Annotated in this window: 106 protein-coding genes (2 of these 106 cut by a window edge); 45 read left to right on the top strand and 61 right to left on the bottom strand. The window is 44.5% G+C overall.

What is annotated here, in order from left to right:
• From I3255_RS06860 to I3255_RS06850, 3 genes are all read left to right on the top strand, one after another.
• Positions 1–625, top strand: partial view of an alpha-hydroxy acid oxidase gene (locus tag I3255_RS06860; RefSeq protein WP_238038150.1) — the 3' portion only. It extends 563 nt beyond the left edge of the window; only the last 625 of its 1,188 coding nucleotides appear in the window; its start codon lies beyond the left edge, outside the window; it ends in the stop codon at positions 623–625.
• 111 nt (positions 626–736) lie between these two features.
• On the top strand, positions 737–1,828 hold the full coding sequence (locus I3255_RS06855; protein WP_238038149.1) for a rhomboid family intramembrane serine protease: 1,092 nt from the start codon (positions 737–739) through the stop codon (positions 1,826–1,828).
• Between the two features lie 133 nt (positions 1,829–1,961).
• Entirely contained in the window at positions 1,962–2,777 is an 816-nt protein-coding gene (locus tag I3255_RS06850; protein WP_238038148.1) for a MipA/OmpV family protein, read from the top strand.
• Positions 2,778–2,927: 150 nt separating this feature from the next.
• On the opposite strand, the gene I3255_RS06845 is transcribed toward I3255_RS06850, so the two are convergent.
• The 3 genes from I3255_RS06845 to fumC all read right to left on the bottom strand — a co-directional run bounded on the left by I3255_RS06845 (position 2,928) and on the right by fumC (position 5,578).
• The gene (locus I3255_RS06845; RefSeq protein ID WP_238038147.1) at positions 2,928–3,275 is read right to left on the bottom strand and encodes a hypothetical protein; all 348 of its coding nucleotides are present in this window, start codon (positions 3,273–3,275) and stop codon (positions 2,928–2,930) included.
• Between the two features lie 117 nt (positions 3,276–3,392).
• Positions 3,393–3,992: a hypothetical protein gene (locus tag I3255_RS06840; protein ID WP_238038146.1), complete on the bottom strand. Its 600-nt coding sequence runs from the start codon at positions 3,990–3,992 to the stop codon at positions 3,393–3,395.
• 182 nt (positions 3,993–4,174) lie between these two features.
• Complete coding sequence (fumC, locus tag I3255_RS06835) at positions 4,175–5,578, bottom strand: class II fumarate hydratase (protein ID WP_238038145.1); 1,404 nt, start codon at positions 5,576–5,578, stop codon at positions 4,175–4,177.
• Between the two features lie 207 nt (positions 5,579–5,785).
• On the opposite strand from fumC, the gene I3255_RS06830 reads away from it, so the two are divergent.
• Both I3255_RS06830 and I3255_RS06825 read left to right on the top strand, forming a co-directional pair.
• Positions 5,786–6,451 (top strand): 5-formyltetrahydrofolate cyclo-ligase, encoded by a 666-nt coding sequence (locus I3255_RS06830; protein WP_238038144.1) that lies wholly within the window; start codon positions 5,786–5,788, stop codon positions 6,449–6,451.
• A complete protein-coding gene (locus I3255_RS06825; protein ID WP_238038143.1) occupies positions 6,451–6,705 on the top strand; it encodes a hypothetical protein in 255 nt (84 codons plus the stop codon). The genes I3255_RS06830 and I3255_RS06825 overlap by 1 nt, the downstream gene beginning before the upstream one ends.
• Before the next feature lie 99 nt (positions 6,706–6,804).
• Here the strand turns inward: I3255_RS06825 and I3255_RS06820 are convergent, their stop codons facing one another.
• Positions 6,805–8,166, bottom strand: coding sequence for a Na+/H+ antiporter NhaC family protein (locus I3255_RS06820; RefSeq protein WP_238038142.1), 1,362 nt, complete (start codon positions 8,164–8,166; stop codon positions 6,805–6,807).
• Between the two features lie 408 nt (positions 8,167–8,574).
• Here I3255_RS06820 and lon point away from each other — a divergent pair, with 408 nt between their 5' ends.
• Both lon and I3255_RS06810 read left to right on the top strand, forming a co-directional pair.
• Positions 8,575–11,175, top strand: a complete 2,601-nt coding sequence (gene lon, locus I3255_RS06815) for an endopeptidase La (RefSeq protein WP_238038141.1) — start codon at positions 8,575–8,577, stop codon at positions 11,173–11,175.
• Positions 11,176–11,546: 371 nt separating this feature from the next.
• On the top strand, positions 11,547–12,104 hold the full coding sequence (locus I3255_RS06810) for a superoxide dismutase family protein (protein WP_238038140.1): 558 nt from the start codon (positions 11,547–11,549) through the stop codon (positions 12,102–12,104).
• 84 nt (positions 12,105–12,188) lie between these two features.
• On the opposite strand, the gene topA is transcribed toward I3255_RS06810, so the two are convergent.
• Together topA and I3255_RS06800 are read right to left on the bottom strand one after the other, a co-directional pair.
• On the bottom strand, positions 12,189–14,855 hold the full coding sequence (gene topA, locus I3255_RS06805) for a type I DNA topoisomerase (RefSeq protein ID WP_238038139.1): 2,667 nt from the start codon (positions 14,853–14,855) through the stop codon (positions 12,189–12,191).
• 253 nt (positions 14,856–15,108) lie between these two features.
• Positions 15,109–15,711 carry a hypothetical protein gene (locus I3255_RS06800; protein ID WP_238038138.1) on the bottom strand — a complete coding sequence of 201 codons (603 nt, stop codon included), beginning with the start codon at positions 15,709–15,711 and terminating at the stop codon, positions 15,109–15,111.
• 387 nt (positions 15,712–16,098) lie between these two features.
• Between I3255_RS06800 and I3255_RS06795 the strand changes: the two genes are divergently transcribed.
• Positions 16,099–16,632 (top strand): DUF2799 domain-containing protein, encoded by a 534-nt coding sequence (locus tag I3255_RS06795; RefSeq protein ID WP_238038137.1) that lies wholly within the window; start codon positions 16,099–16,101, stop codon positions 16,630–16,632.
• Between the two features lie 200 nt (positions 16,633–16,832).
• Here I3255_RS06795 and I3255_RS06790 read toward each other — a convergent pair whose 3' ends face one another.
• The 3 genes from I3255_RS06790 to I3255_RS06780 form a co-directional block, all read right to left on the bottom strand.
• Positions 16,833–17,234 (bottom strand): biopolymer transporter ExbD, encoded by a 402-nt coding sequence (locus tag I3255_RS06790; RefSeq protein ID WP_238038136.1) that lies wholly within the window; start codon positions 17,232–17,234, stop codon positions 16,833–16,835.
• Between the two features lie 50 nt (positions 17,235–17,284).
• Positions 17,285–17,971, bottom strand: coding sequence for a MotA/TolQ/ExbB proton channel family protein (locus tag I3255_RS06785; RefSeq protein ID WP_238038135.1), 687 nt, complete (start codon positions 17,969–17,971; stop codon positions 17,285–17,287).
• A 108-nt stretch (positions 17,972–18,079) separates the two neighbouring features.
• Entirely contained in the window at positions 18,080–18,973 is an 894-nt protein-coding gene (locus tag I3255_RS06780; RefSeq protein WP_238038134.1) for an energy transducer TonB, read from the bottom strand.
• 626 nt (positions 18,974–19,599) lie between these two features.
• Between I3255_RS06780 and I3255_RS06775 the strand changes: the two genes are divergently transcribed.
• The 4 genes from I3255_RS06775 (at position 19,600) to I3255_RS06760 (ending at position 23,873) form a co-directional block, all read left to right on the top strand.
• Positions 19,600–20,652 (top strand): siderophore ABC transporter substrate-binding protein, encoded by a 1,053-nt coding sequence (locus I3255_RS06775; RefSeq protein ID WP_238038133.1) that lies wholly within the window; start codon positions 19,600–19,602, stop codon positions 20,650–20,652.
• A 115-nt stretch (positions 20,653–20,767) separates the two neighbouring features.
• Positions 20,768–21,862: an iron chelate uptake ABC transporter family permease subunit gene (locus I3255_RS06770; protein WP_238038132.1), complete on the top strand. Its 1,095-nt coding sequence runs from the start codon at positions 20,768–20,770 to the stop codon at positions 21,860–21,862.
• A 96-nt stretch (positions 21,863–21,958) separates the two neighbouring features.
• Positions 21,959–23,044: an iron chelate uptake ABC transporter family permease subunit gene (locus I3255_RS06765; protein ID WP_238038131.1), complete on the top strand. Its 1,086-nt coding sequence runs from the start codon at positions 21,959–21,961 to the stop codon at positions 23,042–23,044.
• 58 nt (positions 23,045–23,102) lie between these two features.
• Positions 23,103–23,873, top strand: coding sequence for an ATP-binding cassette domain-containing protein (locus tag I3255_RS06760; RefSeq protein WP_238038130.1), 771 nt, complete (start codon positions 23,103–23,105; stop codon positions 23,871–23,873).
• Between the two features lie 429 nt (positions 23,874–24,302).
• Here the strand turns inward: I3255_RS06760 and I3255_RS06755 are convergent, their stop codons facing one another.
• Positions 24,303–25,643 carry a PepSY-associated TM helix domain-containing protein gene (locus I3255_RS06755; RefSeq protein WP_238038129.1) on the bottom strand — a complete coding sequence of 447 codons (1,341 nt, stop codon included), beginning with the start codon at positions 25,641–25,643 and terminating at the stop codon, positions 24,303–24,305.
• 163 nt (positions 25,644–25,806) lie between these two features.
• Positions 25,807–27,894, bottom strand: a complete 2,088-nt coding sequence (locus I3255_RS06750) for a TonB-dependent receptor (protein WP_238038128.1) — start codon at positions 27,892–27,894, stop codon at positions 25,807–25,809.
• 502 nt (positions 27,895–28,396) lie between these two features.
• On the opposite strand from I3255_RS06750, the gene I3255_RS06745 reads away from it, so the two are divergent.
• The 3 genes from I3255_RS06745 to I3255_RS06735 all read left to right on the top strand — a co-directional run bounded on the left by I3255_RS06745 (position 28,397) and on the right by I3255_RS06735 (position 30,898).
• Complete coding sequence (locus I3255_RS06745) at positions 28,397–28,672, top strand: Trp family transcriptional regulator (protein ID WP_238038127.1); 276 nt, start codon at positions 28,397–28,399, stop codon at positions 28,670–28,672.
• A gap of 87 nt (positions 28,673–28,759) precedes the next feature.
• Positions 28,760–30,178, top strand: a complete 1,419-nt coding sequence (locus I3255_RS06740; RefSeq protein ID WP_238038126.1) for an anthranilate synthase component I family protein — start codon at positions 28,760–28,762, stop codon at positions 30,176–30,178.
• A gap of 72 nt (positions 30,179–30,250) precedes the next feature.
• A complete protein-coding gene (locus I3255_RS06735; RefSeq protein ID WP_238038125.1) occupies positions 30,251–30,898 on the top strand; it encodes an aminodeoxychorismate/anthranilate synthase component II in 648 nt (215 codons plus the stop codon).
• A gap of 173 nt (positions 30,899–31,071) precedes the next feature.
• On the opposite strand, the gene I3255_RS06730 is transcribed toward I3255_RS06735, so the two are convergent.
• On the bottom strand, positions 31,072–31,650 hold the full coding sequence (locus I3255_RS06730; RefSeq protein WP_238038124.1) for a hypothetical protein: 579 nt from the start codon (positions 31,648–31,650) through the stop codon (positions 31,072–31,074).
• Positions 31,651–31,715: 65 nt separating this feature from the next.
• On the bottom strand, positions 31,716–32,018 hold the full coding sequence (locus I3255_RS06725) for a hypothetical protein (RefSeq protein WP_238038123.1): 303 nt from the start codon (positions 32,016–32,018) through the stop codon (positions 31,716–31,718).
• 363 nt (positions 32,019–32,381) lie between these two features.
• Here I3255_RS06725 and I3255_RS06720 point away from each other — a divergent pair, with 363 nt between their 5' ends.
• Positions 32,382–33,338, top strand: coding sequence for an EamA family transporter (locus I3255_RS06720; RefSeq protein ID WP_238038122.1), 957 nt, complete (start codon positions 32,382–32,384; stop codon positions 33,336–33,338).
• A 221-nt stretch (positions 33,339–33,559) separates the two neighbouring features.
• Here I3255_RS06720 and I3255_RS06715 read toward each other — a convergent pair whose 3' ends face one another.
• The 4 genes from I3255_RS06715 to I3255_RS06700 all read right to left on the bottom strand — a co-directional run bounded on the left by I3255_RS06715 (position 33,560) and on the right by I3255_RS06700 (position 37,004).
• Entirely contained in the window at positions 33,560–34,303 is a 744-nt protein-coding gene (locus I3255_RS06715) for an amino acid ABC transporter ATP-binding protein (RefSeq protein ID WP_238038121.1), read from the bottom strand.
• A gap of 59 nt (positions 34,304–34,362) precedes the next feature.
• Positions 34,363–35,100, bottom strand: coding sequence for an amino acid ABC transporter permease (locus I3255_RS06710; RefSeq protein WP_075106828.1), 738 nt, complete (start codon positions 35,098–35,100; stop codon positions 34,363–34,365).
• Positions 35,100–35,936 carry an amino acid ABC transporter substrate-binding protein gene (locus I3255_RS06705; protein ID WP_238038120.1) on the bottom strand — a complete coding sequence of 279 codons (837 nt, stop codon included), beginning with the start codon at positions 35,934–35,936 and terminating at the stop codon, positions 35,100–35,102. The genes I3255_RS06710 and I3255_RS06705 overlap by 1 nt, the downstream gene beginning before the upstream one ends.
• A 324-nt stretch (positions 35,937–36,260) precedes the next feature.
• On the bottom strand, positions 36,261–37,004 hold the full coding sequence (locus tag I3255_RS06700; protein ID WP_238038119.1) for a UTRA domain-containing protein: 744 nt from the start codon (positions 37,002–37,004) through the stop codon (positions 36,261–36,263).
• Between the two features lie 293 nt (positions 37,005–37,297).
• On the opposite strand from I3255_RS06700, the gene hutU reads away from it, so the two are divergent.
• The 10 genes from hutU to I3255_RS06650 all read left to right on the top strand — a co-directional run bounded on the left by hutU (position 37,298) and on the right by I3255_RS06650 (position 47,593).
• The gene (gene hutU, locus I3255_RS06695; RefSeq protein WP_238038118.1) at positions 37,298–39,010 is read left to right on the top strand and encodes a urocanate hydratase; all 1,713 of its coding nucleotides are present in this window, start codon (positions 37,298–37,300) and stop codon (positions 39,008–39,010) included.
• Between the two features lie 63 nt (positions 39,011–39,073).
• Complete coding sequence (gene hutH / locus I3255_RS06690; RefSeq protein ID WP_238038117.1) at positions 39,074–40,636, top strand: histidine ammonia-lyase; 1,563 nt, start codon at positions 39,074–39,076, stop codon at positions 40,634–40,636.
• Between the two features lie 27 nt (positions 40,637–40,663).
• Positions 40,664–41,692: a formimidoylglutamase gene (gene hutG, locus I3255_RS06685; RefSeq protein ID WP_238038116.1), complete on the top strand. Its 1,029-nt coding sequence runs from the start codon at positions 40,664–40,666 to the stop codon at positions 41,690–41,692.
• A 62-nt stretch (positions 41,693–41,754) separates the two neighbouring features.
• Positions 41,755–43,080, top strand: a complete 1,326-nt coding sequence (gene hutI / locus I3255_RS06680; RefSeq protein ID WP_238038115.1) for an imidazolonepropionase — start codon at positions 41,755–41,757, stop codon at positions 43,078–43,080.
• Between the two features lie 244 nt (positions 43,081–43,324).
• On the top strand, positions 43,325–43,687 hold the full coding sequence (locus tag I3255_RS06675; protein ID WP_040641606.1) for a roadblock/LC7 domain-containing protein: 363 nt from the start codon (positions 43,325–43,327) through the stop codon (positions 43,685–43,687).
• Positions 43,688–43,876: 189 nt separating this feature from the next.
• Positions 43,877–44,371: a PAS domain-containing protein gene (locus I3255_RS06670; RefSeq protein ID WP_238038114.1), complete on the top strand. Its 495-nt coding sequence runs from the start codon at positions 43,877–43,879 to the stop codon at positions 44,369–44,371.
• A gap of 3 nt (positions 44,372–44,374) precedes the next feature.
• Positions 44,375–45,124: a PhnD/SsuA/transferrin family substrate-binding protein gene (locus tag I3255_RS06665; RefSeq protein WP_238038113.1), complete on the top strand. Its 750-nt coding sequence runs from the start codon at positions 44,375–44,377 to the stop codon at positions 45,122–45,124.
• Positions 45,125–45,223: 99 nt separating this feature from the next.
• Positions 45,224–45,853: a hypothetical protein gene (locus tag I3255_RS06660; protein ID WP_238038111.1), complete on the top strand. Its 630-nt coding sequence runs from the start codon at positions 45,224–45,226 to the stop codon at positions 45,851–45,853.
• A gap of 62 nt (positions 45,854–45,915) precedes the next feature.
• The gene (locus I3255_RS06655) at positions 45,916–46,530 is read left to right on the top strand and encodes a hypothetical protein (RefSeq protein WP_201599568.1); all 615 of its coding nucleotides are present in this window, start codon (positions 45,916–45,918) and stop codon (positions 46,528–46,530) included.
• Between the two features lie 385 nt (positions 46,531–46,915).
• Positions 46,916–47,593, top strand: coding sequence for a histidine kinase (locus I3255_RS06650; protein WP_238038109.1), 678 nt, complete (start codon positions 46,916–46,918; stop codon positions 47,591–47,593).
• A gap of 6 nt (positions 47,594–47,599) precedes the next feature.
• Here the strand turns inward: I3255_RS06650 and I3255_RS06645 are convergent, their stop codons facing one another.
• From I3255_RS06645 to nfsB, 7 genes are all read right to left on the bottom strand, one after another.
• Complete coding sequence (locus I3255_RS06645; RefSeq protein WP_238038219.1) at positions 47,600–48,160, bottom strand: GNAT family N-acetyltransferase; 561 nt, start codon at positions 48,158–48,160, stop codon at positions 47,600–47,602.
• Positions 48,161–48,194: 34 nt separating this feature from the next.
• Positions 48,195–48,938, bottom strand: coding sequence for a nucleotidyltransferase family protein (locus tag I3255_RS06640; protein WP_238038107.1), 744 nt, complete (start codon positions 48,936–48,938; stop codon positions 48,195–48,197).
• Entirely contained in the window at positions 48,935–50,248 is a 1,314-nt protein-coding gene (locus I3255_RS06635) for an XdhC/CoxI family protein (protein WP_238038105.1), read from the bottom strand. Before I3255_RS06635 ends, I3255_RS06640 begins: the two co-directional genes overlap by 4 nt.
• Positions 50,249–50,372: 124 nt before the next feature.
• Positions 50,373–52,796 carry a xanthine dehydrogenase family protein molybdopterin-binding subunit gene (locus I3255_RS06630; protein WP_238038103.1) on the bottom strand — a complete coding sequence of 808 codons (2,424 nt, stop codon included), beginning with the start codon at positions 52,794–52,796 and terminating at the stop codon, positions 50,373–50,375.
• Positions 52,797–52,798: 2 nt separating this feature from the next.
• On the bottom strand, positions 52,799–53,791 hold the full coding sequence (locus I3255_RS06625; RefSeq protein ID WP_238038101.1) for a xanthine dehydrogenase family protein subunit M: 993 nt from the start codon (positions 53,789–53,791) through the stop codon (positions 52,799–52,801).
• Positions 53,788–54,459, bottom strand: a complete 672-nt coding sequence (locus tag I3255_RS06620) for a 2Fe-2S iron-sulfur cluster-binding protein (RefSeq protein ID WP_238038099.1) — start codon at positions 54,457–54,459, stop codon at positions 53,788–53,790. Before I3255_RS06620 ends, I3255_RS06625 begins: the two co-directional genes overlap by 4 nt.
• A 427-nt stretch (positions 54,460–54,886) precedes the next feature.
• Positions 54,887–55,543 carry an oxygen-insensitive NAD(P)H nitroreductase gene (nfsB, locus tag I3255_RS06615; protein WP_238038097.1) on the bottom strand — a complete coding sequence of 219 codons (657 nt, stop codon included), beginning with the start codon at positions 55,541–55,543 and terminating at the stop codon, positions 54,887–54,889.
• A 399-nt stretch (positions 55,544–55,942) separates the two neighbouring features.
• Between nfsB and I3255_RS06610 the strand changes: the two genes are divergently transcribed.
• Both I3255_RS06610 and I3255_RS06605 read left to right on the top strand, forming a co-directional pair.
• A complete protein-coding gene (locus I3255_RS06610) occupies positions 55,943–56,596 on the top strand; it encodes a DsbA family oxidoreductase (protein WP_238038095.1) in 654 nt (217 codons plus the stop codon).
• Positions 56,597–56,640: 44 nt separating this feature from the next.
• Positions 56,641–57,336, top strand: coding sequence for a haloacid dehalogenase type II (locus I3255_RS06605; RefSeq protein WP_238038093.1), 696 nt, complete (start codon positions 56,641–56,643; stop codon positions 57,334–57,336).
• Between the two features lie 162 nt (positions 57,337–57,498).
• On the opposite strand, the gene I3255_RS06600 is transcribed toward I3255_RS06605, so the two are convergent.
• Positions 57,499–58,623: an S-(hydroxymethyl)glutathione dehydrogenase/class III alcohol dehydrogenase gene (locus I3255_RS06600; protein WP_238038091.1), complete on the bottom strand. Its 1,125-nt coding sequence runs from the start codon at positions 58,621–58,623 to the stop codon at positions 57,499–57,501.
• A 296-nt stretch (positions 58,624–58,919) separates the two neighbouring features.
• On the opposite strand from I3255_RS06600, the gene I3255_RS06595 reads away from it, so the two are divergent.
• Positions 58,920–59,786 (top strand): LysR family transcriptional regulator, encoded by an 867-nt coding sequence (locus I3255_RS06595; RefSeq protein WP_269117281.1) that lies wholly within the window; start codon positions 58,920–58,922, stop codon positions 59,784–59,786.
• 93 nt (positions 59,787–59,879) lie between these two features.
• Complete coding sequence (locus tag I3255_RS06590) at positions 59,880–60,398, top strand: DUF302 domain-containing protein (protein WP_238038089.1); 519 nt, start codon at positions 59,880–59,882, stop codon at positions 60,396–60,398.
• A gap of 93 nt (positions 60,399–60,491) precedes the next feature.
• Here the strand turns inward: I3255_RS06590 and I3255_RS06585 are convergent, their stop codons facing one another.
• From I3255_RS06585 to epmB, 8 genes are all read right to left on the bottom strand, one after another.
• Complete coding sequence (locus I3255_RS06585) at positions 60,492–60,779, bottom strand: DUF4031 domain-containing protein (protein WP_238038087.1); 288 nt, start codon at positions 60,777–60,779, stop codon at positions 60,492–60,494.
• Positions 60,780–60,900: 121 nt separating this feature from the next.
• Positions 60,901–63,132, bottom strand: a complete 2,232-nt coding sequence (locus I3255_RS06580; protein WP_238038085.1) for a DUF3488 and transglutaminase-like domain-containing protein — start codon at positions 63,130–63,132, stop codon at positions 60,901–60,903.
• Positions 63,129–64,100 carry a DUF58 domain-containing protein gene (locus I3255_RS06575; RefSeq protein ID WP_238038084.1) on the bottom strand — a complete coding sequence of 324 codons (972 nt, stop codon included), beginning with the start codon at positions 64,098–64,100 and terminating at the stop codon, positions 63,129–63,131. Before I3255_RS06575 ends, I3255_RS06580 begins: the two co-directional genes overlap by 4 nt.
• A 155-nt stretch (positions 64,101–64,255) precedes the next feature.
• Positions 64,256–65,284, bottom strand: coding sequence for a MoxR family ATPase (locus I3255_RS06570; protein WP_238038217.1), 1,029 nt, complete (start codon positions 65,282–65,284; stop codon positions 64,256–64,258).
• Between the two features lie 48 nt (positions 65,285–65,332).
• Positions 65,333–65,791, bottom strand: coding sequence for a c-type cytochrome (locus tag I3255_RS06565; RefSeq protein ID WP_238038082.1), 459 nt, complete (start codon positions 65,789–65,791; stop codon positions 65,333–65,335).
• 58 nt (positions 65,792–65,849) lie between these two features.
• The gene (locus I3255_RS06560; RefSeq protein WP_238038080.1) at positions 65,850–67,937 is read right to left on the bottom strand and encodes a GGDEF domain-containing phosphodiesterase; all 2,088 of its coding nucleotides are present in this window, start codon (positions 67,935–67,937) and stop codon (positions 65,850–65,852) included.
• 330 nt (positions 67,938–68,267) lie between these two features.
• Positions 68,268–70,007: a hypothetical protein gene (locus tag I3255_RS06555; protein ID WP_238038078.1), complete on the bottom strand. Its 1,740-nt coding sequence runs from the start codon at positions 70,005–70,007 to the stop codon at positions 68,268–68,270.
• 400 nt (positions 70,008–70,407) lie between these two features.
• Positions 70,408–71,415 carry an EF-P beta-lysylation protein EpmB gene (gene epmB, locus I3255_RS06550; protein ID WP_238038076.1) on the bottom strand — a complete coding sequence of 336 codons (1,008 nt, stop codon included), beginning with the start codon at positions 71,413–71,415 and terminating at the stop codon, positions 70,408–70,410.
• 162 nt (positions 71,416–71,577) lie between these two features.
• Between epmB and efp the strand changes: the two genes are divergently transcribed.
• On the top strand, positions 71,578–72,150 hold the full coding sequence (gene efp / locus I3255_RS06545; RefSeq protein ID WP_201602581.1) for an elongation factor P: 573 nt from the start codon (positions 71,578–71,580) through the stop codon (positions 72,148–72,150).
• Between the two features lie 217 nt (positions 72,151–72,367).
• On the opposite strand, the gene I3255_RS06540 is transcribed toward efp, so the two are convergent.
• The 13 genes from I3255_RS06540 to I3255_RS06480 all read right to left on the bottom strand — a co-directional run bounded on the left by I3255_RS06540 (position 72,368) and on the right by I3255_RS06480 (position 87,017).
• Positions 72,368–74,143, bottom strand: a complete 1,776-nt coding sequence (locus tag I3255_RS06540; protein WP_238038074.1) for a GAF domain-containing hybrid sensor histidine kinase/response regulator — start codon at positions 74,141–74,143, stop codon at positions 72,368–72,370.
• 21 nt (positions 74,144–74,164) lie between these two features.
• The gene (locus tag I3255_RS06535; protein WP_238038072.1) at positions 74,165–75,046 is read right to left on the bottom strand and encodes a tRNA threonylcarbamoyladenosine dehydratase; all 882 of its coding nucleotides are present in this window, start codon (positions 75,044–75,046) and stop codon (positions 74,165–74,167) included.
• A 69-nt stretch (positions 75,047–75,115) separates the two neighbouring features.
• The gene (locus tag I3255_RS06530; RefSeq protein ID WP_238038216.1) at positions 75,116–76,054 is read right to left on the bottom strand and encodes a TatD family hydrolase; all 939 of its coding nucleotides are present in this window, start codon (positions 76,052–76,054) and stop codon (positions 75,116–75,118) included.
• 561 nt (positions 76,055–76,615) lie between these two features.
• Positions 76,616–78,871: a type II secretion system secretin GspD gene (gene gspD / locus I3255_RS06525; protein ID WP_238038070.1), complete on the bottom strand. Its 2,256-nt coding sequence runs from the start codon at positions 78,869–78,871 to the stop codon at positions 76,616–76,618.
• Positions 78,872–78,949: 78 nt separating this feature from the next.
• Positions 78,950–79,846, bottom strand: a complete 897-nt coding sequence (locus I3255_RS06520; RefSeq protein WP_238038067.1) for a type II secretion system protein N — start codon at positions 79,844–79,846, stop codon at positions 78,950–78,952.
• Positions 79,847–80,683: a type II secretion system protein N gene (gene gspN, locus I3255_RS06515; protein WP_238038065.1), complete on the bottom strand. Its 837-nt coding sequence runs from the start codon at positions 80,681–80,683 to the stop codon at positions 79,847–79,849.
• A gap of 242 nt (positions 80,684–80,925) precedes the next feature.
• Positions 80,926–81,249: an H-NS histone family protein gene (locus tag I3255_RS06510; RefSeq protein ID WP_201602568.1), complete on the bottom strand. Its 324-nt coding sequence runs from the start codon at positions 81,247–81,249 to the stop codon at positions 80,926–80,928.
• Between the two features lie 453 nt (positions 81,250–81,702).
• Positions 81,703–82,140: a BLUF domain-containing protein gene (locus I3255_RS06505; protein ID WP_238038063.1), complete on the bottom strand. Its 438-nt coding sequence runs from the start codon at positions 82,138–82,140 to the stop codon at positions 81,703–81,705.
• A 56-nt stretch (positions 82,141–82,196) separates the two neighbouring features.
• On the bottom strand, positions 82,197–82,724 hold the full coding sequence (locus I3255_RS06500; protein ID WP_238038061.1) for a BLUF domain-containing protein: 528 nt from the start codon (positions 82,722–82,724) through the stop codon (positions 82,197–82,199).
• 117 nt (positions 82,725–82,841) lie between these two features.
• Positions 82,842–83,516, bottom strand: coding sequence for a hypothetical protein (locus tag I3255_RS06495; protein WP_238038059.1), 675 nt, complete (start codon positions 83,514–83,516; stop codon positions 82,842–82,844).
• 583 nt (positions 83,517–84,099) lie between these two features.
• On the bottom strand, positions 84,100–84,717 hold the full coding sequence (gene ssb / locus I3255_RS06490) for a single-stranded DNA-binding protein (protein ID WP_238038057.1): 618 nt from the start codon (positions 84,715–84,717) through the stop codon (positions 84,100–84,102).
• A 248-nt stretch (positions 84,718–84,965) separates the two neighbouring features.
• The gene (locus I3255_RS06485; RefSeq protein WP_238038055.1) at positions 84,966–85,523 is read right to left on the bottom strand and encodes a DUF3833 domain-containing protein; all 558 of its coding nucleotides are present in this window, start codon (positions 85,521–85,523) and stop codon (positions 84,966–84,968) included.
• 129 nt (positions 85,524–85,652) lie between these two features.
• The gene (locus tag I3255_RS06480; RefSeq protein WP_238038054.1) at positions 85,653–87,017 is read right to left on the bottom strand and encodes an MFS transporter; all 1,365 of its coding nucleotides are present in this window, start codon (positions 87,015–87,017) and stop codon (positions 85,653–85,655) included.
• Between the two features lie 641 nt (positions 87,018–87,658).
• On the opposite strand from I3255_RS06480, the gene uvrA reads away from it, so the two are divergent.
• Positions 87,659–90,565: an excinuclease ABC subunit UvrA gene (uvrA, locus tag I3255_RS06475; RefSeq protein WP_238038052.1), complete on the top strand. Its 2,907-nt coding sequence runs from the start codon at positions 87,659–87,661 to the stop codon at positions 90,563–90,565.
• Between the two features lie 108 nt (positions 90,566–90,673).
• Positions 90,674–91,141: a DUF6584 family protein gene (locus I3255_RS06470; protein ID WP_238038050.1), complete on the top strand. Its 468-nt coding sequence runs from the start codon at positions 90,674–90,676 to the stop codon at positions 91,139–91,141.
• A 229-nt stretch (positions 91,142–91,370) separates the two neighbouring features.
• Here the strand turns inward: I3255_RS06470 and I3255_RS06465 are convergent, their stop codons facing one another.
• Entirely contained in the window at positions 91,371–92,000 is a 630-nt protein-coding gene (locus I3255_RS06465) for a LysE family translocator (RefSeq protein ID WP_238038048.1), read from the bottom strand.
• Positions 92,001–92,065: 65 nt separating this feature from the next.
• Between I3255_RS06465 and I3255_RS06460 the strand changes: the two genes are divergently transcribed.
• Positions 92,066–92,455, top strand: coding sequence for a hypothetical protein (locus tag I3255_RS06460; protein WP_238038046.1), 390 nt, complete (start codon positions 92,066–92,068; stop codon positions 92,453–92,455).
• A gap of 116 nt (positions 92,456–92,571) precedes the next feature.
• Here I3255_RS06460 and I3255_RS06455 read toward each other — a convergent pair whose 3' ends face one another.
• Positions 92,572–93,036 carry a DUF2846 domain-containing protein gene (locus I3255_RS06455; protein WP_238038043.1) on the bottom strand — a complete coding sequence of 155 codons (465 nt, stop codon included), beginning with the start codon at positions 93,034–93,036 and terminating at the stop codon, positions 92,572–92,574.
• A gap of 366 nt (positions 93,037–93,402) precedes the next feature.
• On the bottom strand, positions 93,403–93,684 hold the full coding sequence (locus I3255_RS06450) for a DUF503 domain-containing protein (RefSeq protein ID WP_269117280.1): 282 nt from the start codon (positions 93,682–93,684) through the stop codon (positions 93,403–93,405).
• A gap of 123 nt (positions 93,685–93,807) precedes the next feature.
• On the opposite strand from I3255_RS06450, the gene I3255_RS06445 reads away from it, so the two are divergent.
• The 3 genes from I3255_RS06445 to I3255_RS06435 all read left to right on the top strand — a co-directional run bounded on the left by I3255_RS06445 (position 93,808) and on the right by I3255_RS06435 (position 95,367).
• Complete coding sequence (locus I3255_RS06445) at positions 93,808–94,596, top strand: threonine/serine exporter family protein (protein ID WP_238038039.1); 789 nt, start codon at positions 93,808–93,810, stop codon at positions 94,594–94,596.
• Positions 94,597–95,049, top strand: coding sequence for a threonine/serine exporter family protein (locus I3255_RS06440; RefSeq protein ID WP_238038037.1), 453 nt, complete (start codon positions 94,597–94,599; stop codon positions 95,047–95,049).
• Between the two features lie 96 nt (positions 95,050–95,145).
• The gene (locus tag I3255_RS06435) at positions 95,146–95,367 is read left to right on the top strand and encodes a hypothetical protein (protein ID WP_238038035.1); all 222 of its coding nucleotides are present in this window, start codon (positions 95,146–95,148) and stop codon (positions 95,365–95,367) included.
• A gap of 3 nt (positions 95,368–95,370) precedes the next feature.
• Here the strand turns inward: I3255_RS06435 and I3255_RS06430 are convergent, their stop codons facing one another.
• Together I3255_RS06430 and I3255_RS06425 are read right to left on the bottom strand one after the other, a co-directional pair.
• A complete protein-coding gene (locus I3255_RS06430) occupies positions 95,371–95,967 on the bottom strand; it encodes a GNAT family N-acetyltransferase (RefSeq protein WP_238038033.1) in 597 nt (198 codons plus the stop codon).
• An 86-nt stretch (positions 95,968–96,053) separates the two neighbouring features.
• Positions 96,054–97,703, bottom strand: a complete 1,650-nt coding sequence (locus tag I3255_RS06425) for an FAD-dependent oxidoreductase (protein WP_238038031.1) — start codon at positions 97,701–97,703, stop codon at positions 96,054–96,056.
• Positions 97,704–97,960: 257 nt separating this feature from the next.
• Between I3255_RS06425 and I3255_RS06420 the strand changes: the two genes are divergently transcribed.
• The gene (locus tag I3255_RS06420; RefSeq protein WP_238038029.1) at positions 97,961–99,256 is read left to right on the top strand and encodes a tRNA pseudouridine(13) synthase TruD; all 1,296 of its coding nucleotides are present in this window, start codon (positions 97,961–97,963) and stop codon (positions 99,254–99,256) included.
• Positions 99,257–99,297: 41 nt separating this feature from the next.
• Here I3255_RS06420 and I3255_RS06415 read toward each other — a convergent pair whose 3' ends face one another.
• Complete coding sequence (locus I3255_RS06415; RefSeq protein WP_238038027.1) at positions 99,298–100,731, bottom strand: GGDEF domain-containing protein; 1,434 nt, start codon at positions 100,729–100,731, stop codon at positions 99,298–99,300.
• Positions 100,732–100,975: 244 nt separating this feature from the next.
• Entirely contained in the window at positions 100,976–101,857 is an 882-nt protein-coding gene (locus tag I3255_RS06410; protein ID WP_238038024.1) for a PHP domain-containing protein, read from the bottom strand.
• A 296-nt stretch (positions 101,858–102,153) separates the two neighbouring features.
• On the opposite strand from I3255_RS06410, the gene ispZ reads away from it, so the two are divergent.
• The 6 genes from ispZ (at position 102,154) to I3255_RS06380 (ending at position 107,049) form a co-directional block, all read left to right on the top strand.
• Positions 102,154–102,705 carry a septation protein IspZ gene (ispZ, locus tag I3255_RS06405; RefSeq protein WP_071003109.1) on the top strand — a complete coding sequence of 184 codons (552 nt, stop codon included), beginning with the start codon at positions 102,154–102,156 and terminating at the stop codon, positions 102,703–102,705.
• A gap of 134 nt (positions 102,706–102,839) precedes the next feature.
• Complete coding sequence (locus I3255_RS06400; protein ID WP_238038022.1) at positions 102,840–103,157, top strand: YciI family protein; 318 nt, start codon at positions 102,840–102,842, stop codon at positions 103,155–103,157.
• 17 nt (positions 103,158–103,174) lie between these two features.
• Positions 103,175–103,585: a hypothetical protein gene (locus tag I3255_RS06395; protein ID WP_238038021.1), complete on the top strand. Its 411-nt coding sequence runs from the start codon at positions 103,175–103,177 to the stop codon at positions 103,583–103,585.
• Between the two features lie 129 nt (positions 103,586–103,714).
• A complete protein-coding gene (gene mnmD, locus I3255_RS06390; protein WP_238038019.1) occupies positions 103,715–105,781 on the top strand; it encodes a tRNA (5-methylaminomethyl-2-thiouridine)(34)-methyltransferase MnmD in 2,067 nt (688 codons plus the stop codon).
• A gap of 106 nt (positions 105,782–105,887) precedes the next feature.
• A complete protein-coding gene (locus I3255_RS06385; RefSeq protein WP_238038017.1) occupies positions 105,888–106,322 on the top strand; it encodes a secondary thiamine-phosphate synthase enzyme YjbQ in 435 nt (144 codons plus the stop codon).
• A 157-nt stretch (positions 106,323–106,479) separates the two neighbouring features.
• The gene (locus tag I3255_RS06380) at positions 106,480–107,049 is read left to right on the top strand and encodes a hypothetical protein (protein WP_238038015.1); all 570 of its coding nucleotides are present in this window, start codon (positions 106,480–106,482) and stop codon (positions 107,047–107,049) included.
• A gap of 140 nt (positions 107,050–107,189) precedes the next feature.
• Here I3255_RS06380 and I3255_RS06375 read toward each other — a convergent pair whose 3' ends face one another.
• From I3255_RS06375 to ffh, 7 genes are all read right to left on the bottom strand, one after another.
• Positions 107,190–107,867 (bottom strand): DUF4112 domain-containing protein, encoded by a 678-nt coding sequence (locus tag I3255_RS06375; RefSeq protein WP_238038012.1) that lies wholly within the window; start codon positions 107,865–107,867, stop codon positions 107,190–107,192.
• Complete coding sequence (ubiA, locus tag I3255_RS06370) at positions 107,860–108,777, bottom strand: 4-hydroxybenzoate octaprenyltransferase (protein WP_238038009.1); 918 nt, start codon at positions 108,775–108,777, stop codon at positions 107,860–107,862. Before ubiA ends, I3255_RS06375 begins: the two co-directional genes overlap by 8 nt.
• 221 nt (positions 108,778–108,998) lie before the next feature.
• Positions 108,999–109,238, bottom strand: coding sequence for a hypothetical protein (locus I3255_RS06365; RefSeq protein ID WP_238038007.1), 240 nt, complete (start codon positions 109,236–109,238; stop codon positions 108,999–109,001).
• Between the two features lie 117 nt (positions 109,239–109,355).
• Complete coding sequence (locus I3255_RS06360) at positions 109,356–110,249, bottom strand: class I SAM-dependent methyltransferase (RefSeq protein WP_238038005.1); 894 nt, start codon at positions 110,247–110,249, stop codon at positions 109,356–109,358.
• Positions 110,250–110,315: 66 nt separating this feature from the next.
• A complete protein-coding gene (locus I3255_RS06355; protein ID WP_238038001.1) occupies positions 110,316–111,158 on the bottom strand; it encodes an undecaprenyl-diphosphate phosphatase in 843 nt (280 codons plus the stop codon).
• Between the two features lie 85 nt (positions 111,159–111,243).
• Positions 111,244–111,945 carry a tRNA (adenosine(37)-N6)-threonylcarbamoyltransferase complex dimerization subunit type 1 TsaB gene (gene tsaB, locus I3255_RS06350; protein WP_238038215.1) on the bottom strand — a complete coding sequence of 234 codons (702 nt, stop codon included), beginning with the start codon at positions 111,943–111,945 and terminating at the stop codon, positions 111,244–111,246.
• A 267-nt stretch (positions 111,946–112,212) separates the two neighbouring features.
• Complete coding sequence (gene ffh, locus I3255_RS06345) at positions 112,213–113,757, bottom strand: signal recognition particle protein (RefSeq protein ID WP_238037997.1); 1,545 nt, start codon at positions 113,755–113,757, stop codon at positions 112,213–112,215.
• 465 nt (positions 113,758–114,222) lie between these two features.
• On the opposite strand from ffh, the gene ccsA reads away from it, so the two are divergent.
• Positions 114,223–115,014, top strand: a complete 792-nt coding sequence (gene ccsA, locus I3255_RS06340) for a cytochrome c biogenesis protein CcsA (RefSeq protein WP_238037994.1) — start codon at positions 114,223–114,225, stop codon at positions 115,012–115,014.
• Positions 115,015–115,099: 85 nt separating this feature from the next.
• Here the strand turns inward: ccsA and purU are convergent, their stop codons facing one another.
• Positions 115,100–115,343, bottom strand: the 3' end of a protein-coding gene (gene purU / locus I3255_RS06335) for a formyltetrahydrofolate deformylase (protein WP_238037991.1). 686 nt of this gene lie beyond the right edge of the window; only the last 244 of its 930 coding nucleotides appear in the window; its start codon lies beyond the right edge, outside the window; it ends in the stop codon at positions 115,100–115,102.

Here is a 115,343-nt window from a genome sequence, read left to right as displayed (position 1 = left end):
AAACCTCATGACCAAGCCGCAGTGGTGTAAGAATATGCTGGGCACCAAACGTCGTACATTTGGTAATATCGTCGGTCATGCACAGAATGTCGAGGATCTGTCATCACTCTCTGCTTGGACGGCAGAGCAATTCGACCCGCGTCTGAGCTGGGATGATGTGGCGCGTATCAAAGACATGTGGGGCGGTAAACTTATCATAAAAGGCATCATGGAGCCTGAAGATGCCATTATGGCCGCTCGTAGTGGCGCGGACGCTCTGGTGGTCTCAAACCATGGTGGGCGTCAATTGGATGGCGCGTTGTCTTCCGTCTCTGCTCTATCGGATATCGTACAGGCAGTACAAGCCGAAAACAGCGATATCGAGGTGTGGCTAGACAGTGGTATTCGCTCTGGTCAAGATGTCTTAAAAGCTATCGCATTGGGCGCAAAAGGCACGATGATTGGCCGCTCTTTTCTCTATGGATTGGGAGCGTATGGTGAAGATGGGGTGCGCCGCGCGCTTGAAATCATCTATAAAGAGTGTGATATATCCATGGCTTTCTGTGGACACACTGATATCAATACCGTCACGGATGATATCTTGGTAAAAGGGACGTATGAGAACCTCAAAGTGGGTCGTTTTTAGAGCGGCTGATTGTAGAGCAATCGACGTTTAAAACTGGCTATGCTATGCATAACATAATTTGCTCCTACCCTTTATACTGTCTCTATAACATTTTGATGACAGTTAGCCTTTATGACCATTCAGCAATTATTAAAAACAGCGCCCGTCACTACCCTGCTATTAGCCAGCTTTATCGGGCTGTTTGTCATGCAGCTAGTCACGGGCGTCGATGCCAATAACCCGTCAACTGAAGCGTTAGTTAAATGGGGTGCCAACGCTTTACCTTTAACGATGATGGATGATCCATGGCGATTGGCCAGTAGTGCGTTTTTGCACATTGGTCTCATGCATTTGTTGTTTAATGGCTTTGCCATGTATTTTTTTGGGCAGATTGCTGAGCCGATGTTTGGCTCAGCCAAGTTTTTGGCCTTATTTTTACTGGCAGCCATCGGTGGCAATTTGCTCAATAACTATGTCACATGGCAGAGTATTATAGAAGGTACAGGACAGCCCGGCCTATCAGCGGGTGCCTCTGGTGGTATCATGGGGATTGGCGCGGCATTATTGATCGCTGCTTTGTTTAAGATATCGGTCAATGGCATGATGCTCAATCTCAAGAGTTTGATCATTATCATGGCGATTAACTTAGTTTATGGCTTTGCCGTACCGGGTATCGATAATGCTGGTCATATCGGCGGCGCGATCACAGGGCTTGTTGTTGCTTTGGCTTTTGCGATTGGTTACCGTCAGCGTCTCGCGGTCGCTATGCACAATGCCGCTACTCAGCAAGCGCAGCGTGTCCACCCTTATCAAACCACCTATCACTACGGTGACCAAGACAATAATCAATATCATAGCCAGTATAATGAGCCACTCGATAACTCAGACCGTTATGGCAGCAGCTCTATCGATCAATCATTTTCCCTCAATACTGATTTGATCAAGCAAAATGCTGAATTGGATAACAATGACTCTAGGTTAGACAACCGTGATGTGACTATGCCAGATATGCACGGCAGTGATATGAAAAGAGTTGCTGCTGTAAATTTAGCCTTAAAAGACAATACAACTCACAGCACAATCGAATCTAAAGACCCCGTTAAACCTTCGTTTATTTGGCAACTATTACCATGGCTTGTGATGCTGATTATTAGCATTGGCTTTGTCTGGTGGTGGCAAGATATCCATCAGCAAATACTACAAGTGCTAAAAGCCATTGAGTAAATGCTCATACTTATCTATCATTGCTAAATAACTACCAATAACAGCTTAATCATTTAGATTATTTATTCGCTTTTTGCTCGTTTTTACCTGACCTTACTATCCCGTTATTTCTACTCACCCACGAGACCCAATTATGTTAAAACTTGCAGCACAACCTCACTTCTCTACGCGAGTCATGCTGAGCACGTTAACCGCTACTGCTTTACTCAGTGTGTCTAGCCTGTCTAGTGCCATTCCTTTTCTTAATAAAAACTTACCGACTGACAAAGACGCCGAATTGAGCGTTGGGGTCAATGTCATGGCGGTCAAATCAGCCTATGATCTCGAAGACAGCACTGAAGTGCGTGTGCTACCGGGCATTTTTTATGACAATAATAGGATCTATGCGCGCGGTGCTCAAGCGGGTGCGTATTTGATCAATGATGGTGTCAATCAGCTGTCTGCTTACGCGCAGCTCGCAGGGAATTCGTTTGATCCTGATGATGCTAATGGTGCCCTGCAAGGTCTCGATGAGCGTAAACTATCCGCAGAAGCAGGTATAAGCTACCAGCGTCGCACGCCTATCGGTGCGTTTCGCGGTCAGTTTGCAACAGATGTGTTGGACCAAAGTGGCGGCAATACGGGGCGCTTAACCTACCTTGCCAAGATCACGAGAAACAAGCTGACGGTCTATCCAAGCATCGGCTTTGAGTATCATGACGCGGCCTACAATGAATACTACTATGGCGTCAGTGAAGAAGAGTCAGCGGAAACAGGCATTGCCGCTTATAAATCTAACTCAAGCTTGAATCCGTATGTCAGCGTTAGTGCCAACTACGACTTTAATGATAAATGGGCAGGGTTTGCCAATCAAAGCGTGAGCTATGTACCCAATGAGCAATACGATAGCCCAATGGTAGACTCTCGTACAGAAGCGTCGACAACGCTTGGTTTGCTTTATAAGTTTTAGTTGAAATTTGATGTTTGATGTTTGATGTGAAAAAGACCTTACTACATGACGTAGTAAGGTCTTTTTCACATCAAACATCATATTAAACACGCTAGGTGTTAATTCAACCTTAACTCAATAATTTGTAGTATTTAATTATTTTTCCTACTATTAAATATTGCCATCAACCCAACGATACTTTCTTATAAGCGACTCTGTTTTCGTCTCAAACCTTCTTTCATCTTCAGATATAACAGCTTTCAATAACCAACCTGCATCTATACCAGCTGATTTTATAGAATCTTCTTTATCTTTGTGCTTTTCATACAGTTCAATCAAAGGCGTTCCTTGCCAATGAAAATTATCACCACCCATCAAATCTCTTAACGAAAACCATTCGTCTTTTCTATTCTTACACCAACAATAGACACCACCTTGCAAAAAGGCTTTTATTTTTTCCTTTTGTTGATTCGTAATTTGATATACATCGTGTACTCTATGATCACCATCTAAGAACATAACAAACCCTCACTTTTTAAAAATTAGATTAATGTGAACTACTTGCTTTACCATCTTTTACAACAACGACGCTTATTTTTACAGTCTTGAAGCTGAATATTATTTCCAATCGAACAACTAGGAGTCATTCGCTTCGATATAATCTACTAATTTTTGCCCATCAGGCATACTATGCATAACGCGTAGAAACAGTATTTTACGATCTAGTATATCTTTAATAGTGGATGCTTTTAGCGGGCTATTGAGCCTTTTAAACGCTGCTAATTCTTGATAATGTAGCGCACTCTCATCACCTTGATATTCTTTTGTTAGCGTTTTTCCTGTTCCTCTGCCATAGCCAACAATACCCACACCATTTTCATATAAAAAGACAATATCACCTTCTACAATTTTGTTTATTTTAAGTTTCCATGGTTCATAGGTTGCAGCAGCATGCCCCAAATCCAACATATTTCTATGCATGTCAACATCATATCGCTTATTAGTATTTAGAAGATAGAAGCTACTGACCATGGTCTCATCTTCTATTTTTGCATTTTCTGCTATTTCTAAACCAGCTTCCATAAGTTTGACCATAGTTTCTTGTTTTGAAATAGATAAATAATCAGCAAGATCTTCAATTGCCAATTGTGTCTCTTTTGGCACTCTGACTGTTGTTGCTACGAGATTGTCCTTATCTCGCTTTGCTTCGTAAATCATCTCGACGATACCTGACATGGTTTCCTCATAGTTGTCTAGTTAAGTTATTTCAATTATATTCAAAATTCATTATTAAAGTATATACAACATCTGTTAACAACCAAATTTACATCTGTCAAAAATCAAATACAAAAAAACCCCACCAAATGGTAGGGCTTTTTATGTTTCATTCGGTCAACGTATAACCGAATCAAAATAACTTACTTAGGATGTACCATATCAGCAGGAATGACCCACTCATCAAACTGCGCTTCAGTTAATAGCTCTAGCTCGACCGCCACTTGCTTTAAAGTTTTGTTTTCTTTATAAGCCGTCTTAGCAATTTTCGCAGCATTTTCATAACCAACATGACGGTTCAATGACGTTACTAGCATCAATGAATTGTGCAAGAAGTCATCGATTTTGTCTTTTACTGGCTCGATACCCACGGCACAATTTTCGTTGAAACTGTTGCAAGCATCGCCAAGCAGCTTGATAGATTGCAATAAGTTAAACGCGATCACTGGCTTATACACGTTTAGCTCAAAGTTACCTGATGCGCCAGCCATGCTGATAGTCGTGTCGTTACCCATGACCTGAGCGACAACCATCGTCATTGCTTCTGACTGCGTTGGGTTAACTTTACCCGGCATGATAGAAGAGCCTGGCTCATTTTCAGGAATCGTCAACTCACCCAAACCACAACGAGGACCTGATGCTAACCAACGTACATCGTTAGCGATTTTGTTTAAGCTAGCGGCTAGCGTTTTTAGGGCACCTGACGCAAATACTTCGGCATCACGAGCCGCTAGCGCTTCAAATTTGTTTGGTGACGTGACGAATGGCAAGCCAGTCAAAGTCGCTAGTTGCTCAGCTGCTTTTACGGCATAGTCAGGATGGGCGTTTAGACCAGTACCAACCGCCGTACCGCCTAGTGGCAATTCATATAGACCTTGTAGCGCGTTGTCGATACGAGTTAACGCGTGGTCAAGTTGGCTTACATAGCCGCTGAACTCTTGGCCTAGAGTCAAAGGCGTCGCGTCTTGTAAATGTGTACGACCGATTTTTACGATGTTATCGAATTCTTTTGCCTTTTTATCCAATGTATCGCGCAATGCTTGGACTGCTGGGATCAACAAGCTGTTTATCTGACGAGCAGCCGCCACACGAATTGCTGTTGGGAAGCTGTCGTTGGTAGACTGTGCATGGTTGACATGGTCATTTGGGTGAATTGGCGTGTAGCTACCGCGCTCAGAACCCGCAATTTCGTTGGCACGATTGGCTAAGACTTCGTTCATGTTCATGTTTGACTGAGTGCCAGAACCTGTCTGCCATACGACTAATGGGAACTGATCGACCAGACCACCATTGATGATTTCGTCAGCGGCTTGTACGATAAGATCACGCTTGTCGCCTTCGATACGCTCTAGGCTTGCATTGGTAATCGCAGCGGCTTTTTTGACCAGTGCCATCGCTTCAATCATCGGACGCGGCAATGTCTCGCCACCGATTTTGAAGTTTTCGCGGCTACGCTGAGTTTGCGCGCCCCAATAAGCATCAGCTGGGACTTCTACGTTACCCATGGTGTCTTTTTCGGTACGAGTTGCCTGATTCTGTGTCGACATAACTACCCTCTTTACTGGTTTGTTGTTTTATGATTGCTCTAAAAAATGCAACAGCTGCTGCACATAAAGGAGAATACGATATAAAGTGGCGTTATGATAGCATGACTAGGGCGTGTTGAATATTCACAAATCGCCTTGGTCAATGCCTAAAAACGAATGTCTAAAAGCGACCCTCATCATTCTGATATTTCATTGGATAGTCTACTTATGCACTCTGAAACCATACCCACTGAGTCAAAAACGCTTAACTCACAAGAACCCACGCTAATTAACCCACCTAGACAACACTTTACCCGCCAGCGTCGCCAGTTAAGCGAAAGCGCACGTAGGAATTTGGCGCAAGCAGCGAGCCTGCATCTGTCTAAGTTACAGCAGCGACTGCCAGCAAAGGCACGTGTTGGGTTATATTATGATGGCTTTGGTGAGCTACCCACTCAGCCACTGCTTGATTGGTGCGGACGCTTAGGCTATTTACCTTATTTACCTGTCGTTGGTTCTCTCGGTCGTACTAGTAATGGTAGTGATGATAAACGGTTGCGTTTTGTGCCTGTTTACCACTCAAAACTAATCAATGTCCCCACTCGCATTCATCAGCTCGGCATGAAGCAAAATCACAGCCGCGCTCTGCTATGGGCATCAGAATTAGACGTTATTATCTGTCCGTTAGTCGCGGTAGATAAACACGGTAATCGTATGGGCATGGGTGGCGGTTTTTATGATACGACGCTTGGCAAAAGCTATCGTTCTGGGGCGTCAAGACCGCTTAAAATTGGCTGGTGTTATGATTTTCAGGTGGTTGAAGCGTTACAACGTCAGCCGTGGGATGTGCCATTAGATGGCTTAATTACGCCAAGCAGCATAAGGTGGTTTTAATGAAAGACGATAAACAATTTGAAAAAGACTCTAGCACTACTGATTCCAGTGCAGACAATGTGGATGAATATTTGCAAACACTGGGCAATGAGGACGCTAGAGAGCAACGCTACTATAGTCAAGAACAACCGTTTAGCGCTGATGAAATGACACGGCTCGTCAATGAAGATCGCTTCAATGAATTGCTCGCGCAAAGTGATGCATTTTTGAGCAGTTTGAATGGTGAAATCAAAGATTTTGATGAAGATTATTAAAAAGCATATTAATTAAGCAATAAAGAGAAATGAAAAAGGCAAGCATAGCTTATAGCTATACTCGCCCTTTATATTAAACCCAATCATTCGAATCATTTACTACAACACCATCGCTGCAATCCAACCAAAGGCTAATAGTGGAATGTTGTAATGTAAGAAAGTCGGTACCACACTGTCCTTGATATGGTCATGCTGTCCGTCAATATTTAGACCAGAGGTTGGCCCCAATGTCGAATCTGACGCAGGCGAACCTGCATCACCCAGCGCGCCAGCCGTACCGATAATTGCTACCGTCGCGAGTGGCGAAAAACCCAAAGAGATACATAGCGGCACATAAATCGCGGCCAAAATAGGAATGGTCGAGAATGATGAACCAATACCCATGGTCACAATCAAACCAATTAATAGCATGATAAATGCTGCCATCGCTTTATTACCACCGAACAGTGACGCCGCACCATCAACTAATGGCTGAATCTGCTCAGTGGCTTTCATAACTTCAGCAAAGCCTTGCGCCGTAATCATAATAAAGCCAATCATCGCCATCAGCTTGATACCGTCATTAAAGACGCCATCAGCATCACGCCACTTCACCACACCTGTTGCCATAAATACGCCAAAGCCAAACATTGAGCCAAGTAGTAGCGAATCAGTGTATAACTGCACAACGAAAGCCGTCACGATAGCAGCCAATGCAACCAGCGTTTTTAGCTTACTTTGCGACTGTGCACCAGCGGCAGTTTTGCTTAATGCATCGCCTTCTACGACGGCATCATGCGCTTGCTGGTCTATCGCTATTTGCTGATACGCACGTGGCTTACGATAACTAATAAATACCGCGACCAGCAGACCAATTAGCATGCCGAGCGCAGGGATCGCCATGGCCTTCACCACAGAAATATTGGCGACATCAATGCCCGCTTCACCTACGTTTTTTAGCATGATCTGATTGAGGTAAATATCGCCAAACCCATAAGGAATAAACATATAGGTGGTGACCAGCCCAAAAGTAATCAGACAAGCAATTAAGCGTCTATCAATCTGCATTCGATTAAATGCCAATAACAGCGGCGGTACCAGTAACGGAATAAAGGCAATATGAATGGGAATTAAGTTTTGGCTAAAGCAGCTCATGGTGATAAGACCTGCAAACAGCATATATTTAATCATCCCGCTCGTGCCAGCGGCATCAATGCGTCTAATTACTGTCCCTGCCAACGATTGCGGTAAGCCCGAATGTGCAATCGCTACTGCAAAAGCCCCCAGCAAGGCATACGATAGCGCAATCTCTGCGCCATTACGGATACCTTCTTGGAAGGCATTTAACGTGTCGGTAATACCAAGACCTGCTAATAATCCACCTGCCAGCGCCCCGATTAATAAACTGAGCACCACGTGCACTCGCGAAAGTGACAGTCCTAGCATAATAATAACTGCCAGCAGTACCGCATTGATGGCCATGTGTTGCCCCTTGCTCTTTATAGCTTGGTCCCATTGAGACCTATGAATATTGACACCGATGAATAGCGCTTTGCTGTCTAAAACGTCTCAATATCAGATCGTTTCTCAGACGCGTTTTTAGACGCGCGCCAGTTTACCTTATTTTGGATATAAAGCCTACGTATAGAACCGAGTAGACATCAACAGTATTCAAGTGTCATCCGCACCTATCAAACCCTCTATACTTGCTGTCTGTATTGTCACTTATAAGCCAATCACATTGTTAATGACTATGTACCCAGACAACTATTTAACAAAGATAAGCGTGCGACTTTATCAATGAGCCTTGCAATTTTATCTGTGGACACCATTTATCTAGACATGAACCACGAACTTGACTTTACAAGTCTGGGGAAAGAGGAAAAATATATGAGTGAACATAAAATAACCCAAGACAATATCGACATTGATGTCGACGTTTCAACGCCTACTGCAGAAAATAACGAGGCAGATACCTCGTCTAATGATGCGCTAGAGACAGCGTCAACTGATGTCAAAAACACTGATCTTGATAATACTGATTCTAATAACAAAGACGTAAACGATAGCCAAGATGAAAGTTATTTGCCACTCTTGGCATTGCGAGATGTCGTCGTTTATCCACACATGCAGATCGCCTTGTTTGTGGGACGTGCGCCATCGGTGAAAGCCGTTGAGCTGGCACAGGCCGAGTATGGCAACAAAGTACTGGTCGTCGCGCAAAAAGACTCATTGACCGAAGACATTGATCAAGACAACTTGTATCAATACGGTACGGTGTGCCGCATCGTCAGCACCATGCCGCACGATAGCGATGAGAACTGCATCAAAGTATTGATCGAAGGTCAATATCGCGCCCGTGTCGATAACATCGAAAGTCATGATGATCTATTGATGGCGAGATTTGAGCGTGCTGATCTTGATGTCACTATGGATGAGAGCCAGCAAAAAAACACCATTCAGGCGTTGACTACCCTGTTTGAAGGCTATGCGGATGCGCGTCTGCGTAATTCCCGTGAGCTGACCCGCGTGGCGAAGCGTATCGATGATTTGCTTGAGCTTGTGTACTTTATCTCAACTCGCGTCTCGATGGATCTTGATATCAAGCAGTCGTTCTTAGAAGAAAACGATGTCAAAACGCACATCAACACCTTGACTGAATATCTGGTCAAGCAAAGTGCTGAGCAAAATATCGAACAAGATATCCAAGATGCCGTTCGTCAGCAGATGGAAGACAATCAGCGCGAATACTTCTTGAATGAGAAGATGAAAGCCATCAAAAACGAGCTGTCAGATATGAATGACGGCGCGTTCGATGGTGAAGATGATGTGGCTGAGCTAGAGCAGCGTCTCGAAGATGCTGACTTGCCAGATGATGTGCGCAAAAAAGCAGAGCAAGAGTTTAAAAAACTCAAAATGATGCCGCCTGCATCGAGCGAATCGTCAGTGGTACGCAACTACATTGAATGGATTTTGGATACGCCGTGGAATGCGACGACCAAAGTCTCGATCAATCTAGATAAAGCCAAAACCGTCTTAGACGAAGATCATTATGGCCTGCAAGATGTGAAAGATCGCATCTTAGAGTATCTCGCCGTACAATCACGTGTGAAAAAACTACGTGGCCCGATTCTTTGTCTCGTCGGTCCTCCAGGTGTGGGTAAAACGTCATTGGGTGAGTCGATTGCCCGTGCTACAGGTCGTAAGTTTGTGCGTATGGCACTTGGCGGCGTGCGTGATGAAGCTGAGATTCGTGGCCATCGCCGTACCTATATCGGTGCGATGCCAGGTAAAATTGTGCAATCGCTTGCGAAGGTAGAAGTGAAAAACCCGCTATTCCTATTGGATGAAATCGATAAGATGGCGCAAGACTTTCGCGGTGATCCAGCATCAGCTTTGCTCGAAGTATTGGACCCTTCACAGAACGACACCTTTAACGACCATTATTTAGATATGGACTTAGACTTGTCGCAAGTCATGTTCATCTGTACTGCCAATAGCATGGATATTCCGCCTGCGCTACTTGACCGTATGGAAGTCATTCGCTTGCCAGGTTATACCGAAGAAGAAAAGGTCAATATCGCACAGAAGTACCTCGTGCCAAAAGCGATTAAGAATAACGGTCTCAAAGAAGGCGAGATTGAGATTGTTGAAGCGGCATTGCATAGCATCGTTCAGCGCTATACGCGTGAAGCAGGTGTACGTAATCTTGAGCGTGAAGTGAATAAAATCTGCCGTAAAGTGGTTCGCGGTTCGGTTGAAACTCATGGTGCGCGTGCTCCGAAAAAAGCGGAACGTCAGCTAGTGACCGTCGATGACAAAAATATCGATGACTATCTAGGCGTGCATCAGTACGACTACGGTCTGGCAGAAGAAGAGCCTGAGATTGGTCGTATCACTGGTCTTGCGTGGACACAGGTCGGTGGTGAGCTGTTGACCATCGAAGCGGTCGGTATGAAAGGTAAAGGGGAGCTTAGCTTTACTGGTTCACTCGGCGATGTGATGAAAGAGTCGATTCGTGCGGCGATGAGTGTGGTTCGTGCTCGCGGTGATAGCTTAGGTATTGACTACGAGACGATCAAAACCACGGACATCCATGTCCATATGCCAGAAGGCGCGACGCCAAAAGACGGCCCCTCTGCTGGTGGTGCACTGACGACAGCACTGGTCTCTGCCTTGACAGGTATTGCCATTCGTCCAGACATCGCGATGACAGGTGAGATCACCTTGCGTGGTAAAATCCTACGTATTGGTGGTCTTAAAGAAAAACTACTCGCGGCGCATCGTGGCGGCATCAAGCACGTCTTGATCCCAGCGACCAATGAGCGTGATTTGGCTGATATCCCTGATAACGTCAAAGAAGGCTTGACCATTCAACCAGTCGCCACGATTGAAGAGATATTAAAGGTTGCTTTGGTAGATATGCCAAAACCCCTAAAACCTGCAAAAGTGACGGTCGATAAAACCTCTGGCAAAGCGCTACACAACTAATTGAGTATTCGTTAGTCAAATTCTTAAAAAATAAGAGCCGCTCATCACGATGATGGGCGGCTTTTTTATGCTTATTGATCGTTAGTTTACTAACAGCCTGTTCATTACCAATTCATGTTTTTAGGTAATCCAATACGCTCTGTCGTTCATTTGATTTAATTAATTTTTTTGCCATCTGATTTTTCAAACCCATACGTTACTTACATTTATTAACCGATTGTTGCGCATTTGATGAATAACTATAGAGTTTGCTTGGCTATACTGACGGTGATGTTAACGAATATCGATACGCGCTCTAACAGAACAATAAATACAGATATTTGTGACTTTAATTATGTTCTAAATAATGAATAAAACAACTGGAGATAATAATGAATAAGATAATGCTTGCAAGTGCTCTATTATGTGGTTCAGCGTTAGCGATGACTGGTTGCCAAACTGTCGAAAGCCAAATGCAAACGGGCAACCCTTTGTCTCAGCCTACTTTGAAATCAACCATCAAAGCGGTAAGCGGTGATAAGAACGAAGTCGGACAGATGTTCCTACGTCCTGTTGACGGCGGCGTACAGGTCTATGGTAAGCTGATGAATTTACAGCCGGGCCAAACAGTGGCACTGCATATCCATGAGACAGGCAGCTGTGCTGACATGGGTAAAGCGGCAGGTGGTCACTTTAACCCTGACAACAAACCACACTCTAATCCAGATGACATGAATGGCCATGCGGGCGACCTGCCTAACCTAACAGCCAATGAAGATGGTGTCGCTACCATCAACTATGTGAACAAAAAAATCACGGCTGATGAAGCTGGTAAATATAGTGTCAATCGCTTAGCCTTTATCGTCCATGCAGGCGCAGATGATTACACTAGCCAGCCTTCAGGCGCATCAGGCGATCGCGTTGCTTGTGGTATTATCGAAAAGAGCTAATAGCGTCTACACTTAGCTATTATTGATAGCACAAAAAAACCTCTTAGCATCTAAGAGGTTTTTTTATGGTCGATAGAGAAGTTATTACTCTTCTACCCACTCGCCTTTACGCCAGTACACACCCCAACGCGTGGCCTTACCATTCTTTTCAGAGCCAATGTACTGCTCTTTTTTCTTACGCGACCAGCGCAAGATGGTTGGGTTACCCTCAGGATCTTCATCTGGCCCTGCAAACAGATACTGGAACTTGTCTTCCATCTTGTCTTTAATTTCCCGTAGCTCAGCAAGTTTCGGTGGACGCGTTTCTCTAACCTTTGGAAACTTAGAGGCCGCGAGGAACATACCAGCCGCGCCTTCACGCAAAATGAAGTAATCATCATGCTTGGTCGATTTTAGCTCCGGTAGATGGATTGGATCCATACGTGGCGGTGCTGCTTCGCCTGTTTTGAGTACCTTGCGAGTGTTATCGCAGTTCTGACAAGCAAAATACGGACCAAAGCGTCCTGTTTTAAGCTCCATCTGCCCATCGCACTTATTACAGTCGATGGTTGGTGCATCTGAGCCCGGTACTTCGAACTTACCTTCTTCTAGGATATAACCGTCACAATCAGGGTTGTTACCGCAGATGTGTAGTTTGAGGCCACCATCTACGATGTAACCATTCATCGCCGTGCCACATTTCGGACAGCGTTTTTTCTCCATCAAATCTTTAACTTCTGCCGCTTCATCATCGCCTTCTGCATCATCTAAGTTGGCAAATGCTTCGACTGGCATTAAATTTTTGGTGCCTTTACAGCGCTCTTTCGGCGGTAGATTATAGCCAGTACAGCCCAAGAATACGCCTGTTGAGCCTGTACGCAGCTGCATCGGACGATCACAGATATCGCAATGCACATCTGGCACATCAGTCGGATCATTCGGACGCATACCATCTTTGCCTTTGGCATGCTCAAGTGTGGTTTTGAACTCGCCATAGAAATTATCGAGCACATCTTTCCAATCTTGCTCACCCTCAGCGACATGATCGAGCTTGTCTTCAAGCGCAGCAGTAAAGGTGTAATCCATCAAGTCTGGGAAGCTGGCCGTCAATCTATCGGTGACGATATCACCCATTTTTTCAGCAAACAGACGCTTGTTCTCAAGCTTCACATAACCACGATCTTGAATGGTCGAGATAATGGAGGCATACGTCGATGGACGACCGATACCTTTTTTCTCAAGCTCTTTAACTAGGCTTGCTTCAGTATAGCGAGGCGCAGGCTTGGTAAAATGCTGACTTGGATCTAGCTTATCTAGGTTTAATTTGTCGCCTTTTTTGACATCAGGCAGTAAGGTATCGTCAGTCTTGGCTGGTGGCATGACTCTTGTATAGCCATCAAATACCATGGTACGACCGCGTGCTTTTAGCTCGATATCGCTTGCACCGACAAACAGGTTCACTGATAGATATTTGGCAGGCAACATCTGACACGCCACAAACTGACGCCAGATTAGCTCATATAGACGTATCGCATCGCGCTCCACACCTTTTAGCTGCGTTGATTTCATATGGACATTAGAGGGACGAATCGCTTCATGCGCCTCTTGTGCGCCTTGCTTATTACCATAGAAATTTGGCTTTTCTGGCACATACTTTGCGCCATAGCTGTCTTCGATATGACCTCGGACCGCAGCAAGTGCATCACCCGACAAGAACGTTGAGTCGGTACGCATATAAGTAATATGACCCGCTTCATACAGACGCTGCGCTAAAATCATGGTCTTTTTAACAGAAAATCCTAGCCGCGTACTAGCAGCCTGTTGCAAGGTCGAAGTAATAAAAGGCGCACTTGGACGCGACTGCGTTGGCTTTTCTTCACGCTCTTTGACGATAAAATCGCTTGCTTTAAGTATCTCAAGCACTTTATCGGTCTGCTCTTTATTACCAAGCTTTAGCGTTTTGCCGCCTTGCTTGGTCGCCTCTAAACGGATACCGATTTGCTCAGCATCTGAGGCTTTTTTAGCGTTGCCATTAGCAACGTGCGTGTCTGCATGAATCTGCCAGTACTCTTTTGGAATGAACGCGCGAATTTCATGCTCACGCTCAACGACCAGACGCATAGCGACTGACTGTACGCGGCCTGCAGACAGTCCACGGGCAATCTTTTGCCATAATAATGGCGATACCATAAAGCCAACGACACGGTCCAAGAACCGACGAGCTTGCTGAGCATTGACACGATCGATATCGAGCTTTGATGGTTGTTTAAAGGCATTTTGGATGGCAGATTTGGTAATCTCGTTAAAGACCACACGTTGATACTTGCTATCAGGGCCGCCGATGACTTCTTTTAAATGCCAAGCGATCGCTTCCCCTTCTCTATCCATATCTGTTGCCAGATAGATTTTGTCAGCGTCTTTGGCGAGTGCTTTAAGCTCTTTGATGACCTTGGTTTTGTTTGGCAATACTTCATAGACAGCAGCCCAGTCATGCTCTGGATCTATGCCCATACGGCGCACCAGTGCTTGCTGTGCTTTTTCTTCTTTGGTCAGACTGTCATCTTTTTTAGCGGTCGTTGCTTTCTTTGCACTTTTGCTCGCACTGACCGGCAAATCACGGACGTGGCCGATACTTGAGCGTACGATAAAGTCATCGCCAAGATATTTATTAATCGTTTTTGCCTTGGCTGGTGATTCTACAATCACCAAAGACTTGCCCTTTGGGCTGTCAGCAGCTGGTGCTGCGGCTTTTTTGGTTGTGGTTTTTGCCATATTCGACGACACCATAATATAGGTAAATTAAAAAATATAAGTAAACTAAAAGTGAAATTACACTCAGCAGTAAAGGAATTTATAGTAATAATGGCTGCTGATAAAAAAGGTTATAAAACAAATTATAACCATAAAATAAAGATATAGTTATAAAGACGTTACACTGCTAAGCGTTAAACTGTCAACTTTAAATAAATTGAATATGAAAAACTGCTTGCATATCGCCCTTTAATGGAGACAAAAAAGTGCTTTACTAGCCTTTCACTTCTTTTTGCATTTGTATCGCCCACTTCTCAAGATTGGCTTTGAGCACTAACAGATCTGCCTCAATCCGTTGCTGATGATACGTGGGATTAGAGTTTGGGCGCACGTAAGCAATGTCTTCCCAATAGATGATAATGCTATTTGCCTTGGTCATCAGCCCTTTAACAAATGGTTCAATGCTTACTGGTAGCTCTAATGGCGCTTTGTCCAAGCTAAAATCGGTTTTTTTCACCGTCACATTATTGCTGCTTTGCGTAGAGCGAATGGCACTTGGAATATGGAGTGTTTTCGCATCATCACTGGTATCAACAAAACTGCTATCTGGTCGCCATTGTCCATCGATCACTTGGTAACGTGTATGCGGCAGCTTGGTCTCTTCTAATATCAGACAATATTGCCCAAGCATACCGCGGCCATATTCATTATCACGACCTTTGATCCAATCAGGACAAGCAACGAGCTTTGGATTAAGCTGCAAACGGCGCGCGGTCATACGCAGCTTGTCTAAACGCTGATCGATACCATTCGGTTTGAGCGCCATCATACTCCCTAAGACGAATAGTACAATGATAACGCCAATCAATGTTCCCATGATGCTCTGGCCTTTTTACTAAATAAAAATGATGCTAAACAATATCAATATAACTGTCACAGCTGATAACCACTGTCTACGCTAACAGTAAAAATAACGGCTTTATAAATAACTATCCTATAAATCGTTAACGTGAACTGGCTACTACTCACATGACAGATAACGATATAGCAAGACTTATAATGCGCTCGAACCCGCAAAAATCAAGCACTGCCACTCAACTACTATTCAAAAACTGGCTATATGGCTCACTCTGTATTTGTCAGTTATACTGTTAAATCAGATATTTAGAGCACCTAATCATCAGTAGCATAGCCACATACAAAAAGTGGTCGGTGTAAAAAAGTGCTATGATAAACCATAATTTTAAACGCGCGCAGGTTTATTATGAATTATCTTATTAAGTCAAACTCATCAAGCGCTTATCACGCTCGCAAGCTGACAGGTAAACTCCTGAGCAAAACTGGCATAAGCTTATCGCTACTTGGCGCAATCGTGCTGACAGTGTCAGGCTGTGCCACCACCCAAAGCCTGTCCCCGCAGCAATGTCAAAGCAGTAACTGGCAAGAAGTCGGTTATGCCGATGGTCTACAAGGTCGTTCAGGGGCTTACTTTGGGCACTATACCAACAGCTGCGCCAGTGTCGGCGGCGCAAGTCCTAACCGTATACAGTGGGAGCAAGGACGACAGCAAGGTCTGAAAAACTACTGTACCGAGCTGAATGCTTATAAGCTCGGTCGCGAAGGCTATGACTGGCAGCCAGTCTGTCCATTAGAAGGTATTGAGAAATTAGAAGAAGCTTACTCTCAAGGACGCTACTACTATATACGTCAGCGCGATCTGGATTACTTGCGCTCGCCTTATCCGTTTGGTTACGGACATCTGGGCTTTGGCTACCGTCCATTTGGGTATGGCTGGTAAAAAGAAAACCTCAGTGATGACTTAATTTGAGGTTTAAGTCGTCACTGAGGTCGGAGAAAAGCTTATTATTTTAATCGTTCTTATTATTGTTATGGCGCTCGTGCTATTCATTGGCTTGTTGATTTATATCGCCAATTTTTTGCTGTAACGGACGTTGCATTTCGCTGCTTATTACTACTTACTACCGTTTATCGCTGTCATTATTCATTGACAAAGGCAATCTTGGTAAGTCCTGCTTGACTGGCAGCCGCCAAGACCTGAGCGACCGTATCATACTTACCTTCTTTATCGGCGCGCAGTTGCACTGAAGGATCTTTGCCGGTTGCGCCTTGCTCTTGCAGACGCGTCTCTAGCGCTTCCATGCTGATGGGATCGCTGTCCCAAAATATGCCCGCGTCTTTATCAATACTAATTTGAATGGCTTCTGGCGGTGTTTGATTGACCTCAGCACTGGTCTTTGGCAAATCTAAAGGAACCGTCGGATTCAGCACGGTCGCTGTCAATAAAAAGATAATCATCAATACCAGCATGATATCGATAAGCGGAATGAGGTTCATCTCATTCATACCTTGAACGTCATCATCACCCAGTTGAAATGCCATAATTATTCTCAATACTTGTGTTTATTGTCATGCCGCCAAGAGGTGCTTTTTTATTTTGCCACAGAGCTGCTGTAGTGGCGCGCTTGCTGCGTGTCTACTGCTGCATTAATATCATTTGAGCGATTGCCTTTGACCGCCTGCACCGATGTTGCGCCCGCATTCGGGCTGGTAGACGATGGCACAGGCTCAGCAGACCTAGACAATAGATCATGTGCTCTATCATTGGCTTGATACATCACACGGCGATTGATACGTACTGCCAGGTTGTAAAACACGACAGCTGGAATAGCCACGGCGATACCAAGACCGGTCATAATTAGTGCCTCACCAACGGGGCCTGCCACTTGTCCCAATCCTGCCTGTCCACTCATACCAATATTATGCAGCGCGTGGAAAATACCCCACACCGTACCAAATAAGCCGATAAATGGCGCGATCGCTGCCGTCGTTCCAAGAATAGGTAAGCCGCGTTCACTCGCAAAACGGTAGCGCCCTATGTGCTTAAGCAATGTTTGCTCGGTCACCAAACGACGAGCGGCGGCATCAGAGCCAACCAAATCGGCCTGCTTTGCTTGTAGTTGTTGACTCAAGTCATCTGCCACACTAGTCGCCAGTTTGCGACTTTGCAATACGCGGACGATACCTGTCACCCAAGAGAGAATAGATAACGCAAGTAACAAAAAGAACAACGTCTTTGTCACCATGTCGCTGATCTGCCAGTATTGCATAAAGTCCATGTCAGACTCCTTAATGTTTTATGCCATCACATGCTACTAAAGTGAGTATCATGCCTTGTCTTATTATGAAAGATTATCAATAAATACGTTGTTATAAAATATAAATGCTCAAGGAACCGCGTAGCTGATCGGTAAGGTCACATTGCCCACCACTGGTGCACCATTCTTGGTAAAGGGTTTGAACTTGCCAGAGCGTACTTGACGCTGGGCTTCTTTATCCAGCAAAGTATTGCCTGAAGACTGCGCCACTCGCACGCTATCGATACCACCTTGTTTATTGACGCGCAGTACCAATACCACGTTGAGCGTATCACCTGAACGCGCTCTACGTGCCGCACGATCAGGAAAGCTAAAGTTTGGCGCAGAGGCCCAATTGGCAGCGCTCGCAGTAAAGCTCACAGGCTCATTACTCTGTGCTCGAGCAGCAGCCTCAGCTGCTTCTCTAGCGGCTTTTGCTTGGGCGGCGGCTTCTGCTTCTCTAGCAGCTTTGGCTTGTGCCGCAGCCTTAGCATCCGCGACTCTTTTAGCTTCTTGCGCTGCTCTGTCTTGTGCTTCTTGAGCGGCTTTTTTGGCTTGGGCAGCAGCCTCTTTGCGCTGTTCATCAGCAGCCGATGTATCGACTATCGGTTCTGGACTGATCTTTTTGGGTGCTGCTTCTTTTGGTACAGGCTTTTGACTACTCTCAGTAGATGTTTTTTCGGTTGCGATGATTGGCGATGTTTCAGATACTTTTTTCACCACAGGCTTCGCTGGTTCTATAGGTGTCTCGACACGCTTCTTAGGCGGTAGCTCTGCTTTTGGCTTTTGTACAGGCTTAGGTTGCACTTCTTTTTTGACGGTGACCTTTTTGACCTGCTGCACAGGTTCTTTTGTTTCTGCTATAGGCGCTGCGCTTTTAGTCGGTAGCGTAACGAACTCTATTTCGACCGGCGGTATGTCTTGTTTTGGCTCAGGCTGTAATTTGGGCGCTTTTATGCTCACCAATGCGACTGCTGTTAGCACATGTAGTCCTACCACTACTAAAATAGAGAGTAGTATCGATCTGATTGGTGGGGCCTCTAAATCCGTTGAACTCATAACAGCCTAATATTTATTGTCCGGGATGGAATGGCGTAGATAATAATGCAAACGATAATTATTATCAATAATAATTTACAATATTTCTTTATCTGCCAACTTTTTTAGACTTCTTTTGCTGAGCTTATTTGATTAACCAACACCTCTATTTTAATACGTGTGAATCACCTACTGCCTGTCTTTAGGAAAAAACACTAACTATTTAGTGATACAAATACCGACTCATCCTGTAGACAATTATTTATAGATAGCTATCCATTGCTAATAAAAACCATTATCATTTGTATTGATAATGAGTCTCAACTACTTTATCATAGCGACTGCTCTGTGTAGCAGTCCTATTTTAAAAAATGATTTATATAAGAATATTCAAATTATAAAAACACCTAGCTTACAAGAAAAAGGTCAGCGGTCAGAACCGATGAGATTTCTATCAGCCTATCTCGAATTTATTCGAAAATATGCTTAGTCATTCTCCTATTTTTTATTGTCCTACATGTGCAATTAGATTATTAAAAAATTGCCTAAATATACGATATACCGAGTCTATTATGTCTACTACTTCATTATCAAATCGCTCTATCAGTCCTTTTTTTAAGCGTCCATTATTGGCTACTATGATGACAGCTTTGGTCGCTGCTATCAGTGTGACAGGTTGTAGCTCAAACGAAGCCAATGATTCTGAGCCAGCTGATGCAAATACTGCCAACCAGACGGCTGATGAATCATCAAATGTCGCCAGTAATGATGCTGTCTCTGCCGAAAAAATTACGGTAAATACCGTAAAAGGCGATGTCGAAATGCCCATCAACCCATCACCACTCGTCGTGTACGACATGACCTTGATGCAAGATTTGGCGGCACTAGACGTGGCAGTTGACGGCATGCCAAGTAACTTGCGGTTAGACAATTTACATTCAGAAACGCAGCCTGAACCAAAAGCGGTCGGCACCGTGTTTGAGCCAGATCTTGAAGCGTTGAATGCGATGCAACCACAAGCAATCTTGGTGGGCTCACGCATGGCAGAAAAGTATAATGAACTGTCAAGTATCGCGCCGACGTTGGATATGTCTATTGATACGGCTAATATCTATGAGTCGAGTAAGCAGCGTCTGCATGATTTGGGTGCGTTGTTTGGCAAAAGCGATCAGGCAGCTACACTACAACAAAACATAGATACGCTTATCGACGAGACAAAGGATGTCACCAAAGATAAAGGCACTGGCCTAGTCGTCATGGTCAATGGCAACAAAATGTCAGCATATGGCGACAAATCTCGTTACGGGTTTATCCATACTGCATTAGGTGTACCAATGGCAGATAAGCAAATTGCCGATGCCCCTCATGGACAGCCGGTCTCTTTTGAATATATCCAACAAGCCAATCCAGACTGGTTGTTTGTTATCGATCGCAGTGCCGCAATTGGTGAAGATGGTATCGGTGCCAAAGCCGTATTGGACAATCCGCTGGTCGCGCAGACTAATGCTTGGAGCAAGCAGCAAGTGGTGTATCTGAGCCCAGATTCTTACCTAGCGTTTGGTGGCTATTACCAATGGATGCAGGATCTCACAACGATTAAAGATGCCTTTGCTAACGCTAAGTAACTGTGCTTATTGTTGAATAATTGCCCTACTACTAGGTCGTTGCGCAAGTAATTGCACACAACGCATGCAATTATTACTACTGTTATCACTGCTCATTTTTAAGCCAATAGAAATTATGTCGTTATTTTCAAACCGTGCTCGTGCTAGGCTCAAACCTAACGCTTCTTTGCCAGTATCAAATTGGCAAGGAAGCGCTAGCCATACTTTAGGCTCGAAATATCGACGTGCCGCCATACCACCGTGGTTAATCAACACCGCAAGCCTCATTCTTATGGGGCTTTTGGTGTTATTGAGCTTATCTATTGGTGTGGCTGACTTTTCGTGGTCGGGTATTTTACAAAGTATCCTTAGTCATAGTGCAAACTCTGATAGCTCGCTACTACTGGTCAGCCGTATCCCGCGTACCGTTGCGATTATTTTGACGGGCATTGCGATGGCAGTGGCGGGAATGATTATCCAAGTAGTGCTAAAAAACCGCTTTGTAGAGCCGTCCATGGTCGGCGCGACCCAGAGCGCCGCGCTCGGTTTGCTAGTGGTCAGCCTACTGTTCCCTGCCAGTGCGCTCATTGTGAAGATGAGCGTAGCGACCATTGCAGCCATGCTGGGTATGATGCTCTTTATGCTGCTCATTCACCGTATTCCGCCGACTGATTTTTTGATGATTCCGCTGATTGGTATTGTCTTCGGCGGCATTATCGAAGCAGTCACTACCTTTATCGCCTATCAAACCGAATCGCTACAGATGCTGAGCGTGTGGCAGTTTGGGGATTTCTCAGGCGTGTTGGCAGGTCGTTATGAGCTACTGTGGCTCACGGGTGGTCTATGTGTGCTCGCCTATATCATCGCCGATAAGCTAACCATCGTTGGTTTGGGTGACAACATCGCACTGAACTTGGGTATTAGTAAGCGCCAAGTCACGTGGATTGGCGTGGGTATGGTCGCCATGATGAGTGCCGTTGTGGTCGTGACGGTCGGTATGATTCCTTTTATTGGCCTCGTCGTACCAAACATTGTGAGCCGACTGATGGGAGATAAGTTGCGTCGTAGCTTGCCCGCAGTCGCGCTACTTGGCGCTTCGGCAGTATTGCTGTGCGATATTATCGGTCGCTCGATTCGCTATCCATTCGAAGTGCCTGTTGCCACCGTCTTTGGCGTGGTCGGTACGGTGCTGTTTTTGTGGCTATTATTGCGCGCGCCAACTGAGCAGTAGCACTATGTTCACTAACTGTGTATTAATCTGTAGCACTCACTTACCGTCGTTCATTTTTTGCTTGAGTAGATAAGCTTGGCACCATAGGATTTTTGTATGTTCTCATCAACTAAGCTTACTTCCACCAAGACTGATGCTATAGACCCTAGCACAGCGATAGATAACTCATCTTCAGCAGACGGTCAGTATTCAGCTGCTGCCCAAAGTCAGTTGGCAAAACTTTGGGCATGGATAGCTGCGCATCCACAGTCCATAGCAGCTATTATTCTACTGATCTCGATGACCTTGTTTATGACACTCAATGTCAATGGCTATTGGGACTTTGCGCTACCGCTACGAGGCAAGAAACTATTGGCACTAATGGTGGTTGGCTATGCGATTGGTGTATCGACGTTATTATTTCAGACGTTGACTCACAATCCAATTCTAACGCCCTCCCTACTCGGGTTTGATTCACTCTATGTTCTGTTGCAAAGCTTACTGGTTTTCTTTTTAGGGGCGATTAGTTTTACCAGTCTCGATCCTATTGCCAAATTCACGCTAGAGATTGTCCTGATGTTTGGCGCATCTTTATTATTATTTAAGCTATTATTTTCTAAAAGCAGTCAGGATCTGACGCGGCTAATATTGGTGGGCGTTATCTTTGGCGTGTTGTTTCGTAGTTTATCAGCGCTCATTGCACGGCTGATTAACCCTGATGATTTTGTGGTCGTACAGTCTGCTAGCTACGCGCAGTTCAATACCGTCAATCCTCAGCTACTAGGCATCAGCTTATTGATCTGTGTCATCACTGCGGTGTTTGTATGGCGCTGGCGTTATCAGTGTGATGTACTGATGCTAGGTCAAGCCCAAGCCATTAACCTTGGCATCAATTATCAACGTCTGGCATTTGGTCTATTAACTGTCATCGCTGTATTGGTTGCCACAGCCACTGCACTGGTCGGTCCTGTAACTTTCTTTGGTCTATTGGTTTGCGCATTGACCAATCGTATTGCTCGACATATGTATCACACCGAGCGGCTGATATTGGTCAGTTTGGTCGCTATGATTTGCTTAGTACTGGGTCAGACACTCTTTGAGCAAGTGCTAGACATGGCAGGCGTATTGTCCGTCGTGATAGAGCTCGCAGGTGGTCTCGTGTTCTTGGCCTTAATATTTATGTCTCAGCGCCGTTCAGTATGACCACTTAGATGAGACTGTTAATAAAGAAAGCCCTAAGATTTTTTAAAATAAGACGATTATGATTAAACTGAATAATATCTCTCACCATATTGGCAAACAACAAATATTGCATGATATTACGTTGTCCCTACCAACGGCGCAAGTCATTGCTTTGATTGGGCCTAACGGCGCTGGAAAATCGACGTTGTTTTCTGTCATGGCCCGTTTGCAACCACTACAGTCTGGACAAGTAAGCTTTGCTGTAGATAATGAGGAACGTGACATTATCAGCTGTCAGGCGCGGACACTTGCCAAGACGGTCGCGATGCTCGGACAAGACAATCATGTGCAAGGACGCCTGCGCGTGCATGAGCTGCTGATGTTTGGTCGTTATCCGTACCATCAAGGACAACCAACCGTAGACGATCAGCAAAAAGTCCAATCAATCCTTGAAAGATTTGAGCTGGAGCCACTTGCGGATCGGTTTTTATCAACCCTTTCAGGGGGTCAACGCCAGCGGGTGCTGATTGCGATGATCGTCTGTCAAGATACGCCGTATTTGCTACTGGACGAGCCACTCAACAATTTAGATATGTATCATGCGGGTCGGCTGATGCGTGAACTACGTCAACTTAGCCACAATCAGCAAAAAACCGTGGTAATTGTCCTGCATGATATCAACCAAGCAGCGCAGTTTGCCGATACGGTCGTTACAATGAAAGCAGGAGAAGTGACGGCTGTTGGTCGTCCTGCTGATGTTATTACTCAAGAGACAATGAAAGATTTATACAATGTCGATGTAACTGTGCTCAATCATCAGGGTCGTCCTGTGATTGTGGATACGGTTTAAGTACAGCATTTCGCAAACCACAGAAGAAATTATTGATGCATAAGGCGCTATTAAATAATCGATGGATAAACTACAAAAACCTGTCTCTATTAATTTTAGTGATTAGCTTTTGCCTGTTCATTTATTACGCTTTAAATAAAGAGGTGTCAGATACCTTTTTTTGGTTAGGAATGACTTTATATGTTCTAAGATTAGTGGTTATTCCTATGGATTTTACTCAAGATATTGCTTCAGTAAATTACACAAAAAACTATGATGAAAATAATGGTTGGCATAGGTGGGTCATGCTAGGTGAAAAGTTTGCTTGCTTCATTTTTACTATCGCTATAGCATACGACATATTTTTGTTCTTGAAGTGATAACTAGGGTATGGCTTTCATTTAGTAAATAATGATCTAAATGAAAACCCACCCTAAGAATATAAATATATCATCGGCCCTTTTGCAACGCCTTTAAACGCTGCTGTCGGCCTTTCCACCATAGATACACACCTGTCCCTGATAGCACCGCAACTGCCAGTCCAATCATTGCCAAAAATGCTTGATACAGTCGATGGCTCCAACCTTGACCGATATGTCCCATATGCAGCGTTGACAGCCAGTGGTCTACTTTATTGCCAAAACCGCTTTGATAACCAAAATTAACGCGCGCAACCTCTCCTGTGGCAGCATCAACCGTAATAGATGACGCGCCGCCGTGTGTACCAACATCTCTATCGGTCTTAAAGCGCATCTGCCACTGCTTGTCCTCTGCAACCCAGCGGATACCCAATAACTGCTGTACAGACACGCCATTCTGCCGCGCCGCAATATCGGCTTGGGCACTTAGGTAGGCAATACTATTGCTCTTATTGACTATTTGAGCGGTGGCGTCCGCTGTATTGCGGCTATCGTTAACAGTCGTATTTGAGTTTATAAGCTTATCTGCTCTACCTTGATTTTCTACTGTTTTATTCGGTTCAGGCTTGGTTGGCGGTCGCCCTCTTTCTCTTGGCGTCAGACCGACCACTGCCTGCATGACAGGCTGATAAACGGGTTTTAGATTAAACCCAACGCTCGACCAAGCGATGACAAATAGCATAACCCATAGCCACAGACCAAAAGCATGATGCAAATCATAGTTCAGCTTAAAGGTATTGGTTTTGCGGCGAATTTTCCATGCAGGTAGCCAGCGCTTAAACAGTGAGGCGCGTTTTTTGCTAGAGACTTGTTTTGACTGACTCGATTTGACTGCTCGAGGAAAGGTCAAATAAAAGCCAATAAAACAATTAATCGTCCATACCAATGAGACAATGCCCAAGACCCATTTACCAATATCACCAAGCAATAAGTCACGGTGCAACCAAAACACCTTCCACATGGTGTTGTGCCATGCCCAAGTATCTTTATTCCGTGTTCCAATGATGTCGCCAGTATGAGGGTCAACATACACCTCATGAAAAGTTGGCTCAGGCGCGTCTGAACTGGCATTGCCGCGCCATCTGTCTACAGCAAATACAGCCGATTTACCGTCATCAATAGCGGTCGGCATACTAGAAAATGCATACTCTGGATATGTCGTTATTACTGTGTCATGTAGCGCTGCGATAGAGCGTGGCGGTGTGCTTTGCGTCTCGATATAAGCCAGCTTATGATTGAACACATCATCAAGCTCATGATGAAAAGCGAGCAGCGCACCCGTGAGACTGGCGAGGATCAAAAAGGCTGCCATAGCAAGCCCAGTATAACGGTGAATCCACAAGCAGGCTTGGCGAGGATTGAATGTAATCATGGGTCTTGGTTCTTTATTATATGTTATTAGGGTAGGTATTTATCAGTCAGCACGTCATTGCTGCTATAGCCGATTCAAAAGCCAGTAGGCAATAAAAAGCCAGCTCCCATGTACAGACAGCTGACTCTATAAGTACGATTAGACTTAAATTCGATAAGCTATATTAGAACTGATACGTTAGGGACGTTTTGATATTACGTCCCATTTCAAAATCAGTATAGGCATCATCGATAGAGTTGCGCGATGCGTGGCTTGCATAAGTCTCATCAAAGATATTGTAGACGCCTAGCGTGGCTTTTAGACCTTCGATTTGAGTTGGCGCATAAGTCATAAAGATATCATGCACGTCATAGCCTGGTTTTTCGTTGTCATCACCAGCGGTATTCGGTGTTACATCGGCGACATAAGTACTGCGCCAGCCAAGCTCAGTTGTGTTGGTTGGCGCGTAGCCCAAGTTGACCATATACTTGTCGCCAGATTCAGAGCCACTACCACTGACAGAAGAGATATTGTAACCCGTATCTTCGCCTTTGCTACGTGCACGAGCATAGCTTAGACCCATGTTAAAGTTATCTGCGCGATAATCAGCTGATAACTCTACGCCTTTGATCTTAAAATCTTCGTCATTATTAATGACACCTTGGCAGGCTTCAGGGGCAGAACTTGTACCTAGTTGCCCAGTGGTACAATTCATACCAGTTCTACTGCCACCTGCACGTACAAACTCAATATAGTTTTCGATATTGGTTTCAAAGTACTTAGCACTCAGCTTTAAAGAGTCATCAGCCATGGTCAAACCACGCAGCGTTGTCGCAATACCGACTTCTGCATTGTCACCTTCTTCTGCTTTTAGGTCATTATTCACATAGGTATCAACACCATCGGAATTAAAGATCGTTTGACTAAGATCTGGGCCATTAAATAACTGCGTATAGCTTGCAAATAGTTGGGTACGCGGTGCAATCTCATAACTGGCAGCCAATGCGCCAACGACATTGTCGTAAGTTTTGCCAGCCGATACATACTCTGGTGACTCATAACGGTCATAACGGACGCCTGGCGTTAAGCTAAGCTTGCCCATCTGCCATTGGTCTTCCAGATACACTGAGGTATTGGTTGCCTCATCAGTGCTCGCCTTGCCAAAATCGCGCGCCATCTCAGATTCTTTTTTGTAATGCTCAACCCCAGCGATTAACTTATGAATCCCTGGCACACCGTTGATAATAGTGCTATCGATGATACTGGTGTTCTGTACTTTGCCGCCTGTGGTTTTGACTTCCGCATCAAACTCAAACCCAGGTATGCCATCAGAGTTACGCAAAATCTGTGTGCTGGTCTGATATACATTGGCGTCTACATCGACCAACTGGTTGGCAGGATTGTAAGCGTAGTCAAGCGCATAGGTATCACGTTTGACTTCCTGCGGGATGATTGGGTTCCAGCCACCAGCAGGAAAATCTGGACGTAATGGGAACTTACCTTTGTTTTCGGTACGGCTAAAGCTAGCGCCTACATGATGATCACTACCGACATACGCACCCGCTTTTAATAAGATGTTTTCGCCTTCGCTGTCTTCTGTTTGGATTTTACGGCCTTTACCATCTTCACCAGCATTAGCATCGCGTTTGCCATAATAAGCTAGTAAGTCAATATTTTCTGTTGGTGCACCATACACAGTAGCTGAGGTTAGCAGTTCATCATTGTTACTGCCGTAGCCTGCATGCAGCTTAGCACCTACTTTTTGACCAGGCTTAAGTAAATCTGCCGCGTCGACTGTCTCAAAAGCAACCGCACCACCGATGGCATCATTGCCTAGCGTCACTGAGTTATTACCGACTGATACTTCTGCTTGTTTTAGCAAATCTGGATCAATAGTGACGTCACCCATATGGTAGAACAACGCGCCTTCTTGACGTGCGCCATCAATCGTTACTTTTAGATTGGTATCATCAAGACCACGTACACGAATACGTTGGTTGACCGATGAGGTACCGCCTACGCTTACCCCCGGTACGACGTCCAGAAAATCGCTCAGATGGCTTGCTTGAGCTGCTGGCGTATAGTCATCTATGTAGACAGAGTCTTCTTGTACAGCGTCACGTACTGAGCTATTTGCTGTTACAGTGATCGTCTGTAATGTCGTGTTTGGCATATCTGCTGCCGTTGCAGCACTGGCAGCTTGTGCACATAATACCGCTGCTACACCCATAGATAGCACAGTCAATCTGCTAGATAACTTTACTTCGCGCATAACACATTTACTCACTTTGTTTACTGTCAAAAATTAGAATTATTTTTAAAACCTATCATCAAATAGCCCTTAAAATAGCGCCTATCAGAAAATTAAGGAACTTGAAAACACTTCACCATATCATGCAAATAGTACTATTAATGCTAATGATAATTATTCCCGTTTAAATAATGAGAGGCATAATAACGAAGTATTAACAATTTGGCAATAATTAATATCATACATTCTCAATTCTAGTGATTAGTACGCCAAGGAAACGCAGCAATACAACGCAGCAACGCTTGGTACTAACTATAAATAGGCTATCGAATATGATAATGACTACGAGTTGAATCTGTGTAAGCAAGCCTTGAGACTCGTCACTTCTACAGCAGCCTGCTATTAACTCAGCTCATCACTTGTATTTCTTGTACTACTGTACTAGAATGCTGATACAAGCCAAAAATATCATGGCTATTCTGACTGTTTTTGATTAAGACGACTGATTATAAGACGATAAATTATGAATACCGACCCTTATCACAGCTTACTGAGTCATCTGGCAAATTGTACTGATAGCGCAGATATCGAAAAGCTACTCAGTGCCCTGCTGACGGATAAAGAACAGCACGACATTGCTAACCGTATTCGTATCTTTGACTTGCTTGATCGAGGTATCACGCAGCGTGACATCTCTGAGCAACTAGGCGTTGGTATCGCAACGGTCTCTCGCGGTGCTAGAGCCATGCACAGCCATGATGTGAGTGCATTGCTTGCGACCCATAGAGAACGCGCTTAAACCACCGATCCCAATATTTTCTACCCTTTTACTCATTACTTTATTACTTGTTGATTGACACATATTTGAACCACTTTGGACTTTATTATGACTGCTAGTACATCCTTACATACCCAACCTGCACTTATCGATATCCCGAGCAAACCACAACGTATCAAACTGACACAAGATATTGATTTTTTTGCGCTATTCAAACGTATCGAGAGCGCTTTCGACACCTGTTATTTGCTCGAATCATTGGGTGAAGACAGTCATATCTCACGCCACCATGCTATCGGTTTTGACCCTGTGACCACCATCGCCGCTATTGACCGTAATACGCTCGCTATTACTGATAACAGAACGGCTGAAACGACTCGTTATCAAACTGACAATCCTTATCAATTGCTCCGCACCATCACGCCGCAGCACGTCATTGCTCGCGATCAAAGTGGCGGTCTCGTCGGTTATTTGGGCTATGACTGTGTGAATTTTTTTGAGCCAAGCCTGACAGCCAAAGCCAGTGAAGACTTTGAGCCGTTCAAATTCGGCGTGTATTTAGATGGATTAACGCTAGATAAGATGACCGGCGAGATTTTCTATTTTTATTATCCAACCGCTCAGCAGAATAATCGCATCGAGCAAATCAAAGCCCTACTTGATGAGCCAGTTCCCAGCTACCAAGCGCCCACAGTCGAGTTTTTGGGCGATGGTATGAGTCAAGAGGAGCATGCCAAGGTAGTGATGCAGGTCAAAGAAGACATTATCTCTGGTCGTATCTTTCAGTGTGAAGTTGGGTTTAAGTCCAAATATCGTATCGCTGGCGACAAAATGCCCATCTACGAAAAACTGCGCGCGGTCAATCCATCGCCGCACATGTATTTTATGAAATTTTCTCAGCAGTGCATCATTGGCGCTTCCCCTGAGCTACTGTTTCGCTTGCGTCAGGGAGAGATGGAAACTTATCCACTCGCAGGGACAGCTAAACGCGGCGTCGATGTGGTCGAAGATCGCAAACTTGCTCGCGCATTGCTCAACGATGACAAAGAAATTGCCGAACACAATATGTTAGTCGATCTGCACCGTAACGATATTGGCCGCGTGGCGCGATTTGGTACGGTAAAAGTGCGTAGTTTGATGGATATCAAGCGCTTCTCGCACGTACAACATATTTCCTCTGAGATCGTTGGCATCCTGCACCCTGACGAAGATATGTTCAGTGCCCTTGCCAGCAACTTCCCTGCGGGTACGCTATCAGGCGCTCCTAAGGTAGAAGCCATCAAAGTCATCAATGAGCTAGAGCCAGATGGTCGTGGTGCTTATGGCGGTGCATTAGGCTCGTTCAATTTCAATGGTGATTGTATCTTTGCCATTCCTATTCGCAGTCTGTTTATCCATGGCGAGTCTGCCTACGCTCAAACTTGCGGTGGCAACGTTTATGACTCAAACCCAGCCGATGAATACTTAGAGATTCAGCGTAAACTGTCGGCGATGAAAGTGGTGCTCGACAGCTTTATGACAGCATAATTCGTACTAAGCATCATTCGCAAGTTGGCCCTATTTTACCTAGCTATATTTTTATAAAAGAGTTTATGTCCCATGAATGTTTTAATTATCGATAACTACGACTCGTTTACCTTTAATCTCTACCAGTATGTGGGTGAGATTTTGCAAACTTTGAGCGATGATAAAGAAACCAGCGTCATCGTGAAGCGCAATAATGAGATTACCCTCGCAGAAATAGAAGAGATGAATCTGGATAGAATCATCATCTCACCTGGCCCTGGTTCCCCTGATGATCCTGCGTATTTTGGTATCTGTAGCGAGGTCATCGAGAAACTGGGCAAAACTGTGCCGCTACTGGGCGTGTGCCTCGGTATGCAAGGCATCGCTCATGTATTTGGTGGTGACGTGGTACGTGCCAGTGTGCCGATGCATGGCAAGGTTTCATCGATTCGCCATGATGGTGCTGGTATTTATCAGGGCTTGCCGCAAGAGCTTGAGATCATGCGCTATCATTCACTGGTGGTAAAAGCCGATACGATCCCAAGCTGCCTGACGATTACCTCAGTCGTCGCCAATGAGAGCCGTGCTGATTTAAGCTTTGATGAATCTGCACTGACGGGCGATGAGATTATGGGACTAAAGCACAAAGACTATCCAATTCAAGGCGTGCAATTTCACCCAGAATCCTTTGCCACTGAAGGGGCTAAGCGGTTGCTGAGTAACTTTTTATTGCAGGTGTAAGATTCGCGTCTTACGCCACTCATTATCAATGGCAAATGATAGCCAGGTAAAAGAAAAGCACAGACTACAATCTGTGCTTTTCTCGTATATTATCTAATAGATTTTAGGATCTAATTAGCTTTCCTCTCAAATAAATATTAGGTTATAGGTTAATACGCTAAATACACAGGACATTACGCAACAGGGATATAAATCAGATTACCCTCAAAATTAGGATCTATCCCATCAGGTTTAGCAAGCGTTGGACCGTCAGTATTATTATTAAGTCCATGTGACATAATAAGTCCAGAGCCGTTCTCAAACTCAAGTAATACACCTCGCTCGCTTGGTAAGTCCAGTATTTTAGAGTAAGTCTCAGAAGCCTCTTTGATAATGGTCACTGATTTGACTACTTGATTGAGATAAATACTCCACTCATCAAAATCTTTAGCATAAAAAGGAATGGCTTCTTCATCCTCTTCTTGCAACCAGTCGCTATGCTCACCATTCTCTTTTTTCTCGACCCACATGTGGACTGTGTTTTGGCTTGGATCACTGATTCCGCCAATCACTAAGCCATCTTCAAAATAGAATAAAAAAGGCCCTAGTGAACAACAAAAAAAGTCTTTGGGATCTATATAGTAATTGTCAATAAGCTCTTGTTCTGGCACGTAATTAAATCTGATAATATTGATAAGTTTGCGTCCAACCAAACTTGCTAATAAGCCTGTTAGGTTGCTGGGTATATCTACATCATAAATTGAGCTCGCCATTATCTTTTCTCCGCTATTTTGATTAATAAATCTAACGTTTGTATATTGATCATTGGGTCATTAAACTAAATAGCTCTACCGTTTTTTCGGACAAAATCAAATGCGTCTATTTCGTTCATATCAGCCTCTCTATAGACCGTGAAATCTTCAAATATCAAAATATCGCTGAGATCCCCTTGTATCTTCGTGGGTAGACCGCCTGAAATCACAATTTTGTTATCGACTGTATAACGAGAGAGGAGCACCAACGTCTCAAGTGGAAACTGCGCATAGTCGCCAGTATTGAGAAATAGCCTTGTAAACTTTCTACTTCTATAAATCGTCACATAGTCACTACCGCCGCCTACGCCTATTTTGTTCTGTATCATAATGTCAATGCAGGTGTTATCAACATAATAATGTGCAACAGATTTTGGATGAAACATAAAATATATGACGGTGCAAAAAGTAGCTAAAACGACTATCGCTATATATTTCATATGATTTCCAGTTCAAGTTGTGACGTACTGGACGCCCATCATTTTAACAACACGTTATTATAAGAAGATTATAGTTAAATTGAAGACACTGCCCAGTAGCGACCGATTGCTATTTAATGATAGACTGAGATAACCAACAAAAGACAGCCTTTAATCAGGTTGTCTTTTGTTGTTTCAGTATTGCTCAGAGCGTTTAAATCACTGGTAATCTGACAAAACTTTGTGTCATTTAGATCGTAAGAAGACAACAGTATGGCAAACATAGACAGCGGAACGACAATACAATACTCGCATCAGTCATGGATAGGCACTATTCAAATCATTACCGCAGCAATTTGCTGGGGCACGCTTGGTATATTTTCGACCTATCTTAATCAAATAGGCTTTAGTGGTTGGCAAGTCACGATATTACGCATCGTGACGGCAGCAGTGATTATTTTAGCCATGCTACCGACCCTATGGCCACAGCTGATCAAACTACGACCCAAGCAGTGGTTTGGGCTGGCACTTCAGTCCTTGATTGGTGTACTGGGGATGTCCGTCTGCTATTTTTTTGCTGTCAGTTATGTTGGCGCGGGCCCTGCGGTAGCCTTGCTGTATACCGCGCCCGTGTTTAGCTTGTTATTCTCAAAGTTTTTACTCAGTGAGTCCATCACACGAAAATCTATCGCACTGGCATTCATGGCGGTTTTTGGGGTTGGGTTGACGATGCTGGGTGAGCAAGCGCAAGTCAATTGGGGTGTTTTGCTCGGGTTGGCAGCAGGGATGTGCTACTCACTATACGGCGTACTCGGTAAGCGTGCAATGCATGACGCGCACCCTGCCCCTTTGGTATTTTTCACTTCCGTAGTGATCAGCGCGTGCGGGCTGCTATTACTGCCCAAAACCTATCAAACCTATGAGCAGCTAATGTCGTTACCACTACTGACTTGGAGCTATGTGTTAGGGCTATCACTCTTGGGTACTGTCGTGCCCTTTGGCCTTTATATGAAAGCATTAGAGAAGCTGCCCGCCTCTCGTGCGTCTGTTTTTACGATTTTTGAGCCGTTGACGGCGATTGCGCTGGCAATGATACTGCTGCATCAAGCTCTGACTTGGATTCAATATCTGGGCGTGACGCTGATTTTGCTGGCGGCGTTGTTAAATGCAGTGGTTAATGGCACAACCACGCGCGTCCCTCGCTGGCTTAAAAGACGGCAAACCGTTTAGCTTTATTATTTGGTTGTCTGGTAAGGCGCGATAACTAAATCTAGATTAAAAAAACGACACAATAGATAGACTTGATTAAAAGGTATTTTTCTCGCTTGCTGTATCTCCGCTAGCAGAGACTACATAAAATTTATCCAAAACCGTCAAACTCAAATTATAGACATAAAAAAAGCCCTGAATGGGCTTTTTCTAACTGAACATGTTGCAACGATATAAACTGCTTACTGCTCGATACGCTGCAAAAAAGCCTGCGTACGCGGATGCTTTGAGTCTTCAAATAACTGCTTAGCGCTACCCTCTTCGACGACAACGCCATCTTCGATTAGAACGACGTGATCCGCGACATCACGGGCAAAGTTGATTTCGTGAGTCACCACGACCATCGTCCAGCCTTCTGAGGCTAACTGCTTCATAGTTTCAAGGACATCCTGTACCAGCTCTGGATCAAGTGCAGACGTTGGCTCATCAAACAATAACAATGAGGGTTCAATCGCTAGCGCACGGGCGATACCAATACGCTGCTGCTGACCACCAGATAGCTGGAATGGATAGAGATCAGCTTTGTCCGATAGTCCTACTTTATCTAGCAAGACCAAAGCCTGCTCACGTGCTTGCGCTTTGCTTTGTCCTTGCACGACGGTAGGCCCAAGCATCAAGTTTTCAATGGCTGTCTTATGCGGGAACAAATTATAAGACTGAAATACCATACCTGATTTACGCTGTAATGCGAGCAGCATTTTTTTGCTTGGCTTAGTCGCAAAGTCAACTTTTAAGCTGTCATCATCAAATGCAATGACACCTTTATCAGGAATCTCCAGCGCATTAAGACAACGCAAAAAAGTGGTTTTTCCCGAGCCTGAAGGTCCTAATATGACGACCACTTTACCTTTATTAATGGTCAAGTCGATGCCTTTTAATACTTGATTGCCACCAAAGGCTTTATGAATATTCGTGACTTTGATCATAAAAATTCCTGTTGTGCTAGGGCGTGTCTATTGAGCCATAACTTATTTTACTACGTAGCTTATTTTGCTACATAACGATCAAGGCGCGTTTCAAGCTTGCCTTGGATAAAGGTCAAGAACAGACAGATACCCCAATAAATAATCGCCGCTTCGGTATACACCAGCATAAACTCATAGTTACGGGCCGTGATGATCTGCGCTTGTTTAAACAGCTCAGTGACCAATACCAGTGAAGCAAGCGAGGTGTCTTTTACCAAGCTAATAAAGGTGTTAGATAATGGCGGCACCGATACGCGCAGCGCTTGCGGTAAAATCACATGACGGAAAGTCTGCAAATACGTCAAACCAACAGTTGAACCCGCTTCCCATTGCCCTTTTGGAATAGACAAAATCGAGGCGCGCACCGTCTCTGATGCATACGCACCAATATTGAGCGAGAATGCAATGATCGCTGAAGGAAACGGATCGAGCTTGACGCCCACACTTGGTAAACCGTAGAAAATAATAAACAGCTGAACCAGCATCGGTGTACCGCGAATTGCTGATACATAGATACGAGCCAAGCGATAAATGATCTCATGGAACCAACCAGCACGCGGTACAATCCGAATCAATGCGACGGTCAAAGCAATCGCCATACCGATAGCAAATGAGATCAATGCCAGCGGTATCGAATAATAGATACCGCCTTTGAGCATTGGCCAAAACGACGAGATGACAATCTGTGCTCGATCAGGACTCATAAATGGCAATAATGCCAATAGTTCAGCGAGCACAGATGTGATAGAAGCCAACATTACTTCTGCTGACTTACATCAGCACCAAAGAACTCTTCGCTAAGTTTGGTGAGTGTACCATCAGCGGCGAGTGCTGCCATTGCTTCATCCAATTTTGCCACAACTTCATCGTTGCCTTTGATAAGCACGAGACCTGAGCCTGTTTGTTCACTTGGTGGGGCTGTCAGTTTGATCTCAAGATCAGAGTCTGGGAATTTTTTGAGATAATCGAGTACGGCTAGATTGTCATTCATCGTAAAGTCAGCGCGGCCTTGCTTAACCAATTGGACCGCTTGTGCCATACCATCGACAGGGACGATTTCTGCACCGTATTTTTCTGCCAGCTCACCGTAGTTACTGCTGAGTGATTGCGCGGTACGTAAACCCTTTAGGTTATCCCAAGAGCTATAACGGTTGTCATCAGTCGGTGCCAATGCAACCGCGCCTGACCAGCTATAAGCCATAGATTTGTCATATTTGGCTTGACGCTCAGGCGTCGTTAAGCTGACTTGGTTGGCCACCATATCAAAGCGTTTTGAATCCAAACCTGCCAGCATCGCATCCCACTGAGTCTCTTTAAACTCAACATCAACACCCAGTTTGTCCGCGACCGCACGCGTCACTTCGACGTCATAGCCTGTCAGCTTGCCACTCTCATCATGATACGTGAACGGAGGATATGTACCCTCTGTACCGACGTTAATCGTGCCGCCGTTATTGATACGTTGCAGCAAATCAGAACCGCCTGTCGACGCAGTGTCAGTGGCAGTAGTGTCAGCTTCATTAGTATTAGACTGACCACAAGCGGCAAGCAAAACAGTACTAGCAGCAAGGGCTAAAAGAGTACGACGTTTCATAAGACGTCCTTATAAGAGTAAATGAATAAGTGAAAATGGTTAGCGCCAACAAATAGGGAAAAGCCGATACAAAAGGGCAATATAATAACCGCTCTGCAATATTCGACTTTGGCTGCTCGATTTGAGGGTGCTCAGCATATTTTTCAATACCGCTTCCCTATTATTTTTGAATTTTTTAAGCGTATTAAGATCGGATTGCTCTTCAATAAATCGCTACTGCTGCTAAGTAAATCGCAGCTCATGGATATAGTATCTCACTTTAGACAGAAAAAACGTACAAAATCGGTGAGTATACGTTAGGTAGTGACTGTCATTAACGCCGGACTACAGCTCACCCGAGAATTGATAGCGATCACCGGCATGCCACATCTTCACAAAAGTGACGACCTGACCGGCTGAATAAGTCTGGCGACGCAATACGAGCGTTGGTGACTGCGCTGCAATCTGCAACGCATCTGCCACCTCGTTTGGTGCCGCAAGCGCACGTATGGTGTAGCTGCCACTCTCTAACGGTATTTTGGCAACCAAATAATCACTGGTATTAACCACTGTAAAGTCTTGCTCAATAAACTCAGGCACTTTTTTAGCATCGACCCAGCGCTCTTCAAACTGTATAGGCTGATCATCTGCAACGTGAATAATTTTCACCTCGTATAAAACAGGTGCATCACTAGCGTCTGTATGAGTCACGGTAGCCATTTCATCAATACCAAACTTGCGGCGCAACTCATCATCGAGCATCGAAGCTGTGACTGCGCGCTTACTCACCACTTTTGCTTCGTAATCGCGATTGGCAGATTTTAGATCCTCTGCGATATTACGCACTTCTACAAAGGTATGGTTGAATTGCTGCTGTGCGACAAACGTGCCTGAGCCTTGACGCCGCTCCAATACACGCTCCTCGCTCAGCTCTTTGAGCGCGCGATTCACCGTCATTCGTGAGACACCAAACTCTGTCGCCAGTGCCATTTCTGTCGAGATCGCGTTGCCTGCTTGCCATTTGCCAGAGTGAATATTGTCCAATATCGCATTTTTAATCCGCTGATACGCCGGAATTGTTTTTGTCATATTCGTTTTAAACCGTCAGTTCCGCTAATAAGGATAGCGCCATAATATCACGACAATCATGCGAACTCTTATTCATATCACTCTATCAGTTATGCTCTTTTTTTCATTAATTCTAATTTTTATCAAAAAATCCTTGCATGAAAAAACTATCTTTGATAATTTGTATATACAATTTATAGCAAGTCTAAAAATCTTGACCTAGCTACGTTACATTTCGATGCGTTTATAGACTGACTGTAAAACACCTACTTTGACTACTTTATTGCCCTATTAGTTACCACAAGGATATGACCATGACTACTGAAAACGGAACCAACAATAAACTTACCCGCCGTGATGAGTCTCGCGATATCGCCGCGCCTACAGGCAGCACGTTGCATTGCAAAAGCTGGCTGACCGAAGCCCCTTATCGCATGCTGCAAAACAATCTACATCCTGATGTGGCCGAAAATCCAAAAAGCCTTGTGGTATACGGTGGTATCGGACGCGCAGCACGTAACTGGGAAAGCTATGATCAAATCTTAGAATCGCTCAAAACGTTAGAAGATGATGAAACCTTACTCGTACAGTCTGGTAAGCCAGTCGGCGTGTTTCAAACACACGAAAACGCACCACGCGTATTGATTGCCAATTCTAACCTTGTACCGCGCTGGGCAACGTGGGAGCACTTCAATGAGCTCGATCGCAAAGACCTATTTATGTATGGTCAGATGACAGCAGGTAGCTGGATTTACATCGGTACGCAAGGCATCGTGCAAGGGACTTACGAGACCTTTGTTGAAGCAGGTCGTCAACATTATGATGGCAGCTGGAAAGGACGTTGGATTTTGACCGCTGGTCTGGGCGGTATGGGCGGCGCGCAGCCATTAGCGGCTACCTTTGCGGGTGCGACTTCATTGAATATCGAATGTCAGCAGTCTAGTATCGATTTTCGTTTGCGTACGGGTTATGTCGATAAGCAAGCAGACGATCTTGACCACGCTTATGAGTTAATCAAGCAACATACTGACGCGGGTGAAGCGGTCTCTATCGCGCTACTTGGTAACGCTGCAGATATCTTGCCTGAGATGGTCAAGCGCGCTAATGCTGGCGGTATGAAGCCTGATTTAGTCACCGATCAAACCTCGGCGCATGATTTAATCAATGGCTATCTACCAAGCGGCTGGACGGTCGAAGAATGGAAGGCCGCCCAAGAAGATCCAGAGCAACATGCTGCCCTCACCAAAGCCGCTGCTCAATCTTGTGCGGTACACGTCCAGGCAATTTTAGATCTGCAAGCGATGAATATCCCAGCGACTGATTACGGTAATAACATCCGTCAGGTGGCGTTTGATGAAGGGGTTAAAGATGCCTTTAATTTCCCAGGCTTTGTCCCCGCTTATATTCGTCCGCTGTTTTGCCAAGGCAAAGGCCCATTCCGCTGGGTAGCACTATCTGGTGACCCAGAAGACATCTATAAAACGGATCAAAAAATTAAAGAATTGTTCCCTGAAAACCAGCATATCCATCGCTGGCTTGATATGGCAAAAGAGCGCATTCAGTTTCAAGGCTTACCTGCCCGTATCTGCTGGTTGGGACTGGGCGAACGTGACAAAGCAGGGTTGGCATTTAATGAGATGGTCAAAAACGGTGAGCTAAAAGGCCCTATCGTCATTGGTCGTGATCATTTGGACACGGGCTCTGTTGCCAGTCCAAACCGCGAAACAGAAAGCATGAAAGATGGCTCAGATGCGGTATCTGATTGGGCGCTATTGAACGGCATGCTGAACGTGGCAGGCGGCGCGACGTGGGTATCATTGCATCATGGCGGCGGTGTCGGCATGGGCTACTCGCAGCATTCAGGCATGGTCATCGTTGCAGACGGTACGGATGCCGCTGCCAAACGCTTGTCACGAGTACTGGTCAATGACTGCGGTTCAGGCGTTATGCGTCATGCCGATGCAGGTTATGAGTTAGCAATTAAAACAGCAAAAGATTATGGTCTAAACCTGCCAATGATTAAATAGTTTGAACTACCTTAATATTATAAAAACAAACACTTATATGACTATGCAACTAGGATTACCCCTATGGAAAATATCAAGCAACTAACCCTACACCCACGCCAGCTTAGCTTTGAGATGCTACGTGACATCTATGAGCAGCCTGTTATATTGACACTGACTGAGAGTGCTTATGAGGCGATTGATGCCTCGCATGAAGACGTGCGCACCATCATTGCCCGTGATAAGAGCGCTTATGGCATCAATACAGGCTTTGGTTTACTTGCCAAGACACGTATCAGTGATGACCAACTTGAGCTCCTTCAGCGTAACCTGATCGTTTCTCACTCGGTAGGTACTGGTGACGCGCTACCAGATGGTGTGGTACGACTGATTATGGTGATGAAAGTTGCCAGCCTAGCACAAGGCGTCTCTGGCGTACGCCGCGAGGTAGTTGATAGCTTACTTGGTTTAATCAACAATCAAATCACGCCAAACATTCCAGCCAAAGGTTCAGTCGGTGCCTCTGGTGATTTAGCGCCACTATCACACATGACGCTTGCGATGATGGGTGAAGGTCACGTCTATGTCGATGGCAAAAAAGTCCTTGCCGCTGATGCCTTAGCGCAGCACGGACTTGAGCCTATTACGCTTGCAGCCAAAGAAGGCCTTGCACTCATCAACGGTACACAAGTATCAACGGCACTAGCATTACGTGGTTATTTCTTAGCGCGTGATTTGCTTGAAACAGCAACCATTGTCGGCTCACTGTCAATTGATGCAGCCAAAGGCTCGGATTCACCATTTGATGCTCGGATTCACGAAGTACGTGGTCATCATGGTCAGATAGAGATCGCCAAAGCGCATCGTCAATTGATCAAAGGCAGTGCTATTCGTGCCTCACATGACGGCGAGCAAGATGATCGCGTACAAGATCCTTATTGCCTACGCTGTCAGCCGCAGGTCATGGGTGCTTGTCTTGATATCATCAACCAAGCAGGAAAAACACTACTTATCGAATCCAACGCGGTAACCGACAATCCGCTTATCTTTAATAACGAAGATGGCCCAGTCGCCATTTCAGGTGGTAATTTCCACGCTGAGCCAGTCGCTTTTGCCGCGGATATTTTAGCCTTGGCAATCGCTGAGATTGGCTCGATGTCTGAGCGCCGTGTGGCCTTACTAATTGATGCAACGTTATCAGGCGGTCTGCCGCCCTTCTTGGTCGATAACGCTGGGGTCAACTCAGGCTTTATGATTGCGCATGTAACGGCAGCAGCATTGGCCTCAGAAAACAAATCTATCGCCCATCCAGGCAGTGTCGATAGTATTCCGACCTCTGCCAACCAAGAAGATCATGTATCGATGGCCACCTATTGTGCTCGCCGCCTATATGAGATGGCGCAAAATACCGCGACCATTATCGGTATTGAACTGCTAGCTGCTGGTCAAGGTATTGACTTCCATCGTGGACTCGAGACATCAGAGCCGTTGACAGTGGCGCATCAAAAGCTACGCGAAAAAGTCACGTTTTATGATAAAGATCGCTACCTAGCCCCAGATATCGAGGCAGCCAAGCAGCTAGTACTAGACGGTACACTTGCTCAGCATTGGCAAGAGCTGCGTCGCGACTGGTACGAGTCTAAATAACGGTTAACTGGTTAAAGGAGAGCAAGGATGACAGTAGCAACCACACCCATTAGTCATACAGTCGCTGATATGACTCAGTGGACAGGCCGTGCTGAGCCGTTTGAGACTGCACGTGCCCGCTATTGGTATCAGCTCGCCCAGCCTTATGAGGCTCAACATATTGGGCTGGTTGGTTTCGCTTGTGACCAAGGGGTTAGACGCAATCAAGGGCGCGCGGGCGCACGAGCTGCACCGCCTTTGATTCGTCGGGCGTTCGCTGCATTGCCAGTCATTGCCGAGTTGCAACAACGCTTTAATGATCAACTACCATCCTTACTAGGTGATGCCGGTGACATTTACTGTCATGACAACGACGGCTTTGCCGAGCGTACCCTTGAGCAAGCTCAGATTAAATACGCCGATGCAGTTAGCACTATCCTCAAGCAAGGTGGCCTACCCATCGGGCTTGGCGGTGGTCATGCCATCGCTTACGGTAGCTTTTTAGGATTATGGCAGGCCTTAGAAAATACCAGCGAAGCAAATGCCACGCCTACTGTCGGAATCATTAATTTTGACGCGCATTTGGATATTCGTCAGTCTGATGTGGCGACTTCTGGAACACCTTTTCGTCAAATTGCTGAGCACCTTGATACACACGATCAACCCTTTTATTATTGCTGTATAGGCGTCAGTCGCTTTTCTAATACCGCCGCGCTCTTCGATCGCGCCGAGCAACTGGGTGTACAGGTCATTAGTGATGAAGACTGTCATTATCAGCCTTGGGATACACTTGCCGAGCAGGTCAAAAGCTTCATAGATCAGGTCGATATCGTGTATCTCACCATTGATATGGACTGCCTCCCCTTTAGTGTCGTCCCGGGTGTCAGCGCGCCTGCCGCCTTTGGTATTGAGCTTGGTTTTGTTGAGCGTATGGTCAAGCTGATCATGTCATCAGGTAAAATGAAAATGGCTGATATTGCTGAAATCAACCCGACCTTTGATGTTGATAGTCGTAGCTGCAAAGTCGCTGCTCGATTGCTGGCAACGATTATAGAACAGCACTTACTTGTCACTTAAATCTTACGAACAAAGGTCTTGCAAACAAAGATCGCTCGCCTCCCAATCATTAGGAGCATACTATGAATGAATCAGAGAGTTTTAATGAGCAGACGCTCGACGAATCTACGATGACATCGTTTGATCACCTTATTATCAATGCCAACATTGCGACGTTTTCAGCGCACTATGGTTTTGATCTTTATGAAAACGAGGATCCTGATAGCGTCCCATACGGTCAGTTAGAGAACGCCGCTATCGGTATTAAAAACGGCAAGATTGCTTGGATTGGAGTACAGGAACAAATCGTTACTCATCTGCCTCATTATCAAAAGAACCAAATCACAGACGTCGATGGTAAATGGATAACGCCTGGGCTCATCGATTGTCATACGCACATTGTCTATGGCGGCAACCGCAGCAATGAGTTCGAAGCGCGTTTGCAAGGTGCCAGTTACCAAGACATCGCTGCACAAGGCGGCGGTATTGTCGCAACTGTGAGCGCCACCCGTGAGGCTAGTATTGAATCGCTATTTACCCAAAGTGAAAAACGTCTAGTCGCGCTGATGAAAGAAGGCGTCACCAGTATCGAAATCAAGTCGGGTTATGGTCTGGACTTAGACACTGAACGCAAAATGCTTACTGTCGCTCGTCAGCTTGGCGAAAAGTATGACATTCATGTGAGCACTACTTATCTAGCAGCGCACGCCTTACCACCTGAATATAAGTCTCACATGCAAAACCGTGCGGACGACTATATCGAGCAAGTCTGCGAGTGGCTGCCGATTCTGCATGCAGAAGGCTTAGTCGATGCGGTCGATGGTTTCTGTGAAAACATTGCCTTTAGTAGCGATCAGATTAGACGCGTTTTTGAGGTTGCGCGCTCATTGGACCTGCCAGTCAAACTACACTCTGAGCAGTTATCTGATATCGGCGGTAGCGCTTTAGTTGCCGAATACAAAGGACTATCTAGCGACCATTTAGAGCACTTATCAGAAGAAGACATAGCGAAGATGGCTGCTAGCAACACGGTTGCCGTGATATTGCCCGGAGCGTTTTATACGTTACGTGACACCAAACTGCCACCGATTGAGGCACTGCGCACGCATCGCGTCCCGATGGCGATTTCGACCGATTGTAACCCTGGCACCTCACCGTTAACGTCGCTGTTATTGACGATGAATATGGGCTGTACGCTTTTTTACCTCACGCCTGAAGAAGTACTGGCAGGATCGACGGTTTATGCGGCGCAGGCTTTGGGGCTACCTAATAAAGGTAAAATAGAGGTTGGCTGTGATGCCGATTTAGCATTATGGGATATCGCCCGCCCTGCTGACTTGGCCTATCAGATGGGGCTTAATCCTATTCAAGGCATTATGGTTCAAGGACAATGGCGCGAGGCAATATAGTCAAACTACTTTTATTTATCGTAACCAAAAAAGCCCCAGTCATACAATGATTGGGGCTTTTTTAATAAAAATATTAAAAATTTTATGAAATTGAAGAAAAAAATCTCCATAACCTTATTTTAAATAGGGATTTACTATATCAATATTTTTAGTAAGGATTTATAATACCCTTTTTTAAATAGGGTTATTTTTGGCTAACTATAGTTCATAAATAAAAATTAACACACAGTATAGAGAAAGCGATATGCGTACAGATTCATTTCAACAGATATTGGAAGACTTAAACAGCTCATCAGCAGATGTTGAAGCATCTGCCCTAATCTCTAACGATGGTCTGATGATTGCCTCAGCTCTACCAACTGGCGTTGATGAAGACCGTGTTGGGGCGATGTCAGCGGCACTGCTATCATTGGGTGACCGTGCAGGTCGCGAATTGGCACGCGGTAGTATCGATCGCATCATGATTCAAGGCGAAAAAGGCTATGTGATCATGACCTCATCAGGAGAAGAAGCAGTGCTCACCATCATGGCAAAACCCAATGCCAAGCTTGGCTTGATATTCTTAGACATCAAGCGTGCTTCAGAAGCCCTTGCAAAACTTATTTGATTGGTAGCTTTAGCTTTTAACAAGCGCCGTATCCATTCGCTTTTTAATTATTATAAACATAGTCGGTTCAATATGATTTGCATACAAGGAAGCCGGGCGAAAGTACTATAAGTAGTAGACTAAGCAAGGCTGACACCGTATCCCATTTATAGAGGATTGACTACATAACGACTAATAAAGGAGATGACCATGGGTTCTCCAATCCCTGATGCACACAAGCCTGACCTGCCTGCTGAGCAAATCACCCTAACCTATTATGATGGAACGTCACGGACTGTCTATGATACAGGAATAGAACGTCCCTATCCCGATGGCAAATTGATTGTCTCGCGCACCGATTTAGACGGTATTATTACTCACGTCAACGATGCCTTTGTCGAGATTAGTGGCTACAGCGTTGATGAGCTCATCGGTCAACCGCAATCTATCTTGCGCCACCCTGATATGCCAAAAGCCGCCTACAAAGACCTGTGGGATACCGCTGAATCTGGACGAAAATGGCATGGCTATGTCAAAAACTTATGCAAAGACGGTAGTCACTATTGGGTATATGCCACGGTCGTACCCAATGTTCGCCGCGGCGAAACCGTTGGCTACACCTCAGTACGCCGCAAGCCATCACGCAGCAAAATTGAAGCGGCACTGTCTCAGTACGCTCAAATGAAACAACATGAGGAAGGCTAAATCATGACGACACACAATATGTTAATCGCCCCTGATTTCTCGCCTGAGCGCTTTGCAGGCTGGCACATGTTTAATACCTTGATACAAAAACGTGCCAACCTAAACATGCATCTTAATATTCCAGCATCACATGCTGAGCAAGAAGCATTGATTGAGGCAGGTGATATCCAAATTATCTACGCCAATCCTTTTGATGCAGCCGCCCTGATACGCGCGCAAGGCTATCGAGCCATTGCACGACCTATCGGTAAGTCTGATGAGATGGTGATTGCAGCAGCGGCCAATAGCGATATCGACCGCCTAGAAGATATCCATGCGGGTGCAACTGTCGCCATGGCAGACAACCGCGACGTCAAGCTGATTGGTTTGCGTTTGCTAGAAGCTGTCGATATAGAAGAATCTGATCTTAACTGGGATGTGACTGAGACCTATCAAGCAGCCGCCCGCAAAGTGATCAAAGGCGATGCCCAAGCGGCTTTCTTCTTAGCGGAGATATTTCACAGCTTTTCACGCTTAACCAAAGCTCAGCTATCGGTACTGATTGAGAGTGATTTGGCAGATATTAGCCATGTCCTGCTTATCAAAGATGACTTCCCAGATGCGCAACTCTTTATAGATGCCATTCTTGATTTGCATAGCGATGACGATGGTAAAGAAGCCTTGACTGAACTAGGTATGCCGCAGGGGTTTGAGGCGATGAGTGAAGAAGATGCTGAGTTCATGATTGATTTGATGCAGACATTATTGGACTGATCGCTTATTAGCTTTATTGATATCGCACTTCGTTTTACAGAATTAGGCTGTGGCTTGTTGCGCTTTTTGCCATCACGGCTATGACAAGAGGATACTATGATGTCTGATGCAGACCTGATCAAAGAAAATGAGAAAGTCGCGCACCGAGTATTTCGACTTTACTCGCGCAAGGTGTTTTTGGCACCCAATAACCGTCACTTTCATGAGCAGCGCATCAACGCCGCCTTACTGATGACTGAAAAAGAACCGTTACAAGGCGCTGTAGCGGACTTTTTCTATGGTTGCTGGTTTGATATTCCGTACGATGTCAATAATCTATTTACGCGTATTAAAGATCGCTTGTACCCTGATGCCCAGCAAGGGTTTCGCGATTGTATTGATAAAAAAAGCTACATTCAGCGCAACAGTATGCTCGCCACTCGCTGGAGCGTACTGGTGTCGCCTTCGCTCAATGAGCAAAAGCAACGACTGCGTATCAGTAGCGATGATGCCAAAGAAATCGCTAAAGACATCACAAGCGAGTTGATGCAAGCACGTGCTAGCCAAGACTGGGGCACCATTGAGCAAATTGAAAATGAGTTTTTTGCCTATTGTACGGCGCGCAACGATCGTCTGGCATTTTCATTAGTATGGTTTAGCTTGGGCAAAAGTGATTGGCAGTTTGATAAGCGCTGGGACAATTGCCAACAGCACCTTGATCAAACCATTAGACCTTCTACTACACGATAGATTGTCATTCATTTATTACCTTAAATATTTTTTATCACCCTTTCATCACTACGGTAGCCGCTATGTCCTCTTACTTGAATGCTGATAAAACCTATCTAACCTTAACGCCCGCTGGTATTTTTGAGGCATTTTCACAGAATGAGCCGACTGACGAGCAGTTGGCGCTACAAGATTTATTGTCTTATGGGCAGACACTACTCGCTGCTGATTGGTTGCAGCGTTATTCTGATATATGGCTACAAAGCTTTATCGAGCAAGGCTGGATTGAAAAACTGTCTTTGCTTTTGCCAGCACCCAATTTGCCACTGGATCAGTTTTTGCCTTACGTAGTCGCGAGCTTATCTGGCAAACGCCGTGCCGCAATTGGCTCTGATGAAGGGTTTTGTCTGGCTCGGATTGGTTATAGTCAAGAGGAAGCGGACATGCTCAGTGTCGCAGCTGCTGATTTTTCAGGATTTATGCTTCGCCAAAAACAGCGCGGCTGGGCAGTAGAGAGTCAAGCCATCTCGTTTTTTCAGCAAGTTGACTTACTTATTCCTGAAACCAGCTTTGTGTTTTTATGGATTGACGGTGCAGGTTATGTGCTCATCATCGACGGCGAACCCTTGACCAACAGTCGCGCCTTTGTAGAGCTGGTATGGGCGCTCAAGACATCTGGTCTAAAGTTTCTTAGTTGATGGAGTTAAGCCATTACTCAACATAATTCCTTCATACCATAGTAACATAAGTGCGCTTGTCTTAGGTCGAGCGCCCTTTCCTCTCTTATAACCATCCGCGTCTAATGGCTTTCTTGTCTATTACTTTCTAGTGCTGGACGATTTTGCACAGCAATAACAATACCTTCAGAATTAACAATAACTTGTCATCGTTTAGGTCATACTCTCCTCACACCTGTAAGACGCTTTTCTTGGCGCTACCGAGTCTTTTATAAAACAAAAACTTCTACAGTCGCTCACTTTCTACTATTTCCAATATTTAGATACCTTATTCGAACGTCCTACCTCATCGACAGTGGCAACCTCTGCCAAACCTTGCATTTTTGCTTATTTTTTAGGACAGTTTATGACTTCGCTGACCACCGTGCGCGTACGCTATCAAACGATCGAAATTGGCAACACTGACATTCATGTTTGCACCCTGCGTGACAATCAGCAATTTAGCGACCCTGATGATGAGGCATTGAATTTGGGCATTTGCTCCGCTTCTTGGCCGATGTTTGGTGTCATATGGCCATCAAGCTTGGTACTTGCCAATCATATGCTCGATTACGATATCGCGGGCAAACGAATTTTGGAAGTGGGCTGCGGCATGGCGCTATCGAGTTTGCTGCTCAATCATAGACATGCGGACATTACAGCGACTGACTATCATCCAACGGTTGAGTATTTTCTGGATAGAAATACCACACTGAATAATAGCAAAGAGATTAATTTTGAGCGTTTAGACTGGTCAGAGGACAATAGCCATCTTGGCAAGTTTGATATCATTATCGGCAGTGACTTACTCTATGAAGATCAACACATCGATATATTGGCGGAATTCATAGAGCGCCATGCCCTACCGACCTGTGAAGTCATCGTAGTCGATCCTGGTCGCGGTCGCAAAAACAAGCTGACTAACAAAATGATTGAGTTTGGCTTTAGTAGTCAGCATGTCAAACCTGAAAATACGACTTATCTAGAGTTGCCGTTTAAAGGACATATTTTGACGTTTTCAAGATCGGCCGTATCAGATACATAGAGTCCGTTATGCGCTAAGGGCTTGCCACTGCTGACGCGTGATTTTATACAGGACATGCTCAGCAAGTGGGTGCTTGGCATCAAGCATAGGATGATAAAAATTCTCCTGTGTGTTGATCATACCAAGGCGCTGCATAAGCTTTTGCGAACGTTTATTAATCACCGCAGTAAAGGCAACCACGTCGCTAAGTTCTAAAACATCAAAAGCAAATCGTAAAGCAGCCTTCGCGGCCTCGGTCGCATACCCTAGCCCCCAATAATCACTATGCAAGCGCCAACCAATCTCGACAGCAGGGGCAAACGGCATATCAGCATGCGCGTTATTTAACCCAACCATACCAATAAAGTCATCGTTTTTGTTTGAGCGGCCTTTGCGACTCACCGCCCAAAACCCCCACCCATTAGCCTCAATCAGCGTCTGGCATTTTTTGGCGATAGTATTACTCATAGAAATGGTTAATAACTTGGGAAAGTATTCCATCACTTTAGGATTGGCATTCATCTCAGCGAATGGCGCAAAGTCGCTCGCTCGCCACTGTCTAAGGTACAGTCGTTCGGTTTCTATCATGCTTATCATGTCGGTCGCTTAATACTTATTATTGCTAGGATTTCTTATCCAGCCAGCCTTGTTGTTTGGCATAGATGAGCTGCTCGGGCGTATCAATATCATAAGTAAGACTATCGTTGATAACTGTACCTATTTGATCGGCTGGTAACCCTCTAATCAGATGCCGTAGCCCTTTATCGCCTGCTAACATTGCCTGCCATTGTATAAGCAGTTTATAGTTAATTGCTAAAGGCAGACCAACGACATGGTTTGCAGATTTACTAGTAGCAGAGTTTTTATTAGATTCCGCTTCATTTAAATTTTGATGCTTTTCTAAACGCTTCCAACTATGATAGCGACTTGCCACTACAGACTGTTCACCAGTCAACAATACAGCTAAATGTGACTCATCCAATAAGACCTGATCAACCCCCATAATAAGCACGCGCTCGATTGACGAATTTTCAAGACTCGCAATGCCCTCAATACCCAAACGCAAACTGTCCGCCATACCGGTATCAGGTTTTGAATTTAGCACCGCTTGAACCGCTGGATATCGCATAGCCAGCTCTGTAACTACACTAGTAATTGCAGAGTGCTTATCAGGAATCACAACGATGACGGCTTGCGGATTGGTATTTAATGCTAATCGTGCCATGCGCAAGATTAATGGTTCGCCGTTCTTAACGAGCAGCTGTTTGGGTTGACCAAGACGCTGACTGAGGCCACTTGCCAATATGATGACCGCATGATTCCGTGTCGGTCTGTCTGTGTCTTCTATAGAAATACCGCTGTTCATACGACACTCGGCACAATATCAGCATCATTACTCAACGCTGCTGTATGCAAAAAACTACTATCCGAAACCGCTATTGATGAGGCTTGATCATGCATGACTGCATTTATCTGTGCCATGATACCAAGTGCGAGTGCTTCAGGACCATCACCGCCTAGCTTATAGCCAATCGGATAATGCAACTTACGGATACCAGCAGCCAAGACGTCAGGTTGTGTGAGAGTGGCGCTGATTTCATTGATTAAGCGTTCGGTACGATAACGCGGCCCCAACTGCCCTAAATATCTATAGTTTTGCGCATGCGCTAGCAATACCGCCAAGCGAGCGCGGTCTTGAGTCAAGCTATGTGACATCAGAGCAACCGCAGCATTATGGCTCAGCTTTAGCAACGTATCACTATCCTCTAAGGATAATGAAATGACGGCATCTGCTTGAGGAAACCGCATACGCGTCGCATATTGCGCGCGACTGTCTATGACCGTCACATGCCAATCTTGTAGCTTGGCCATGGTCACCAGTGGCATCACATCATTACCTGCGCCGCAAATTAATAAACGCACTTGTGGTTGCAGGCGTTGCACAAGCCACTCGGTGGTTGCCTCGTCCGTTTTTATGGTCACGTATTCGGTATTGCTTTCAGATAACTTATACTCTGCTAATCCTTCTACAATATCGGTAATTATATTCGAAGAATTTATTGTCTCATGTCTTGCTAAGTCTCCCGAATGGGAGTATTCCTCTAAATTGATACGCATGCCTATTTTCAGCTCAGCACTTTTCTGTAAACTATCCGTTTGAGTCTGGAAATCGCTGGTACGAATCAAAGTAGCGACCGTAATCGGCTGCTGAGTTCGCCGAACTTGACGAACTAACTCTAAGAATGGTGCCGCTGTTGCCAGTCGCTCAAACAGCACATGCACACGTCCATTACAGCCGAGTCCAAAATTCAACTCATCAAAGTCCATGTCATCTAAGCCATTCAAGCCGTCTAGATCATCATCTGTATCGCCAGCTTCTTTGTTAATCGCTACCTGCGCTTGACCATTTTCAGCATATTCGATGTCATCACCCGTCTGATAGACTTGCACATTGGCACCGTCACGCGTGAGCCAAAAGGCACGTTTGATGATGTGGGGCTCCAAGCAACCACCACTAATCATTCCAACTGAGCGACCATCTTCACAGATGAGCATCATGGCGCCAGCACGGCGATACGCTGAGCCCTCTGTACGAACGACAGTGGCCAATACAGCATCAACATCTTGCTGCTGAGCCTCACCTGCCAGCTTCAGAATGTCAGCGACTTGATTCATAATGCCTCTTATTTAATAATTATTTTTTGATAGTGAGTTTTTTGATAGTACTAAAATATACTGCCGACCCAGTTACAAAAACCCGCTCAGTAAGCGGGTTCTTGTCATACATAAGCTGATAAAACTACTCTGGCATCTCATAAAGCAGCTTATCAAGTGTAATCGGGAAATCATAAACACGGACACCAACTGCATTGTAGACAGCATTGGCAATCGCAGCAGCCGCACCTGCAATAGCCGTCTCGCCGATGCCCTTAATGTGCATTGGATTGGTATACGGATCATCCTCTTCTACCAATATGACATCTAACTGCGGTACATCTGCATTGACTGGCACATGGTACTCGGCAAGGTCGTGATTACAGAGACGACCGTCACGTTTATCATGGATGATTTCCTCCATTAATGCTGAGCCGATACCGAACACCATACCACCATAGCATTGTGAGGTCGCTGTTTTGTGGTTCAGAATACGACCCGCGGCAAATGCACCTGTCATGCGCTTGACCCGAATCTCACCTGTCACTTTATGAACAGCGACTTCAGCGAAGTTAGCACCAAACGACGACTGACGATATTTTTTGCCATTCTTACCTGGATTTATTTGACCTTTGGCACTGATTTTTTGCTCTTCATAGTCAGCCACTACTTCTGCAAGCGCGTAAGCCTCTGTATTGTCAAAGTCATACTCTTGTGATGCTGACTGTCCTGATAACGAAAGCCCTGTGGTTTGCGATAGCTTATCAATAGTGCTTTCAGCAAATAATTGGCTGCTCTTTTTAGCAGCTTCCATTGCTGTTGAATCATGCTCGCCTGCTTTTTTAATTTGACCATTGTCTAACTGAATGTTGTCAGGATACAGACCGACTTTTTCTGCTAGCATTTCACGCAGCTGCTCACAAGCAAGATAGACACTACTACCCGCACTCGCAGCACCCCAACTGCCACCCGAACCGGACGCTGGTGGCAATGCACTATCACCTAGCTTCATCTCAACATGGTCAATAGGCAGTCCTAACAGGTCTGCTGCTACCTGAGAAAACACCGTATAAGACCCTGTACCAATGTCTGTCATGTCTGTCTCGATAACTGCTTTGATACCGAGTGCTTTTGACTCATCTACCTGTAGGGTTGCACGCGCTTCAGATGCCTGTAGTTGGTTGCCACGTGCAGCAGCTGCCATGCCTGTACCTATCCACCAGTCACCTTCTAATTGACTGGCAGGTTTGGCGTTTCGTTTATCCCAACCAAACTGCTTGGCACCTTGCTCCATACATTCAATTAGCTTACGTGTCGAAAATGGAATGTCTTTAGTGGGGTCTTTTTCGGGTTCATTGCGACGACGCAACTCGATAGGATCAAGCTCTAACTGAGTAGCCAACTCATCCATTGCACACTCAACGGCAATCATTCCAACCGCTTCCCCAGGCGCACGCATCGAGCCTGCTAATACTTGGTTCATATCTACCAATTCATAATTTACGCGGCGGTTTTTGCCACTATATAAATAGTGCGTAGATAAAGCAGTCGGCTCGAAAAAAGCTTCATCTGGCAAATTACTAGAGATCGTATCGTGAATCAATGTATCAATCACGCCGTCATTGTTCGCGCCGATTGCGATACGCTGACGCGTGTTTGAGCGTCGGATTGTCGCCTCCATTACTTGCGGACGCGTCATAGTGATCAACACAGGACGACCCAGATCTTTTGCAGCAATCGCCGCCGCAATAGATTCAGGAGCAATACCGAGCTTACTACCGAACCCACCACCGACATAGTGTGCGATCAGTTGTACTTGATCTTCACTCAAATCTAGCGCATCCATGACTTGCTGTTTGCAAGAAGCCAGCATCTGATTGGCAGTATACAGAACGAGCTTATCGTCTTCCCAATGAGCCAACGTTGCATGTGGCTCCATCGCAGAGCTGTTTTGACTTGGAGTATGATAAAAGCGATCAACGGTCACTGCTGCATCAGCTAAACCTTGATCCGGGTCACCTTGGACATAGTTTTTGTCTGAGCCTTTCTTCTCATCGACCGCGTGTGCATTAGATAGCTCTTGAGTAAAGTTTAATGCTGCTTGATCAGTCTCATCTGTATAGGTAACTTTAAGCGCCTTCGCGCCTTCTCTCGCCGCTTCAAAAGTCTCAGCGATGACGACCGCAATAGGCTGACCATGATAAAAAATCTCAGTCGCTCCCTGCGTCGGTGCTTTTTTTAGTCCACCTTGTTGAGAGTTACGTAAGAAATGCTCAGGATCAGTCACGACCTTAATAATATTAGGAATACCCTTTAGCGAATCATTATCAATACTCTCAACTCGCCCTTTGGCAATGGTCGCGCCTACCAAGACACCATAGGCTTGATTGTCCAAGTGTATTTCAGCACTGTATTTTGCTTGGCCGCTAACCTTTAGCGAACCATCAACACGGTTGATAGGCTTACCGACCAATTTGCTTGCCGTTGTACTAAATAGCGTTTCAACAGGCTCATCCATGGTCATTTTTTTGGTTGGTTCTGACTGTGTGATTGATTCTAATAGTGCCATGATTATGCTCCCTCGCCCGCTAGTGCGCGCTGAATGACTTGTTTTAATAGGCGACGCGTCAATGGTATTTTAAAGTCGTTTTGACCATTCCCTTTGGCATCATGCAATAACAGATCAGCGGCCTGCGTGATAACATCGCTGTTGCCATTGGTGTCTGTTAATAGTGCCTCAACCTCTTCATTACGCCATGGCTTAGTACCGATGCCGCCGAACGCCAAACGTACTGTCTTTAGGTTGCCATTGTCATCAGCATCGATGACTGCGGCACAAGATACCAGTGCAAAGGCATAAGAAGCACGGTCTCGCACTTTGTCATAGGTATGCATACCCTTGATAGGGGCAGGTAGTACAACATGAGTAATCAACTCGCCTGCTTCTAGCACGTTTTCGATATGCGGCGTGTCTTTTGGCAAGCAATAAAAATCTTTGATATCGATAGCGCGAGTCGATCCGTCCGCCTTTATTGTCTCAATAGTGGCATCCAGCAAGCGCATGGCCACTGCCATGTCAGATGGATGCTGAGAAATACAGGCATCGCTCGTACCTAGAATAGCTAGCGTACGATTCTCACCATTAATAGCAGGACAGCCTGTGCCCGGTTCACGTTTGTTACAAGCGCTGTCTGTTTGATAAAAATAATAGCAACGAGTGCGCTGCAAGAAGTTGCCACCCGTCGTTGCTTTGTTACGTAGCTGACCAGTCGCCCCTGCTAAAATAGCTCGGGACAATACTGGATAATTGGCAATCACATCAGGATGCGCGGCTAAATCACTATTGGTCACAAGTGTACCAATACGCAAACCACCATCAGCAGTCGTTTCTACTTGCTCTAAGTCAAGACGCGTAATATCGACGAGTTTGATGGGTGTCTCAATCTCTAACTTCATCAAGTCTAATAAGTTGGTACCACCTGCGATAAAAGAAGCATCTTTACTACTGGCAGATGTCGCGGCTTGCTCTGGTGCATCAGCACGGCTATATTCAAAGCGTTTCATGAGCGGCCTCCTGTTGTACCATTTGCTGTTTTGTTATTTGCAATCTTATTATTTGATGAGTTTTTGCCAAGTTGCGTCTCACTAGGCGGCGGTGACCAAATACCTGTTACGCTTGAGTGTTGCGCAGCGTTGTCAGCTGTCTTAGAGGTAGACGCTGATGCTTCATTCTCTAGCACTTGTGAGATGGCTTTGATAATATTAGGATAAGCGGAGCAACGGCAGATATTGCCACTCATTCGCTCAGCGATTTCTTGTACAAGCAGGCTATCAGGATTCTGTAGATCGGTGCTCACATGGCTTGGCCAATTCTGCTTTACTTCTTCTATCAATGCAGTCGCTGAACAGATTTGACCTGGTGTACAGTACCCGCACTGAAACGCGTCGTTATCTTTGAACGCTTGTTGCAGCGCCGATAGTGAGTCCGGCATACCGATGCCTTCGATGGTCGTAATCTCATCACCATCATGCATGACGGCAAGTGTCAGACAGGAGTTGACTCGTCGTCCATTGATGAGCATGGTGCAGGCCCCACATTGACCGTGGTCACAGCCTTTTTTGGGTCCGGTAATTTGTAAGTGCTGACGACAGACATCGAGCAATGTCGTACGGGCGTCAAGATTCTCGAGCTGATAATCCTGCTTATTGATTGTTAACGTCAAGGTAGACATGCTGGCTTCTCGCTGGCAGATGAATATAAGGGAGTAGTAAAACGCCTCGCTGTTACGGCGTCAATAAATTGATTATGTCTTATTGAGGACGATATTTTGTGTTAACTTTGTAGTTATTACAGTGTAGTTTTTAAACCGAGGCAGTACCTGAAAGTGAGCACTACCAATCGCTGTAGGCTAATTGATAATCATTTACCTCAATTAACCTAATCATCCGCTGCTAGCTAGTATTAATTGCTTTTAATTTATCAGCACTCAAACTCAGGCTATATGATTTAGCAATCTGCTCTGTGAAGTGGGCAATCTATTTTTTAGAAATAGGTAGTATATTAAATAGATTTTAATAAAGAAAAGCCCCACAAACGGAAGTTTATAGGGCTATTATGAATCTACTTTAGAATAATCATTTCAAATCAAACAAGTCAAATTAGGCTTTGGTGATGATTGTTTCTTCGTCAAATCGAGACTTAGGCAAATCAGCATTAAAATCATCTTCACTACGATAGCCAAGAGAAACTATTGCGACCGCTGTATAGCCCTTATTACGTAAATCAAACTCTTCATCAAGCGCTTTTAAATCTGCGCCTTCCATTGGTACAGCATCGATACCCAAAGTAGCGGCGCCTAGTAGCAAAGCCCCCATGTTGAGATATAGTTGCTCTATCAACCAATGCGGCTCAGCTTTTTGCTCGTAACGGCGGATGTCCAAAAACATTTTACGCGTTTGATGCATTTGCTCTTTGAATTTTGGTTCTGCAAAGCGACCATCGGCATCTTCTTTGTCGAGCACTTCGTTCAAAAACTCGTCATCAGCATAGACACGGCTACAGAATACGATGACATGCGAGGCATCTTTTACTTTGGCATCATTGAATTCATACATTCCCTCTGTGCCTTTAGCAATTCGAGCTTTGCCAGCTTCGTCATCAGCAATCACAAAATGCCAAGGTTGAATATTGGTGCTCGACGGACTGAGACGTAAGATATCTTTTAGACTCTGAAAGTCTTCTGCTGATATTTTTTTATTGGTATCAAATTCTTTGGTGCTGTAACGCCATCTCATTGCTTCAGTGATATTTTTCATATATGACCCCATACTGAGTGTTAAGTTTTTATCGTTTATTAATTTATTAGTATTAGCATGGTTTATAAATAATCATCGCTAATTTCAATGGAGCAACTTTAAATAAAAACCTGTTTTGTGACCACGGCAGATTGGTTAAGTAATCATGGGTTTTGTTATCAATGCGTCAGTTGTTAAGTCGTTTTTGCAAAAATTTCGGCTATCCTACTGATAATAGTTACAATTGAGCTACCTAAGTGATAACGCAGACTGTGCAGACTACATTGTAATCACTCCCTCATTCTCTTAGTATTGACTGAGTTATTTTGCAGCGAGCCAATCCCTTTAGATAGCGCTGCCCGATATACCCATCTAAGAAAATCTTAAATAAAATACAAATGACAATACCTGCGAGGACATATGAGCACATCAGAAAAACCACTCCGAATAGACATCGTCTCAGACGTTGTCTGCCCTTGGTGCGTCATCGGCTATCGCCAACTGGCAAAAGCCCTTGAGCAAACCAATACCGCACATACCATTCATTGGCATCCGTTTGAGCTAAACCCCAATATGCCAAGCGAGGGGCAAAACTTGCGTGAGCACATTATCGAAAAGTATGGCTCGACTAAGGAAGAGTCAGATGCTAGCCGGATCAGAATGGGCGAGGCGGGCCGCGAGGTTAGTTTTGAGTTCAACTTCAATGATGACACGCGCATGCACAATACGTTTAATCTGCATCAGCTGCTACATTTCGCTGACCAGCAAGGCAGTATGCATGAGTTAAAACAAGCGTTATTTGCGGCGCATTTTACCAATAATAGGAACATCTCCGATATCAACGTACTTGCTGACATTGCAGCAGAGACTGGACTGGACCGTAGTGAGGCACTGGCAGTGCTAGAAGGTCAGTTCTTTGCAAAAGAAGTACGAGCAGAAGAACAGCACTGGCAACAGCAAGGCATTCAAAGCGTGCCAGCGATTATCTTCAACGAGCGTCATTTGGTCAGCGGTGCACAAGGGGTTGAAAATTACGTCAGTATATTAGAACAATTGGCAAATATAACCGACTAAACCGTCTGTCATTATAAAAATGTTATTTTATACAAGGATGCTTTATGTCTTCTGAACGCTTTCCTTCGATTATTGTGTTTGACGTCAATGAGACACTACTCGATATAGACACGCTCACGCCTTTTTTTACGCGAGTGTTTGGCAAGCAAAATGTCTTACGCGAATGGTTCGCTCAGCTGGTACTATATTCTCAAACCATGACGCTATCTGGCCTCTATACGCCTTTCGGTGAGATTGGCGTTGGCACACTACACATGATTGCAGATATCAGACAAGTGACGCTGACAGAGTCTGATATCGATGAGTTTAAAGAAAGAATGAGTGCGTTGCCGGCGCATCCTGATGCCGCACCAGCACTGACACGACTGCGCAATGCAGGATTTCGATTGGTCACACTAACCAATTCAGCGAGCAGCGCGTCTCCAACACCATTGGAGAAAGCGGGACTAAGTCAGTTCTTTGAGCAGCATTTTAGTGTTGAGACTGTTAGTAAGTTCAAGCCAGCACCTGAAACTTACCAAATGGTGGCTGATACGCTTGATGTTAAGACATCAGACTTGTGCCTTGTCGCTTGTCATCTCTGGGATACCATCGGCGCGCAAGCGGTAGGCTGTCGCGGTGCCTTTTTGACTCGCCCATATAACGAGATGCTGAGTGCTCCAAATGTGCCCGTGCCAGATTTGATCGCATCAGATTTATCGACCCTAGCGGATCAAATTATTCGCAAAAAGGGTGCTTAATACCTACGTTTGCAAGATTGCTGTTAACTACTATTCTCTAGCTTTCAAAAAACTATAGCGCAAAAAAAAGCTGCTTCAATTTTGAAGCAGCTTTTTCATTGTAGCGTCATCAGGTTGAAACCATGATTTTGATATTACTGTCAGCATTGTCAATAACGGCGCTTAGAAATTGACAACCGTACGGATACTCTCGCCTTTATGCATCAAGTCAAACGCTTCGTTAACATCTTCTATTGGCATCGTGTGGGTGATAAAGTCCTGTAGTGGGATTTCGCCCGCAAGGTAACGCTCAACATAACCTGGTAACTCTGTACGGCCTTTCACACCGCCAAATGCTGACCCTTTCCAGACGCGACCTGTCACCAACTGGAATGGACGGGTTGAGATTTCTTGTCCAGCACCAGCGACACCGATGATGACTGACTCGCCCCAACCCTTATGGCAGCACTCTAGCGCTGAACGCATGACATCGACGTTGCCGATACATTCGAACGAATAATCCACACCGCCATCGGTTAGCTCAACGATGACTTCCTGAATCGGTTTGTCATAATCTTTCGGATTGATGCAATCGGTTGCACCCAGTTTTTTAGCCAACTCAAACTTGCTCTCGTTAATATCAATCGCAATAATACGACTAGCTTTTGCCATCGCAGCCCCAATCACTGCGGATAGCCCGATACCGCCTAGACCAAAGATAGCGACCGTTGCACCCTCTTCGACTTTGGCGGTATTCATGACTGCGCCCATGCCCGTAGTCACACCGCAGCCAAGCAAGCAAACTTCTTCTAATGGCGCGTCTTTATTGACCTTAGCCAAAGAAATCTCTGGTAAAACGGTATATTCAGAAAAAGTCGAGCAACCCATATAATGGTAGATAGGCTCGCCGTCTTTATAAAAACGCGTCGTACCATCTGGCATCAAGCCTTTACCTTGCGTCTCGCGTACTGCTGAGCAAAGATTGGTTTTGCCTGAACGGCACATTTTGCAAACGCCGCACTCTGCCGTGTATAACGGAATGACATGATCACCGACCTGAACGCTGGTCACGCCCTCGCCGACTTGCTCAACGATACCGCCACCTTCATGACCCAAAATCGCTGGGAACACGCCTTCTGGGTCTTCACCAGATAAGGTAAAAGCGTCTGTATGACAGACACCACTGGCCACGATTTTTACCAATACTTCGCCTTTACGCGGTAGCATGACGTCCACTTCTTCGATAGACAGTGGCTGTTTTGGGCCCCAAGCGATGGCGGCTTTTGATTTGATAAATTTATCTGACATAGGAATCTCTCTTTTTGATTGTTATTGATAGATTATGACGTAGCGTAAACTCAAAACGTCATTCACGCCCAATCATTCTTTTTGTTCAATAAGGCTATTTGCTCGTTTTAATAGTCACGATTTCTGTGATTAAAATGGATAAAGACAGACTGAGCTTATCTTGCCTGCCCTATATAGGCAAGCATCGGTGACCATAAAGCAGCATCTATTTACATTGATACTAACCATTATATTTATTTCTGAGCGGATAACAATATGCTATATTTGCAAATATCTTTTACATATTGGTAATAATCATGCGCTGGGAAGGGATTAGTGAGTTTGTCTGTGTGGCAGAGTACGAGAGCTTTACGCGCGCTGCAAGAACGCTTGGCATCTCGACTGCGCAAGTCAGCCGCCAGATCAGTGCATTAGAGCAGCGATTGAATATAAAGCTACTCTATCGTACCACACGCAAGGTCTCACTCACTGAAGAAGGCCGCGTGTTTTATCAGCATTGCCGCAGTGTGCTCGATGGTTTGGACGCGGCTGAGCAAGCGGTGAGCAATTTGCAATCAAAGCCTCAAGGTAGAATTAAACTGACCGCGCCTGTGACTTATGGCGAGCAGCAATTACTGCCGCTGATCAATGATTTTATGATGCAGTATCGCGAGATCGAAGTGACCGCTTTTTTAAGCAATCAACAGATTGATTTGGTCGAGGGCGGCTATGATTTAGCCATTCGTATTGGCAAGTTGCGCGACTCCACGATGATGGCAAAAAAGCTTAGCCTGCGCACCAATTTTGTTTGTGCGACACCTGCTTATCTGCATCAATATGGTGTGCCGCGCACGCTTGATGATCTCAGTCAACATAACTGCCTACTGGGTACACGCGACTATTGGCATTTTGTCGAAAATGGCACAGAAAAAAACCTGCGCGTCTCTGGTTCCATACAGTACAACAGCGGCTATAGTCTGGTTGATGCGGCGCTAAAAGGGCTTGGTATCGTACAGTTGCCTGATTATTATGTGCAAAAATATCTGGCATCGGGCGCGTTGGCGAGCTTACTTGATGACTATAGAGAGCCTGAAGAAAGCATCTGGGCCATCTACCCACACAACCGTCAACTATCACCAAAGATTAGACTACTGGTTGATTATCTAGCAGAGCGTTTGGTTTAGCGATCTATTCAGACGTGTTGCCATCACCGGTCTGATGACGCACAATGAGTATTGGGTATTGCCACCTACTACGGATCGCTCAAGGATATCACTATGATTAAAATTGTCTCTATTGCTGCGCTAGCATTGGCCGTGTCATCTTGCGCCAGTATCGATACGTTTTTAAATAAAACTGATGCTACTGGTTCAATGACAGCAACAACCCAGTCAACCAATGCTGAAAAAGGCCTAGTAACCTTACCAAGCAATCATTCCGTCCAAGATACCGCAGACAAGCTGGTCTCAACGATCGAAAGTAAAGGTATGACAGTGTTTGCACGAGTTGATCATCAAAAAAATGCTCAGAGTGCAGGTTTGTCATTACGACCAACACAAGTCATCATGTTTGGTAACCCCAAAGCGGGTACGCCTTTGATGAATTGCGAGCAAACCGTCGCCATCGATTTACCACAAAAAATTCTCATTAGCGAAGATGCCGATAAAAAGGTATGGCTGTCATACAACAATCCTGAATATCTAAAAACACGTCATAATATCAAAGGCTGCGATACCGTTATTGATAATATTTCAAAAGCACTTAACGCTGTCAGCACGGCGGCAGTTGCCAAATAATATCAAACGAGAAAAGTATAATCTGAGCAAAGAAAAAGGTGGGTTAGCAAAAGCTTCATCCACCTTTTTTCTTTGTGTGGCCTATAAGCTGCATCAGTGACTATCAGATAGCGACATTTCAGACTGCAACTCTACTTTTAACTTCTTTGCGCACTCAATAATCTTTTTTCTATCAGCAGGAAGCGCGCCTTGAGCAATAGCCATTTCGCGCATCTGTACGGTGATATCATAATGTGGATAGCTGGCATTACGGTGGAATAAACGCGGATCTACCTCAATGAATGCTGCAAAATCATGCAGCTCTTGCAAGCTATCCGCAAGCATATGGCACCACCTATAGCCTTTGAATTTTATCTGCACAAAATCTACATATACCGCCATAAGACACTCTCTCTTACTTACTTACTAATCTTCTCAAACTAGCCTTCACTGATGCCTGCCAAATATCTATGCATCAATATCTTTAATCTCACTCAAGTCACCAACGCCATCCATTAAAACGTTACAATAATTCGCGCACATTTTTTTTCAGCTGCTTGAGTAATTGTTGATACTCACTATGGCTAGCATCCAAGTTACTCAGGCGTCCATAACGTAGCTGACGGTAATTCTGTCTAATTTCAACCAGCTTTGCCTGAGTACTCACAGGGTTGTTACTGTCTGTTAAATTACTCGACCCATGATGAATATTGTTGTCAGATCGACTGTCAATTGCAGATGCCAAGCGTTCAAGCCAAGCTAACTGCCCTTCATGATCCTCTCGAGCCAGCAATTTATCACGCTTACCAATGCGCTTTGAGAGTTGAGCAAGCGGCAAATCTGCTGGGTGCCAGCGTTTGCGGCGGCGGCGCCAAATGATAAATACTAGGGTAGCCATAATCATAACAGCACTGGCCGCTAACCAGATAATTTGCTGCATGATGGAGCTGATGTTGAACCATTTTAGTAGCGAATCTGCTTGTTTGTCTTGGTCATAGCCGACCACGTCCTTTTGCCAATAATAGCTGGCTTGATCGGATAAACGACGTAACGTTTGTAGCATTTGATACTGCTGATAGCTGATTTGCGCACTCGCACCACTGCCAAACATGGCTGCCCCTTGCTGCTGGGTCATCGCATTCATACCCTGCTCAACCCGCTCAGGCGCCACAAACGACGTTGGATCGACGCGTACCCAGCCTTGATTTTCGAGCCAAACCTCAGTCCATGCGTGCGCATCCATTTGCCGTACTTCCCATACGTTGCCATTGCGACTGGGCTCGCCCCCTTGATAGCCTGCTACCACCCGCGCTGGGACACCAGCTGCGCGCATCATAAAAGTAAAACTTGAAGAGTAGTGCTCACAAAATCCTGCTTTGGTCTGAAACAAAAACTCATCAATACGGTTGGCATTGAGTCGTGGCGGCGACAACGTATAGCGAAATTCTGTTTGATTGATCCAGCGCTCGATAGCAGCGATATAGCGCATTGGATCTGAGCCCGATTGCGCAAACAACTGCTTAGCAAGCGCGCGTGCTTGAGGGTTGCCTTCAGCTGGCAGTGCAAGATTCACACGCCGCGATGCATCTGTCAGAATCGGGTCAATACGCATCGGCGCAAACTGCAATACATCATAACGCAGCTGCTGCGTGACTGGCTGATCTTTTGATAATGTAAAGTTTGAGGTAATATTGATATCTGGCTGCTGAGAAAAAGGATAATCGAGTCCGAATAACCAGTTCTGCTGAGTAGGTTCTAGGATAATTTGATAGCGAGTAGGTGCGGCTTGCACTTGCTCAGGAACGGTAGCAAAGGCATTCTGAATCCATGTAGGGGCTTGCGATCTTGATGACCATTGGCTTACCTGATTGCTTGGTCGCCATGTGACTCCGTCAAAATCACTAAACACGAGTCCGCGCCAGTAAAGCTGCTGTTGCGGTGGACGCTCATCGCCAAACTCTACGCGAAAAGCCAGCTCAGTTGACTGGCCTAAATTGGCAAAATCGCCGGGCGACATACTATCAGACACACCAGTAGTGGCTTGCTGACCTGATAGTTGTACAGACCACAGTGGCGGCAGTCTTGGGAAAAATAAAAACAGCACCACTAATAATGGCAGTGCCCCAACCCCTAACACCCCTAAAGTACGCAGGCGTCCATCACCACGAGCATTGCTATCATCATTGAGCGCAATAAACGCCAATAGTACAATCACCGCTCCTACTATCACTTCTAAAGTGGTAATCAAACCTTGATCCATCAAAAACAAGGCAGCAAGTACAAATAGCGATAGATTCAACACCACATAAGCATCGCGGCGCTTGTATAACTCCCAAAGTTTACTAGCGAGACATAACACCAAAAATGCCACGCCCATATCCAGTCCAAAGGCTGTGTTATACGTTAGCCACAGACCTACTAGGCCTAATAAGAAACCCAGCATCTGCATGCTTTGATAGACACGTTTTAAATGCGAGAGTTTTTTTAGCCGACTCTTGATACGCGGTAGTTGGGCAATGATACTAACCGCAGCAAACCCGATTAACCATATTGGCAAGTGAGCAGCATGCGGCAACACGACTGCTATTTGAGCAATTAGCACCCAATAATAGGCTGGTAGTGCCAGTAGTCGCCGATACCATTTATTATCAGCTGCCATGCCATTTTTCGCTTGGGTATTTTGACCGAGTGCTAACTGCTCAAAGCTTGCCGTTTTTGTGGCATCGGTTGCAGAAAACTGCTTGATTTCAGTCATGGTGCTTTCGCCAGCCTTAGCAAGCACGCTTGCGCAAAAGTCTCACCATCACCCACCGCTGCGCTAGCAGGCATATCATTGGGTAAACGCATTTGAAAGGGCACGCCTAATTGGCCCAATATTAACGCCCCATGAGCCAATTGCGCAAGCTTCTGTTCGTGATGTGCGGCTGGCATATCTGCATAATCAAGTGTCTGTTCATGACCAACAGGATCTGCAAAGTGCTTGGTAAACATACCCTGACCCCGTGCTACATGTCCCCAAGAGACTCGAGCCAGTGACTCCCCTTCAACATAATTATCCAGTCGCTCAAAGTCGTCTTGTCCTTGTCGATATTGCCCACCAGTTGGCAGATCCTCCGAGCTCGCAATTGAATACTGCGCCTGCCAGTCAAACGCTTCAGGTTTGGGATATACCCAAGCCTTTCGTTCAAAATAAACATAAGACCAAGCACGCATAATACCCAAAGGATAAACGGTTTTAATTGTTAGCCGTGGCAGCTCAAGAGGACCGCGATTGTAGGTTTGAACAGGTAGGCGGATAGTTTGCTCGCTTTGTAGACTCGTTACGAGTATGGAGCTTTGTCGATTCGTGCCAGCTTTATTTTTCTTGTCAGCTGATTGCTCAAACTCAAATAATAACTGTCGCCGTGGTTGACGGCTTTCACTTTTGAGTTGCAGCGTTACCCAAGCGGGCGTACCGGCCTCTGTCATAGTCACTTCTAGCAGACGCACTTGCAGACCCGATATGTGCGCAAAAGTCACATGAAAACTAATCAACCAGACACTGACCAGATAAAAACATAGGCCAAGCACCAAATTATTGCCATAATTGATACCCGCGATAAAAGTAATCACTAATAGCACGGCAAACAGCATGCCCTCACGACTAAAAAAAATATAGACGTTGCGTAGATTGAGCGTCGCGCTATCATTTTTGGGTGCACGCGAGGCAAACCAACGGCTCATTGCTGACCTGATTGACGCGGTTAAGGCTTTTGGTAAAAAGCTCATGACTACCCTATTCTTACCATGTAATTGACCCTAGTCGCTCGTCCTCAGACTAACGGACTCAATGATATGGCCATGTATTATCAAACCTGCTCGTACTACAATATAGACAGCTAAATGATGACAGGCACGTCTGCTAAGATGCGTTGAGCGATGGTCTGCGGTGCTTGCCCACCTACTACTTGTGCAGGTGCAAAACGCTGACCGAGACGATGATCAGCCACGGCGGCAAAGACCGCTTGGATATCTTCAGGCGTCACCTCCATGTGCCCTGACACATAAGCATAAGCCTGTGCAGCACGCTGTAGTGATAGCACGCCACGTGGTGATAACCCATGATACTCTTGGCTTGCTCGAGTCTTTGCAACGAGTCTTTGTAAATAATCCAATACCACATCCGCGATATAAACTTGCTTTACGCCTTGCTGTGATAAGAGAACGGCCTCAGTATCAAGTACCGTATCTAGATCTTTTAGCAGTTCACGTCGATCTTGACCTTTTAGTAGTTCACGCTCTGCCATAGGTGATGGGTAGCCTAATGACAAGCATAGCAAAAACCTATCCAACTGCGATTCCGGTAACGGATAGACGCCTGCTTGTTGCAGTGGGTTTTGGGTTGCAATAACAAAGAACGGCTGCGGCAAGGGATAGGTCTGCCCATCTTGCGTCACTTGTCGCTCTTCCATGGCTTCGAGTAACGCGCTTTGCGTTTTGGGGCTGGAGCGGTTGATTTCATCAGCGAGTAGCAGTTGAGTAAAAATAGGACCGGGACGAAATTCAAAGCGCAATTTGCTTTGATCGTAAATACTCATCCCTAAGATATCAGCAGGTAGCATGTCATTGGTGAACTGCACTCGGCTAAAACTCAGACCTAATAACTGCGCTAACCCTTGAGCCAAAGTCGTCTTGCCCATACCAGGCAAATCTTGTAGCAACAAATGCCCACCTGCCAGTATGCCACTGAGTGCCAATTTAACTGCTTGCGGTTTATCCAATACAATTTGGTTCAATTGCATCATAAGTTGTGCAATTTTCTGCTGATTGCGTTGTAAGTCGACGGCATTAGGAGCGGACTGACTAAGCGTTTTGGCTATTTTTTGATATGTGGGTGATGGTGCTCTATCGTTAGGGGCATGGGTCATAGTCAATTATCGGCTCATTTTTTGGGTCATAACGATCAACCATTAAGGTCAGTTTGCATCATCTACGACAATCGGCGCATCAGCGCGGAGGGTTGATAAATACGCAATAACATCCGCACGCTCTTTGGCATCTGGCATAGGGTCTGATAGCATCTTTGAATCTGGCATGGCTTTTTGTGCATCCGCGATATAGGGGTCGAGTGTTTTGGCATCCCATACCCATCCTGACTCTGTGAGTCCTTTGCTATAAGTATAATCTTTTAGCTCAGCAGCTGGTGCGCCGTATATATTCATTAATTGTGGCCCCTTTTTATTGAGACCAGCATTACGTTGATGGCACTGACTACAGGCGTCTTTATAGATCAACGCGCCGTTAACTGCATCTCCTTCAGTATACAATGGCAAGGTCACAGGGTCGCGATGATCAGGCGGTGTATGCTCACAAGCAGTGAGCAATAAAACAGCGGCAAAAAGACTGCTTATTTGATATTTATTAATAATAGACATTTTGGCAATCTTTGGTTGGTGAGCATTAACGGTAAAGATTTTGTAGCATCGCAATATATTAACTGGCGATCTTTAGCGTTTTGCTAGGCTCTTCTAAATAGTATCCTTGCAGATAGCGTGCCCCTACACTCCATGCGACCGACATAGTCGCTGCATCTTCAATATACGGCATCAGAACATCAACATTTACCTCATTGGTACGCGTGATAAGTGACTTAACCGTGTCTAAGTTATCTGCTGAGTGGATATCTTGTACATAGTTACGAGCCAAACGTACGACGTCCGGCTGCACTAGATTAGCAATTTCGATAGATTTGGCAGAAGATCCAAAGTTATTGATGCCCATTTGACAGTTGACTTCGTTAAGGGCCGAAAACTGAGATTTTGCCACAGTTAGATGGTCCGAGATGTCTTTTTCGTTAAATTGTAATGTTAACACACCAGCAGCGCCGCCTACTGCCTTGATCAGTTGGCTTGCCACATTGGGCAGCTTCTTATCAATCAATGAGGCACTGGTTAGCTGCACCAATAGTCTGGCTTCAGGATGCTCTTTACGGACATCATTTACTTTTTTACAAGCATTAATGAGTACCCAGCGATCTATTTTTTCGAGTAATTTATGTTTCTTGGCAACAGCCATAAACTGATCAGGAGTCAATACCGTGTTATCGGCATCGGCCAATGGCAGTCGCAGATACACTTCAAAAAAGTCACTACGATCTTGATTGATGTCATATATCGGTTGAAATGACAGCTCAAATCGACTGTTTGTAATAGCATCAATCAGAGACTCAGCAAGCGCATGATCATCACTATTGGCATGCTCACTTGGATCATATAGATGATAAGTGCCACCATGGTTAGAGGTTTCGACCATAATCTGGCTAATAGCATCCATAGCACGCTCTATTATTATAGCGGGCTCTGCGGTATTTTTTTCGATTTTGACGATCGCAATACTCACCGTGGTACTCGTCGTACGCTTGTCTACCTCAATGAGCATCTCACTGATACGCGAACCGATGTTCTCAGCCAGCTCTTTGAGCTCTGAGGTAGTTTTGTCTTTGACAAGTATCATGAATGCGGTATCACTAAAGCGGCTGACATGTCCATCCGATACCAGTTCATCTAGTGCATAGGCAACCTGTTTGACAGTCGTATCTACTCCTTGCAGACCGAGGCTACTTCTTATTTTTCCAATGTTATCCAGCTGTACATAGAGCAGTGCTGCTGTCAGCACACCTTGAGTTGCTTGCTGGTGCACTATGGCCATTTGCTCCTCAAAGCCGCGGCGATTATTCACACCTGTCAGGTTATCTTTACGCTCTGCTTCAGCCAAGCGTTTAGCAACCTCTGCGCTGTTGCTGGCATTTTGTTGTATGATAATCTGAGTAACGGGTTCGCCATCTAAAGTCGCAGATGCCAACTGTAGTTTTGCCTCAAAAGTACTGCCATCCGTGCGCACGCTTTCAAAGTTAAACTCGACTTCGTCACGGCTACCTTTATCGAACTGACGTAGAAATTGCTTAAAGTCCTTGACACTATCGCCACCTGAAATCAAATCAATAACAGGCACACCTATGGCATCATTCATTGACCGAAAGCCAAACAATTGAAGATAAGGATCATTGGCAAAGATATGGATACCTTCATCGATATAGGCAACTGCGCTTTTTGAGTTTTTAATCAGCACATTGGCACGTTGCTCTGCTTCTGATAGGACATGGCGTAGTTTCTTGAGCTCGCGGCGACTACGCAAGCTATCGTGCTGTAAGCAAATAGCCATAACGACAGCCATCTCTTGATCAGCCTTGAGTGCTTTGACCATGGTTCCGCTCATCACCGCAGGCAACCCCTCATCATTACACGCGGTCGATATCGCCTCATCCTTCATCAAATAAATCATCGGCAAGTCAATGCTCTGCTCTTGAATGATACCAACCACATCCGTAAAGCTCATATCATAAGCACTACCGAACACCAGCACATCCCACGACTGGCGCAGTACTTTTAACAGCTCTTCTTTATCATCCAAAAATCCTAAATTCACGCTGTCATAATAATCACTCAGTAGATGTACAAGACGCTCAGCATAGAGCTGATCATCGTTAATCACTAATAAATTTAAGGTGGACTGAATGCGCATAGGTGGCCTTTTAATCTTATGGTTGTATCTTTATCTCTTATTTTTGACACCTTATACTGTTTCCAAAAACTAACCTAGCTTAGAAAACATTATAGAGAGTAGGCTCAGTAAGTATTGTGATAGTGGCTGAGTTTTAGTTGGCATGATATATTCTAGCGCCCGAGGTATCTTATAAATCAGAGTAACAATATCCCTCATTATAGACAATAATTCGGTTGACTGCAGGTTAACTTATGACCTTGTTTGTTTAATATCATTATCAAAAAAACATCAGCCTTTTTTCTTATACGGTGCAATCTATCTTTCTTTCAGTAAATTTATAAATAGTCATTATTTGGCTATTTCGTATTGACTAAACCCGTCAGTCATCAGCAATCTACGACCCAAACGTAAATGGGTCTGTTTACTGTTGATACGCATGATGACTCTATCATCAGGCTGAAAGTAAGACGAAGGTACAATAAGCGAACTCATGGTTTGCAGCTGCTCATCTTTGCCAAGAATCAGCGCCGGCACGAAATGATGGTTCTGTGGGTCCCTCCCTTCCAAGCGCAATCCGCATGCCACAACCTGATGACCAAGCAATTGCCATTCAATCTCTTTGTCTTTGGTATCAAAATGCCGCCAACGCACTACCCCTATTGACCGATCAGGCTGCTCTGTCACATCAGGTTGACAGACCAAGAACAAACTCATGATATGTAGTGATGGCGGTGTTGTTTTAACAAGCTCGCCATCTATCGTATCCATGTCAAGAGATTCCCCTCCAACATGCTCTTCATTCAAGATATCTTGCGTTGACACCAATCGAAGTGTACGAAATGCTGACAGATTGTCACTGCTCTCAAACACTTCTATGTCGAATGCGCTGCTACTGCTTTGTTCTGCATTAAATGTGTCATAACGAGGGCGCTCGTCTATGGATAGCTCGTCTATTGCTATCAAGCTAGCAAAGCTGCTCGAGTCACCAACATGGTGGTGGATACTGTTAAAACCAGCGATTAAGCTCGCACGGTGTTTGACACTATATTTAGTAGGCAGCATGAGCTGTGGCTGTAGATAACGATAACTGATGGTCATTGAGATCGTATTTAGCAGACCGTGTCCTATCCCTACATTGCTACCCTCAATGGATACCTGCCTACGTGAATTAAAATACTGCACCATAGGGGTCAGCTCTAGAAACAAGCAGTCATGGTGATCTTCATAGGGATTTATCTCAGAATTTGGCGTTAGATACGTTGGTGGTTTATCACTCTGTAAATCCACGAATACTCGTGTCTCCGTCGTTGGTTCGATTGTCGCGACAATATACTGAGACCATTCAGGCAATAAACGTTGCACCAATAGAATATTGGGACGACGCATGGCACGTACATTCAATAAACTGTGCAAGCATATTTGGCAATAAAGCTGATGAATATTATTTGTGTAGGGTGTCACTGTTTCTCGATTCAAATCGAGATGAGACACACGCTGTTGATAGGCGAGATGATACAGCTGATTAATTCTCGACCAGAGATAATCTGATGGCTTGCGATAGCAAATCGCCTCTTCACACAATAGCTTGTGGTACCTCAGTAGCGACTGATAAATGGCAACAGCAAGCGTATTGGCGCGCTTTTTATTAGTATTAAAATAGCGTGGAAAACCTTTCTTTGAAATCTTTTTTGGCTGACTGTTTGATATTAATTCTTGACGACGTACAACCTTGTCATAAGCCAAAATAATTAAATAATGCAAGGATTTTACTTGAGCCACATAACCCAACTGCACCTCACTCAGCGCGCCTGTTTCATAAATATATTGCTGCCGTAACGTGGCAATCAATCGATCTGAAACATCGCTCACAGCCGTCATCAGTTTAAGGCGTTGAAGCTCATCTATATTAGCCTCGCATAGTACGGAGAGAACTTTTTCTAAGTGCTCAGCTTGCTGCTCTTGGGTTTGTGAAGATAGCGTTGTCAATAATTTGAGCAGATGATGCTCTTGGCCGTTCACTGATTGATTTGGCGTTGGTAGTGGCTCTTTGGAAGAAAGGGCGTCTTGAAACATAGATAAAGTTATCATCAGTATTCCTACTCACTGTTGGTCACTCTGAGTAAGTTTGCAAGAGGCAAGTATGCAACCACACAAAGTAGAGCAATATTAGATAAAAAAGAATGCGTACTACAGTTCTTTTTAAGGAAGCCGTACCATCAATGCTTAGCCGCTGTACTTCCAGATAGTGTATTTTTAAATGCTATATAGCAGTATATGAATTAAAGCAGTCAAAGTCGTAAAATCAAATGACATATGGCGTTCATTAGATATATTCGCATTCTATGCGACAATATTCTCGCGATACCATCGATAGATGAGCATAACAGCCCTGAACGCTCTATTATTAAAACCATTAACAATTGGCTGATGATTTTAATAAAAATCATCCTTTGTTTAGTAATTTTTGCGAAACCCTATATTGCCTATATTAATCGCGATTGTAAATGTCAATCGGCACCTTAAATGGCCTATTCGGCAGTTCTCTTACCAACTTAGGTACCAGATATCCTGGTAATGCTGCCAGTAACGACCAGTAGAGCTCAATTGACGACCGCTCGTCGCTATCAAAATGCGCAGCACCAGCCACTTTGTCTAAAACATGTAAATAATACGGTAGCACGCCACAAGCAAACAAACGCTGGCTTAATTCTGTCTGAGCATCGATATTATCGTTAATACCTTTTAATAGTACTGCTTGATTCAGCAGCGTCACGCCAGCGGCGCGAGTACGTTGCAGGTATTCTGCTGTCAGCGCATCAATCTCGTTGGCATGATTACAATGAATGACCATCACGATACGGCAGCGACTTTGAGACAGTCTGTCTAATAGTGCGTCATCTAACCGGGCTGGAATAACCAATGGTAGACGAGTATGTAGTCGAATCGTCGTCAGCTGCGGGATAGGCTCCAAAGTATCTAACCATGCAAATAACCGTCTATTGGTCACATTTAAGGGATCACCGCCGCTCAAAATCACTTCATTGATTTCAGGGTGCGCGCTGATGTAGTTGATGATATTTTCTTTTACATCAGCAGTTGGCATATTGGCACTATAGTCGAAATGCTGACGGAAACAGTAGCGACAATGAATCGCGCACGCCCCAGTGATCGTCAGTAATACTCTTGATTGGTACTTATGAAGCATTCCTTTGACAGGATTTTGGCTATTTTCGCTTAAAGGGTCCGCCACATAGCCCGTTACATTGATTTGCTCCTGCTTGTCTGGCAGTACTTGTTTTAATAGCGGATCATCACGGTCGCCGATGGTCATTTTTGCTACAAAGCCACGCGGCACACGCAGCTCAAAATGCTTCGGCACATAGACGTCTGCGCGCAATGATTCAAGTTTTAGGAGACTGAGCAGCTCGTCAACAGAGGTAATGGCTTCCGATAATTGCGTTTGCCAGTTTTTTTGTGTGATTAAATGGTTTATCATGACAGCCTACTACCTGTGCCCAAAATCGGATATTATACGCCCTTAGTGTCTACCCTATCAAAGTATACCGCTAATACGTAAGCACTTGGCTTGGCAGCAACTTTTGGTACAGTCAGCCTCATATCTATCTACTACCATATCTACAACCCCTAGGAGTCTCTTGTGGCAAGTTTTTCTACTAATGAATTTAAAGCTGGTCTAAAAGTCATGCTTGATGGCAACCCTTGTGCCATTCTTGAAAACGAGTTTGTTAAGCCTGGTAAAGGTCAAGCCTTTAACCGCGTTAAGCTGCGCAATCTTCGTAGTGGTAAAGTATTGGAGCAAACGTTCAAATCAGGCGACAGCTTAGAAGCGGCTGATGTGATGGATACCGAAATGAACTATCTATACAACGATGGCGAGTTTTGGCATTTTATGCATCCTGAAAGCTTTGAGCAGATCCAAGCTGACAAAAACGCCATAGGCGATGCACCCAAATGGCTAAAAGAGAACAGTAATGCACTGTGCATCATTACTTTATTTAATGGCGCGCCTTTATCAGTAACGCCGCCTAATTTCGTTGAGTTACAAATCACAGAAACTGATCCTGGTGTACGCGGTGACACCTCAGGCGGCGGTGGTAAACCAGCTAAGCTAGAAACTGGTGCCGTGGTACGTGTACCGCTATTTGTACAGCAAGGTGAAATCGTCCGTGTTGATACGCGTACGGGTGACTACCAAACTCGTGTAAACTAATAGCGCAATAAGCGTGATTGATCGCTGAGATTGTTGTGCTGATCGCTAATAAAAAAGCTTAACCGCTATATAAACGGTTAAGCTTTTTTTATTTACAGCGGCTGTATTTATTGTCATAGAGCCACCTTTAACATTTAGTAGCCCCTATTATCTAGTTAGTAGCGCCTAATATTTAATCGTCATTGTCATAGCAGTTATCATGATAATGACCTGTGGCCTACTCTTCTTCCAATTGTTTTTGTATCAACCAATATTGTACCAAAGCATTTAGCTGCTCCTGTTTAAAAGGTTTGGTGCAATAATCTTGCATACCAACTTTTAAGTACTTTTCACGCTCTCCATCCATGGCATTGGCAGTCAAAGCGATAATAGGTGGTAGGTCTTGAGGGTCATAAAGCTCATGCAGCTTAATAGTAGCCTGTACGCCATCCAAAATCGGCATGTGATGATCCATCAAGATGACATCATAACGTTTAGGAAACAAAGCAAAAGCTTCAATCGCTTGCTGGCCATCAGTCACATGAGTGACGGTATGACCGCTATTGGTCAGTGCCTTTCTGGCAATAATGGCATTAACAGTATCATCTTCTACCAATAATATATGACCTGCACGCTCGTGGCTAGGCTCTGCCATTGTGAGATCATGAGAGTCTTGCCATGCTTCGTATTTCTTTTCATCGATAGTCGGTAGCGGCAATAACACTCGAAATGTAGTACCAACGCCTACGGTACTATCGACACAAATATACCCACCCATCAGATCGACAAGAGACTTGCAGACGGAGAGCCCAAGACCTGTACCACCATATAGGCGATGCGTGAATTTATTGGCTTGATCATAAGCATCAAATATTGCCTCTAAAGACTCAGCTTTTATACCGACACCTGTATCTGTGACCTCGATACATAAGGTCATATTCTTATCCGCCTTACGTTCTAACGTCTCCTGCCTCATGCTATTTTTGTCAATATTTTCGCGATAGCAATTATTCATATGCTTGACATCAATACTCACTCTCCCGCCTTCACGGGTAAACTTAATCGCGTTATTGACAAGATTTGCGATGATTTGTTTGAGGCGTACTGGATCCCCTTTTACATAAGGTGATAACGACTCGGTATAATGGTAATCTAGCGTCAAACCTCGTTGACGTGCCTTGATAGAAAATAGGCTAACCACTTCATTACATAATGTAGATAAATTGAGTGGAATAGAGTCAATATACATTTTTCCAGACTCAACTTTCGATAAGTCCAAAATCCCATTAATAATCACCATCAAATGCTCATTAGAGATTTTGATATTATCTACATACTCTCGCTGTTCAGCACTAAGTTCCGTGTCACCTAGCATCTCTACCATACCAATGATACCGTTCATTGGTGTCCGTATTTCGTGACTCATATTGGCCAAAAAGTTCGATTTCATCTCATTAGCATGTTTGGCATCGCGTTCTTTATCCTGCAGCTTCAACGCATCTGCTGCCATCAGCGCAAACTGTGCCAATATCTCTTTTTGTTGATCACTAAAGCTATGGTTGGGCTTGGTATCCATGAGACATAAAGTGCCTAAACGGTAAGTCTTATTGTCTTCATGTAAAATAATCGGGGCGCCAACATAAAATCGTAGATAGGGTGCATTAACAACCATTGGGTTTTGGCTAAAACGACTATCCTCTAATGTATCTTCTACTATCAACATATCATTGGACAATATCGTATAATTACAAAAGGCCGTCTCACGTGGTGCCATACTGACACTGTCAGGCATACTGTCGAATTTGCAGGCTGGTTTTAAATATTGCGTTTCCTCATCCATAAAAGTGATCGTTACCACCGGCACATCAAAAAACAGCTTCACGAGTGCAACGAGTCGATCAAATGCAGGCTCCTCATCTTCATTGAGTACCTGATATTTTCTCAACTTGTTGACACGTTCTACTTCATCTACCGCTACTGGGTAGCTGCTTTTAGGTGAGTTAGATATAGACAAGATAGACTCCATTAAATAATATCAGACGCTCGATTGGTGATTCGTCTGCTTTATCAATAATTGTAACGCTTCATTCACCATAATCATTGCGACCACCGATGTGACGACTACTGCTGACCCATAACCACCACATTGTAGCCCGCCTGTTTGGCAGCTCTTATCCACATGTGGTGGCTCAGTAGAATAGACACATTTGATACCGAACTTCTCTTTTAGCGCGCTATTGATGCCTTTTTCGTGGCGCAGCTTATTACGCAATTTGGCAAGCAATGGATCTTGATAGCTATCACGCAAGTCGCTCACTCTTATTTGACTTGGATCTATCTTACCACCCGCACCGCCTGCACAGACCAGCTTTAATTTATTAAAACGGCAATGTAGGGCAATCGCTAGCTTGGCATTCATATCATCCACGCAATCTAAAATCACAGTAGGTCTACCTTGATCAGCGGCTGCTTTCGCTTCATGGCGACCCGGCAGTAGCGCTGCGACGTTTTCGACGGTCAAGAAATCATCAACGAGATTTAAGGTGACTTGAGGATTGATCTCTTGAATACGTGCCGCCATTGCTGCGATTTTACTTTGACCAAAAGTACTGTCTAGCGCTGGTAGCTGTCGATTGACGTTAGAAGCAACCAACACATCCAAATCAACTAAACTAATGGTTCCTACTGCCGTTCGCGCCAACGCTTCTGCTGCCCAAGAGCCAACACCGCCTACCCCAATGATATAAACATGCGACGCTGCAAACGTATCGACAGCTGATGTGCCATAAAGCGTGCGCGTACCTTGAAAACGGCGGTCATACTGCTCATCCTTTTCATCCACGCCAGCTTGTACATTATCATATTCGGCAGTGACTGGCTCTACGACTGGGTGCTCAATTTGTCTGGTTTCATTCATGGCTTTTTAAATACTCTTCTTAAATATTTTGACTGTGCTTGCTTCATCGTTTAATTATAAGTTTAATAATTATGTTGGGTAGGCCCAGTTTACTTTTAGGGCATCGCAGCTATTTTTCCATAACTGTTTAGCAAGTTTATCCTGTGAGACACCCAATAATTCACTTAAACTCGACAACACCCAAGGCAAATTAGCAGGAACATTCCTATCATGTGTGTGGGCTGCCTCCCATTCATTGTCTGGGCTTTGTCCAACGGCTGAATGCTGACTATTTGAATTTTGACACATAATCGGTGTCATGTCCGGACAGTCTGTCTCAATCACTAAGCACTCAATACCATATGTATCCACAGCGGCCTGAATAGCGCGGCGCAGTTTTTTGGCGTTCGGATTGGTCACCTGTCCTGTAACGCCCAGCTTGAACCCTAGTTTTACAAAAGCTTTGGCCTCTTGTTCACCACCACTAAAACTATGTGCAATACCGCCCAATTTATAAGCATCGTATTTGTGCGCTTTTAATATGGCGAGCGCTTCGGCATGCGCCTTACGAATATGAAGCATCACGGGCAACTGGTGGGTCACAGCGATATCTAGCTGCGCCTCAAAGAACCGCTTTTGTTTATCAAAAACAAAAGGCTCTTTCATTGCATCAGTAAAGGTATCTAGGCCGATTTCACCGATGGCTAATGGTCGACTATCCGCAACCATTTGCGCCAATTTCATTAGATGAGCATCAGTATGCTGCTCGATATAAAAAGGATGTAAGCCTAACGCAATATGCGTACAGAAATCAGACTCGTTATGCTCATCGGTATCTATGCCAAAACGCTTTGATAACTTATCGATCCACTGCTTAGTGTCGTACATACGCTCAAAATGCTGAGACAGATAACCAACCAGTACGAGATGACGTATACCTTGATGGTAAGCGCTTTGAACCTGCTGCTTTCGATCATTATCAAATACTGGCGCGTCGAAATGCGTGTGTGTATCGATAAGGGGATACATACTGGTTGATACTTGTTTTGCCTTAGTCGATGACTCAAGAACAGACACTGATACACTCCAAAAATAACGTCTTTAGCAAAATACTTTGTCAATCATCATATTATACAAATGGCTGTAGTAACAGCTTATTCAAGCAATGCCGCGTTCAATATAAAGCGTTACGATTCCTTGTTAGGCATCCTTCTCACCGTGATGACTGCCCTTACTTTTCGAATTTGCTATATTAGCGTCAGTCATCTCATCAGCTTTTCGGCTACTGCGTCGAGGGATGACCAATAATGCCGTAGCAACCGCACTCAAGACCAGCCACTTTCTTAATTTTTCATAGTTTGCCATTGTTGATCTCTACCTTTCATTTAACCATAAACCTTAGAACGTAAAAAGCAGATATATGACATTATTCTACTAATGTTTAGTATACGTAAAATATGGCTATGGCTATGTTTATCTGTGTTACGAATACGCAAGCCAATGTACGATGTAACTTTTGTTTATTACATCGTACATTGGCCTGTGCTGCTTGAAGATATCGGTTGTTTAAAGTGGTGATTAATAACTGCTTTAACGATTGAGAGGATACGTCGTCATACCACTACTGTTAGGACTGTCTACCTTGGTGAAACCTTGAGAGGTTGACCGCGGGGTTTGATCACGCTTAGGAATGAGTGGGTTAAGCGGCATTAGCTCATAGTCTGCATCGACATTGCCATCCCAACCTTCTGTACCGCTTAAGGGCAATTGTTTGATGGTGCCGTTTTTATCAATCACCAATTGTAGCACTCGCATTTGATTGAATTTACGCTCGGTCACACTCGCGACCGCGCCGCCATCACGCAAGATCGTTGGCTGCAAAAATATGATCAAGTTGCTCTTTTGGGTATTGTCGTTATCAGAACGGAATAATCTGCCAATCACTGGTACATTGCCAAGCCCTGGGACTTTTTGTTGACTGGTCGTACTGTTGTCACGCATCAAGCCGCCTAGAGCGATGGTTTGCTGATCGTCTGCTAAAATCGTCGTATTAATGAGACTTTTGTTGGTGATCAAGCCGTTTACACCGCTACTAGTCGGTGCAATGCTAGAGACTTCTTGTGAGACTTCCAAGCGTACGGTGCCATTATCACCAATGTGAGGGATGACGTTCAAATTGATACCGATATCTTGCCGATCAATGGTCTGGAAAGGGTTGTTTGAGTTGTTGCCACTAGTGGTAAAGGAACCCGTCACAAAAGGTACGTTTTGACCCACTAAAATACTGGCCTTTTCATTATCCAATGTCAAAATAGACGGCATGGACAATAGATTGGCACTGGTAGATTTATCAAGCGCCTGCAAGATCGCCCCATAAAATTCCGTATTACCCTGACTGTCTTTTCGGCTATCGCCAATCCCAACCAATGCACCAACGATAGAGCTGGCAGCCTGACTAAGCGCTGTTGCACCCGCGACACTACTGCCTGCTAATGCAGCACCTGCTAAGGTTGTCGCACTAGCACCAACATTATTGAAGTTGACGACACCATAACCACTATTGGCATTACCAAGCGCCCACTGAACACCTAGCTGGGTTGCATCATCGCCTGAAACTTCAACGATAGCGGCTTGAATTAAGACTTGTGCGCGGCGACTGTCCAATTGGTTGACCGCATCTTCAATCTCAAACATCAGCTCAGGCGCAGCGTTGACGATGACGGCATTTTGTGTTTCGTCAGCGATGATACTAAAAGGCCTGCCACCAACGCCTGTACCGCTTCCACCTGTATTGCTAGCAGGCACAACTGATGTACTACTGCTACTGCCAATACTCTCACTCGCCGCACTGTTAATGGTAGCACCTGTGCTGGCATCATTTAAAGAAGCGGACTCTAACGTTGAGGTGGCACCAGCGCTATTAATTGATTGATTAGCAAGCAGCCCTCGTAGCATATCGGCAATATGGCTAGCACTGGCATACTTTAAGCGAAAGACACGTAAACCGCTCAGTCGCCTTGTCGGTGTGGTATCTAATTGATTAACCATTTCTTGCACTTTGGCAATCATCTCAGGACTGCCTTTGACCAGCAGCCTATCACTTGATGAATCAGCGATCACTTTGAGCTGATTATTACCACCTTGTGCTTGTCCGCTACCAGCGCTTGCCACCAAGGCACTAATTAGCTCCATCATACGTTCGGCATCGACGTGGCGTAGTGGTATCACTTGCAGACTGTCATTGACGTTGCTGTCCAAATCACGGATAAGGGCGGTGAGTTGGTTCAGGCTATCAGCTCTATCTGATAGCACCAGCGCGTTTACACCAGGCACAGCGGCGGCATGTGCAGACTGCGGCATCAAAGGTCTTATAACGCCCAATACTTCTGCTGCTTGAGTATTCGTCAAATAAATCACTCGGGTTGCGAGCGACTCACCGACACTATTGCCACGCAAATCAACGGCAACACCAGACTGCTTGGCGACATTATCTGGCACCAGTTTGATCGTCGTACCTGACTCTATCGCTGCAATCCCATTGACCTGCATGACACTTAAAAACAGCTGATAAATCTCATCACGGGACAAGGCTTTGTTCGAGATGACCGTCACATTGCCGTTGATACGAGGATCAAGGACAAAGTTTTGGTCAGTAATGGTCGCTACCTCATTAATAAAGGCTTTAATATCAGCATCTTGCAAGTTGACCTTCCAGCTCTCAGCATTCGCTAGGCCCATGCTAGCAGCCCATAAGGGTACCGCCAGGCAAAGAGGACGACACAGGCGCATCAAACGCGGCAGGATACGGTGTAAAGGTGTGGCTGAAAATTGATGAAAACTTACCATATTGATAATTACCTACAGTGATATTGCGTCATATGTACTGAGTTTTTAACGAGTAATCTTTGCTAAAAGTCCGTCTTATTAGAACTGTTGACGGATAGTAATAACTTGCTCACCACGTTGAACCTCGATTTGTGCTTCGCCTGCTTGCTGTACTTGCTGTAATACGCCAGCATCTTGAGCAGGGTTATTGCCCACGTTTTGTCCGTTTACTGTCAATACTTTGTCGCCTGGCTCTAGTCCGAGTCGATTGCGTAATTTGGACGGCATCGCTGCGGTGACTTGATAGCTCTCGCCTGAGGCCATCACCCCCATTCTACTCAAATAACTGGCAGGATTTTCTTGCAGCGCGGTGACCGCCTCTTCAATCGCCGTTTGCGGACTGCTTTCACCATTCGTCTCTGCCGGTTCAGGCGGCGTCTCTTGTAGTGTCTGAGGCGCAGTCGGCAACATACTATTGTCCGGCAAACGCTGATTACTGACGCCGCCTGCCAGCATGTCATTTTGATCTAGCGGCATAGCATCTGGCATGCTAATCACTGTTTCTTTATCATTGGCATCCGCGATAATAACCGAATTCCAGTCAACAGCGACCAGAATATAGTCACTGTCTTTTAGTCCATCACCAATTCGGTAATTTTTCACCTCACCATTAATGTTAAGTAACGCCGAAGACATACTCTCCGGTATGGCGAGTAGTACGCCTTTAAGCTCAACATTAGGTGGTGGCTGGACTGCCGCTGCAATAGGGTCAGGATCAGCAAATATCGCAAACAAACCACTATAGTCATTGGCAGACTTTATATTGTTTTGCAAAGGGGCTAGTGGCAAAGCAGGTGCTAAGGGCGCTGCTAATAGTAACCACAAAAGACGCGCCGCTGTCCAACACAGCCAAGCAATTGCCAGTAGCAATAACCATCTTGAAAAACGATTGAGAGTATTCACGACAGGCTTTAGGCTGGCAGTAATATTTGACATTTAGGGCGCTCCCAGACCAGCTAGCAGTGGCTGGCGCACACTAACGACTGGTGTATCCTGCGGTGCTTGCCCTTTGTATTCAGGCATGTTTTCTAATAGGCGCTGAGTCAGACTAACATCTAGCATGTTGTCCCCGTCTATATACAGATCGCCCAAACGCTTATCTTGATTGTTCAGTAGGTTGATGTGCAGTAGGTTTTTATTGTTTTTTTGCTCAGCACTCAGCTCAGCTCGCAATGCAGGCATAGTAATATAAAAAACCTTACCACCACTAGGATAGCCGACTTCACCGCCAACCCAGGTCAACTGACCATCCGCTTCACTAAATCCCGCCGCATTTTTAGCAGACTCATTCTCAGCTGATTCCGATGACGAATTGTCGCTAGACTGACGCTTTAACGAAACGCCATTGACTTGAATGGGCGTATTAGGCAGTTGCCAATCAACCACACTTGCCAAAGTCTCAGGGGCAATCTTTCCGCTCATATCATCGACTTGCCATGAGTTTAAACCCAGTTTTATCTGTCCGTTTAGCCTCGTTTGCTCTGAGTTGATATTCACATCGGCACCAAGCTTTCCTGTGAGCAGTTGCCATGGCTGCCATGACCATTCGGCCATCCCTGTGAGCGGTGTCGATGATAGAGGAATTTGCCAAATGGCAGAGCCCTGCCATACATTGCCAGACACATGCTGCACATAAGGCGTATTGGGTGCATACTTTTGAAGTAGCCATGCCGCTGGCATTTGTAATACAGCAAATAAGGCGAACAATACGAATCCGATCAGCCACCAAAGCTTGCGGGGACGCTTATGAGACAACTCAGATACTTGGGCCACGGTTGTACAACTCTTATATAAGACAAAAACGTCATTATCATAACAAACAATGACCTATAGATGACAGAAAAAAAGCCAGTATCTTTTTACCAAAATATTGGCAATAGAGATACTGGCTTTTTTATTTGGCAAAGCTTCAGCGTTTATGGCTAAATGATTGTAAATAAACCATTATCCATAAGACTGCTACGCTCCGTCTCGTACTGTGTTACGACTCGAAACTATCTGGTTGGATAGCCTAATTAGATAGCAAAATCTTCAAGATCACGACCTGCTGCTAGGGCTTCAACCAACCACGTTGGTTTACGTCCACGACCAGTCCAAGTTTCTTCCTTATTATCAGTATTACGGTATTTAATACTGCGTTTTTTCTCTAGTTTTTCGCCAGCTTTTAAGATCTCTTCAATTGTAGCGTTGCTGTCTTCTGCAATTTGCTCAAACTGCATATAAGCATCGTACAAACGCTGATGCTGTTTTTTGGCAATAAGCTGCTGTGCATTTTCGGTGATGGCACGTAGTTCATCTACGTTTAAGTTATCTAAATCAATTGCGTTATTTTTACTCATAGTAAGTCCAACTGTCGGATAAAAAAATATCACCTCAATAGAGACATTGTACCTATTGAGATACCTGAATGATGACTCATGCATTATTAAAAGATTAATAGTTTTTAAGGGTTCATTTGATTTTTAATTAATCAAAGATTATTCATAATTATTTTAATGAACATGAATAATAAAAATATTGCTGGTAACCACAAGCATTCATTATACCTTATATAGCAAATGGCTATCGACAATAATTACTTATTGAAACTTAACTCAACAAACTTCTATTTTTACAGCACTTCTTAAATGCGATATTCTTGAATATTAGTACTTTTTCGTTTTTTAATAAAATAATATTCATTAATACACTATATTAATAAATCTGGTTTATTAGCATCTAATAATTAGGCGCTGTAGCAAAAGCATATGAGCTTGCGAACGAATACTTGTCTAAACCCTAACGACTTTTATTTAGCCTTTTTGTACACTTAGCTCATTCATTAACCCATAAGCAGATTCAGCATTTAGCAGATAAGGATTAAAACCAATAGTCGTAGAGTATTTCAAATAGATTGCGGCGTTTTCTTCGGTCGGAGACGCATAGTTCATCGACCAGTTTGACCATTCTCTATGCTTTAGCTCACGTGTGTCAATAATCTGTAAATCATGATGACGCTTATCAACGATGAGACTGTGTAGCAATCGATTAATTTGCGCTCTTGGGCCTTCTATCGTCTGCAAAAAATAATCTTTATTAAACGTGAGCATTCCAGTGATACCATTAGCAGCGTTGTTTGTCTGAGCTTGCTGTAGTATTTCATTGAAATCGGTCGCTGATACATTTGGGTTTGCACGGCTGGCGTAGGTCATGCTGATTAAAATGTGTGCATCTGTCGTTACTGAGTTCATAGCTTTTCTCTCATACAAGTGTCGTGGGTTCAGGTCTGGTTATCAGTATCGATGGACTAACTAAAATCGTACCAAGGTTTTTTCTTCTGAATGGTCTGCACGTCACTCTTTGCTTGTTGCTCTTGCAGCTCAGATAATCTATCAATCAGCATTGTGATTTGGTTGGTACTCATTAAGTAAGGATTGAACTCACTTCCTGTCGAGAATTTTAACGCCAGTCCTTTGTTTTCTTCACTTGGAATCAAGTACTTCATTGACCATTTACTCCAATGACGCTGCTCAACTTCACGGCACTCTATCACCTGCAGAGAATGATGACGCTCATCTTGCACAAGTTTTCTAAGCAGGCCATTGATAACCGGCCTTGCTCCTTCGATACTTTGCAAAAAGTAGTTGTGGTTAAACACCAAAGCACCAGTGATACCATTGCGCTCGTTATTTTGCTGAGCCTCCTCAAGGATACGAGTCACCTCGCCGCTGAGGTTATTGTTGTTGTAACGACTGATATAAGTCAAACGTAGAATGATATGCTCACCATGCAGCATTTTTAGACGACTTGACTCTGAAAGGTCGACTGATTCCATAATTTTTTCCAATTAATTTGCTAGATTTATAAAAAGAGGCGGTGCAGATATTTCTAATGATTCAACAATGGCGGCACTAGGGCGTGTCTCTAATTCAAACGTTTATCACTAAATGGGCTAACGTGATTGTTGGATTTTTTTGATAAATTCGCTCATACCACGTGCCAGATTCATGTTACTGCTCTTTTGTACTTCTTGTGCTAGCAGCAATAATTGCGTGCTGTCCTCACACTGCTCTAACCCCAATAAATAACCCCACGCTTCTGCAGGCGGTGCGTTTTTTTCAATATAAGTTGCCAAGTCAGATTTAATGGTTCCATAGTTAGCACCAGCAACTTTTGACTTAAATATATTACCGATAGATTTTTTGCCAGCCTCTGCAATTTTATTAGGCGGTTTGCTATTAAAAGTACGATCAAACTCTATTTTAGTACTGACATCAAATGAGCTGTCTGTGAATTGAGACTGCTCAGTGGCTAGCACTTGAGAGATAGCCGATGCTTCGGTTACAGTAGATACTTGAGGCGCTGTTTGGATTTGAGAACTCGGGTTAGCAGCACTAATCAATTCAATATATTCAAGCTCCACAAGCAATTCAAATAAAGATCCGACACCGCCAAAATCAGCAAACATTTTGCTATTATCGAGCGTATCAAAGTAGTTTTGATACGTGCGCTTGCCATCAATCATGATCAGTAATGTTCTCGCTTCTCGCGGCAATATACCGAGACTTTGAGACTTTATTTCTGCTCTACCTAAATCACTTTTGCGAAACACATCACCGTAGTTCATTCTTTATACTCAGTATTGACAGCAAGGTAAACACCTTACTGATAAGACGCCAACCCAGATAATTTTTGTTCCTTTCAGCCATGAATGGCCAAACTCTAATAGATTTAAAATTATTGTTAACTGATGCTTTACATGCAACCTTAGCGCTTAAATTCAGCTACACTATTTAATTAAATAGAGTATATCAATATCATTAACAGACTGTTAGCACTAATTGAATCGGATAGCACAAACGGTTTATATAAGGTATGAAAGGTAGTTTTTATAAATTTCAATATAAAAACTGATGATGAAAACAATGATAAATATTGTCTTTATAAGATGCATTTTATAAATGAATAGCCGTAACCATATATCTTGAATAAACGATCTAATAGCAGTTTTATACCATCTAAAGATAAAATAATATAAACATAAGTTTTGTTTTTTTAATAATGTTAATGGTGAATAGTGCGTACATTTTTTATATTTGATGTCTGTTTAATAAAATCTTAAGCGTGTACTTTCTTTATCACATATTTATTGATAGGCATTAAAAAGCCCCGCTAATAGCGGGGCTTTTTAAATACAGTATCTTATTATCCTAGAACGGAATATCATCATCTACAGGGCCATCTGGCATTGCTGTAGGCTTAGATTGCGTAGGTTTTTGCGCGGGTTGATTAAACTGATTTTGCGGAGCCGGTGCATTTTGGTTATTAAAGCTGTTTTGACCACCATTCGATTGGTTATTGTAGCCACCTTGCTGTGCTGGTTGGTTACCCGCGTGCTGACCAAAGTTATTTTGGTTGCCTTGGTTGCCGTAACTGTTTGAATTCTGGCCACCTTGATTGTTACCAAAGCCTCCATTATCGCTTTGACCACCACTGATACCATCAAGCATCTGCATTTGCTCAGCACGAATCTCAGTGATATAACGGTCTTGACCATTTTGATCTTGATACTTACGCGTACGCAAGCTGCCTTCGATATAGACTTTGCTGCCTTTGCGCAAATACTGCGCGGCGATTTCGCCTAAACGGTTAAAAAGCGAGATACGATGCCATTCTGTCGCTTCTCTTTTTTCACCACTTTGTTTATCCGTCCACTGCTCAGATGTCGCAACCGAGATGTTGGTCACGCTACCGCCATTATTGAACTGGCGTGCCTCAGGATCTGCTCCAAGGTTACCGATAATGATAACTTTATTAACTCCGCGCATGATACCGTCCTTTTACTTATGAATAATTATTCGATAGAACCTACACGTCCTACCGATGATATGATTTTACTTTAACCAATTTTTGTTCGAATATCTACAGGCTAGCTATGATAAACGTCAATCTATGTCGCTTAGGTAGGCAAGATAAAAGTTTAACCAACAAACACGCCTCTATTTTGCCATTTTAAAATAGGCATGAACACCTTCAAATTCTATCAGTTCTGATTAGCACCTTGCTCGCTATCACGTTATTTAGTGGAAGAGCTCTTACGGTGCATGCTTAACGTCACGCTGCCTAACTCGACGCCAAACTTTGTCATGGCTGAACGATTGAGCATGACATCGTCATTAATAAGATACATCCAATCGTCAAAATTCACTTTGTAGGTTTTGTCCTCAACTGGCAGGTTTAATACATAATCCCAATGCAGGGTATTACCTACCACATCGCCTGTTGCCTCGCCAACGACGTCGCCTGCTGTGCCAATCCAGCGTCCATCGCTTTGCTCAGTCAGTCGCCATATACGCTGCGATTTTGATCCATCTGCCCAAGAAAACTTCTCGTTTAAAACGATGACATCATCGCCTTCGTGAGTTGCATCGATATCGACATAAAAGCGTTTTTTGACCTCACCATTACGCCCTTGAAACATGCCCCAACCCTCGATCTGACCTGAGAAAAACTCATGCATATCAAGCGTTGGTGTGGTGTTCTGATAGGCCTGAATATTTTGCGTGGCACAGCCAGAGGTCAGTAACGTGGCTGACAGTCCAAAGCCTATTGCTAGCTTATTAAACTTACTCATATTAATTCCTTTTAAATTGAGATAATCATTTCGCGGTCACTGATTAATAATGGCGGCCTACGGGGTTATTGTCTAATTAGTTATGCCTATTTATTTTTATTCATCTGAAAATTTTACTTATATCGCGTACTAAATATCTAGCGGACTTTGCGCCAAATGCGATAGCGCCTGTCGTGACTCATCCGTTATTTGGGTCTTATCTAACTTGAGATAAGCGACCTGCTCTTTTGCCATCACGACCAGCTCATCTACGCCATCGACTGCTAGCATTTGACGTGACCACTCTTGGATATTGATGTTTTTAGGAATGGTCACTGTCGTGCTTGATAAATAAGGTGGCTGGGCAATAGGTATAATCAGCAGCAATGCGATGCCCATGACAAGTGCCAATAGCCCCCATGCCAGCAGATTAGGCTGATTCAATAGCAGCCCGCCCATCGCGCCACCAACGAACGCACCTAAAAACTGACTCGATGAGTTGAGCCCCATTGCGGTCGCTTTATTGGCGACTGGTGCACGCTTGGATATCCAAGATGGAATCGTTGCCTCAAGCAAATTAAAGCCCATAAAATACAGTAGCAATCCAAAAATAATACCAACACCAACCTGACTACCAAAAGCAAGAAATGCCAAGGCTGCGGTCATTACTGCAATGGCGCTCAAAAATACTTGGCGCATTTTACGTTTCTTTTCGGCAATGATGATAAAGGGAATCGCGACTGCGAAACCAACAAACAAGAGCGGTAAATAAACCATGCCCTGCTGACTCACCGACAAACCCATGATGTCTTTGAGCTGATGCGGTAGTATGACAAATATAGCAGTCATCGTTAGATGTAGCGCAAAGACACCAATATGTAAGCGATTCAAATCCCCTACTTTCAGGACAGTCGCTAACTGCTCGCGAATCGATTTGTTGTCCAGATTATGCTTGAGCACACGTAAAGGTGTGGGCACCATCAGCAGTAGCAACATAGCTAAAACAGCAAAACCTGCCGTCAGCCAAAACAATCCCGAGATACCAAGCGCACCGACCAATAAAGGGCCAAAAGCAAAAGCAAGCATGATGGACGTTCCAATGGTCAAACCCATTGTCGCCATTGCTTTGGTACGCATCTCTTCACGTGTCACATCAGCCAATAGCGCCATGAGTACGGCAGAGACCGCGCCACTGCCTGCCAGCGCTCGACCGATAATCACTTCATAGATATCCGTCGCATTTGCTGCAATCATGCCGCCGACAGCGAACAGTATCAGCCCTAAAAATATAATCGGTTTACGCGGGAATTTATCAGCGGCAAGGCTCATCGGTATCTGAAAGATTGCTTGTCCTAGTCCATAAATACCAACTGCCAAGCCAATCAAAAACGGCGTCGCATGTGCATAATTGTCACCATAAACAGAAAACACCGGCACAATCATAAACAAGCCAATCATACGCAAGGCAAAGATGCCACCGACTCCGAGGATTGCCCGTTTCTCTACGCTATTCATACTTGCCTCACTGATTGATCATTGCTGTTTTTTCACTGCTGGCACCTATGCGGTTCCATGATTTATCACTACTGGTTTATCAAGGCGCTCGCCTATAAATCAAGCCCCCTAGTATAAGACATTCGCCGTTTGGTTGCCGAGACTTTTGTCTTACTGACGCAGCCGCCCGTAGCGCATCAACCCAAGCCATTCATATTATGCAATTATTTTGTTACCAACTGCGTCAGATGCGCAATCACACCTTGAATAATGCGGTCGCCATAACAATAAAGTAAGGCGTTGTAAACGTTATTAATCATTAGCTCGAACGACAGTTCAAACGACAAACTCCTCTACAAAATGACATTTTTGGTCAAAACCATAACAAACGATGCCTGTTACTTAACAGGGATTTGATTTAGATTTGCTTAGTCGAACAGAAATCAATCGCATCAAAGACTGCAAAATAAGCAAACAGTAAATCGGCATGTATAGCCCTTACTTTACGAACGTATGAACACTTTATAAAAGCACTATTTATAACAACATTATAAATTTAGAAATCATTCGCATTTTCAACCAATAATTTTACTAATCTATATTTACCTTTTCATTTGAGATATTTCCCAATACTCTTTTAGCAAATAGGAAACCCATAAACGATGGCACATGACCATATCGCAATACGCGGCGCACGTACTCATAATTTAAAAAACATTGATTTAGACATTCCACGAGATAAATTCGTGGTAATTACTGGCCTATCTGGCTCTGGTAAGTCGTCACTGGCATTCGATACGCTATATGCCGAAGGGCAACGTCGTTATGTCGAGAGCTTATCAGCATATGCGCGTCAGTTCCTCTCGCAAATGGAAAAACCTGAGGTTGATAGTATCGAGGGTCTCTCCCCTGCGATTGCTATCGAGCAAAAATCTACCAACCATAACCCGCGCTCAACCGTCGGTACGATTACTGAGATCTACGACTACCTGCGTCTGCTCTATGCGCGTATCGGTACGCCGTACTGCCCTGAGCATGGCGAGCCAATGGTCGCACAGTCGGTCACCGAGATGGTCGATCAAGTCATGGCCTTGCCAGAAGATACCAAGATCATGATCTTGGCACCAGTGATTCGCGAGCGTAAAGGCGAGCATACCGTCCTGCTTGAACAGCTGATTGGTCAAGGTTTTGTGCGCGTGCGTGTCGATGGCGACGTATACGACACTGACGAGCTACCAACACTGGATAAAAAGAAAAAACACACCATCGAAGTGGTGGTCGATCGCTTTAAAGTCCGTGACGACTTAGGCAACCGTGTCGCTGAGAGTTTAGAGACGGCGCTGCGTTTGGGTCAAGGGCTGGTCACGCTGCACTTTATGGATGGTAATCCAAAAGAAGGCGGTGACGACAACCAAGTCATGTCCGCCAAGCACTCTTGCCCTGTCTGTGATCGTGCGGTACCTGAGCTTGAACCGCGTATGTTCAGTTTTAACAACCCGTATGGCGCGTGTCCAAGCTGTGACGGTCTGGGTAAACGCCAGTACTTTGCGGCTGAAAAACTGATTACTCACCATGAGAAGTCGCTCAATCAAGGCGCAATCAATGGTTGGGATAAACGTCATGCTTACTATTTTGGTTTACTTAGCACTGTGTGTAAGCACTTCAAAATCGATATGGATATGCCATGGCAAGACCTCGCCAAAAAGCATCAAGACATCATCATGCATGGCTCTGGTAAAGAAAAACTCACCTTTAACTTTACTGATGAGCGCGGTCGTAAGACCAATAAGACCGTACCATTTGAAGGCGTGCTGCCTTACTTAGAGCGTCGCTATGCCAAGACGCAAAGTAACCTTGTACGTGATGAGCTGGCTAAATATCTGGCTGATACCACTTGTAATGTCTGTGATGGCGCGCGTCTGAACGAGATTTCGCGCAATGTGCGTGTTGATGATCAGACCATTGCTGACATCGTTAAGCTCTCTATTGGCGACTCTGCCGATTATTATAAAACGCTAAAAATTGGCGGTCACAAAGGCGAAGTCGCGGAGAAAATCTTTAAAGAGATTAATGAGCGCTTAAACTTCCTCGTCAGCGTTGGTCTTGATTATTTGACCCTAGCGCGCTCTGCTGAGACGCTATCAGGCGGTGAAGCACAGCGTATCAGACTTGCCAGCCAAATCGGCGCTGGTCTCATGGGTGTCATGTATGTGCTTGATGAACCATCCATCGGTCTGCATCAGCGCGACAATGATCGTCTGCTAAAGACCCTCACGCGCTTGCGTGATTTGGGCAATACCGTACTGGTCGTTGAGCATGACGAAGACGCCATTCGCCAAGCGGATCACGTCATCGATATTGGTATCGGTGCCGGTGTGCATGGCGGCCATGTGATTGCTCAAGGTACCGTCGATGACATTATGGCAAACAAAGAATCGCTGACGGGACAGTATATGTCTGGCGAAAAACGCATCGAGATTCCAGCCGTGCGTCATAAAGCCAAAACCATGGACACCGAGGTCAAAGGGAAAGCCAAAGCCAAAAAAACCCCAATGACCATCGAGCTAAAAGGCGCATCAGGCAATAACTTGCATGATGTGGATTTGACCATCCCTGTTGGCGTCATGACTTGTGTGACTGGCGTATCTGGTTCGGGCAAATCAACCTTGATCAACCGTACGCTTATGCCATTGGCAGCGACGCAGTTAAATAACGCCTCAACGCTTATCGCAGACAAGCATGAGAGCATCAGCGGTCTTGAGCATTTGGACAAAATGGTCGATATCGATCAAAGCCCCATCGGTCGTACGCCGCGCTCAAACCCAGCGACGTATACGGGCGTGTTTACTCCTGTGCGTGAGATGTTTGCGCAAACGCAAGAAGCACGCGCTCGTGGTTATAAGCCGGGTCGCTTTAGCTTCAATGTCAAAGGCGGACGCTGCGAGATGTGCCAAGGTGATGGTCTGATCAAAGTTGAAATGCATTTCTTGCCGGATATGTACGTGCCATGCGATACCTGTGAAGGCAAACGCTATAACCGCGAAACCCTAGAGATTCACTATAAAGGCAAAAGCATCGCCGAAGTGCTAGAGATGACCGTGGAGGATGCGACTGAGTTCTTCTCAGCAATACCTGCGATCTATCGTCGTCTGCAAGCATTGATGGATGTCGGTCTTGGTTATATTCGTTTGGGACAGTCTGCACCGACGCTCTCTGGCGGTGAAGCGCAGCGCGTTAAACTGGCGCGTGAGCTTGCAAAACGCGATACCGGACAGACGCTCTATATCTTGGATGAGCCAACCACGGGTTTGCATTTCCATGATATCTATAAGCTGCTCCATATCCTGCATACCCTACGCGATAAGGGCAATACCATCGTGGTCATCGAGCATAACCTTGATGTCATCAAAACGGCGGATTGGGTGATTGATCTTGGCCCTGAAGGCGGTAAAGGTGGCGGACTTATCATCGCTGAAGGCACGCCTGAGGAAGTGGCAGAAGTGAAAGGCTCATATACAGGCGAGTTCTTAAAGCCCATGCTTGAGCAAGGACTCAAAGACGTCAGCTAAGACAAGTTAGTGAATAATTAATAAAGGGCTACTCTTTAGGGAGTGGCCTTTTTTTATGTTGTACAATAATATCTATTATTCAACACTATATACCAAAGGAGGTTGCATTTGAATGAAGCTGAGCTGAGAAATGGTATTGATAACATTATTCGCAATAATGATATAGATACTGCTATTCACAATCTAAAAGGATATATGCGACTTCGTTACGGGCATCCTGTTCTATGTGAAAACATTGCCAACTTGTATATTGAAAAGCATGATTTTCGTCAGGCTGGAAAGTATATTTTCTATAAAGAGCATCTATCCAAACAGGATAAAGAAATACTATCCGTTTACTTTACGTATTTTGGAAATGATAAGATCAATATTTTAAAAGACTTAATATCTGAAGGTACAAAATCACCTGTCCGAATAGACTACGATGTTAAAGTTGAATTATTTACCATGATGAACGAGGTGAAAGCTAAAAATGGTTTTTTACCCAAATTTATGTGGAATTGGTATTACCATTTCGAATCCAAACTCAAAAAAGATAAGAGGCATGGTCAACTCTGTCAATCAACGAGGAGATAAGTTTATCAATTTTAGCCCGCAGGCTAGGATGATAAAGAAAATCCAATAATTCAATATTACGTACGATTATCTCACTAAGTATCGCACCTCAACACCACTCTACACCTCACTGTAACTAATTTTCAAAACTACAGTTGTCTTTAAAACCTGCTCACAGTTTTTAGCTGATTTAATCCACTTGGATAAACGTCTATCCAATGAGTTATTTATCCACCCTTGTATTGTAAATCTAACCCTTCGCGATCAACCATGTGCCAGCCAACCCCATAAATGAAGACCCTACTCGGTTAAATTTCTGACGCGCTTTAGGACTTTTTAGACGTTTTTGCGCGTAACTCGCCATAAAGGCATACATCATCATGGCAACAATGGCGCAGCCAAAAATCACCAAACATAGAATTGTAATATCTACCCCTGTCAGACTGGTTACTGGAAAAAAACTGGGTAATAAGCTTATGTAGAATAAAATAACTTTTGGATTGCTAATAGATATCAAAAATCCTGACGTTACACTTTTTAAACCCTCATTCTTATTCTTTAACGGGATATCCCCAGTGATAATTTCACTTGGCACCGTCGTCCACATCTTGTACGCCAAGTAAAATAAATAGCCTGCCCCTACAAACTTAACGATAGTAAACAAGGTATTGAAATTGCTTGCCAATGCGCTCAGTCCATAAGCTGAGAACACCATATAAATAGTATCGCCTGCGGCAAGTCCAATGATTAAGGGCAGCGCCGCCCAAGAGCCTTGTGTCATAGCTTTGGCAATCGTGGCAAACACACCAGGACCCGGCGTCATGATAAATATGAATACAGCAATGATAAAAGTAAATAGCTGGATGGTAGTGATGGTCATGACAGTCCTTTATGTCTCTATTAATCCTTAAGTATAATTGATTTATTAAACATATTTCTAGTTTAGTGTTTGAAATTTTTTATGCGCCAAAATATCATTTTGAAGATATTCTTTTCAGACTATCTACAGCAGTAGAACCAGATTTTTCACCGCAATCATTGAGTGCGGAAATATTAGCAGCTAAATATCTCATCAACTTAATTAAAAGATATTTAAATGATGAAATTACTCATATGGATATCTGTAGAGTAATGAATAATATTGATCGTGGCTTTATGGACGCTCCAAGAGATTTACCTGATAAAGTTGTATACTACCCTTGTTGGCTTGGCAATTTACACAGTAGTTGTGATTGGTGTGATGAGACGTGGACAAATAGCAATGCGCCTCACTTAAAACAAGATTTGGAGAGTCAGTTGCCTCATATTAGTGAATGGATAAACAGTAATAGTTAGTCAAATTAAAAAGCTATTTTGTTCTGAACCATTAAAAAAGCATCAGCTTAATTGCTGATGCTTTTTCGATACGTTAACAATGACTTATGATAGTTTAGCTCATAATAGAATAAAGCCTATTGTTTGCTACATTTACCTTTTACGCCTAGCTTAAGATCTGATATCGCTTCTTTACCTTCAGCTTCTGAAACCAATTTCAGTCCCGCCCCGCCGACAAACACACCTGGCTTAATATATTGCTGGATAAAATAGTTCTGACCCGCAGTCGTATTTACCATTAAATCGTTTGGAGAAAATTCAGACTCAGTAGAGACTTTATGCGTCGTATTTCCTTGCACTTCTTGATGAAAGAATGTTCCGCGCGCTGTTTCACCAACACACTCATCATCAATCCAAACATCTTTCTTCAAACTTGCACCTATGACACTGTTAGAACGATAAATATATAGTCCTGCTTTGTCGTTTGCAGGTGGTTGAACCTGCTTTAATACATCAGATACTTGCGCTTGTTCTGTGGGTATAGAAGCGCAACCAGCAAATAGGACTGAAGTCATGATTAAAAAAGCAATTTTTTTCAGCATAATATTTCTCTAATAATAAGGTTGACCGGACTGACAAAATTTTAATGCCATTGTGGTTTATCATAGAGAAATCGAACCTTAGACCATGTAACTCATTATTATCTTGAAGCTTGATTTATAAGCTATAAAAGTCTAATACGATCTCTTTACTTTAACTATAATGTATAAATTTTGTTACGGTACAATACAGATTATTTTTCTAAAACTCAACATAATTTATCAATTTTTCTTATATTGCTTCGAAAATTTATTTATTAGGCTCAGGTGGTGCTAATAGATCAGAAGTAGTTATGTCATGGTCATAAAGCATAAATTGGGTGTGATTAAAATAGCAGACTAGGTGTTAGTTTTCTATAAAGCCATTTACTAAACAAACTCCCGCTCAACATTCATCACCCGCGCATCCACTATCCGTTCTAGTTTTTCCTCAATCTGACTACACTGCGACTCGACCTCACGTTTGGACAGCCCGACAATCACGAATGTCCATTCACTGGCATCATGGCGCGCGCGGCCGCCGCTCTCACAGACCGCGACACTTGGCTTACTACCAAAGCGCGCGTGCAAGCCACCAATGCGTTGGCGCTTTTCTTTTAGTGAGCCGCATCCGGGCAATGAAAACGTCAGTGTCAAAATAGCGATGTGCATTTTAGGCTCCTTGCCAAAAAAGTTTAGAATAGCAGCCAATATAATATTCGATATTGTCTGCGCGTCAGCACCTATACCCTTTATAATAGTGTATCAATACCAACCAACTTGCGTATCTCACCCATGACTTCTATCAGCTACGTAAAGCAGCAGCGCATTACTCGACTATGCGTACGCTGCGGCTTACTCCTTATGCAGTATGGCGCTGAGTCTGCCGTGGTGGTAGATTTATCCAAACGCTTGGGGCTTGCCTTGGGGATGAACAGCGTCGAATGCTCGCTGAATTTTAATGCCATTACCCTGACGACCATCTGCGATGAACGCTGTATCACCACCACTAGAGATACGATCAATCAGAGCATCAATGTCAATTTATTGGTGCAAATCCAGCAAATCGTCAATAAAACTGAAGCTATTGTTGATCGCAATGAATTGATTGACCGCACAACACTTGCGTTTGATGAGTTGGATAAAACCGTTTACCCAACATGGCTAGTGAGCATCTTTGTTGGTGCCTCTTGTGCCGCGTTTGCTTATTTGAATGGCGGCAGTTGGTCGATTACGGCAGTGACCTTCATCGCGGGTATGGTAGCGATGTTTACTCGTATCTATTTATCCAAGCATCACTTTAACCCTTTTATCACGGTCATTGTGACGGCCTTTATTGCCTCACTCATTGGTGCGACGACCTATTATTTTGATATTGGCAATAATGCCGATATTGCGGTGGCCTCTAGCGTATTGCTACTGATTCCTAGCTTTCCGCTGATTAATTCTTTGTCAGATATTCTAAAAGGCTATGTCAATATTGGGATTGGGCGCGCTGTTTTTACCTATATGCTCACTCTGTCCGCCTGTGTGGGCATCGTGATGGCGCTGGTGTTATTACGCATACAGCACTGGGGGTTTTAGATGTGGTTTATTGAGACCGTTATATTGTCTTGTATCATTACCCTTGGCTGGACGCTGATGTTTAGCGTACCCAAACGCTATATCTTGCCGTGTTTGCTGATGACAGCGTTGGGATTTGGGCTAAAGACGGCGCTTGTGTATCAGCATGTCCATCTTGTGATAGCGAGCTTTTTTGGGGCAATGCTTGCCAGCTTTTTAGGCGTGTATTTTTCTAAGAAATACACCCTGCCACCTAAAGCCCTAATCTCACCCAGCGTCATCTGTATGATGCCGGGTATCGCCGCTTATAAAGCGATGGTGAGCATGGTGCAGATTGGCTATTTTGGTTATTCGGATGAGCTGTTTAGCCAAATGATGGTGTATTTGTTTGAAGCGCTGTTTGTCACCTCCGCTTTAGTGTTGGGCTTGTCCATTCCGGGACTCTTGTTTTATCGCCGCCGCGCGATTGTATAGATCATAGGCTGTTGTTCTACGCGTTATTTTGGTTGGTTCATACTGACAGCACAATCCTGATGCTGCTATGATGCAGGTAATAATGACTATTGAGAGATGACTGTGTGGCAGGTGTATTTGTTTATATTACCGATTGGTATTGGCATCATGACATTGGCAGCGAGTTTATTGTTTTTGTTTGCTTATCTGATGTCTGACGACCCTGCCACGCGCTTGCCCGCCTTTAATTGGTTTAAGCGCTTGATCATTGTGGCATTTATCTTATTGAGTATTGGTTTATTTATGACCTTTGGGCATTTTTGGGGGCCATCAAGATAGGATCTATGCACTGATCTTTTTTTCTAACTCCAATAGCTCTAAATCTTCGCGTTTTGGCTCACCATTATTACCATCATTTGGGAACGGTATTTTATTACCATTCAATTGATAGCCACGGCGCTGATAGTAAGCCAAAAGCTCAGGGCGATGGCTCAAAATTGACATAGTCAGGCGGGTCGGCTGATTCTGTGACTGTAAGTGGCGATCCGCAAAGGTCTCAGCAGCTTGTAGTATGACGTTGCCAACGCCCTGCCCTTGCAGCGCAGGATGCACTGCAAACATACCGATATAAGCTTTTTTATTCGAGTCAGCATCGGTTTTGATATCGACCGCGATACAGCCAAGTATCTCACCTGTTTCCTCTGCATCACGCTCACCTGTCGTGGTCTTTGGATAGACAAACAAATAGTGTGTGGGATTATTAATCGTATTTGCCAGCTCCTCTGGCGTAATGCGGATACCACCTACCAAATCCGCCTCATTGGTCCAGCCTGCCGTCTCTCGATAGCAGCAGTTTAATAACTGCTCAAGTGCGCCAATATCATCCGCTGTAGCCTGACGTAAAAATACGGCATCTTTGCTCAAATTGCTTTTATTCATATTATAATTTTCCCTTTTTTATTTATAAAAAAACTGGCTTAGATCACTAAGCCAGCTTAAATACTAATACTTATCTGTCTATAGTACTAGCGCGATAATGCGTGCGCTTGATCAATCATATCAAACCCTGCATTGAGCTGTGCGCGCGTCGGTGCATGACCATGGCGCAGCAGTTCAGAAAAAGCAACCAACTCTTTATCGCGCCCGAGCGTACTTGCTGCCCTAGCACGCGTGTCCTCGCCTTCGTCATCGAAATAATATTCGATATAATCCAGCGTATCTGGCGTACCAAACAGAATATTGTGCTCTGGTGTCTCAGCATGACCGCTATAGCGAAGGCTTTTGCCATATTGCATGGTCCAAAAGAACGGAATACGCGCCTCTAGCGAGTCGACGTTATCATCATTTAATATTGCGGCTGCCGTGACCATGCCGTGTTGTAATGCCACGCGCCAATGCTCGATACGCATACGACCCATTTGGTTGGTAGGTTTGGCAATATCACCGAGCGCATAGATACCATCGCGCAGTTTTAGATGATCATCGACTTGCACACCATCTGGATCATTGACCTCATGCAATATCTCTGTACGTGGTGACACACCTGTACCTAAGACCACAATATCAGCATCAATATGCTCGCCATTTGCCAACGTCACACCGCCTACATTTGAGAAAGCCTGATTATTGCTATCTCCATCATTGTCCGCTTGACGCTCAATCTTAGTGATTTCATTGACAGTCGCGTCAAACACAAAGTTAATGCCCTTTTCTTCATGTAGCTTAATTAAGGAGTTACTCACCGTTTCTGAGACGATATTGCCCATTACACGGCTACCTTGCCCAATCACGGTAATAGAAGCGGTCGTACCTGCCTGTGCCAATGCCGAAGCGGTCTCCATACCAATAAAGCCTGTACCAATAATCACTACACGCTGGTCATGACTGGCCGCTTGAATCAATTTGGCATCTGTCATACTGCGCAGGGTATAGACGCCGTCTATATCTGCTCCTTTGATGGGCGGAATAGTCGGTGATGCACCAGTAGCCACGACTAAGAAATCCGCAGTCTCTCGCTCGCTAGTGCCGTTTTCATTTTCTATGACAATGGTCGCCTCATTGGGTAACACTTCGCTGACCGTTTGATTGAGGCGTAGATCAATGTTGTTTTTACTCGCCCAATCTGTCCCACCTAATAGCAGCTTATCTTCATCCATGTTCCCTGCCAAAAAGGCTTTCGATAATAGCGGACGATTATAGGGCGCGGTATCGTCTTTGCTAATCATGGTGATTTTGCCGCCATAGCCACCTTGGCGCAACTGGTTGGCGGTCATAAACCCAGCACCGCCGCCACCTACGATGATCGTATGCGTATCATTCAATTTATCATTGTCGACTGACTTGTTTATCGTGGCTGACGTATCGACCGTCACATTGTCACCTTCATTGATAAGCTCATACTGCGTCAGACCCTCTGTCGCTATCGGCTCTAGGAGCGACCCATCGCGGCTATCAAAACTTGCATGATGCCAAGGACAAACCACTCGATGACCGCAGCGTAACCCATCACCCAAATTTGCACCAGCATGCGGGCATTTACCATCGAACGCATGGAACTCATCGTCATCACGAGTGATTAAAATGATACTATCGTCTTCTTGCTTGTACGATTTCATTCCGCCATTTGGAATATCCGCTTTGCTTATAGTCACTGTGTTGATCATCGCCTTGGTCATAATGCTTCCTTAACAGTTATAATGATTTCCTGATGACAGCGAGTTGAAAATGACTACAACAAACCAGACAAATTCAACTTACCTTATTTTTTAATGCTTGTTATTTTTAGCGTTCTATAGACTGATAGTAGCAAGACCACTTGGCACACGATGTTTTTTTGTATGCTTGCTGCGTTGCAAAACGTAATTGCGCGACTTTTCATCAATGCATTCGCTATCTTCATTTATTATCAATAAACACAATAAAAGACCATATTATGACTTCTCAAGACACCTCTATCGATATTGAAAATAACTCTGCTACTCAGTCAGTATTAGATAGCGACTCAGATAGCGATATAGATAGCGACTCACATGAACATGCTGCCGCCAGTTTTGATCTCACTGATATTGATATTACTGCTGCCACTGACACCGCAAAGTTGCCACAACCGAGCCGTCCACCGATAAAGCAAGCCACTTATAAGGCAGATGCTACAGACTTTGTGGTCAATGAAATATTACCGCTAGAGTTCACCGACGAAGGTGAGCATTTATGGCTGCATATTAAAAAATTAGGCATGAACACTGCGTATTTGGCAAAACTCTTGTCAGAGTGGGCAGACATACCACTGCGTGATGTCGGCTACTCAGGGTTGAAGGATCGCCACGCGGTGACGACCCAGTGGTTTAGCTTACGAATACCAAAAAAGCAGTTGCCGCTTACGGAGTTTGCACCGATAGATATTGGCGAAAATGAGTCCGTCGTTATTCTGGCGCAGCATTGGCATAATAAAAAACTCAATCGCGGCACCCACCGCGCCAATCAATTTATCATTACCTTGCGTGATATTGAGTTTGCGAATGATGATGAAAATACTGAGTCAACTGAGCAATCGTTATCTACTGAGCAGACGGCTAGGCAACGCGTCGAGGAGCATTTAGCACGCATTGATAAAACAGGTGTGCCCAATTACTTTGGCCCACAGCGTTTTGGCCGTCAGGGTAATAATATCAGAGAAGCATTGTCGCTATTTGCCCGTCCAGCGCGCGAGCCAAAGCCGCAACCCAAAAAGAGCAAACGCAAACGTGCGCCGCGCGAACAAAATACGATGGAGCTATCGGCAGCCCGCAGTTTGATATTCAATGAGATACTAGCCGCACGAGTACGCGATGACAGCTGGCACACGGGGCTGGCAGGTGAAGTGTTTAATTTGGATGGGTCAGGATCGATATTCACAAGCGAGACCTTAGATGAGACATTGCGTGCTCGTATGAGTAGCGGCGATATCCACCCAACTGCTGTGCTTTGGGGTACGGGTAATGATAAAGTCAGTGGCAGTGCGGCCGCGTTAGAAAACGAAGTCGTACAACATAGCCCATTACTCATGCAACTAGCAACGGGGTTGGAGCAGCGCGATATCAAAGCACAAAGACGTGCGCTACGACTGCCTATTGAGCAATTAAGCTGGCAGTGGTCGGATGAGCAGACATTGGTATTAAGCTTTACATTGACCACAGGTAGCTTTGCCACCAGTGTGCTAGCAAGTTTGGTTCAGCAGATGGATTCATGATTGGGTTATTGATAGCGTAGCGGCTACTTGCAGAGTGGCGGCTAGCGTTTTTTGTAGAGTGAATGGATACCATCGTTTTTTTCAGCAAACATATGATTGGCACTCACGACTTGATTGCGTCCACGGTGCTTGGCTTCATAAAGAGCCTTATCTGCTGTGCTAATCAAACGTTGACAGATATCGCTAGGTAGTTTTTGTATAAATGCCATTTGGCTCTCAGCTCTCTGCGTGGCAATCGGCTTGATAAGAGATGATGCACTTGATTGAGATTGGGCTTTTTTTGCCAAAATAGATTTATAGTTTTTGACAATGCGAGCCCTTTCTTGATGGGTCAAGGTATACAGCCCAAAACTTGCTGTCACGCTAAAAGTAAACATATCACCGACATTGATGACATGCTGAGCAATACTATGCCGTAATTGCTCAGCAATCACCATTGCACTATCGTGCGACGTATTTGGTAGCACGACCAAAAACTCCTCACCACCGTAACGGCTAATGATGGTTTCATCTGATAACGACTGCAATAGCGTCTGCGATATTTCGATCAATACTTGATCCCCCACATCGTGGCCATAGTTATCGTTGATGCGTTTAAACCAATCCAAATCAAAGAGCATCACGCTAAAATCTTGATCGTCTCGTACCGTTGACAACGCATACTTCATTTTCTTCAGACCGTAGCGACGGTTTTTTAGCTGAGTAAGCTCATCTTGATTGGCGTACTGCAAGGTTTCTTGCCTACTATCGTCTAATGACACTAACAAAATACGAAACATATAAATGATAAAAATCGCTTTTGGTAGCGACATATAAATATGGGTAGATCGCCACAAAAGGTTGGAAGATTGACGCAGGTGATTAAGACCCTCCCAAGTCAACGCTTCATTTTTAACGATAGTCATATCACTATAAGTCATATAGCTATGTATATTAGAAGGAAGAGTAATGGCCGTAAATTGGCGTAGATTGGGTATCGTAATACCAAAATAAGGAAGTAGCGATACTGCCAAGGTCACAATAATTTGCCCTATAAATGCTCGCCAAACATAATTCCGGTTAATGAGCATCATTCCTAGCATAGCACCACCTACTAATGACACACCCGTTACTAGACTACTATGTCCTAGTATGGCGACAATAAAAGTAATGTAGACACTATAAATAGTGATTAGCAAAGCTTGCCATATGTGCAGATTGCTATTAGCACTTCTAACTGGTGAAAAACGACTGGACATCCATAGCAAGAAAACACCAACTATAGACACGCTAATCCATACTAGATAGAGCAGGTTGATATCAATGTAAACACCATAAGTATCGCGGCGATACCATACAAATAAGCACCATAGCCAATGTGAAAAAACCTCCATTAACATAAACGCTGCTAGTAGGGCCGTCCTATCAGCAGCATCCCATTCAAAAACCGCCTTAGAAAGCTCTCTGTGGCCTAGATAGAACTTATATACAGCCATAATGCACTACCGCGGATAGTCAAATTTATAGATTTAAGAATAGTGAGCCGTGAGCCACGACTAAGGTCTATTCAGTGTGGCAATTTATACCTTAATTATCAATCAGTTTTACGCATTTATTTCTCTATGAATGTAATTACGTTTACAGATCCATTCCTAGCCTTACTCATCATGATCAATAAGGCCCTATCACTATTGGAAGTAACCTTACTAGAAGTAACTATAAAAATTTAAATCCTACTTGCTAAGCAAGGGTTGTAAAAGACTCCCAAACCCCTTGTTGGTCAGCGTTCAAGACAGGCACATCACCCAGACGGCGCCACGGCATGTTACTGCCATGAAAATCGCTGCCAATCGAGGTGACAAGGTTGTGCTCGGCAATACTACGATCAACCATTCTGCGTGTGCTGATCGGTTCACTCGTGGCTGGTAGCTCACAGGCATCGCCGCCAAGCTGAGCAAACTCCTCAATCAGCTTGCGCACTCGTGTGGCGGATAGCTGATAGCGCGTGGGATGCGCAAGCACCGCCTTGCCACCACAAGCATGAATCAACTCGATACCATGCTGCATCGTCAATGCCTCGATCGCCACATAAGCAGGTTTATTATCTGCCAAATATTTATCAAAAGCTTTCTGAACGGTTTTGACCTCGCCCCGCTCAAATAGCACCTGCCCAATATGTGCGCGTCCAACCGCTTGTGGGTTGCCACCTGCCTTGTCGAGCACGGCTTGCCACAACTCATCGAAATCTATATCCAGCAGCTCGCTGAGCTTTTCGGTGATGCGCTGACCACGTGTGGCCCGACTGTCTTGTAGTTGCTGCAGAGTGGCATGCATCTTTTCGCGATCAGCAAAATCCAGCCCAAGCACATGGATGATTTTATTGGTAGATTTGTTTTTGCCATAGCCACCGCTCAACGTATGCTCACAGCTAATTTCCACCCCATTGATCAGCTGTATATCATGAGCATTGGCAACTGCTCTTGCCTCATCAATGCCCGCCAGCGTGTCGTGGTCAGTCAGTGCCAGTACATTGATGCCCGCTGCGTGCGCGCGCTTTACTACTTCAGTTGGTGCGTAAGTACCATCCGAACAGGTACTGTGACAATGTAAGTCGTATTTCATAAGATAAACCTTAATATTTTAAAAAATAAGCGTATAAAAAATTTAGTAATAGGTAGTAGATAGTCACTATTCATATTAATTGCTATTGATAATGTCTGAGCCAGTTCTCTGGATTTAGCGACCATTGCTGCTGTATTTGATGGTTATATTTGGTCAGTGGTATGGTCATTAGCCACAATAAGACCGTATTACTCTGTAGGTGACGTATATCGCAGGATTATCGTGTTGATTGCTTTTTTTTGGGGCAGTAGACGTGTAAACTACCCCATACGTTTTTGTTGGACACAACCTTTGCTATGAAAGCATTATTAGACTTTATTCCTTTGATTGCCTTTTTTATCGCGGCGCGTTATAACGGTATTTTGGCAGCGGCAGGGGCTTTGCTCGTCGCTACTATCATTGTTTATGCCATTCACTTTATTCGCCAAAAAGGCAAGTTTGATAAGCAACAATGGGTCGTCTTACTATTAACCATTTTATTTTGTGGTGGCACATTGCTGTTGCGCGATGACATCTATCTACGTTGGAAATCGCCCATTATCAATGGTATTTTTGCGTTGACCTTGTTTGTCAGTGCCGCTATCAATAAGCCACTGATGCAGCTAGCAATGAAAGAAGTATTTACTTTGACACTTAGTGGTTGGAAAAAACTGACCGTTGCTTGGGCACTTTTCTTCGCCCTCATGGCTGTACTTCATTATATCACAGCATTCACCATGTCAGATGAAGCGTGGATTAACTTCAAGACTTATGGCTGGATTCCGATTATGCTGGTATTCGTCGTGGCTCAGTTTGCTGTACTCAAAAAACATCTCAACCCTGCGCTGACGGACAAAACCACCAAATAACAGTTATGCGCTGATTGCAGCTACTGTCTTATAATTGATAAAACTGCTTTTAGAGCTCGAAGTAATCACCCATTAGCGTTATACGATGTATTTCTAATCAATCATCACGTTTTATTATCAACTAAGGAAGTTCCATGTCTTTATTTGTCATTATTGGTCATGATGTGGCTAATAGCAGCGCACAGCGTCTGATTACTCGCGCTGAACATATTGAGCGATTACAGGCGCTCAGTCGTGAAGATCGTCTGGTGATTGCAGGCCCAACGCCTATCGAACATGGCAAGAGTGATATGTCAGGCAGCTTAATCATTGCTGAGTTTGACTCTATCGAGGCAGCACAAGCGTGGGCAAACGATGAGCCTTATTTACGTGATGGCGTCTATAGTCACGTGGATATCAAGCCATTTATTCAAGCCTTACCAACACCAACTGATACAGTAGCTGCATCGTGAATCAGAAAGTCCTTTATTTGAATACTCGATTCTATAAAAACAGCTTGGCTAGCCTGCTACTGATGGCAGCAGTATCAGTGCATGCTGCACCAACGGCACCCAACGCAGATACAGCAAGTCCTACAGCAGCCCCTACAAGTCAAACTGCTGTAGGCGATGCATCAACAAGTTCAGCACTAGATATCAATGATACTCTGGCAGCACAGTTGCAACCGTCTACTAAAGCGCTGTCAGCGGCCAATCAAGAACTACTCAGTCGTAATGCACAATTGCAACGCCAAGTGAACGACTTGCAGACCCAAGCAAACGTTTTAGTCTATGAGAGCAAAGGTCAGTTGTTTTTGTATGGTGCATTTACCGTTTTGATCAGTTTGTTGGTGGGTATTTTTATCTCATGGCTTGTGTTTGTCCGCCGTGATCGTTGGTAAGGGATGCGCTCTTTATAAATTTAGCTTTTGACCTGCTCTATTCTGCGACGTCTCATTGTATTTTTATGAACTTGATTCTGTCATCAAGAACATTTTTATTATAGTAAATCATCCTGCTAAGAAGTTTCCATGTCTATCGCTCATCACACAAACGCTGAACCATTAAACATTATCACACCTGCTAAGGTTGAGTGGCAAATGGATGATACTAGCAATATGGTGCCAGTGTCTGGTGAGTTTGGAGATGTGTACTTCTCTCATGCGGACGGTCTGGCAGAGACACGTCATGTATTTTTAGAGCACAATCAGCTGCCTGATCGCTTGGCAAGAATTGCACCAAAGCAATGCTTTACGATTGCTGAATTGGGTTTTGGCACTGGGCTCAACCTTTTAGCGACGTGGCAGTTATGGCGACAGCTGCGCGATACCCACCCACAACTGGCAGATGCTCGCCTACATTTCATTACCACTGAAAAATTTCCGATACCGCTTGCAGATTTGACGCACATACTTGCCCTATGGGGTCAACGTGCGCCTGAGCTTGTAGTGTTGATTGAGCTACTTTTGGCAGCGTATCCGCCTCTTATCGCAGGTTGCCATCGTTTGGATTTCTCTTATGATAATCTAACGGTCGATATATGGCTTGGTGATGCAGTCCAAAGTCTTAGTAAACTGGCAATAGATCACTCTCACCAGTCTGCGCCTCATATTGATGCTTGGTTTTTGGATGGCTTTGCGCCTTCTTGCAACAGTACATTATGGGCTGACAGTATCTTTGCACAGATGCAGCGTCTATCGCGTACGCATACCACGGCCGCTACTTATAGCTGTGCAGGCATCGTCAAGCGCGGGCTCAAGGAACATGGCTTTGACATCAAAAAGGTAAAAGGTTTTGGTCGCAAGCGAGAAATGCTCACTGCCATTATGACCGATACAGACCATATTGACGTTACTAGTGATAATAAAAACTGTGATAACGAAAGCCACGATGCGAAGCAGATTACAACAGATAGCACCTTTAATCACACTGCCATCATTGGTGCAGGCGTCTCAGGATTACTAACGGCTTGGTCGCTTGCCAATCGCGGTATTACTGTGACCTTATTGGATAAATCAGTGCCTTTGGCAGGGGCTTCAGGCAATCCTCGAGCCTTGCTTGCCCCCAAAATGACGCCTATTCACCACGTTGATGAGCATTTACATACCATCGGTTACCTTTATAGCAGCAGGCTGTACCGAGACCTCAATCAAAAAGCAATAAAGCTCAATACAGCGCCAGTACTTGAACCGACTGGTGCGCTTGATTTACTGATAAAAGCCAATATTGGCACCGAGCAAATCGCAGATTATCCTGATGAGATGGCAACTACCCTATCCCATGAGCAAGCGCAGAATATTAGTGGACTAAAAGAGCAAGACTTATCAGAGAACTTATACTTACCCCAGTCTGGTTTGGTCAACCCGCAAGCATTGAAAATTATTATATTGACACATCCACTCATTCGTTTTCAGCAATTAAACGTGAGTAAAATTAACGAAACTGAACAGCAAGTGTGTATTGAAGGCAGTGATCAAAATCAGGAAACTGTCTCTATTTTTGCTGATAATGTCGTTATTTGCGCCGCTTTTGAGAGTCATCAATTAGATAAGCGTATTTTTGATTGCCGTAAAATTCGTGGGCAGCTGTCTTGGTTTACACCTGACGTAGAGCAACTGAAAGGTTTGCCAAAAATACCGCTTAAATATAGTGGGTACTGTGCGCTATTTAACGCACAGACTGGCGATGATGAGCTAAACACTGTCACCGCTGGCGAGCCTTATCTATTACTAGGGGCAAGCTTTATCCGCAATGATACGAGTACTGACATACGAGATGACGAGCATCAGATTAGCCGGGACAAGCTCGTTGCTGCTATTCCTGAAATGCAATCTATCGTGCCAGTCGATACGAGCCTATGGCAAGGGCGTGCTGGCATTCGCACCCAAACGCCTGATTATCATCCCATCGTTGGGCAGCTAACCAACAGTCAGCGAATTTGGACCATGAGTGCAATGGGAGCAAAAGGGTATGCGTTGGCGCCCATCTGCGCTGAAGCATTAGCGGGTATGATGCTAGGATTGTTTGCGCCACTATCCGATGCGATGCTCGCACGTCTATCACCCAATCGTACCCGTCTACAGACGCCGCTGACTTAATATCATTTAGAATGATATTTATGTAAATCAAAACAGCGCTTTCGACGATTCATATTATCTTTTGATATCTTTATTTAATGTTCATTCCGACAATGAGATAAGCATCATGAGCTATCATCAAACCACCATTACCCTACCTACTTATGCGCGCGGTATTCATATCATCACGCCGATTATCGAAGCAGCCGTTGCTCAGCTAATACCTCACTCTGATAAAGCAGGGTTGGTTCATTTGTTTTTGCAGCACACCTCAGCCAGTCTTACGATTAATGAAAATGCCGACCCAGACGTCCGACTAGATACTGAAGAGTGGCTCAATAAAATCGCCCCAGCCGATCAGCTAGAGTACCGCCACACACTAGAAGGGTCAGATGACTTGCCCGCTCATTTTAAAAGCATGATGCTAGGCGTTAGTTTAACCATTCCGCTGATTGATGGTGCATTGGGTCTAGGTATTTGGCAAGGGGTTTACTTATGTGAGCATAGAGACGTGACTGGATATAGCGGACAGCGCAAGCTGGTTATTACGGTCAATACGTAATAATATAGGGTCATTAACTGGCAGGTTGACCCTCGCAAATTGCCACATTTATATAGCGCTTTATCAACGGATAAACCTGATTATGACCACTTTCTTCTTAAAATTACCAAGCTCAACAAATGCTAAGGTTCACTGTCTCAAGGCTTCTGCTGTTTTTTTGAGTTTATTTCTGCTAACTGCCTGTCAAGAAACGCCAGAACCTGAAGCACCTACCGAAACACCATCTGAAACGTCAACACAAACCACGCCTGTCACCACAAATATTAATGTCAATGAAGCAGCAGATGACAGTATAGAGAATGCTCAGAACCCATCACAGACTGACGCTAATTCAGAGCGTGATGTGAGCTTGACTGAATTAGAGCAAGATCTTGGAGGCACTGTCGCTGCACCAAGTAATACTGGTACAGCGCCCCATCCAAAACAGGCCATTAAAGGCGCACAAATCACTGATGTGCGCTACAAAAGCGAAGCAGGCGATACCTTATCGGTCGTTTTTGAAACGTCAGCTGCAGGGTTGCTCAATGCCATCGTCACTCGCCCCAACCAGCCCAAAATGACACTCAGCGCACCAGAAGGACAAGGTAACAACCCCACTTATCGCTCAGCCGATGGTAGTATTCAATTGGTGAGTCATGCAGGTGGTGGCACCATTGATCTTATCCAAAACAATAAAGTCACTAGCTTTGATGCTATCAGTGCTGAAGCAGAAGTCGTCACCGAATAAGTACTAACTGCATCCTTTTTGAAAGTCTTATCTTAAATAATTAAAAGCGGCAAACGTTACTATCGTTGCCGCTTTTTTTATCTCTATTTACTGGTCTCTACTCACTCGTATTTACTTAACTTTCTGGTAGATAATTTTATTTAACCAAACCCAGTTGATTGACCAAAAAGTCCGACCAACCAACTTATGGCCGTCCATATCCCCCAACCGACAAATACAATCACGATGAGTCCCAACATGTCAGGGATATGCAAGTACAGCCAAGCCACTATGGGATTGCGCCAAAAAGCGCCAAAGCGGCTTTGCTGCTGCTTGTCTTCTAATGACTGATGCAAAAAAGGCCGATCCATATGCATCGTCTCGGTGATACCATACTCATCGTGCAAATGCTCGTGTACGATACCCAATGTCTTGCGGCTAGGACGAATAAAAATATCTAGCAATGTTCCAATACCCGGCACAATACCAACGACCATATCAATCAGCGCCAGTCTAACAGCGGGTGTCATTTTATCGGCAGGAACACCCAGCTGACGACCCAGTATAAAAGCATAGCTGGTCAATATTAGCCCTGCGACATCCCCTGCGAGAGGAATGGTAGAGAGTGCCGCATCTGCACCCATGCCTTGCTTGGTAAAAGGCACGCGGACAAGAGAATCCATTGTATTAGCAAACTTTGCCAGTTTACGCTCGGTGGCGATAACTTGCTCGCGTGTCAGTCCATGCTCAGCAAGTTTTGCCTGATAATCGACGCCTGAGCCATTTGTAGCGGAGGATTTTTTTGCTTTAAATCTCGGTAACTTCTTAAATTTATCCATTTAGAGTCGTCCATACACAAGCAATTGCAATAAGCGCAAAAACATAGCGTCCTACCCAGATATTGGCTAAGAATGCCTGAAAGCAAGCCTGCGCATTGCGACTGGCACACGAGCTGTTTTGTTTGGCAAACATCATCGCTACCAATGCCAATCCGAATACGGGTGTCACGCCTAGCGCTGTTGGGGCAAAGTAATGCCACATAGCCGCGCCCATCATCAGCAAAAATAGCATTTGCAGAATTGAGATAATAATCACATCATAGCGCCCAAATAATATCGCCGTTGATTTGACACCAATCTTGAGATCATCCTCGCGGTCAGCCATTGCGTACTGCGTATCATAGGCCACCGTCCAGCACATATAAGCAAAGAATAATAGCCAGCACCAAATATCGGGAGCGCCCTGCACCGCCACATAAGACATCGGTATGGCCCACCCAAAAGCAGCTGCTAAAAATACTTGCGGCAGATGGGTATAGCGCTTCATAAATGGATAAATAAAGGCCAAGACAACAGCACCCAATGACCAATAAAATACGGCAACGGGTAAGAAAAACAGCAAACTGGCACTGAGTAATACCAGTACTAAAAATGCAGCAATGGCTTCTTTACCAGATAGACGTCCATCTGCTAATGGACGACCTTTGGTGCGAGTTACATGACCATCTACTTTACGATCAGCAAAATCATTAATCGCACAACCAGCGGCGCGCATAAATATCGCACCGAGCGCAAATATCGCAAATATCTTGAGCGTTGGTAGACCTGCTGCAACTCCTTGCTGCTGTGCTTGACCCATGGCAGCTAACAGTACGCCCCATAATGTCGGCCATAGTAAGAGCTCAATACCCACTGGTTTATCAAAACGCGTGAGCTGGATATAGGCTTGTAGTTTGTCTTTAAATGTCATGGCTTCTTATTATCGTCAATAAAGAGTGTTATATGCTTTTTTACTAGGGCGTATCCCTATTTTAAAAATAGTGATAAAAATGAGATAAATCACAGACAAACAAGGAAAATAGTGCAGACAATATCGAGATATTGACCAGCTATTTGACGCCATTTGGTAAATATTTAGCCATTTTAGCCCATTTAGTGATAAACGTTTGAATTAGCGACACGCCCTAATCGTTAGATTTGTTGCCATAAGTTATTGGCTTCGACTAGAGACAATTCAGGATACTGTTTGCGTAACGCTTTAATCGCAGGGATTTTATCTTTGTGTGCTGCTTGTTGACGCAAAAATGCCAATTGCTCTTGTGGATTGCTCAATTCTTTTAGACGCGCTTCAAGCCTGAGCACTTGAGTACGCAACATGATATTGACCAACAGTAAGCCTGCACCCATGACCCAAATGATTAGCGTTGACATTTCCTGCTCCTGAATACATGTATTCTAAATACTCAAGCCTATGGATTAGGTACATTGATACTTATCCACTCATTTATCACAAACAGTGGCTGTCTGATCAACATCAAACAATCGCTATCAGACAAAATACCCATCAAAGCGCACCGCTTCATTATGCCAGCTTTCGCTAGCCGGCTGTTCAGCCAGCAATGGTGCAAATTGCGGACGCTTCACGACCACACGGCCTTGTCCTTGCGCGCTTCGACTCACAATTGCCTTAGCGCTATTTAGCAGTTGGCGCTCTTCCTCTAGCGTTGGTGGACAAGCCAATTGATGCAGCGCCTGCATGTGCTTACCTACTTTTGCGCCTTTGCCTGTCTTACTGTCTTGGTAGCTATCCTCTGGAAACATAGGGTCAAGATACACCACATCAATAGTACTTTGTTTATTTTCTACAGAGCCAGTCTCGGTAAAGTAACTTAGCGCATCAGCATTAGTAATATGTAGACGGCTCATCAGCTTTTGCCAATTAGGTAGCGCGCTCATACGCTCTTGTTCTGCAAGTAACAGCAGCGCCATTAGCGGCTGCTGCTCAAGCATAATGACTTGGGCACCTGTACTGCCCAATATCAGACTATCATGGCCAAAGCCAGCCGTTGCATCGATAACATGGCTATCTGCGGTAATCTTTGCTGCTTGCAGTAATAGCTCCGACTTACGACCAGCACTCACCACGCGGCGTTGCAGCTTATCCCACTCTGGTGACACGCTCAGTCCATCACTAATCCATGATAGCTTATCTTTTTCATCAAGCAGCAAAATAGGTTGAGAGGATGTTTGGCTCAGTTGCTGGCGACGTTTCTGTGTTAATTTTTCCGTGGAGAGTTCAGTCTCTAAGACGATTGGTAGTTTGTGCTCAGCTATTAATGACTGTAGACTCTCAATCTGTGCTTGCTGGCTGTCATTGACGTAGAACAACTGACAATGTACAACAGCACCTGTCTCGTCATACGTTTGGGGCACATCGGTCATAACCATCATCCTATTTGCTGCTTATTTTCACTATAAATTACTGGCGTGTTAAATCATAACGCAAATCTAGCCCGCCATTTGGTAACCAAAGCCCCAAGCCGCAACCAACACGATAACACCCGTAATAATGCGTAACCAAGCAAAAATGGTAAAGTCACGGCGACTCACCCATGCTACAAGCAAGCGAATACAGAGTAGCGCCACGACAAATGAAACGATGGTGCCGATACCGAGCACCAACCAGTCTTCACGATTGCTCAGTACATCACCGTGTTTGAGCAAATCTAATAATGCCGCGCCTACAATGACAGGAATACCCAAAAAGAATGAGAACTCAGCAGATGCCTTACGTGAGACCCCAAGCCATAGCGCCCCAATAATAGTGGCTCCCGAACGCGACGTCCCTGGTATCAGAGCCAGACATTGAAACAGACCAATCATTAGGGCCGTTTTTATACTGACATCTTCTGCTTCTTTTGCAATGATGGTTTTAGGGCGTTTTTCCACATAGAATATGAGCAGACCGCCGATGATAAGCATAATCGCAACGACAATAGGATTGAATAAATACGCTTTGATTTCATCGGCAAAGGTAAAGCCAACAATCATTACAGGAATGGTCGCGACAATCAGGCTCAGTCCCAGCTGCCTTGGATTGGTCATGCCTTCTGCTTTACCTGTTATGAGTCCCATCAACGCTTGCCAGAGTCTACCCCAATAATCATAAATCACTGCCAAAATAGCGCCAAGCTGTACTACGACCACAAACAGATCTACTTTTTCTTTGGTCCAAAATCCCATCACATCTGCTGATAGAATCAAATATCCCGTGCTAGAGATAGGTAAAAACTCAGTGATACCTTCCACGATACCCATGATGACAGCTTGAACGAATAACAGTATATCCACAATGACTTTCCTAAAAACAGGCCGATTGGCTGTCCTATATTAACGTTGGTTTTATATTGATTAATGCTTAAAAGATACTCAAAAGCTATGCTTTACCTTGTTCTTTGAGCGTTTTCCAAGCTTGATTGCGTAGATATTTTGGTAATGCCTGTGACGCTTCTGTACCGCCATCGTTTGCAAATTGGGCAACACCAAGCTGCCCGATGATAACAGCGTCTGGCCAAACGTCTTCATGGCACACTTGCTGATCATGTCGTGCTAATAGCATCGCGCCATTCCCCACGATAGGAAGATTGAGCGCTGTTTTACTATCATAATCTAGTAGTTGCTCTGTACTATCACTGCCATCAGCCAAGACTGGCTGCATAATGCTATAACCTAACTGCTCGTCAACTACCAACTCATATTGTCCAAAATAGACTTGCTGCATACGAGCATCAAGAGCGCTATAAAGGTGGGTCAGCCCGTACTGTTGATACACAGATTGTGCAATCGCTTGTAGGCTAGAGACACCAACACAAGGCAAGTCATGCGCGACAGATAACGCTTGCACCACGGCAGTGTTGATACGAATACCACTGAACGCACCCGGTCCGCGATTAAATATCAAGGCTTGTATGTCAGCAAGACGTAACTGCGCCTCAGATAATGCCGCATCAATCATCGGTAAAATCTGCTGAGTCTGCTGGCGTTTACCTGTTTCGGTATGGCTCGACAGTACCTGTCCACTCGAATCTAAAATCGCGATCGAACACTGGTCGAACACGGTATCCATTGCTAAAAACATCATAACCTCGGCTTTTACTTTTGGCGTTCTAAATAGGCTTGTCAGATTCTAATAATTTTTAATAGCTATTTATTATTTATGTACTATCAAAATTCAGACAGAATGAAACAGCGCCTATCATAGCATTTAGGCTAAATGAATTTTATGAATTTCTACGTTTTCCACACTTTATTCATCTGTAATTATCCATAGCTAACCATAAAAAACCCTAAAGCTTGGGTAGCTTTAGGGCCTATATAAAATGCTTTCAGTATACATCACGATGGCTTAAAAGCGTGTTTTAAACTTCTTAGGCGCTTGGTTTTGCATTTCTTGTATCTGCTTTTGCATCTCTTCGGTGCTTGGCATATTGTTCGGATCCAGTCCCATTTGCTTAGCCATTTGTTCTGGGTTCACATCCTTAGCGCTTTGCTGGCCGCCGCCAAACAATGGACCGCCGCCACCGCCGCCTGCGCTGCCGCCACGCATTAGTCCTTGCATAGACTTCATCATTTTACTAATGCCTTCAGGCTTTGAGATCATTTTCATCATTTTTGCCATTTGCTTATGCTGCTTAAGCAAACGGTTGACGTCTTGGATTTCACGACCTGAACCTGCAGCAATACGGCGCTTACGACTTGGGTTAATCTTATCAGGGTTTTTGCGCTCAAAAGGCGTCATTGAGTTGATTAATGCTTCCATCTCACGCACCTTTTCTTCTGGTTTGGCATCTTCGACGGCTTTTTGCATGTCTGAGCCGCCCATACCTGGCATCTTATCTAAGAAGCCTGCCATGCCGCCCATACTTTTCATCTGCTGGAACTGGGTTAATAGATCCTCAAGGTCGAAATCACCGCCCTTTTGCATCTTTTTCGCCATTTTTTCGGCTTTATCACGGTCGATTTTTTGCTCAACTTCTTCGACCAAACTCAGTACGTCACCCATACCAAGAATGCGCTGGGCAATACGCTCAGGGTGGAACAGCTCTAGCTCGTCGAGTTTTTCACCGCGACCCAAGAATTTAATTGGCTTACCTGTGATAGCGCGTACAGAGAGCGCCGCGCCGCCGCGAGCGTCACCGTCAGTCTTGGTTAAGATAACACCCGTCAATGGCAACGCATCATTAAAGGCTTTTGCGGTATTGGCGGCATCTTGACCCGTCATTGCATCGACGACAAATAGTGTCTCAGATGGATTAACCGCAGCCGTTAGAGCCTTAATTTCATCCATCATGGTATCATCGATATGTAGACGACCCGCGGTATCAATGATCAGAATATCTTGATACTGGATTTTGGCTTCTTCGATGGCACGCTTTGCGATATCAATTGGATTCTCATCCGTGCTTGAATTCACAAACTTAGCATTTACCTGACCTGCGACTTGCTCAAGCTGTTTGATCGCAGCTGGACGATAGACGTCAGCCGATACCAGCATGACTTTTTTCTTTTGGCGTTCTTGTAGATATTTTGCCAATTTACCAGCCGTCGTGGTCTTACCAGCACCTTGCAAACCTGCTAGTAAATAAACAACAGGTGGTTTCCCTGTCATCTCTAGCTGCTGGTTGGCACTGCCCATCATTTCGGTCAGCTCATCGTGTACGATTTTGACAAAGGCTTGACCGGGTGCTAGCTCTTTGAGCACTTCAGCACCCAGTGCTTGCTCTTTGACGCGTTTGACGAAATCACGAGTGACAGGCAGTGCTACGTCAGCTTCTAACAATGCCATACGTACTTCACGCAGGGTGTCTTTGATATTGTCTTCGGTCAACTGCCCCGTACCCACGATATTACGTAGGCTGGACGATAAGCGTTCTGTTAAGGTATCAAACATAAATAACTCTCAATTAAAATGGTTTTCAATTAAATAATACGCAATTAAAATAGCTTTCAATAAAATAGTGGCGAATCAAACGATTCAAATGGTTCATCAATACTATTAGGATGGACTATCAAATACTGGAGTTTCTCTGATAAGAAATGTATAAAAAATCATATTATCAATACTATAGCATCAACACGGCTCAAAACTTATAGTGGTTTTGCAAAAGACTCAGTTCTTATCTTTATAAGTGATTTCTTATCAGTGATTTCTTGTCAGTGACTATTTATAAGCGACTGATTTTATATTTTGCTCATTGCAGCCTTGGCAAACATTTATAAGGAATAATCAAGATGGTACTCAACTGGCACCCATTTTATGATAAATTGGACGATTATTCTAATCATTCTGATAATACTATTTTAGCGACACATTGAGCGGCAGTTTATGCTCAGTTCAAGATGAGGCTTTTTATCTGTGCACCTTGCATTCTTACTTGCTAGCATGGCCTATGTCTTAGTCAGTCTCCACATTGGTTGGGCACTGATTCAGGACAAACCTATTCATAAAGGCATCAGTTTGGGGCTTTTATTGGTAGGGATGGCCGCACATGCGACCTTACTTTATCCATATGTTGTGACGCTTTATGGTCTGAATTTCAATTTGTTCAATATCATTAGCCTGACCAGTTTATTCTTCTTATTCTTTTATCTGCTGTTTTGTCTGTACCGCCCTATTCTGAGCCTTGGTATTTTGGCTGCGCCTACTGCACTAATAGGTATGACCGTCGGCTATATTGGCCGCGCACCCTATCAACCGCTTACTGACGTCAGTGTCGGTCTTGAAACTCATATCCTATTATCATTAGCGGCCTATTGTGTGCTGTTGATGGCGGCAGTACAAGCGCTATTTTTGCGTCTACAAATTCGCGAGCTTAAGCATCATACCATTCACCGATTTTGGGTCAATAAATTACCCTCATTACAAAGTATGGAGAGTCTATTATTCGATATGCTTTTGGTGGGCTTTGTGCTGCTTAGTATCGCACTGGGCATCGGGTTTATCTATGTCGAAGATTTGATGGCACAGCACATTGTGCACAAAACAGTATTTAGTCTGCTATCGTGGTTATTATTTGGTACGTTGCTGCTTGGCAATTGGCGCGCAGGATGGCGAGGCAAACGTGCGGCGAATATCACTATTTATGCCTTTATTCTGTTGGCGATTGGCTTTGTGGGTAGTAAGTTTGTTTTGGAAATGCTGATATAAAATATCACATTATAAAAAAGGCGGTCAGTAACTGTTACTACTGACCGCCTTTTTTACTTTTGAATTGGTTTTTTACGGAATTTTACTAGTTAAAAACTACGGTCTTGTTACCTGCCACAATCACACGGTTTTGCACATGCCAATTGACAGCACGAGCCAATACATTGCGTTCGATATCACGTCCAATCGCACGCAACTCTGTTACCCCTTGGCGGTGGGTCACGCGGTGCACATCCTGCTCAATGATAGGGCCTTGATCAAGCTCCGCTGTGACATAGTGCGCAGTTGCCCCAATGAGCTTAACGCCTTTATCATAAGCCTGACGATAA

This window comes from Psychrobacter sp. Ps6, assembly GCF_022129235.1.
Taxonomy (GTDB): domain Bacteria; phylum Pseudomonadota; class Gammaproteobacteria; order Pseudomonadales; family Moraxellaceae; genus Psychrobacter.
The sequence above is the reverse complement of the archived record's forward strand: the minus strand, read 5'-3'. Positions and strand labels throughout refer to the sequence as shown.

Bases quoted from the DNA above. Each gene is read 5' to 3' on its own strand.
- I3255_RS06855 (WP_238038149.1), top strand. From the start codon at position 737: ATGACCATTCAGCAATTATTAAAAACAGCGCCCGTCACTACCCTGCTA.
- I3255_RS06850 (WP_238038148.1), top strand. From the start codon at position 1,962: ATGTTAAAACTTGCAGCACAACCTCACTTCTCTACGCGAGTCATGCTG.
- I3255_RS06845 (WP_238038147.1), bottom strand. From the start codon at position 3,275: ATGTTCTTAGATGGTGATCATAGAGTACACGATGTATATCAAATTACG.
- I3255_RS06840 (WP_238038146.1), bottom strand. From the start codon at position 3,992: ATGTCAGGTATCGTCGAGATGATTTACGAAGCAAAGCGAGATAAGGAC.
- fumC (WP_238038145.1), bottom strand. From the start codon at position 5,578: ATGTCGACACAGAATCAGGCAACTCGTACCGAAAAAGACACCATGGGT.
- I3255_RS06830 (WP_238038144.1), top strand. From the start codon at position 5,786: ATGCACTCTGAAACCATACCCACTGAGTCAAAAACGCTTAACTCACAA.
- I3255_RS06825 (WP_238038143.1), top strand. From the start codon at position 6,451: ATGAAAGACGATAAACAATTTGAAAAAGACTCTAGCACTACTGATTCC.
- I3255_RS06820 (WP_238038142.1), bottom strand. From the start codon at position 8,166: ATGGCCATCAATGCGGTACTGCTGGCAGTTATTATTATGCTAGGACTG.
- lon (WP_238038141.1), top strand. From the start codon at position 8,575: ATGAGTGAACATAAAATAACCCAAGACAATATCGACATTGATGTCGAC.
- I3255_RS06810 (WP_238038140.1), top strand. From the start codon at position 11,547: ATGAATAAGATAATGCTTGCAAGTGCTCTATTATGTGGTTCAGCGTTA.
- topA (WP_238038139.1), bottom strand. From the start codon at position 14,855: ATGGCAAAAACCACAACCAAAAAAGCCGCAGCACCAGCTGCTGACAGC.
- I3255_RS06800 (WP_238038138.1), bottom strand. From the start codon at position 15,711: ATGGGAACATTGATTGGCGTTATCATTGTACTATTCGTCTTAGGGAGT.
- I3255_RS06795 (WP_238038137.1), top strand. From the start codon at position 16,099: ATGAATTATCTTATTAAGTCAAACTCATCAAGCGCTTATCACGCTCGC.
- I3255_RS06790 (WP_238038136.1), bottom strand. From the start codon at position 17,234: ATGGCATTTCAACTGGGTGATGATGACGTTCAAGGTATGAATGAGATG.
- I3255_RS06785 (WP_238038135.1), bottom strand. From the start codon at position 17,971: ATGGACTTTATGCAATACTGGCAGATCAGCGACATGGTGACAAAGACG.
- I3255_RS06775 (WP_238038133.1), top strand. From the start codon at position 19,600: ATGTCTACTACTTCATTATCAAATCGCTCTATCAGTCCTTTTTTTAAG.
- I3255_RS06770 (WP_238038132.1), top strand. From the start codon at position 20,768: ATGTCGTTATTTTCAAACCGTGCTCGTGCTAGGCTCAAACCTAACGCT.
- I3255_RS06765 (WP_238038131.1), top strand. From the start codon at position 21,959: ATGTTCTCATCAACTAAGCTTACTTCCACCAAGACTGATGCTATAGAC.
- I3255_RS06760 (WP_238038130.1), top strand. From the start codon at position 23,103: ATGATTAAACTGAATAATATCTCTCACCATATTGGCAAACAACAAATA.
- I3255_RS06755 (WP_238038129.1), bottom strand. From the start codon at position 25,643: ATGATTACATTCAATCCTCGCCAAGCCTGCTTGTGGATTCACCGTTAT.
- I3255_RS06750 (WP_238038128.1), bottom strand. From the start codon at position 27,894: ATGCGCGAAGTAAAGTTATCTAGCAGATTGACTGTGCTATCTATGGGT.
- I3255_RS06745 (WP_238038127.1), top strand. From the start codon at position 28,397: ATGAATACCGACCCTTATCACAGCTTACTGAGTCATCTGGCAAATTGT.
- I3255_RS06740 (WP_238038126.1), top strand. From the start codon at position 28,760: ATGACTGCTAGTACATCCTTACATACCCAACCTGCACTTATCGATATC.
- I3255_RS06735 (WP_238038125.1), top strand. From the start codon at position 30,251: ATGAATGTTTTAATTATCGATAACTACGACTCGTTTACCTTTAATCTC.
- I3255_RS06730 (WP_238038124.1), bottom strand. From the start codon at position 31,650: ATGGCGAGCTCAATTTATGATGTAGATATACCCAGCAACCTAACAGGC.
- I3255_RS06725 (WP_238038123.1), bottom strand. From the start codon at position 32,018: ATGATACAGAACAAAATAGGCGTAGGCGGCGGTAGTGACTATGTGACG.
- I3255_RS06720 (WP_238038122.1), top strand. From the start codon at position 32,382: ATGGCAAACATAGACAGCGGAACGACAATACAATACTCGCATCAGTCA.
- I3255_RS06715 (WP_238038121.1), bottom strand. From the start codon at position 34,303: ATGATCAAAGTCACGAATATTCATAAAGCCTTTGGTGGCAATCAAGTA.
- I3255_RS06710 (WP_075106828.1), bottom strand. From the start codon at position 35,100: ATGTTGGCTTCTATCACATCTGTGCTCGCTGAACTATTGGCATTATTG.
- I3255_RS06705 (WP_238038120.1), bottom strand. From the start codon at position 35,936: ATGAAACGTCGTACTCTTTTAGCCCTTGCTGCTAGTACTGTTTTGCTT.
- I3255_RS06700 (WP_238038119.1), bottom strand. From the start codon at position 37,004: ATGACAAAAACAATTCCGGCGTATCAGCGGATTAAAAATGCGATATTG.
- hutU (WP_238038118.1), top strand. From the start codon at position 37,298: ATGACTACTGAAAACGGAACCAACAATAAACTTACCCGCCGTGATGAG.
- hutH (WP_238038117.1), top strand. From the start codon at position 39,074: ATGGAAAATATCAAGCAACTAACCCTACACCCACGCCAGCTTAGCTTT.
- hutG (WP_238038116.1), top strand. From the start codon at position 40,664: ATGACAGTAGCAACCACACCCATTAGTCATACAGTCGCTGATATGACT.
- hutI (WP_238038115.1), top strand. From the start codon at position 41,755: ATGAATGAATCAGAGAGTTTTAATGAGCAGACGCTCGACGAATCTACG.
- I3255_RS06675 (WP_040641606.1), top strand. From the start codon at position 43,325: ATGCGTACAGATTCATTTCAACAGATATTGGAAGACTTAAACAGCTCA.
- I3255_RS06670 (WP_238038114.1), top strand. From the start codon at position 43,877: ATGGGTTCTCCAATCCCTGATGCACACAAGCCTGACCTGCCTGCTGAG.
- I3255_RS06665 (WP_238038113.1), top strand. From the start codon at position 44,375: ATGACGACACACAATATGTTAATCGCCCCTGATTTCTCGCCTGAGCGC.
- I3255_RS06660 (WP_238038111.1), top strand. From the start codon at position 45,224: ATGTCTGATGCAGACCTGATCAAAGAAAATGAGAAAGTCGCGCACCGA.
- I3255_RS06655 (WP_201599568.1), top strand. From the start codon at position 45,916: ATGTCCTCTTACTTGAATGCTGATAAAACCTATCTAACCTTAACGCCC.
- I3255_RS06650 (WP_238038109.1), top strand. From the start codon at position 46,916: ATGACTTCGCTGACCACCGTGCGCGTACGCTATCAAACGATCGAAATT.
- I3255_RS06645 (WP_238038219.1), bottom strand. From the start codon at position 48,160: ATGATAGAAACCGAACGACTGTACCTTAGACAGTGGCGAGCGAGCGAC.
- I3255_RS06640 (WP_238038107.1), bottom strand. From the start codon at position 48,938: ATGAACAGCGGTATTTCTATAGAAGACACAGACAGACCGACACGGAAT.
- I3255_RS06635 (WP_238038105.1), bottom strand. From the start codon at position 50,248: ATGAATCAAGTCGCTGACATTCTGAAGCTGGCAGGTGAGGCTCAGCAG.
- I3255_RS06630 (WP_238038103.1), bottom strand. From the start codon at position 52,796: ATGGCACTATTAGAATCAATCACACAGTCAGAACCAACCAAAAAAATG.
- I3255_RS06625 (WP_238038101.1), bottom strand. From the start codon at position 53,791: ATGAAACGCTTTGAATATAGCCGTGCTGATGCACCAGAGCAAGCCGCG.
- I3255_RS06620 (WP_238038099.1), bottom strand. From the start codon at position 54,459: ATGTCTACCTTGACGTTAACAATCAATAAGCAGGATTATCAGCTCGAG.
- nfsB (WP_238038097.1), bottom strand. From the start codon at position 55,543: ATGAAAAATATCACTGAAGCAATGAGATGGCGTTACAGCACCAAAGAA.
- I3255_RS06610 (WP_238038095.1), top strand. From the start codon at position 55,943: ATGAGCACATCAGAAAAACCACTCCGAATAGACATCGTCTCAGACGTT.
- I3255_RS06605 (WP_238038093.1), top strand. From the start codon at position 56,641: ATGTCTTCTGAACGCTTTCCTTCGATTATTGTGTTTGACGTCAATGAG.
- I3255_RS06600 (WP_238038091.1), bottom strand. From the start codon at position 58,623: ATGTCAGATAAATTTATCAAATCAAAAGCCGCCATCGCTTGGGGCCCA.
- I3255_RS06595 (WP_269117281.1), top strand. From the start codon at position 58,920: ATGCGCTGGGAAGGGATTAGTGAGTTTGTCTGTGTGGCAGAGTACGAG.
- I3255_RS06590 (WP_238038089.1), top strand. From the start codon at position 59,880: ATGATTAAAATTGTCTCTATTGCTGCGCTAGCATTGGCCGTGTCATCT.
- I3255_RS06585 (WP_238038087.1), bottom strand. From the start codon at position 60,779: ATGGCGGTATATGTAGATTTTGTGCAGATAAAATTCAAAGGCTATAGG.
- I3255_RS06580 (WP_238038085.1), bottom strand. From the start codon at position 63,132: ATGACTGAAATCAAGCAGTTTTCTGCAACCGATGCCACAAAAACGGCA.
- I3255_RS06575 (WP_238038084.1), bottom strand. From the start codon at position 64,100: ATGAGCCGTTGGTTTGCCTCGCGTGCACCCAAAAATGATAGCGCGACG.
- I3255_RS06570 (WP_238038217.1), bottom strand. From the start codon at position 65,284: ATGACCCATGCCCCTAACGATAGAGCACCATCACCCACATATCAAAAA.
- I3255_RS06565 (WP_238038082.1), bottom strand. From the start codon at position 65,791: ATGTCTATTATTAATAAATATCAAATAAGCAGTCTTTTTGCCGCTGTT.
- I3255_RS06560 (WP_238038080.1), bottom strand. From the start codon at position 67,937: ATGCGCATTCAGTCCACCTTAAATTTATTAGTGATTAACGATGATCAG.
- I3255_RS06555 (WP_238038078.1), bottom strand. From the start codon at position 70,007: ATGATAACTTTATCTATGTTTCAAGACGCCCTTTCTTCCAAAGAGCCA.
- epmB (WP_238038076.1), bottom strand. From the start codon at position 71,415: ATGATAAACCATTTAATCACACAAAAAAACTGGCAAACGCAATTATCG.
- I3255_RS06535 (WP_238038072.1), bottom strand. From the start codon at position 75,046: ATGAATGAAACCAGACAAATTGAGCACCCAGTCGTAGAGCCAGTCACT.
- I3255_RS06530 (WP_238038216.1), bottom strand. From the start codon at position 76,054: ATGTATCCCCTTATCGATACACACACGCATTTCGACGCGCCAGTATTT.
- gspD (WP_238038070.1), bottom strand. From the start codon at position 78,871: ATGGTAAGTTTTCATCAATTTTCAGCCACACCTTTACACCGTATCCTG.
- I3255_RS06520 (WP_238038067.1), bottom strand. From the start codon at position 79,846: ATGTCAAATATTACTGCCAGCCTAAAGCCTGTCGTGAATACTCTCAAT.
- I3255_RS06510 (WP_201602568.1), bottom strand. From the start codon at position 81,249: ATGAGTAAAAATAACGCAATTGATTTAGATAACTTAAACGTAGATGAA.
- I3255_RS06505 (WP_238038063.1), bottom strand. From the start codon at position 82,140: ATGAACTCAGTAACGACAGATGCACACATTTTAATCAGCATGACCTAC.
- I3255_RS06500 (WP_238038061.1), bottom strand. From the start codon at position 82,724: ATGGAATCAGTCGACCTTTCAGAGTCAAGTCGTCTAAAAATGCTGCAT.
- I3255_RS06495 (WP_238038059.1), bottom strand. From the start codon at position 83,516: ATGAACTACGGTGATGTGTTTCGCAAAAGTGATTTAGGTAGAGCAGAA.
- ssb (WP_238038057.1), bottom strand. From the start codon at position 84,717: ATGCGCGGAGTTAATAAAGTTATCATTATCGGTAACCTTGGAGCAGAT.
- I3255_RS06485 (WP_238038055.1), bottom strand. From the start codon at position 85,523: ATGAGTAAGTTTAATAAGCTAGCAATAGGCTTTGGACTGTCAGCCACG.
- I3255_RS06480 (WP_238038054.1), bottom strand. From the start codon at position 87,017: ATGAATAGCGTAGAGAAACGGGCAATCCTCGGAGTCGGTGGCATCTTT.
- uvrA (WP_238038052.1), top strand. From the start codon at position 87,659: ATGGCACATGACCATATCGCAATACGCGGCGCACGTACTCATAATTTA.
- I3255_RS06465 (WP_238038048.1), bottom strand. From the start codon at position 92,000: ATGACCATCACTACCATCCAGCTATTTACTTTTATCATTGCTGTATTC.
- I3255_RS06455 (WP_238038043.1), bottom strand. From the start codon at position 93,036: ATGCTGAAAAAAATTGCTTTTTTAATCATGACTTCAGTCCTATTTGCT.
- I3255_RS06450 (WP_269117280.1), bottom strand. From the start codon at position 93,684: ATGCACATCGCTATTTTGACACTGACGTTTTCATTGCCCGGATGCGGC.
- I3255_RS06445 (WP_238038039.1), top strand. From the start codon at position 93,808: ATGACTTCTATCAGCTACGTAAAGCAGCAGCGCATTACTCGACTATGC.
- I3255_RS06440 (WP_238038037.1), top strand. From the start codon at position 94,597: ATGTGGTTTATTGAGACCGTTATATTGTCTTGTATCATTACCCTTGGC.
- I3255_RS06435 (WP_238038035.1), top strand. From the start codon at position 95,146: ATGACTGTGTGGCAGGTGTATTTGTTTATATTACCGATTGGTATTGGC.
- I3255_RS06430 (WP_238038033.1), bottom strand. From the start codon at position 95,967: ATGAATAAAAGCAATTTGAGCAAAGATGCCGTATTTTTACGTCAGGCT.
- I3255_RS06425 (WP_238038031.1), bottom strand. From the start codon at position 97,703: ATGACCAAGGCGATGATCAACACAGTGACTATAAGCAAAGCGGATATT.
- I3255_RS06420 (WP_238038029.1), top strand. From the start codon at position 97,961: ATGACTTCTCAAGACACCTCTATCGATATTGAAAATAACTCTGCTACT.
- I3255_RS06415 (WP_238038027.1), bottom strand. From the start codon at position 100,731: ATGGCTGTATATAAGTTCTATCTAGGCCACAGAGAGCTTTCTAAGGCG.
- I3255_RS06410 (WP_238038024.1), bottom strand. From the start codon at position 101,857: ATGAAATACGACTTACATTGTCACAGTACCTGTTCGGATGGTACTTAC.
- ispZ (WP_071003109.1), top strand. From the start codon at position 102,154: ATGAAAGCATTATTAGACTTTATTCCTTTGATTGCCTTTTTTATCGCG.
- I3255_RS06400 (WP_238038022.1), top strand. From the start codon at position 102,840: ATGTCTTTATTTGTCATTATTGGTCATGATGTGGCTAATAGCAGCGCA.
- mnmD (WP_238038019.1), top strand. From the start codon at position 103,715: ATGTCTATCGCTCATCACACAAACGCTGAACCATTAAACATTATCACA.
- I3255_RS06385 (WP_238038017.1), top strand. From the start codon at position 105,888: ATGAGCTATCATCAAACCACCATTACCCTACCTACTTATGCGCGCGGT.
- I3255_RS06375 (WP_238038012.1), bottom strand. From the start codon at position 107,867: ATGGATAAATTTAAGAAGTTACCGAGATTTAAAGCAAAAAAATCCTCC.
- ubiA (WP_238038009.1), bottom strand. From the start codon at position 108,777: ATGACATTTAAAGACAAACTACAAGCCTATATCCAGCTCACGCGTTTT.
- I3255_RS06365 (WP_238038007.1), bottom strand. From the start codon at position 109,238: ATGTCAACGCTAATCATTTGGGTCATGGGTGCAGGCTTACTGTTGGTC.
- I3255_RS06360 (WP_238038005.1), bottom strand. From the start codon at position 110,249: ATGACCGATGTGCCCCAAACGTATGACGAGACAGGTGCTGTTGTACAT.
- tsaB (WP_238038215.1), bottom strand. From the start codon at position 111,945: ATGTTTTTAGCAATGGATACCGTGTTCGACCAGTGTTCGATCGCGATT.
- ffh (WP_238037997.1), bottom strand. From the start codon at position 113,757: ATGTTTGATACCTTAACAGAACGCTTATCGTCCAGCCTACGTAATATC.